This window comes from Streptomyces sp. NPDC050422 (assembly GCF_044458665.1).
GTDB lineage: Bacteria > Actinomycetota > Actinomycetes > Streptomycetales > Streptomycetaceae > Streptomyces.
Genome location: NZ_JBITIE010000014.1, coordinates 62,553 through 171,663, shown reverse-complemented (window position 1 = coordinate 171,663; position 109,111 = coordinate 62,553). Strand labels below are relative to the sequence as shown.

Genomic DNA, 109,111 nt, shown 5'->3' with positions numbered 1-109,111 from the left:
AACAAGTAACCCCGCCCGCCCGACCCGGACCGGCACGACCCTCGACCAGAAGGACAGAACATCATGTGTGGAGCAAAGGCCGGCGGCCCCGACGCTTCGACGATCAAGCCCGGTGAGACCACCATCCAAGGCAGCGTGACCCGCGACGGCGAGCCCGTCACCGGCTACGTCCGCCTGCTGGACTCGACCGGTGAGTTCACCGCCGAGGTCCCGACCTCGGCGACCGGACAGTTCCGCTTCTACGCGGCCGAGGGCACCTGGACGCTGCGCGCCCTCGTCCCCGGCGGCAGCGCCGACCGCACGGTCGTGGCACAGACGGGCGGCCTCTCCGAGGTGGCCATCGCCGTCTAGGGAGTGTTTTAGAAGTAGCGTCGGCCGCCCGGACCACGCGAGACAGACGGGACTTCTAAAACACGACCTAGGCACTGTGACGGCTCTGCCGATGACCGGCCGAAGGGCCGTGCCCCAGGGGGTTGGACGCCTTCTGAACCGGGGTACGGCCCTTCGTGCCGTGGGCGGAAGCCGGTGCGGCCGGTGCGGTCCAGGACCGGCCGGGTGGGCCGATCGGGCCTACGCTGGATGCATGTACCGCCGACGCCGGCGCGCCTATTTCGTGATGATGGGGGTCTGCCTCGTCCTCTTCATCTCCGCCTGGGCCTTCGTGAGGCTCTGGTCGATGCCCGCCGCCATCGCGATGTGCGTGGTCGCGATGGTGATACCGCCCGTCGCGGCGGTGGTGGCGAACCGGAAGGGGCCGGAGGACCGCTGGTGGGACGAGCCCGCTCCGGGGTCCCGGCCCGGGACGCCGCCCGACCCCCCGCCCCGCTCCGGCAAGAACGGCCCCGTGGGCCGCACCGGTGATCCGGAGTCCGACGCGTGGTGGGACGAGCTCGACGGCAAGAAGCGCCGCCGGTGAAGGGCCGGCCGGTGAAGGGCCGGCCGGGTCAGTAGACGAGGGCCTGGACGCCGTCGGCCATGATCTCGCTGACGAAGACCTGCGCGCCGGCGATCCGTACGCCCTCCAGGACGTCCTGCTCCGTGATGTCGCGGCGGGCCGCGCACTGGGTGCAGAGAGTGATCTGCCCGCCCGCCTGAATCGACTCGATGAGATCCGGCAGCGGCGCCGCGTGCGGGAGTTCGAACTCGGCGGCCCGTCCCGGCAGGGCGAACCAGGCGGACTCCCCGGTCAGCCAGAGCGAGACCTCCACGCCGCTGGCGACGGCGACCGCCGCGACGGTGAACGCCTGGGAACAGCGCTCGGCGGAGTCGGCACCTGCGGTCACCTTGATCACGAGCTTCTTCGGCATATGCAGAACTGTAATCCTCTGCCGCACAACCTCGTTGGGGCCCGGCGGGTCAGTGGGGTGCGCAGATAACGGAATCTGCGCCTCAGGTCTCGTGGGGGGACCCATTTTGAATCCGAAAGACACCATTCCTGACGGGCCGGCCGAGCCGCCCGTGCAGGTGGAGGTGGCGGAACAGGCAGTTCCGGAAGTGATTTCTCCGGACGCGTCCGCTCCCGTGACGCCGCTCCCGGAAGCCTCTGCCGAGGAGCCGCACCAGCCGCAGGCCGTCCCTGTGAAGCGGCGGCCGCGTGGCCGTACGACGCTGATCATCGCCGCAGCCGCCGTCCTGGGCATCGCGGCCGGCACCGCTGTCGGCTACGGCGTGCAGGCCGGGCGCGCCCCGACGCCGCTGACCGCGCTCTCGCAGTCCGATCTCGCGTACCCGGCGAAGGCGTTGCCCGCCGATCAGGTGCCGGACCCGCTGCCGGCGTCGCAGGACCGCCAGGTCCGTACGGACGGCGACCTGCGCAAGCTGATCATTCCCCGGCCGGCCGGCTGGAGCGACAACAGGGACATGGGGGTCCTGCCGGACGGCTGGATGGGGGTCGACGACTACGCGCTCGACTTCAAGAGCGAGGACTACATGTACGGCAAGCTCCTGGCGGCCGACATCCGCCGCGTCGCGGCCGCCTCCTGGAAGAAGGGCACGTACCGCACGGCCAACATCTGGCTCGTGCAGTTCCGCGCGGGTGTGGACACCGCGGCGGCCGACCACGCCGAGAGCCAGCGCGCGTACATGCCCGTGGCCGACCGTGGTGCGGGCAACGAGGGCAGTGCCCTCAAGGGCAGCGGCCGCGGTCGCTACTACCTCTACAAGGCCGAACGGAAGGCCGGCTACATGCCGGTCTACCGGGCCAGGGCGGTCTTCCACCGTGGCGACGTCATGGTCGACATCAACATGTTCGACACCGCGCCGATCAGCAAGAAGGACATCCGGACGCTGGCCGAGCGACAGCTGGAGCGCCTGTGAACGACGACGTGACGACACCTGTACCTGCGCCCGAGCCCGCACCTGAGTCTGTGCCCGAGCCCGCACCCACCCCCAAGGGAAGGGTCCGCCGGGTCGTTCTCGCGGCGGTCCCCGTCGTGCTGGTGCTCGCCGCCGTCGCCGGTGCGGCGACGTACACGAAGATCACCGTGGACAACGCGGACCGAACGGTCGAGACCACCGTCTGGCAGAAGACCTCGGGTACCGGCGGCAAGGACCCGGCCGGTGAGGCGCCCCGGGGCCGTGCCTCCACCGCGCTCAGCAAGCTCCTGCTGCCGGTCCCGAGGAGTTACCGGCTCGGTCCGGACATCGGGGAACACGGCAACGACAGCGAGCTCAGCGGCCGTGCGGCCGCCGCCGAAATGAAGGAAAGCGCCCGAGGGCTGGCCGGCAAGCAGCGTCGGGAACTGGAGAAGCGGGTCGACAAGCTGCACATCCAGGGTGTCGCGGTCCGCTCGTACGTGTCGCAGGAGAACGACCTGGTGGTCGAGACCCAGCTGGTGCGCATGAAGGACAAGAAGGCGGTCCGGGACATGTACCGCTTCCAGAGCGGCCTCTTCGACGCGGTGGGCGTCTTCAGGGACGGACCGAAGATCACCGGCCACAAGAAGAACTCCATGTGCTTCCGGGCGCCCAAGGACAAGCGCAAGCTCGATTCCCTGTACTGCGTCGCGTACGACGGAGAGGTGCTGTTCAGCTTCTCGGCGAGCGGGATCGAGCCGTTCGGCACGTCGAGCGTCGCCCTGCTGGTGAAGGACCAGCTCGACCACATCACGTCCCCGGGGGAGTACGTATGACCGAGCAGACGGCCGAGCAGGCCGCCGGAACAGAACCGGCCGCCATCGAGCCCGCCCCCGCCCCCGCCCCCACCCCCACCCCCGCTCCCGCCCCCACCCCCACCCCCGCTCCCGCCCCTGTCGCCGCCGCACCGGACCAGTTCCCGCCGGTGCCTCTGCTGCCGCCCCCGCTCCCGCCGTCCGCCGCGCCCCGGCCCCCGCGCCGGGTGCTGCGGGCCGTGGCCCGGTGGACCGCGGCCGTGCTGGTGCTCGGCGGGCTCGGAGCCGGTACGGCGTACAGCATCACCTCCATGGAGCGCACCGACGTGCCGGGTCTGGCCACCGAGGCGGACGGGCGTTGGGCGTACCCGCGGCTGACCCTGCCCGCGCTCCCGGCCGACGCGCCCCGGCCCTTCACCACGGGCAACACGGCCGAGGTCCACCACGCCGACCTGCGCAAGCTGCTGCTCCCGGCCCCGGCCGGAGCCACGGCGGACAAGAAGCTGACGGGAGGCTGGGTGAGCACGGCGCAGTTCCTCTCCGAGTACCGCAAGGAACGGCGGGCCGACCTCACCCAGCAGCTCGACGACTCGGCCCTGCGGCACATCGCGGCGCGTGGCTGGACCGTGGCGGACGGCACCGAGGCGCGCGTCTACCTGTTGCAGTTCAACTCGACGGCCTTCGCGCAGGCGTTCCTCGACGACACCTTCGTCAGCAGCGGCCCCGGCGCCCCGCTCGACTGGTCCACCGACCTCAAGCTCGACGAGTCGTGGGAGGGCGGTACGGCCGTCTCCGGCACGACGGTCTACACGTACGGCGAGACGAGGTCCGGCAAGGGCCGGATCCACCAGGGCTACATCCGGGCAGGTGACACGGTCGCCCTGGTCATCCACTCACAACCGGGCAGGAAGAACGCCGCACCGGTCCCCTTCCGCCAGACACTGATCCTGCAGAACCAGCTGCTGGGCTGACCCGCCCCGCGGCACGCCCCGAACCGGCGGGCCGGGACCCCACCCATTAGGCTGGGGCCCGGCCCTGTACTGCCGCCATACCGCTCGTTCAAGGAGCTCCCGTGCTTGAGGCATTCTTCTCCGCCCTGCTGGTCCTGGTCTGCGTCGGCGTTCTCGCCTTCGCCGGGCTGACCGTGAAGAAGCTGTACCAGGGCCAGCGCTGACCCCTGCCGTACCCGGCGCCCCTGCCTTCCGCCTTCCGCCTCACAGATCGATTGAGCCGTTCATGATCGAGATCCCGTCCGACCTCCACCCGGACCTCGTCCCGCTGGCCTTCCTGCTGGGCAACTGGACGGGCGCGGGTGTGTCCGACTTCCCCGGTGCCGAGAAGTGCAACTTCGGCCAGGAGGTCTCCTTCAGCCACGACGGCCGGAACTTCCTGGAGTACGTCTCGCACTCCTGGGTGCTCGACGCCGAGGGCAACAAGGTCAGGCCGCTGGAGTCCGAGTCCGGTTACTGGCGCATCGACAAGGACCGCAAGGTCGAGGTCGTCATGGCCCGCGACCAGGGCGTCATCGAGATCTGGTACGGCGAGCTGGCCCACCAGAAGCCGCAGATCGACCTGGTCACCGACGCGGTGGCCCGGACGGCGGCCTCCGGCCCGTACAGCGGTGGCAAGCGGCTCTACGGCTACGTGAAGAGCGACCTCATGTGGGTGGGCGAGAAGTCCACGCCCGAGGTCGAGCTGCGGCCGTACATGTCGGCGCACCTGAAGAAGGTCGTCACCCCGGAAGATGTCGCGGCGATGGCGAAGAGCCTCGGCGACCTGCCGGACGACGGAATCGCCTTCTTCAAGTAGTCCGCGAGGCCCGTTCCACGGACACCTGGGGCCGTGGGCTCGCCCCGGCCTAGACTGGAGCCTGTGGTGAGCACCGACTGGAAGACCGATCTTCGGCAGCGCGGCTACCGGCTGACGCCGCAGCGACAGCTTGTCCTGGAAGCCGTGGACACGCTGGAACACGCGACGCCCGACGACATCCTGTCCGAGGTGCGCCGGACCGCGTCCGGCGTGAACATCTCCACCGTCTACCGGACCCTGGAGCTCCTGGAGGAGCTGGATCTGGTCAGCCACGCCCATCTGGGCCACGGCGCTCCGACGTACCACCTGGCCGACCGCCACCACCACATCCACCTGGTCTGCCGGGACTGTACGAACGTCATCGAGGCCGATGTCGACGTCGTCGCCGAGTTCACCGAGAAGCTGCGCGGCACGTTCGGCTTCGAGACGGACATGAAGCACTTCGCGATCTTCGGCCGGTGTGCGGACTGCACGGCGAAGGCGGCCGGAGCGGCCGCCGGTTCGGCCGCCGGACCCCAGGCCTGATTCGAGTCGTACGCTGGTCGCATGAAGAGCCCCCTGCTGTCCCTGCCCGGCGCCGTCCCCGCCGAGGGCCGCGACGAAGGCGTCGCCGCGCACTACGGCGACCTGTTCCGCGAACAGCGTGCCCTCGCCGACGGCTCCGGTCTCGTCGACCTCTCGCACCGCGGGGTCGTGACCGTCACCGGGAGCGACCGGCTGGCGTGGCTGCATCTCCTGCTGACCCAGCACGTCAGCGACCTCGCCCCGGGCCAGGCCACCGAGGCCCTGGTCCTCACGGCGAACGGGCACATCGAGCACGCCCTGTATCTCGTCGACGACGGCGAGACCGTGTGGATGCACGTCGAGCCGGGCACCCAGGGCGAGCTGATCGCCTATCTGGAGTCGATGAAGTTCTTCTACCGCGTCGAGGTCGCCGACCGTACCGAGGACTACGCGGTGGTGTATCTGCCGGCCGGTTCCATCGCCGAGGCCCCCGACGGCGCCACCGTGCGGGAGACGCCGTACGGACGCGATCTGTTCCTGCCCCGCGAGGGTCTGGAGGCGTTCGCGGCGGCGCACGGTCCGGTCGCCGGGGTGCTGGCCCACGAGGCGCTGCGCGTCGAGGGGCACCGGCCGCGGCTCGGGTTCGAGACCGACCACCGCACCATTCCGCACGAGCTGGGCTGGATCCCCGGCGCCGTCCACCTCCAGAAGGGCTGCTACCGGGGCCAGGAGACCGTGGCCCGGGTGCAGAACCTCGGCAAGCCGCCGCGGCGCCTGGTCTTCCTGCACCTGGACGGCAGCGAGGTGCTGCTGCCCGGACACGGGACCCCGGTGCGGCTCGCGGCGGACGGGGCGGAGGGCCGTCAGCTCGGCTTCATCACCAGCTCCGCACGCCACCACGAGCTGGGGCCGATCGCCCTGGCCCTGGTGAAGCGGAACGTGGCGGTGGACGCGGAACTGCTGGCGGGCGACACGGCGGCGGCCCAGGAGACGGTCGTCGAACCGTAGGCCCCGGCCGGCCCCCGCCGGATCAGACCTCGACGATGACGGTGAACGGGCCGTGGTTCGTGAGCGAGACCCGCATGTCCGCCCCGAACCGGCCCGTCTCCACCTGTGCGCCCAGCGCCCGCAGCTGCGCCACCACCTCGTCGACCAGCGGCTCGGCGATCTCGCCGGGTGCCGCGGCGTTCCACGTGGGCCGGCGGCCCTTGCGGGCGTCCCCGTAGAGAGTGAACTGCGAAATCACCAGAAGCGGTGCATTCACATCGGAGCAGGACTTCTCGCCCTCCAGAATGCGGACCGACCAGAGCTTGCGGGCGAGCTGGGCCGCCTTCTCCGCGGTGTCGCCGTGGGTGACTCCCACCAGCACACACAGCCCCTCGCCGACGATTTCGCCGACGACCGCCGAACCGCCGCCCTCGTTCGCGGCGTCTGCCACGGTGACGCTCGCACCGTCCACCCTCTGTACCACTGCACGCATACAGACCAACCTATCTTGGGCTGAACGGGTACAGAGCAACTCCACGGGGCCCCTCGGAGTGGCACGATGCACGGAGACGGTGTGCCGACGCACCGGTCGAGGGGATGGACACAAGCATGAGCATGTATGGAACCGGGCAGTCCCCGGGCGCAGTGCCGGTCGCGCGCCCCGGCGTCAACAGCAAGACCGGTACGAGTACGAGCACCATGCGCCCACCCGTGCAGCGAACCGGGCACGGGTGCGAGGACGGGGCCGCCGCATCGGTCCCCCTCGATCTGGGGGCTCTGCGCCTGCCGGAGCTGCGCGGACTGCGGCGGGACTCGCAGCGTGACGAGGCCGATCTCAGCTATGTGCGGCGGCTCGTCCAGGGGCGGATCGACATCCTGCGCGCCGAGCTCGCGCGGCGGCGTGACCCCGAGTCCCCGGTGGTGGACCGGCTCTCGGAGATCCTCGCGGACACCCCGTCGCTGCACCGCTCCTCCGCACGGCACGTCACGCTGAGCACGCCGCGCAGCGACGAGTACCGGCAGCTGGCCGCCGAGACGCTCGCCGAGGTCGAACTCTCCGACCTCGACGCCCGGACGGACGAAGAGCTGCACACCGCGATGGGACGCCTGGTCCGCTACGAACAGCAGGTCTCCCGGCGCCGCTCCCGGCTCCAGCACACCGCGGACGATTGCAGCGCGGAGATCGCCCGCAGGTACCGTGACGGGGAAGCACAAGTAGACGACCTGCTCGCCTGAAGCGACCCTTCCGGGGGCGGGTCCCGCCCGTCCCCGGAAGGCCACCATGACCTCCAGCACAGCCCCGTCGTCCCCGTCCGGCATATCCGGCCCGGCTCCCGGCCTTCCCGTGCTGGCGGAGGTGGTCCGGTCCGGCTTCGTGGAGGGGCATCACCGGGGCTCCCTGGTGGTCCTGGCCGCGGACGGCAGCGTGGAGATGTCCCTGGGCGATCCGACGGCCCCGGTCTTCCCGCGCTCCTCCAACAAGCCGATGCAGGCCGCGGCGGTGCTGCGGGCCGGTCTCGACCTGTCGGGGGAGCGGCTGGCGCTGGCCGCCGCGAGCCATTCGGGCGAGGGCTTCCACCTCGATCTCGTACGCAAGATGCTCACCGAGCACGGGCTGTCGCCCGACGATCTGCAGACGCCGCCCGATCTGCCATTGGACCCGGTGGAGGCGGAGACGTACCTCGCGGCGGGCCACGTCCGGGAGCGGATCACGATGAACTGCTCGGGCAAGCACGCGGCGATGCTCGCGGTGTGCCTGCACAACGGCTGGGACCCGGCCACCTACCTCGACCCGGCGCACCCCCTCCAGCAGCTCGTCCACCGGGTCGTCGAGGAGGCGGCGGGCGAGCCGGTCGCCGCGGTCGGTACGGACGGCTGCGGGGCGCCGCTGATGGCGCTGTCCCTGGTGGGTCTGGCCCGGGCGTTCCGTACGTTCGTCACGGCGGAGCACGGCACGGCCGAGCACCGGGTGGCGGACGCGATGCGCGCCCATCCCGAGTACGTGGCCGGCACGCGGCGGCCCGACACCTGGCTGATGCGGGAGGTGCCGGGGACGCTGTCCAAGATGGGCGCGGAGGCGGTCCAGGCGGTGGCGCTGGCGGACGGCCGGGCACTGGCCTTCAAGATCGACGACGGTTCGACCCGGGCGCTCGGCCCGGTGCTGGCCCGCGTGCTGGGGCTGCTCGGCATCGACGCCCCGGTGGTGTCGCGGATCGGCCGGGCCCCGCTGATGGGCGGGAGCGCGGAGGTCGGGGAGATCCGGGCGGCGTTCTGACCGGCGCAGAAAAGCCGACGACATCTGCGGCGCCCGCATCTAGCGTGAGGCGGATGAGCAACCTTGACGCCCGCACCGTCACCGAATCCGAACTCCACGACTGGCTGCGCGCCCTGAACACCGGTTTCCTGCGCGCCCCGACCCCGTCGGACGAGGAGGTGGCCGGGCGGCTGCCGCTCCTGGACCTGGCGCGCACGCAGGGGGTGTTCGACGCGGGGCGGTGCGTGGCGACGTTCCGGTCGTTCGCGCAGGAGCTGACGGTCGTCGGCGGCGCCACGGTGCCCACGGACGCGGTCACCAACGTCACGGTGTCGCCCACCCACCGGCGTCGCGGGCTGCTCTCGCGGATGATGGCCGCGGACCTGGCGGCGGCGAAGGAGCGCGGCGACGTGGCCGCCACGCTGATCGCCGCCGAGTACCCGATCTACGGGCGGTACGGATTCGGACCGGCGGCCTGGACCACGGAGTGGGAGGTCGACGTCCCCCGCACGGGCCTCGACCCGCACGGCCGGGTCCCGTCGGCCGGGGACGGTGGCCGGATCGACCTGGTGGACGGTACGGACGTACGCAAGCTGGGCCCGGCCCTGCACGACCGGCTGCGGGCCCGGCAGCACGGGGTGGTGAGCCGCAACGCACGCTGGTGGGACCTCGCCACCGGTCAGTCGCTCTTCCCCCACGACCACTGGACCGAGCCGTTCTACGCGGTCTACCGCGGTGCCGACGGCAGCGTTGACGGGCTGCTGATCTACCGCGCCGACAACAACTGGGGTGACGCCAAGCAGCCGCTGAACCGGGCGACGGTGCACAGCATGATCGCGGCGACCCCGGCGGCGGAGCGGGCGCTCTGGCACTTCCTCTGCTCGGTCGACTGGATCTCCACGATCCGCACCGGCCACCGCGCCCCCGACGACCTGCTTCCCCTCCTCCTCCCGGACCCGCGTGCGGCCCGCGTGGTGACGCACGCGGACTTCATGTGGGTGCGCATCCTGGACGTGGTCCGCGCCCTGGAGGCCCGCACGTACGCCACCCCCGGCTCCCTCGTCCTGGACATCCACGACGCGACGGGCCTCACCGCGGGCCGCTTCCACCTGGAGGCCTCGCCGGACGGCGCCACCTGCACCCAGACGACGCGGTCGGCCGATCTTGCCATGGACGTACGGGAGTTGGGAACGCTGTACCTCGGCGACGAGCCGCCCCTGCGACTGAAGGACCTGGGCCGAATCGAGGAACTGACGCCGGGTGCTGCGGCCCGGGCGGACGGGGTGCTGCGGGCGGGGCGGCGGGCTTGGTGCCCGGACGTGTTCTAGAGCGTGTTTCGAAAGTCCCGCCTGCCGGGCGGCGTCCGGGACACCGCCCCGCCCCCGTCCGTGCAGGGGCCGTTCCCGCGTGAGCGTGAGCCCCCGTCCTCCCGGACGGGGGCTCACGACGTCACTGGATGGCGTACCCGAGCAGGGACTCCCTTGTCCAGCCCTCGCAGTCGGACCTGGAGGACACGAGGTGGTCCCCGCTGGACGGCTGGTAGCAGCGGTAGAGGGGAACGGTGCCCGACACCTGGCTGGTGTAAATGTGTCCGACAGGCCCCAGGGGGAACTGGCCTTCACACCCGGGGTCACGTGTCAGCAGCGAGTGGCCGCCGATCCTGCATTCGTAGAGCATGACGGTGCCGGGCTGCTGGTTGCGCAGCAGCTTCCAGACGACTTCGACGTCGAATCCGACCGGCAGCGCCCTGGAGGAGGCGACGTGGCCCCGGCTGGAGTTGTTGCCGCGCGTCAGCTCCGTGTACGGCAGGTTCTCGAAACCGCAGGAGAGCTGAGGCGGCGACAGGTCGTTGCGATTGACCCGCGCCCAGGTCCCCCATGCGGGCTTGGCCGTACCGTCCTGCCGGCGCAGGCCGAGCTTGAGACCACCCTCGGCCGCGTTGTCCTGCATGCGGTGGTAGATGTAGCTCTCGATGCCCGGCGTGCCGAGCACGTTGCGGAAACTCCAGCACAGCATGTCGGCCTGGGCGGCCTCGTTGGACTGGTCGCCGGAGTTGAGTCCGCTCTCGGTGAGCTGGACGGTCCAGGCATGGGGCTTGTCCGGGAACCGCTGACGGAGCCATCCCAGCAGGACCCCGATGTTGCCGTAGGTGACCTTGGGGTAGTCGTCGGCGGTGGAGGAGGGGCTGAACAGGTTCGGCGGGTAGGGGTGGAAGGCGACCCTCCACTGGCGCGACCCCGCCCGGGCGTTCAGGCCCTCGAGCACGGTCATGCCGGACAGTGTCGCGTCGGATGCGCCCGGTCGGTCGAGTTCCCTGCCGAACTGGTGGTCCAGCGAGGTCAGCACCTTGGCGGTCGGCTGCTCGCTGACGATGCGGTCATAGGCGGCGTTGTAGTTGGCCGCGATCTGGTCGAGCCAGGCGGTGGTGTTGCACGCAACGCCCTGGCCGCAGCCGATGTCGAACCAGGCGTTGGAGTTGACCTCGTTGTTGATCACGAAGTCCGCGACCCGGCCGTGCCCGTGCAGTCCGTCGTAGCGCTCGGCCAGCATTCCGGCGAAACGCCCGTAGTCGGCTGGATTGTTGGGTACGCAGAAGATCTCCATGCCCGCCCCTGCGGGCGAGCACGCACGTCCCTGTCGTGCCCACGCGGGCGTGCCGTAGACAACGCCGGTGACGACCAGCCCGCGGGCGGTCCACTCCTTGACGGCTGTGTCCACCTCGGGCGGGACGGTGAAGCAGTGGCCGTCGTACGCCTGCTCCGTGGCGGCACACGGGGCCGCCTTGACGCTCTGCTCCCATGACGGCCAGACGAGGTTCATGGCAACGCCCCCGGCGTTGTTGCCGGCGATCTCGTCCTTGTTCGCCCAGCCATCCGGCTGGATTCCCTTGATGCGATAGTCCGACCTGGTGGGATACGGCAGCGCGGACGGCTCCACGGATGCTGAAGCAGTGGTGGAAAAGGCGAGGGTGAGTACGCCTATTAATGCTGCGGTGAGGCGCAGCACGGATCTGACCACGGATTCCCCTTATGTTCTGAGCCCCGGTGATGAGCCGCACGGTGGGCCCCGGCCGGGACCCGACGGCCGATGCCGTCAGCATCCTGGGCCAGTCGAACAGGGACTGCAATCCCCCGGATTCCGGATGCCGAGGCTTCCGGGGTCGACCCCGAATCGTGAGTGAGGGTCCGCCGAGATCGTCTCCGCAGTTCAATGGGGCTGGTGTGATGCTCCGGTGAGGTCCTCGCGCCGGCGGGCGGGGTGATCGGCGCCAACGGCCCTCGGGCGAGGGTCCGGTTCCGCAGTGGGCCTGGGGGCGTGCGGGGTGGGCGCGTCCTCGTCAGGCGTCGGACGGGACCAGGAGCAGGGCCAGTATCAGGGCGCCCGCGCAGGCGCAGTTGGGGATGCCCGCCTTCAGGCCGAAGGACAGCAGAGTGAAGCCCACCGCCCCTATCAGCCCGTACTTCCACTGCACGATCTGCTCGATCCCCAGCGTGACGAATGGCATGACGATCACTCCTCCGGCGGTGAAGGGGCGTCGGTGCTCGCACTTCGTTGTGCCGAGTGGACGCTGCCTGTGTACCTACAACCCATCAACTTCTTCGATTTGACTGGTTGGCTTGAGTGTAGGTTTCCCTGCGAATGAGTAGTCGTAAACTTGTATGGTTGCTCGGGTTTGGTTGGTCGTGAAGGCGACCATGTGATTTTCATGGTTGTGCACCCGAAGTCCCCTCGCCCGGCAGGCGGTTGTATGGTTGTGATGTGACGAATCGTGAGCATGACCTGGCTGATGGTGAGTTCGCCTACCAGCGCGTCGCCGACGAGCTGCGTCAGGGCATCAACAGCGAGGAGTGGGGTCCGGGCGACCGGCTGCCGACGAGGGCGCAGCTCGCCGAGCGATTCGGCGTATCCCTCGCGACGATCAACGAGGCGCTGAAGCGCCTGCGCAGGGACGAGCTCATCGTCACCCGCCAGGGCAGCGGGTCCTTCGTGAGGGGTGGCGCGCAGGACGGCCGGCGCGCCGCGCCCCGTGCCACCGGCTCCGTCGAGGGGGGAGGCGGCGGCGACACCTGGGCGGTGGAGTCGGAGGGCGTCACGCCCGTGATGCTCAAGCCCTATCTGGCCGAGGCGTTCGAAGCGCCCGAAGTGACCCTTGACGTCTTCTCGATGACCACGGAGTCCTTGACCAAGCGGGTGTCGGACCAGAAGGACCGGATCATGGAGGGCGAGATCCCGCCGCCTCGCAGCATCAAGGCCCGCCTGATGCTTCCGGACTGCGACTCCCCGAATCTGGCGATCCCCCGCCGGATCGACGGTACGGACGAGCCCCGCGTGCGGCAGCGGCTGAAGGCGATCCTGCAGAGCCACGCGACCATGTTCAAGGAGGCGCTGTACGAGCTCCAGCGCTGCACCCCCGCGCCGGAAGTCGAGGTCGAGGTGCGAGTGGTGCCGTTCTCGCCCCAGGTGAAGCTGTACATTCTGAACCGCCACCTGGCACTTCAGGGCTTCTACGTCCCGGATGTGGGCACCATCCAGCTCCTTCCGGGCCGTGAGGAAGTCGGGATCTACGACGCGTACGGCACGGGAGCCACCCTCTTTCCGTACCGTGCATCGAACGACGACGCCGAGAACAGGCGCGGAGTCGTGCAGAAGTGCCAGGCGTTCTTCGACTCGAACTGGAAATACCTGGCCACGAGGGTGGATCTCTGATCGTGCTGTACCCAGTTGCTGCCCCTGCCCCTGCCCCTGCCCCTGCCCCTGCCCCTGCCCCTGCCCCTGCCCCTGCCCGTGCCCCTGCCCCTGCCCGTGCCCCTGCCCCTGCCACTGCCCGTGCTGAGGTCCCGGCCGTTCGGAGGGCGTGGAATCTGCTCGCCCGTGCCCAGTGCATCGTCTGGGACTTCGACGGGCCCATGGCCCAGCTTTTCGTCAGCGAAGGCGGCGGCGGGACCAGCGAAGCGCACCTGATCGCGGACGAGCTCATCGACATCGCCGCGCACCACGGCCCCGTACCGGACGAGGTGCGGGGTAACACGGACCCGCACGGGGTCTTCCGGTGGTACGACCGCCTGGCGAATCGCCCCGGCGCCCCGGACCGGGCACGCGCGATCGTCGTGGAGATGCGCCACGCGCTCACCGCCCGGGAGCTGAAGGCCGCCGAACACGCCACCCCCACCCCCGGGGCGGATCGCCTCGTCCGCGCATGGCACGGGCTGGGCCGCGGGCTCGCCGTCGCGTCCAACAACCATGCGGACGCGGTGCGGCGCCACCTCGAACGCACTGCGCTGGACAGGTACTTCGCGGGCGGGCCGGTCATCGGGCGCTGCGACGCCGATACGCGACGCATGAAGCCGGATCCCTGGGCGCTGAACGAGGTCGTCGCCGCGACGGGCCTCGGTGTCGCCGGTCATGTGATGATCGGTGACTCCACGGCCGACCTGAGGGCGGCCGGCGCGATCGGCATGCCGTTCATCGGCTATCACCGGACACCGGCCGGGCGGGGAATTCTGACGGACGCCGGCGCTCTCGCCGTCGTGGACTCCATGGCGGTACTGGCCGACGGAGCAGCGGCTTTGGACGCACAAGTGCGTTGATCCGGCAGGAAGTTGTACCGTCCCTGTATGGATCTCAGCGCGGGGGGAAGCCGTACCCCGATGGTCCACGGCCGATCACCGGTGCACCCACCCTCCGTGCCGGGAGCCTTCGGCCGGGGGCGACGGTGATGCGGGACTGTTGGCCCGGTGACCTGGTGCCGCCCGCAGGGCGGGCGGACGCGGGACAGTCCGCTGCCCGGCGGCGCGCGGCCGCGCTCGTGTCCGACGAAGCGCTTCTGGTGGGCCCGCTCAAGGGCTACCACCATGAGACGTACGCCTTTCCGCTTCCGGCGGCCGACGGCTCGGACCGGCAGACCTGGTGGAAGTGCCGGGATCCGCGAGCCGGGCTGCTCTGGTTCGATCTGCGCGCGTTCACCTCGGAGAAGGCACTCGTCCGGGCCCTGCAGGGAAGCATCACGCGCATCCCCGCAGTGATCGACCGGGAGGCACTCTCCCTCTACACCTTCGTCGAGGGGCGGACGCTCGGCGAGGCCTGCCCTCCCGGGAGGGCGTTGTCGGAGCGTCACGCCGGCCAGCTCGGCGCTCTGTTCGGTGAACTCGTCTCGGTACGGCCGGAGGCGGTCGTCGCGGCGGTGGGGCTGGCGGCCGAGGGGCTCCCCGTGGGCTGGAAGGACGACTCGACCGCCTTTCTCACCCAGCTGATCGACTTCACGGACGTCCACATCTATCAACGGCATCTGCCGCGCTACCGCTCACTCTTCCAGGACCTGGGGATACCCGGAGGCGCCCTCGACGGTCTCCGTGCGGCGGCCGAGGCGCTGGTGCCGCGCCCGTTCGCGCTGCTCCACGGGGATCTGCACCGGGAGAACTTCGTCGTCGACGCCCGCGACGACCTGTGGACGATCGACTGGGAACTGGCGATGGTCGGTGATCCGCTCTACGACCTGGCCACCCACCTCCACCTGATGCACTATCCGTGCGAGGAGCAGGCGCGGATCATCGAGGTGTGGCGCCGAGCGGTGGAGAGCGCCAGGCCCGGCAGTTCCCGGGGCTGGCACACGGATCTTCCCGTGCTTCGCGCCTACAAGCAGGCGCAGTCCGTCTATACGGATGTGATCAGGGCCGCGCTGGTCCTTCACGGGCTCACGGGGGAGTCGGGCCGGGCGCAGCTCCCTCGGCTGGCCTCGCGCATCAAGGGTGTGCTGGCGGCAGCGCACCGGACCCTGGGGCTGAGGGGCGAGCCCACCACGGACGAGGTGGCCGCGGCCTACGCGCGGTGGCTCCGCGCCCATCCGCCGGCCGCCACCGTGCTCACGTCCTGAGCGCGGGCCCCCACCCTCACCGCGTCCGTATCCGGAACAGCACCCCCGACAGTCCGATCGCGACTAGCAGCAGCCCCCCGGCCCAGGTCAGCGCGATCCACGGGGCGTTACCCGCCGGCTGGTTCAGGAGCAGGGCCCGCAGGGACTCGATGGCCGGGGTGATCGGCTGGTGGTCGGCGAAGCCGTGGAGCCAGGTGGGCATGGAGTCGACAGGGACGAAGGCGCTGCTCGGGTAGGGCAGGAACGACATCAGGAAGGTGAATCCGCCCGCCGCCTCCGGGGTCTTGGCGAGCAGGCCGATCGCCGCGGACAGCCAGGACAGCGCGACGATGTATGCGAGGAGGACGGCGAGTGCGGTGAGCCAGCCGGCCGGGGTGGCGGTGGGGCGGAAGCCGATCAGCAGGGCGACGCCCAGGACGACCGTGGTGGAGACCAGGTTGCGGGCCGTGCTGGCGGCGACGTGGCCGGCGAGGACGGTCGCGCCGCCGATGTCCAGGGTGCGGAAGCGGTCGATGATGCCGTTCTTCATGTCCTCGCTGACGGCCACCGCCGTGCTCGCGGAGCCGAAGCCGGCGCAGAGGAGCAGGACGCCGGGGACGACGTAGGTGACGTACGAGGAGTGCGGGACGCCGGTGTCGATCGCGCCGCCGAAGAAGTAGACGAAGATCAGCATCAGCAGGACGGGCAGCATCAGCGAGGTGATGAGCGCATCGGTGTTGCGCCGGCTGATGCGCAGTGAGCGGCCGGCCATGGTGCCGGCCCGGGTGAGTGCGCCGGGAAGGTTCTCAGGCATGGGTGGTCCGCGCCTCCTTCGTCGCGGTCAGGGCCATGAAGACGTCGTCGAGCGTGGCGGTGTGCAGGGAGAACCGCTCGACCGCCGTCCCGGCCGGGTCGATCTCGTCGAGCAGGGCCCGCACGTGCGCCGCCGAGCCGTCTGTCGGCAGGCCGAGGGTGAGGGACGCGGGGGCGTGGTGCAGGGCGCGGGGGGCGAGGCGGAAGTAGCTCTCGCGGTCGGCCAGGACCACGTCGAGGCGGTGTCCGGCGACACGGGACTTGAGCGCTTGCGGGGTGCCCTCGGCGACCGTGCGGCCGTGGTCCAGGACGGCGATGCGGTCGGCCAGCCGGTCGGCCTCGTCCAGGTACTGGGTGGTGAGCAGGATCGTGGCGCCGTCGGCGGCGAGCTCGCGGACCATCTGCTGGAGCTCCTGTCGGCTGCGCGGGTCGAGACCGGTCGTCGGTTCGTCCAGGAAGAACACCTCCGGCTGCGGGCTGCCGACGAGACTGGCCGCCAGGTCGAGCCTGCGCCGCATGCCGCCGGAGTACGTACGGGCGGGGCGGCGGGCCGACCCGGTGAGGCCGAAGCGTTCGAGGAGTTCGGCGGCGCGGCGGCGCGCGTCCGTGCGGGAGTGGCCGGTGAGCCTCGCCATCATGCGCAGGTTCTCCTCGCCGGTCTGTGTCTCGTCGACGGCGGCGTACTGGCCGGTGAGGCTGATCGCGCGGCGCACCCGGCTCCGGTCGGCGACCACGTCGTACCCGGCGACGCGGGCCGTGCCGCTGTCGGCCGTGGTGAGCGTGGCCAGGATGCGTACGGCGCTGGTCTTGCCCGCGCCGTTGGGGCCGAGGAGGGCGAAGACGGTGGAGCGGTCGACTCGCAGGTCGATGCCGTTCAGGACGGGGGGCGCTGCTCTTCCGTACGACTTTGTCAGGCCGTGGGCCTCGATCATGGCGGGTGGCGGCGGCATGAGGCTCCCTTCTGTGTATGACATACGCGTTGCTGTGTAAGGGTTACGCATAACTAGGATGGCCGTCAAGGGAAGGTGGGCTCCAGTGACGGAGAAGAACGGTTCGGCGGGCGGTACGGGCCTGCCGGCCAGCATCGAGGCCGCCTGGGGGCTGCGGGCGCGCCCGGTGAAGGGGCCCAAGCCGGGGCTGAGCCTGGAGCGCATCGTGGACGCCGCAGTGGCGGTGGCCGCGTCCGACGGACTCGGCGGTGTGTCCATGGGGCGGGTCGCCAAGGACCTCGGGGTCTCCACGATGTCGCTCTACCGGTACGTGGCCGCCAAGGACGAGCTCTACGTGCTCATGCAGGAGGCGGCCATGGGCCCGCCGCCCCCACTGCCCGCCCTGGAGGAGGGGGCCGGCTGGCGCGAGGCGCTCTCCCAGTGGGCCTGGGCGCAGCGCCGGGTCTACCACGCCAGTCTTTGGATGCTCCGCATCCCCATCGCGGGACCGCCCGCGAGCCCGAACTCGGTCGCCTGGTGGGAACAGGGCCTCCAGGCGCTCGATGGTGCCGGTCTGGACGCGGGTGAGGCGATCTCCGTCATCCTTCTGGTCAGTGGTTTCGTGCGGAACGAGGCGCTGTTGATGGGTGATCTCGACGCCGCGGTCGAGTCCCGCGGCGTGTCGGCGGAAGAGGTCATGGACGGCTACGCCCGGACACTGGGCCGGCTGGTCGACCCCGTGCGTCATCCCGCGCTCTCGCGGATGATGGAGATCGAGGGGATGTGGACGGCGGACGAGCCCGACCACGAGTTCACGTTCGGCCTCGAACGGGTGCTTGACGGGGTCGACGTACTCATCAGGTCCCGCGCGTAGAGGCGCGGAACGGAGCCCTCCGGAAGGGGGCCGGGCGGCGTCGGACGTCAAGTCCGCTAGAGGTCGCAGGCGTTACGCTTCATGGTCATGAGCGCAGAGAAGCCCGGCCCCCGGACGGCAGCCGACGCGGCGGAAGCGGAAGCGCCGGCCTCCCCCCGTGCGCCGATGAGCCTGCGGGAGCGCAAGAAGCAGCTGACGTACGAGGCGGTCTCCGACGCCGCGATCACGTTGTTCCTGGAGCGCGGCTTCGACAAGGTCTCGGTGGCGGAGATCGCGGCCGCCGCGGACATCTCCAAGCCGACGCTGTTCCGCTACTTCCCCGCCAAGGAGGACCTGGCCCTCCACCGGTTCGCCGATCACGAGGACGAGTCCGCGCGGGTGGTCGCCGGCCGCGCGGAGGACGAGTCCCCGCTGGACGCGCTGCGGCGTCACTACCTGGACGGTCTGGAGCGGCGCGACCCGGTCACGGGCCTCTGCGACGTACCGGAGGTACTGGCCTTCCACCGGCTGCTGTACGGGACGCCGGCCCTGGTGGCCCGGCTCCACGCGTACCAGAGCCGCTCCGAGGCCGCTCTCGCCCGCGCCCTGGGCGACGGGGTGGCGGACCGGCTGGCCGCGGGCCAGATCATCACGGTCCTGCGCATCCTGTCCCTGGAGAACTGGCGGCGGATCAGCGAGGGCCGGAGCGCCGACCAGGTGTACGGGGACGCGGTCGAGGCCGCCGAGCAGGGCTTCGTACAACTGCGGTCCGGGCTGGAGGGCTAGGGCCTCTACCGGCTGTCCTCGGCGTGCTGCACCGCCTCGGCTATCTCGCGGACCCGGTCGAGCGTGATGCCGGTGCGCTGTTCCACGGCCAGCGGGTGATCGGTGGGTTCCAGTTCGATGAGCGGGCGCCGGCCGATCGGGCGGGTGTGCGCATTGGTCTTGAGGTTGGTCGTACGGGGGGAGTAGAGCCCCAACTCGGTGGTGAGCCAGCCGAAGTACGGCTTCTCGGACTCCCGGCCCGGGGTCTCCCACACATCGAGCGCCCGGCCGAAGTTCTCCCGGCTCAAGGACACCCAGACGCCCCAGGAGAACGGCTCCCGACTGCCGGTCACGGGTATCTCGATCAGGCCCTTGATGAAGTAGTGCTCGTGTCTGACGATGCACTGGTCCGTCGACAGCATGCTGTCGGAGTCGCTCTCCAGGCTCGCGTCCCAGACGTCGGGCGCCATGGTGGAGTACCCCATCGGGAGTTCCGTGTGGTGGTCGCCGCAGCGGGAGCAGGTGTAGCCGGGATCGGTAGCCATGGGCCGGATCCTAGAGCGTCCGCTTGTCGCGCACATGGCCCCGGTGGCCCCCTGCGGCCTGCGGTCAGTCCGCGGCGGGGACGTCCAGGGCCGTTCCGTACAGCCGGGAGACCCGGATCCTGATCACCACGCGCCGGTCCGCGACCACCTGGGCCAGGAAGGCGGCCTCCTCGTCCGGGTCCTCGAAACCGGGTGTCAGGGAGAGGAGTTCGCGGCTGACCGCGTCACCGGGCACGGCGGCCGGAGCGGACACCTCCGCCTCGCCCTCGGCGACCGCGAACGAGAACACGTCCGGGCCGTGGACGTGCAGCGCCGCGTGCGGATCGGTGCGCAGCTGACGCGGCTTGAGGCGGTCGGCGGTGCTGGAGACGCGCACCACGCGCTCTTCGGCGTCCCAGGAGTACAGCACCGTCGTCAGGTGGGGGTGCCCGGTGCGCCGCACACTCGCGAGGACTCCGAACTGCTGCTCGCCGAGCAGCCGGGACAGTTCCGCATCGGTGAGCACGCGCGGGGCGGGGCCTGCGCCGGGGCCGGACTCGGGCTCGTTCTCGACGGGGGTGGTGGGGTGCGTGGTCATGGCGTCCGTTCTTCGGCTGCTGGGGGGGGTGGGGTCAGGCGGAGGGGGTGGCGGCGGTCGTCCGGTCCGGCCGCCTGAGCACCGCGAGTGCGACGAGGAAGGCGGCGGTGAGCAGTCCGGAGCCGACGGCGAAGGCCAGGTGGTAGCCGCCGGTCAGCGCCTCGGCCCTGCTGTCGCCTGTCGCGAGCAGTGCGTCCGTACGGGAGGCGGCCAGCGTGGACAGGACGGCGACGCCCATGGCCATGCCGATCTGCTGGGTGGTGTTGAACAGGCCCGAGGCGAGCCCGGCGTCCTCCTCGCCGGCCCCGGACATGCCGAGCGTGGTCAACGCCGGGAGGGCGAGGCCGAATCCGGCGGCCAGGAACATCACCGGGAGCAGGTCGGTGGCGTAGTGCGCGTGGACGGGGAGCCGGGTGAGGAGCCCGAGCACGCCGATCAGCAGGGCCAGCCCCAGGAGCAGCACGTTACGGTCGCCGAACCGTGCGCTCAGCCGGGCCGAGACCCCGAGCGACACCGCACCGATGACCGCGGCCGCGGGCAGCATGGCGAGCCCGGTGGCGGTTGCGCCGTAACCGAGGGCCCGCTGCAGGTACAGCGCGACCAGGATCTGGAACGAGAACAGCGCGGCCACCATGAGGATCTGGACCAGATTGGCGCCCGCGACACTGCGTGAGCGCAGGATCCTCAGCGGCAGGAGCGGGGTGGCGGCCGTGGCCTGCCGGACGACGAACGCGGCGAGCAGGGCCAGCGCCAGGGCGCCCAGGCCGAGCGTGTGCGCCGACAGCCATCCGTACGACTCGACCTCGACGACGGAGTAGATGCCCAGCATCACGCCCCCGGTGACCAGGAGCGCACCGATGGCGTCCGCCCCGGCCGCGATGCCGGGTCCGCGGTCGGCGGGCAGGACGCGCACCGCGACGAGGAGGACCGCGAGGCCGATCGGCAGGTTGATGAAGAAGATCCAGTGCCAGCCGAGCGCGTCTGTGAGGATCCCGCCGAGCACCTGGCCGATCGAGGCCCCCGCCGCGCCGGTGAAGCTGAACACGGCGATGGCCCGGGCCCGTTCGCTGTTTTCGGTGAAGAGCGTGACGAGGATACCCAGGCCGACGGCGGAGGCCATGGCGCTGCCGGCGCCCTGGAGGAAGCGGGCGGCGATGAGGAGAGCGGGCGAGCCGGCCGCCCCCGCCAGTACGGAGGCGGCGGTGAAGACCGCCGTGCCGGCCAGGAACATGCGCCTGCGCCCTAGGAGGTCGCCGAGCCGCCCGGCGAGCAGCAGCAGACCGCCGAAGGCGATCAGGTAGGCGTTGACGACCCAGCTGAGGCCGGCGGGAGTGAACCCGAGGTCGTTCTGGATGGTGGGCATCGCCACCGTCACGATCGAGCCGTCGAGCACGGTCATCAGCAGACCGGTGGCGATCACGCCGAGGGCGAGGCCGCGTGAGCGGGTGGCGGGGGGCGCGGGGGCGGGGACGATGGGCACGGTGGCAGACATCGGGCTCTCCTGTCGGCGGGTTCGACAAGAGAGAACGTAGCAGATGGTTTTGTTGCGGACTATTTCTTTCGGTTCTATCTTCCGGGGAACTCGCGGCCCGATGACGGGTGCTGTCGCACCTACTTCTGGCTCTGCCGGGCCCGGCGCACCGGACGCGGATTCTCGGCCGGGGTGGCCAGGTGCTCGCCGGCCAGCTGGTTCAGGGCGCGCAGGAGGGTCTCCCGGTCCGTGCGGGGGAGGCTGCTCAGCGCCTCCTCGTGCACCCGGTCGACGATCTCCTGGCTCTGCGCGGCCAGTGCGGCGCCCTCCTCGGTGACGGCGATGATCCGGGCCCGCCGGTCCCGGCTGGAGGGCCGGCGCTCGGCGAGGCCCGCGCTCTCCAGGGCGTCCACCGTCACCACCATCGTGGTCTTGTCCATGTCGCCGATCTCGGCGAGCTGGATCTGGGTGCGCTCCTCCTCCAGGGCGTGGACCAGCACGCAGTGCATGCGCGCGGTGAGCCCGATCTCGGCGAGGGCCGCCGACATCTGGGTCCGCAGGACGTGACTGGTGTGGTCCAGGAGGTACGAGAGGTCCGGTGCGGTGCGGGTGGGCGCCATGGCGGTCATGTCTGCCAGCGTAACAATTCGATCTGTGGCGGATCGTCCGCAAGCGGACATGTCTCACGGTTGCGGCTCCCGTCCCGCCCCGCAGCCTGCGCGTCAGTGCCCGTGTCCCCGGCCCAGGCCCCGGCCCCGGCAAGGCTGTGCCGCGGGCGCCGGGCCCCACGTGCTCCCTGCCCCCGATCGCGCACCCGCGGCCGCCACGGGGCGTCGGCGGAGGCCATCGGAATCTGCCGCTCCACCTGCGCCTGGATCTCGTGGTGCGAGTCATGGGCCGTCACCCGGAACGCCTCGTCGTACGACGCCATCGCGGCACGCATCGCCGAACCCATGGCCGCGGAGGCGGACCGGCACGAAATCCAGTGGCGGGCCGTTGCGCCGCCCCCCTAGCTTGAACGCCCGTGACCCATGATCCGAAAGCGTCCGTCCACGGGTACGCCCACGGCCTCCGCGACGACCGTGGCCTCCGCGACGACCGTGGCCTCCGCGACGACCGTGGCCTCCGCGACGACCGTGGCCTCCGCGGCCTCCGCGGCAACGAAGGTGACGGGTCGACGGTCGGTGGCCGGCGATGACGGCACCGGCGCCGACACGGACCGAGGGCGCCGAGGAGCGGCTGTTCTCCCGGGCGTATGCGGCCGCCACGATCAGCTTCGCCGCGGTGATGTTCCTGACCGGGTTCGCCGCGCTCGCCGTCGTCCCCATGCTGCCGATGGCCGCCCGCGAGCTGGACGGGGTGCCGCTCTACCCGCTGGTGGCAGGCTGCTTCGTCGCCGCGAGCCTGTTCGGCGGGGTGCTGGGCGGTGACTGGGCGGACCGGGCGGGGGCGGCGCGCCCGCTGGCGGCGGGCGTGGTGCTCGCCGTGGTCACCCTGGTCGTGTCGGCCACCAGCACCACGATCTGGCAGCTGGCGGTCGGGCGCTTCCTGGACGGGGTGGCGGCCGGAATGATCGCGGTGGCCATCAACACGGCCATCGCGCATGCCTATCCGGACCGACTCCGGGCGAGGGCCCTGGCGTTGATGAGTACGTGCTGGATCATCCCGTCGCTGGCCGGGCCGCCGCTGGCGGGACTGGTGGCCGCCTGGTGGTCCTGGCGTGTCGTGTTCTTCGGACTGGCCGCTCTGACCGTGATTCCTTCGTTGGCCGTGGTGGTTCTGCTGCGCAGCCGCTCCTGGCAGGCGCCCCTGGAGAAGCCGGAGCCCGGCCTGCCGGAGCCCGATCTGCCGAAGCCCGATCCGGTGGAGCCCGATCCGTCCGAGCCCGATTCCTCGGCAGCGGGGCGTGCGTCGCGGCCCACGCTGGTGGTCGCGGCGGTGGTGAGCGTGGGCGCTGCGATGGGGCAGTACGCCGTCTCGGGCTGGGACGTACGTCATCTGCTGTGCGGGGTGGCGGGGCTCGCGCTGCTGGCGGTGTTCGTACCGCGACTGCTGCCGCCGGGCACCTGGCGTGCCGCGCGCGGACTGCCCGCGGCCGTGCTGCTGCGCGGGCTGACCTCGGGGGCGTACTTCACGCTGGAGGCCTTCGTGCCCCTCCTGCTGACCACCGCCCGGCGCGTGCCGCCGGTGCAGACCGGCCTCGCCTTCACGGGAGCCGCCATCGCCTGGGCCGGCTCCTCCTGGTTGCAGGGCCGCCTGCAGGGGCGGGTCTCCCGCCACCGGATGGTCACGGCAGGGGCCCTGGTGATGGGGGCGGCAGTGGCGATCGCCGCAGTGGGGACGCTGCCCGGGCTGCCCGCGCTGACCGCCGCCGGGGCGATGGTGCTCGCGGCCGTCGGCATGGGCATGGCTGCCCCGTCCCTCACCCTGCTCTCGCTCACGCACAGTCCGCCGGACCGGCAGGGCTACGCGAGCAGCGCGATGCAGACCAGTCAGAACCTGGGGCAGATGGCGGTGATGGGGGTGGCCGCCGCCGTGTTCAACCTCTTCCTGGGCTTCGGCTCCGCCGACCTGCCGGCCTACGCCGCCGCGTTCGGCCTGCTGCTCGTGCCGAGCGTCCTGGCGGCGAGTCTCGCCGTCCGCGCCCGCAGCGCCTGAGCCTCAGGCGTCCCCGTCCCTCAGCCGGTCGCGCTGGATCCGGTGGGCGAGGGCGCGTCGTACGGGTGCCGTCCCGGCCGGCGCGGCAGCCGTCCGGGGCGGCACGTCGAGCGCGCGGCTGATGTCGTCGTACGCGCTCCGGTGTCCGCCGGGCAGTTCCCCGGCGTGCAGCCGCAGATCCTCCTCGACGAGCCGGCGCAGCTCGTCGACGCTCTCGGGAGTGAAACGCTTCCTGCCCCGGGCGAGTGCGTTGACGCATCGGGTGCAGCGGGCGCTGTCGGCGTACGTCTCCGAGAGGTCCTCGGCGAGGCCCCACAGGCGCCCTTCGAGCCAGGGGATGTCGTGCTGGTCGAGGGAGAGGTCCATCGGAGGTGCGGGATCGGCGTCCCGGTACTTCGTCACCTGCTTGGACACGGCGGGCTGGCTCATGTCGGTGAGCCGGGCGATGCGGTCCTGGGTCCAGCCGAGACCGACGAACACCTTGATCATCTCGGCGCGGAGCTTCCGCATCTCCTCGCCGGCCCGGATGACGTCGTTCATCCCGGCGAGCATCCGCTCGGCCTGTTCCTCGGTCAGCGTCGCGCTGTGTCGGGTGTTCTCTCCGGCTGCCACACCACAGTTATATACCGGGTCGCCGACCAGTCATAACCGGGTTGTATAACCTGGTTATGACTGGCAGTATCGGGCCCCATGCCCACCTTCAGCGCACCCGACGGAACCCTGCTCGCCTATCGCACGTACGGAGACGGCGACCCGCTCCTCTGCATCCCCGGCGGCCCGGCGGACTCCCGCTACCTGGGTGACCTCGGCGGCCTGTCCGCCCATCGCCGGCTGATCGTCCCCGACCTGCGCGGCACCGGCCGCTCAGCCGTCCCCGAGGACACCGCCACCTACCGCTGCGACCGCCTCGTCGACGACATCGAGGCGCTACGACGCCACCTCGGCCTTCCTCGTACGGACCTGCTCGCTCACTCCGCCGGCGCGAACATCGCGGTGCAGTACGCGGCCCGCCACCCGTCGCGCGTCGGCCGGCTCGCCCTGATCGCGCCCGGCGCCCGGGCCGTCGGCATCGACATCACCGGCGAGGAGCGGCGCGAGCTCGCCCGGCTGCGGGGCGGCGAGCCGTGGTTCCCGGCGGCGTTCGCGGCGCTGGAGGCGATCACCCGGGGGACTGGTACCGACTGGGCGGCCGTGGACCCGTTCTTCTACGGCCGGTGGGACGGGGCGGCCCGGGACCACCATGCGGCGAGCCGGCCGGACAACCCGGAGGCCGTTGCCCGCTTCGGGGCCGCCGGCGCCTTCGACCCGCCGGCCACCCGCGTGGCGCTGGCCGCCTTCGGGGCGCCCGTGCTGCTCCTGGCCGGCCAGTTCGACCTGAACAGCCCGCCCCGCTCGGCGGCCGCCTTCGCCGCACTGTTCCCCGACGCGGCGCTCGTCGTGCAGGAGGGGGCCGGACACTATCCGTGGGTCGACGACACCGACCGGTTCGCGGCGGCCGTGTCGGCGTTCCTGGCATGAGCGTCGGGGTGGGCCGCCCCGACGCTGCGGGGGCCCGGGGCTGCGCACCCGTACCGCTTCGTGTGTGTACGGGGGCCGGATACCGGTCAGGCCGGCACCTCGACCGTCACGTACGCGGCCGGCTACCGGTCAGCCGGGAGTTCGACCGTCACGTACGGGGCCAGCGCGCGGAGGAAGTCCGTCGCGTCGAACATCGCACCTGCCGAGGCCACGCCCGTGGTCCGCGTGCGGCCGGTCAGGATGCGCTCGACGGCCTCCACCGCCAGGGGGGCGGTGACCGCGTAGATGTCCTGGCCACGGGCCGTGGCGCGGCGCTCGACGCCGCCCGCGCGGACCAGGACGTCGACGACGAACGTCTGGTCGGAGCGCCCCAGCGCGTCGACCGCCTCCGGTGCCGGAGTGTCCATCCCGGCCAGGTCGCCCGCCGCCTCGACGGACATGTGCGTGCGGACCTCGGGCACCTTCACGTGGCTGGGGACGGTGACGACATCGGCCATGGTGAACTCCGTGATCACGGCGCGCCGCCCCAGCGGCTCGGGAAAGAGCCACTCGCCCTGCGACACCTGGTCGTCGTGGTACCGCAGCGCGCCGTCCGCGAACCGCACCCGACGGCCCGCGCGGCGGTCGTGGGACACCTGCCCCGCCTCCCGGGTGCCTGCCGTCGGGCGCCAACTGCTCAGCCCGTACGCGACATCGACCGATTCCGCGGCCGTCCGGTCGCCCAACGCCGCGCTGACCAGCAGGTCGCCCAGCCCGCCGTAGAAGGCCATCGCGGGCACCACGTGCGTGCCCGATCCCAGGGCCGCGTCCGTGTGGTCGGCGAACATCGCGACGTTCGCCTCGATCTCCGCCGCGACGTCGACGTAAGGAATCCCGGCCCGCAGGGCCGCCTCGACGACCGGGCCCCCGGTCACCGCGAAGGGGCCCGCGCAGTTGATGACCGCTGCCGAACCGGCGAGGGCACGGTCCAGCGCGGCCGGGTCGTCCACACCGGCCGGCCGCACCTCCACATTGCCCCACTCGGCCGCCAGCGCCTCCAGGCGGGCCGCGTTCCGCCCGGAGACGATCGGGGTGAGCCCGCGCCGCCGCAGCTCGGCGACGATGAAACGCCCGGTGTGCCCGGTCGCTCCGTAGACCACTACCGCAGCCGCTGTGTTCATGGTTCCCCGCTCGCTCTCGATGTGGTGAGGACTCCAGTCTCAGCGGGGCCGGAGCCCGACCGTGAGGGTCCGGACCGACAGCATGCGTACACTTTCGGACATGCCAACTGTCGCGCTGCTGGCCGCCGGTGACCTGCTGCACTTCGAGCTGGCGGTGGCGTACGAGATCTTCGGCAACCCGCCGCGCGAGGCGACGAACGGCTGGTACGACGTCCAGCTCTGCGGCCCGGGTCCGGTCAAGGTCGGCCCGTTCAAGGTCGAGCCCGAGCACGGGCTGGACCGGGTGGCGGCCGCCGACACCGTGATCGTGCCGGCGTGCGTCGACATCGACGTACCGCCGCCCGCGGAGCTGGTCGAGGCGGTGCGGGCGGCGCACGAGGCGGGTGCGCGGGTCGCCTCGCTGTGCACCGGGGCGTTCGTACTCGGTGCCGCGGGCCTGCTGGACGGCCGGCGGGCCACCACCCACTGGGCCCACGCCGCCGAGCTGAGCGCCCGCCATCCGCTGGCCCAGGTCGACCCGGACGTCCTGTACACGGACAACGGCAGCGTGCTCACGTCCGCGGGCAAGGCCGCCGCCGTGGACCTCTGCCTGCACCTGATCCACGTCGACCACGGCGCGGCCGTCGCCAACTCGGTCGCCCGCCGCCTCGTCATGCAGCCGCACCGGCCGGGCGGCCAGGCCCAGTTCGCGTCCACTCCGGTGCAGGCGCCGGGCGACCACGCGCTCGCCCAGCTGCTCGCCTGGGTCCAGCAGCGGCTGGACCAGCCGCTGTCCGTGGCCGACATGGCGCGGAAGGCGAACACGAGCCCGCGGCACCTCGGGCGGCAGTTCCGGTCGGTGATCGGGCAGACGCCGATCCAGTGGCTGCTGATCCAGCGCGTACGCCGCGCCCAGGAGCTGCTGGAGGCCACCGACGAGAGCATCGAGGCGGTCGCCGTCGCCACCGGTATGGGGACCGCGACGACGCTCCGGCGCCAGTTCAAGAAGATCGTGGGCGTCCCGCCGGACAGCTACCGGCGGGCGTTCCGCAGCACGCGCCCGGCCTGACCGGCCCCGGCCTGCACCGAACAGCCCCGACCTGACCGGCCCCGACCTGCCCCGGCCGGCGGCGCCGTCTACGCCGAGCGGACCGCGCCCTCGATCTGGGCGAGCTGGGCGGCGAGGAGCTCCTCGAAAGCGGCGCCGCGGTCCGCCCCGAGAGGTCGGACGTCGCGGGCGAAGTGGGCCAGGGCGGGGAAGCGCTCGGGGTCGGCGCCGAGTACCGAGACGCGGAACAGCTCCATCCCCTGCTCGTACTCCTCCGAGGTGATGGTGCTGACTCCGGCCTCGGAGGCGACCAGCGCGGCGATGAGGACCGCGAGCCGGTGATAGCACACCGGGATCTCCTCGTCGGGCAGCCCCGACGCGCGCAGGGCCTGCAGCACCTCTTCCACGACCAGCCGGGAACCGGTGCCGCCTGACGCGTAACGGCCCCAGACCGCGGCGAGTTGGGGCTGTCGCCCGAACGCCTCCCTCACGCGCAGGGCCAGGGAGATGATGCGTTGCTTCCAGTCGCCCTCGGGGAGGTAGCCCTCCATCGCGTCCAGAAGAATCCGGTCGGCGACCGCCCGCAGCAGTTCGGTCTTGCTGCGGAAGTGCCGGTAGAGGCTGGAGGAATCGGTCCCGAGGGCCGCAGCGAGCTTGCGCACGCTGAACGACTCTGCGCTGCCCTCGCGCAGCAACTCCACTGCCGCATCGAGGATTTCCTCAGTCGACCAACGCCTTCGACCTGCCATGTCGCTCCTCTCGCCGGATCTCAGTCTAACTTATGCACTTGGCGTTGCACGCACTGCGTGCATAATGAGGGCAAGGGGGTGTCGGACGGCCTGAAGGCGGACCGGCATGCCACTCGTGCACTGTCATCCGGGGGCGGGTGACCCACGCGGAGCTCACCCCCGGGGAACACGAAAGGACGCATGACGTGAAGAACGCACTGGACGGCGCCGCCCTGGACGCGGCCCTCGACCACGTCCGCCGCGCCGGGATGCCGGGTCTGTTCGCCGAGGTGATCGACGGCGATCAGGTCTGGCGCGGCGCCGCCGGGGTCGCCGACGTCTCCACCGGCCGTCCCGTCACCGCCGACATGCGGCACCGCGTCGGCAGCATCACCAAGACCTTCACCACCGCAGCGGTCCTGCGGCAGGTCGAGAACGGCCGGATCGGCCTCGACACACCGATCCGCCGGTACCTTCCGAAGCTGGTTCCCGGGGAACGCGGCGACGCGATCACGGTACGGATGCTGATCAACCACACCAGCGGCCTCGCCGAGTACCTCCCGTACGCCTACCCGTCCCTCAAGGGGATGCCCTTCGTCGCGGAGACCGGGCCGGAGAGCCTGGACGATCACCGGTTCACGCGGTTCGACCCCCTCGACCTGATCGGGATGGGCGTCACCGCGCCTCCCGTCGGCGCCCCGGGCGGCACACCGGGCCTGTACTCCAACACCAACTACCTGCTCCTCGCTCAACTCCTGGAAGAGGTGAGCGGAACGACGGCCGAGCTGTGCATCACCCGGGACGTCATCGAGCACGCCGGGCTCCGGGACACCGGATTCCCGGCCGGGCCGTACATGGACGGGCCGCACTCGAAGCTCTACGAGGCGTGGTTCGGCATGATCGACCCGCCGCGCGACTACAGCGTCTTCGACATGTCGTACGCGGGGCCGTCGGCCTCGCTGACATCGACCGTCGCGGACCTCAACCGCTTCTTCGGCATGCTGCTGGCCGGGGAGATCGTCAGCGCGTCGTCGCTGGCGCAGATGCAACGCACCGGCCCGGTCGTCTCCCAGGAGGGACAGTTGATGGACTACGGCCTCGGTCTGTACCCGATGGAAAGCTCCGGGCAGGCCATCTTCTGGGGCCACGGCGGCACGGTCTGGGGCGGTGGGACGCTGGCCATGACCCGTGCCGACGGCCGACGGCAGATGGCGGTCGCGGTCAACATGCAGAGGTGGAACCGGCTCGACCGCGCCGGCCACCCGCAGCCGCATCCCATCGACGAGGCGCTGGCGGCGCTGTACCGGGTGGCGATGTACGGCTGAGGGGCGGGCCGCCGGGCCGCCGGGCCGCGGGGCGGGCGGGTGATTCATGCTCCTCTGCAGGGAAAACCTCATCAACAGGCTGATTGTCACCTTATTCGCCATAATGGCGCCAGAATGAACAGGTGCCCGTCCACCACGGGCCAGTTCACGCACCAACGGCGGAAGGCGAGAATCTATGTGCACGCGGGCGCTATGGGCTGATGCGGGCCGGGCTGTTCTTGTCGGACGAAACATGGACTGGATGGAGGAGATGGGAACGAACCTCTGGGCGTTCCCACGCGGCATGGCCCGTGATGACGGGCTCGGCGGGGCGTTGGCCTGGACCTCCGAGTACGGCAGCCTGGTCGCCGGCGCACATGATCTGATGACCGTCGACGGCTTCAACGAAGCCGGGCTCGCGGCGCACCAGCTCTTCCTCCCGGAGTCCGACTACGGCGAGCGGGACGAGAGCCGCCCGGCGCTGAGCGTGGCGGTCTGGATGCAGTACGTACTCGACAATTTCGCGACCGTCGCCGACGCGGTGGCGTGGATCGAGAAGTCCCAGCTTCAGGTCGTCGCCCAGAGCGACCCGTCGAGCGACAAGTCCGTGACCCTGCACATGGCGTTGGACGACCGGTCGGGTGATTCGGCGATCGTCGAGTACCTGGACGGGACGCCGCGGGTCCATCACGACCCCGCCTACACGGTGGTCACGAACTCACCTCCGTTCGAAGAACAGCTCGCCCAGTTGCGCACGGTCGAGGGCCTGGGCGGCAGCGAGCCCCTGCCGGGCGGGACCGATCCCTCGGACCGCTTCGCACGCGCGGCGTACTACCTGACCAGGCTCCCGCAGCCAGGCAGCACCACTGAGGGGATCGCCTCACTGCTGAGCGTGATGCGTAACGCCGCCCAGCCGTTCCGCGTCGCCGATCCTCACAAGCCCTACGCCTCGCAGACCATTTGGCGCACGCTCGCGGACCTGAGCAACGGCATCTACGTCTATGAGTCCACCTCGCGACCCAACATCGTCTGGGTCCGCATGTCCGGACTCGACCTCTCCGAGGGCGCGCCTGCTCTGAAGCTGGACCTGGCCCATGACACCGGCCTTGAGGGCGGCCTCGTCGGCGACGTCACCGACCGCTTCGCACCGGCACCGCCGATGCACTTCCTGCCGGCACGGTAGAACCCCGTGGGAGTACGGGCGGCCTTCGGCCGGGCGACAGCCTGTTGTTGTCCGCCCGTCTCCCCTCTCGGCCATGGCACCTGAGCTGTCCGCAGGGCAGCGCTGTCCGTGAGCCCGGGGCGTCAGCTCTCGGGTACCGCACTCGGGCGGTGGAGGAAGAGCTTGGTCAACACCAGTGCGAGCAGGCCCCCGACGGCTGTGAGGCCCACGCGTTCGGCGGTCAGCCCCAGTACTTCGGTGCCGTAGTGGGAAGCACCGTGCAGCAGGATGACGGTGGGCGTGAGGAAGATGACGTACTGCAGGTCGGCCTCGGGCGTCAGCGCGTAGGCAACCGCCATGACCGCGCACCCGGCAGCGAGGACGAGGCAGACGACGGGCGGCGCCTCGACGGCGACCGCTGCTGCCAGTACGGCTCCGACCAGAGTGCCGGTGATGCGTAGCCTGACACGTCTGGCCGTTTCGTGTGATGCCGGGACGAAGACCAGACAGAAGGTCAACACGGCCCAGCTACCGTGCGGCAGGCCCATGGAGTCCTGCAGGAGAACGAGGGCGACACAGCCCGCTGCCAGGGCGAAGGCGTGCGGCATCGCCGCGCGTGACGGGGTGGGATGAGACGGCCCTCCCATCCGCATCGCGGTGGCCGCCAGGGCTGCCAGACCGGCCCCCAGCCATACCGCCGCCGCGGCGGGCACCGACCACACCGGGGTACTGAAGGCGTACGACACGACCACCGATGGCAGAAGGGCCGCGACGCCGGTGCTCCACATGTTGAACCCGGCCTGAAGGAGGCAGGCCACGACCACCGCGGCAAGGGCGAGTGGAAGGCTTCCGGCCACGAGAACGCCCGCCACTGCGGCGACGCCCGCCGCGCCGGCGGCAACGAACTGGCGGGAGAGCGACAGCTGGGTGACGGCAGCGAGCATGAAGGTCATGCCCCGGTACAGCGACTGTGCGGCCGTGGTCTCCGCGAGCCACCAGATGACAGTGACAGGAAGGGCTGCCACGGCGATCACTCCTGCGGCACGCGCAAGGGTTCGACGCGGCGGGACGCGGTCCAGCAGGTGCATGGTGGCTCCGACTTGAGTGCGCTGGGGGAATGCCGACCACACGGGGATTTGCCCCGTTGTCTTGATATATGTGCCCTTACTATCAGGTTTGAGGCTACTAGTTGTGATTGTTCGTTGTTCGAAGTCGACTTGGTCGAGTGGGTGGGGGCGGGGGCGCGGTGGCGAGTCCGGTTTCCTGTCCGCAACCGAACTCGCCCCGACCAGCCGCGGGTTCCCTCTCTCGGACGGGCCGTCCGGCCCGGCCCTACTTCAGGTGCCGGGTGAAGAACTGGTCGGCAGCGTCCCCCGCGAACTGTGGGACGCCGGTGTGTCCGCCCATGTTGGCGTGCAGGGTCTTCTCCTCGGAGCCGAAGGCGTCGAACAGGTCCAGGGCCGCCTGCCGGTCGTTCCCGTCGTCGTCCCACTGCAGCAGGACATGCAGCGGAACGGTGAGCCGGCGGGCCTCCTCGAACATGGCGCGAGGCACGAAACTCCCGGCGAAGAGAACGGCGGCCGAGACGCGCGGGTCAACCCTCGCCAGCCGGATGCCGATGGAGATCACTCCCCCCGAGTACCCGACCGGGCCGCTGATCCCGGGCAGTGCGAGGAGGGCGTCCAGGGCGGCCTGCCATTCCGGGACCACCTTGTCGACCAGCGGCAGGACGAGGGCGTCGACGATCTCGTCGCTGACCGGCTCGCCGGCCTCGACGGCCCGGCGCATGTCGGTGCGTGCCTGCTCGGCGGCGGGCCAACGGGGCCGGTCACCGCTACCGGGGAGCTCGATGGTGGCCGTGGCGAAGCCGTTGGCCGCGGCGTGCCGAGCCCGGGCCGCCAGCCGCGGGTACATCCTGCGCAGCCCGAGGGGCGGGTGGCCGAGCAGGATCAGCGGAGCCGGTGCGGATACGGATGAGGATGCGGGCGTCCACAGGATGCCGGGGATCTCGCCGAGGGTGAACTCGCGCTCGTGGACACCGTCGTCGAGGCGTTGTTCGGAAGTGAATTGCATGGTCGTGCCTTTCGGGAGAGCTGAGAAACGGCGCTCCCGGACGACGACCTATCGCCCGACCGTGACCCCGGAGGGGAGCACCCATGTCGATACTGCGTTCACGGGTACCACCTCCTCGTTCTCTCGCACGGCCTCCGGGAGATTAGCAGTGCCCCGGCGTGGCACGGCAACCGGTTTTCGCGGCAGCTCGCCGGGCACGCCGCTCGCGCCTACTGCTGAACATCCACGACGTCGGCGACCACGCAGCTGACGTTGTCGGGGCCGCCGGAGCCATTGGCGAGGGCGATGAGGTCGCGGACGGCCTGCTCGGGCTCGTTGATCCCGGCGAGCACCCTTCGGATTTCCTCGATCTGCACGACGCTCGACAGACCGTCGGAGCAGAGCAGGTACCGGTCTCCGCGCTGGGCGTCGTGAAGGTGCCTGTCATGGGTGGCATCGGCTCCGGGCCCCAAGGCCCGGACCAGCAGGGCCCGCTGGGGGTGGGATGCGGCCTCCTCCGGGGTGAGCCGGCCTTCGGCGACCATCGACTCCACCATGGTGTGGTCGTGGGTGATCCGGGACAGCTCCCCGTTGCGCAGGAGGTAGACGCGGGAGTCCCCGATGTGGACGAGGGCCAGCTGCGAGCCGGTCCAGAGCATCGCGGTGAGCGTGGTGCCGGCCTCCGCGGGTGCGGAGTCGGGCCCGGCGACGCCGTTGACGGCCTGCTTGGCCTGCTCGACGGCGTCTTCGAGGAGGTTGAGGAGATCGCCTGCCGGGACGCTGTCGGTTTCGAGGCGCTTGAGCGCACCGACGGCCGCGGCGCTCGCGGGCGCTCCCTTGGTGCCGAAGCCGTCGGCGACGGCGAGCAGGCGGGAACCGGCGTAGGCGGTGTCCTGGTTGCTCTCACGGACGAGGCCCGTGTCGGAAAGGGCGGCGTAACGGATTCCCAGGGGCGGGGTGGCCGAAGACATGGAGGGGTCCTTCCAGGAGAGATGGTCGATGAGGAAGGAGACGAGTTCCCGCCGCACGGCGGTGTCGGCCTCCATTTCGGCCCAGAACGCCCGGATCTCTTGGGCCGCCGCGGCCGGTTCCAGCGTGATGACGTGCTGGATCCGGGCCAGGGGCAGCCCCAGACGCCGAAGCCAGGCGACGTACCGGGCCTGGTCCAGTTGTTCCGGGGCGTAGAGGCGATAGCCGTTCACCGGGTCGACGCGTGCGGGGGGCAGCAGGCCGAGCTCGTCGTAGAAACGCAGCGCCTTCGGCGACAGGCGGGACGCCTTCGCGAACGCCCCGATTGTCAGCAGGCCCATCCCGCTCCTCCTCATCCGCCGGGCACGTCGCCCGGCCCCACCGATGCTGGGGCTTCCCCCAAGGTGAAGGTCAACCATCAGATCACCGACCGCTCCGAGCTGTCCTGTCCCGGATAACTCTGGGCAGGGTGATGCTCTGACCTGCGGTGCCCACGGTTGTGCGGGACGGGCTGACGGTTGGTGTCCCGCTCGCCCGTAGGCAGCGCGGTTGGCTTCGCTCACTTCGAACAGCAGCGTTTGTCTGCCGGTGGGCAGCAGTTGGTGATCTTGAGGCTCGTGGATGTTCACGAGAAATAGCACCGAGTCCATGGGGCGGTCCGCCGCCTGCGAGATGTCTGTTTCTGAACCTGTGGCACAGGATGGCTCAGCAGCCCGATCAGGCGGAGCTCGGGCCACGCGGTGGCCGCCGGCGCGGGGTCGATCACGGAATCGCGCGAGGGTATCGCTGCGTGCCCGTCAGGCGTCGAAACGGCCGCGTGCACTCTCGATGTGACCAAGGTGCTGGTGGGTCCAGCCGCATATGGCGTCGACCGCGGTGCGCAGGGCCCGGCCCGGCGCGGTGAGGGTGTACTCGACTCGCGGCGGCACGGTGGGGTGCACCTTCCGGTCGACCAGACCATTGCGCTCCAGCATGCGCAGGTTCTGGGTGAGCATCTTGTGGCTGACGCCCTCGACCTCGTTCCGCAGCTCGCTGAAGCGCAGGGTGCGCTCGCCGAGCGCCTCGATGATCAGGAGCGCCCACTTGTTGGCGACGTCCGAGAAGATCTCCCGCGCCAGGGAGTCAGCGCGCCGCAGGTCGGCGTCCTCGGGCAGGCCCTTGAGCAGTTGCTTGGTCACCATCAGGTTCCTCAGTTACCGAAAAGTGCGTTCTTCCAGGTCAGCCATCACTCTCTTACAGTTCCTGAGTAACTACAAGAGAGCGAACCGGAAGGGCGAGCACCGTGGCCACCTTTGATGTCTTCCACTACGACGTGCCGGCCGAGAGCGACTTCGGCTACTCACAGGCGATCAAGGCCGGCGAGCTGATTCACGTCTCTGGACAGCTCTCGTTCGATGAGGCAGGCGAGTTCCTCTACGCGGGCGACTTCGCCGCGCAGCTCAAGCAGACCTACGCCAACATGGACAAGGTCCTGGACCACTACGGCGCCACCCGGAACCAGATCGTCTCGCAGACCCTGTACGTGGTGAACCTGCGGCAGAATGCCGCGGCGACGGCGGAGGGCAACCTGGGGTACTTCGGCGACCACCGCCCGGCCAGCACGGTCTTGGGCATCACTGAACTGACCTTGCCCGGCCAGGTCATCGAGATCAGCTTCGTCGTCGACACGAAACTGCCCGCTTGAGGTCTCCTCCTCGCACGTCCCACAGCCCTCTGGGGGCTCCGTTCGTGGAACAGTCACAGTGACCGTTCCACGAACGGAGCGCTCAGAACTTTCGTCGGCGCCATGTTCCTCGATCAGCCGGTGGAAGATCCGGGTGACCGTGTGCCGCTGCTTGCGCGGCGCGTCCTGTCCCGTCTCGCGAGATGTTCTCGTTGTCTCAGGTGACCTTGGTGGATTCGGCGCTGGTCTCGGGTGACGTTATCGCTGCCGCGTTGAGGCACGCCGCCGGTCTCATGTGATGTTGCCTGCCGGGTGGGTGCGTCTCAGGTTGCGTTGCCGCTGACCTTCGTTCTTCTCATGTGGTCTTCCCTCTCTCGGGCGGTTTGAGCTCGTATCGCTGGCGGCCGACGCCTGAGGGCGGCTTTACTCGGATCAGTTCGGTGTGGTTGATCCGGGGGTGGGGCGTTGGATGTCGGAAAGCTGGGGCAGGCCGCGTTCAAGGTGGGGTACGTCGATGAGGACTGACACCCGGCAACGACCGACGGCGCGATGCCCGCTACTGCTCACACCGATGCCGACAAGCTGCCTTCCGCCGGCGCACAGCCGTCGAAAACAGCTGACTGGCATCGTCCACGAGAATGGACAGCGTTTCCTGAGGCGGTCGAGTTGCCAATCCGCGCCGTCGAGCACGAACTCAATCGGACGGCGTGATGGGGGGCCGCAGGCCAAGCCACTGCTCGGCGCCCCACGCCTGGAACCGCTCTACCTCGGTGAACCCCAGCTTTGCCGCGAGGCGCATCGAGCCGACGTTGGCAGTCTGGGTGGCGAGCACCACCGGCTCGCCGGGAAAGACGCCGTCGAACCAGTCAAGTGCCGCCCCGCATGCCTCCGCCGCATACCCGAATCCCCACGCCTGCGGCAGGAACAGGTAACCGAGATCGGCCTTCCCCACAGCAGCCGGGCGGTGGTCCGCCGATGCTCTCCTGAGCAGGATCTGGCCGATCATCGCCCCGTCGAGATTAACGACGAAACTCCCGGGCCACCGCTCGGGCACCTCGGGCATCTCGCGCTCAAGCTCGTCACGCGGGCGCGGGCCGCCGAGGTAGGTGTGCACTTCTGGCGACGCCAGCAGCTCGATGAACGCCGCACGGTCCCGGGCCTCGGGCTCACGCAGCACGAGCCGCTCGGTCTTGATCGGGGCAGGTGGCCAGGCGACGGGTCCGAGCTCAGTCATGCCGGCCAGCTAATCAGCAGGCTCGGTAGTGATCAAGAATCGCGAACCGATCAACCCACCCGCCATGGCCTCCACCTTCACCGACGGGCCGGCCCTAGAAGCCACGTGACCGACAACATCAAGTGATACGTCCCCGGAGATTTGCTGCAGCGGGACAACACGAGGTGAGAACCCGTCAACGCCCCGTCTCACCGGCTCTTGCATCGTCCCTGGTCACGGCCTCGCCCATAGGCAAGATCAAATGAGACGGGACACGTCCAGATCAGCCCGGAGGGTCTCGTCGATCACCGCCTTGTACGGGTCCAGCGTGGCGGCTCGGGGAGGCGGCTTCTTACGAGGCTCCGGCCAGGACGAGTCCAGCGCCTTCCGCGCCGTCCGCCACGTCACGCCGTGCTTGCGCTCAAGCTCCCGCATCGACATGCCGCCGCGATGGTCATGCCGGATGGCCGCGTACAGCTCGACCTTCGACATCTGCGGCATGACCAGCACCTTTCTGGTGCAACTCGAAGTGCATGCCGCTCGCTCCTACTGCTGGAGCTCCATGACGTCGGCGACCACGCAGCTGACGTTGTCGGGGCTGCCGCAGCCATTGGCGAGGGCGATGAGTTCGTGGACGGCCTGCTCGGGCTCGCTGATCTCGGAGAGCACCCGCCGGATTTCTTCGGTCTGCACGACGGTCGACAGGCCGTCGGAGCAGAGCAGGTATCGGTCTCCCCGCTGAGCGTCGTGAAGGCGCATGTCGTGGGTGGCATCGGCTCCCTGGCCCAGGGCTCGTATCAGCAGCGCCCGCTGGGGGTGGGAGGCGGCTTCCTCCGGGGTGAGACGTCCTTCGTCGACCATCGATTGCACCATGGTGTGATCGTGGGTGATCTGGAACAGCTCTCCGTCACGCGCGGATCTCCTGGGGCGCCGCAGCTGATTCCAGCGTGTTGACGTGCTGGATGCGGGCCAGGGGCATCCCCAGGCGCCGGAGCCAGGCGACCAGCCGGGCCTGGTCCAGTTGTTCCGGTGCGTAGAGGCGATAGCCGCTCACCGGGTCGACGCGAGCGGGGGTCAGCAGTCCGAGCTCGTCATAGAGACGCAGCGCCTTCGGCGACAGGCGGGACGCCCTCGCGAACGTCCCGATGGTCAGCAACCCCATGCTTGTTCCTCCTCATGCCGAGCACATCGCCCGGCCCCACCGATGCTGTGGCTTCCCCCAAGGTGAAGGTCAACTATCGGGGAGCTGACTCCTCTTCCGTGCAGCGGTCGATGCGGCGCATTACCGTGGCGCACTCCTGACCGAGGCCGACGAGGGCGGGACCGGCCAGGGGAGGAGTGCCGACGGGCAGGCGGCGTTGGAACTCCGCGAGGACTCGGCCGATGTCATCGGGGTGACCACTGTCGGCTACGACCGAGCGCCAGGAGGGCATCACCGTGAGGGACATGGCGGCGACCATGCCGGGACATGCCATCGCGTAAAGCCCCGGTCCCCAACCGGTCCGCGCGTCGGCCCCCAGTGGTTCGGGCGAACGACTTGGCGGAGTCCCGGCGGAGCCGGCCGGCCTGTACGGTCCACCGACTCGCCACATCTACTGAGAACGGACACCACGCGTGACGAGTTTCCTGTCTCGGACAAGTGTGGGCAATGCGCGGCCGTGACCTGCGGTGCCTCGTCTCGTCTGGGTGAGGCTCCCCCGAGATGCGGTGGGTGGTGACAGCGGGTCAGATGGATCTCATGAGAGGAACTCTGGCCAATGGCTGCACCGAGGAAATACCCGCAGGAGTTGCGTGATCGCGCGGTGGGGATGTACCGCTCCACCGATCCGAAGCCGCAGATCAAGCGGCTGGCAACCGATCTCGGGGTGCATCCCGAGGCCCTGCGCGGCTGGATCCGCCAGGCCGAGGCCGAGGCCGCTGTAGGCGAGCGTGACGACCGGCCGACTACCGCCGAGCGCGAGGAACTCGCGGCCCTGCGCAAGGAGAACGCCCAGCTCAAGCGGGCGAACGAGATCCTGCGGACGGCCTCGGCTTTTTTCGCGGCCCAGCTCGACCCGACCCGGCCCAGGTGACGGCGCTCTTCACCGAGCACCCGCATCTGGACGTCGAGCCCACGCTCCGGGAACTGCACATTGCCTCCTCCACCTACTACCGCTGGCGCCGCGCCGAGAAGCAACCGTGCGAACGGGTCCGCAAAGACATCGAACTCACCGACAGGACCCGCGAGATCCACACCGATTCCGGCGGGATCTACGGCTCCCCGCGCGTGCACGCCGTCCTCAAGCGCGAGGGCGTCCACGTGGGCCGCGAACGCGTCGAGCGATTGATGCGCGAGGCCGATCTCGCGGGCCTCAGCCCACGCCGCAGCAGCTTCACACGCCGGGACCCCAAGGCCACCCTGGCCCCGGACCTGGTGATGCGGGACTTCACCGCGCCCGAGCCGAACCGGCTGTGGGTCACCGACCTCACCATGATCACCACGATTGAGGATCCGCTGTGGCTCTCGGCGATCCGGGATGCTTTCTCGCGCCGGGTGGTGGCCTGGGAGACCTTCGCCCGCGCGGACGCCGACTTGGTCCTGTCCTGCCTTGAGTACGCGCTGGCCAGCCGGGACGTAGAGCCCGGCCGACTGATCCACCACGCCGACCAAGGCTGTCAATACACGTCCGTGAAGCTCACAACACGCCTGATGCGGGCAGGAATTGAGGCTTCCATGGGCTCGGTCGGGGATTCGTACGGTAACGCTCTCGCCGAGAACTTGTGGATGCTGATCAAGACTGAATGCGTCCGCGGCCGCGTCTTCGCCACGAGGGCCGAGGCGAACCTGGCGCTCTTCGAGTACGTCGATGGGTTCTATAACAGCCGGCGGATCCAGAAGCGGCTCGGCTACCTCAGCCCCATCGAGTTCGAGGAGAAGCACTACGCCTACCGAGCGGCGGCCGATCAAGCGAACCTGAACATCCATCAACCCGTTCTGACCAGCTGATCAGCATCTCCCGCACACCGGGGGAACCTCAACCTCCTGGCTGATGTCTTCCCGAACAGGATGGTCGAGGAGCACTACGTCGTCAGCTTGGCGGTCGCCACCTGCTGACACGTTGGCGACCGCCAGCGGACAGAGGTGCCATCAATGGAAGTGAACGAAGCCAGGTGCCGGAGGGTCGGGTTCAGCGTCCATCGGCCTGCGGCGGTTCCCAGACCGAGCAGTCGTGGGCGAAGAGCACACGTCGTGGGTCGAAGTCGGCGAGTCGATCCAGCCAGTGCTGATAGGGAGGAAGCGGCTGCTCCACGCCGTCAAGCGTCGCGCGGCGGGCCAGTTGCTCGGACGCGAAGTGGGAAGCGAAGTCGTGTGCCTGGCCGGCGAGCACTACTGTGCCGTCGCCTTGTCGGAGGACCAGCGACTGGTGTCCTTGGGTGTGCCCAGGCGTAGGAATGATCCAGAGTCCTGGCCAGACCTCAGTTTCACCGGCGACTTCCTCATAGGTTGCGCCGGGGAAATCGAGCAGCGCATCGAAGGTGTAGTTGCCCCGGCGGGCAGCAGCCAGTTCGACGTCCTGAACCAGGATGGGCTTGCCGCCCAGAAGGGGATTGCCGCCGATGTGGTCGAAGTGCAGGTGACAGTTTACGACCATGGAAATGTCTTCAATGGTGACTCCGGACGCTGAGAGGGCGTCCCGTAGCCCACGGCGGCGGGGTCGATAGTGTGCTTCGGTTTCCGGGTCTGCGTCCCCGATGCCGGTATCGAAGAGGATCAGCCCGTTGTCGTGTTGCACCAGGTAGGCAAGGACGGGCTCGACTCGTGGTTGCGGGCCGCATGTTTCTGAGGCAGGCCGGACGAAGTAGCCGAGATCGAGTCGACGCACCGCCATGTTCTTCCCCATGCGGCCATCCTCGCAGGCCACCGTCTGGCATCCGGCCGGTCTGCTGACAGCAGAACCGTCATGGGCTTCCGGGGCGTCGGATCATCCAACTCAACCGCTAAGTGACCAGGTGAAGTTGTCTTGTTCCACGGCTGTGGGCAGCTTCTCGTTGTAGCAGTTGATCGAAGCGATAACTGACGTTGACGGTGGCATAAGAGATGCGGTGGATCCCGTCGTTGGGGACGGCGATCAGAAGGTCGTCCGGAGGGATCCGCCGCTGAAATTCACTCATGAAGATCTCGACGTTGCGAGGGAAGGCAATGCCTTCGAGAACGGACCGCCAGCGTGGCGTCATCATCATCGAGATCATGATGATGACTGAGGGGTAGGCCATCGCGTAGAGCATGGGCCCCCAATCCGAACGTGATCCGGAGTTGATCAGCAATCGTGCGGGATGCTCGTCGCCGACAAGCGTGTAGTAGTGACCTGCGAGGTTCTTCCAGAAACCACCGCAGGAGCCGAAGATATTGGCGGAAGGCGCGGCCGGTTCCCGGAAGCTGGACGAGGTCGATCTGCTGCTGGGGGATATGCGCGTACGTCCCGTTCCAGATCTTGTGGCGAAGGCAGATGTCCAAGTGGCGGTGTGCCCAGATCTTGATGGGAGTCGTAGTGGTATGGGTGGCAGCGCATCGGCGACATGCCCAGCGCTGTTCGAAGCAGATGACTCCCGGCTCGGTTAAGATCTCGTGCCCGCTATGCCACCGCAGTTCGGGGAGCCTTTGCCAAAGCAGCTCCGGTGGTTGGCCGGATTGCAGAGCAAGGCGGCGCTGGATCTCCAACGGGTCTGCCGTGTCCCGCGCGATCCATCGCGACGGCGCCCTCAGCCATTCCTCGGGAGCCCGGTTGGCGATGGCCAGCCGGCGCCGGAAGGATGCCAGAGTCTCTTGAGGGAACGGAGCGAGTGGTCGTGGCAGCGGTCGGAAGAGGTCGGGTGTGAACTGCCTGCTCCTCACCGGACGAGATCGCCGCCCGCACCGGCCTCGCGCCCAACCCGTCGGGCCGACGGCCCACACGGCTGCCGCTCAGTACGCTGTACCACCTCGACGAGGAGCGCTTGCGAGCCTTCGCCCAGACCACCCGGCTTTCCCCCGCCGAAGCCGCCGGACTCCTCCTCGCCCCGCTCGGCGACCGCTACGGGCCCCTCAACCCGAGCTTCCATGACCGGACAAAGCCTGCTCGGATCGTCTACAACAACCGTGGATCCTCACCCGCTCCACCCGCTGCTGCCCGGCGTGCCTGACCGGCAACGGCGCCACGATCCAGAACCTCCTCGGCGGACCATGGAAGCGCAACTGGCGCCTCCCCGTGGTCTTCGCCTGTGCGGAACACCAACGGCTCCTGGACCACCAGTGCCACGCATGCGACCAACCGATCCACTTCGTGCGCACCCACAGTGCGATACCCCGCCTCCACGACGGAACCTTGCACCCACGACAGCGCCGGTCACCCGCCGGGCCAGCTGCCGACAACCGTCCTGCGGCCTGCGGAGCCGATCTCACAAGCGCTATCTCGCCAGCCATCGTCCAGGACGCTGAGACCCTCGCCGCGCTCCTCCGCCTCCAGCAGCACTTCACGGCCCTGCTGGACCCTGCTGGTCCCGAACACACGGGAGGTGCTGGAACGTTGGTGCCCGTTGCTCACTACTTCGCCGATCTGCGGGCCATGGCGGCGATGGTCTTCCTCACCTGGCCTGTCGCCCGCGAATACACCGGTACACCGCAACTTGCTGCCGCGCTCGACCGCGAATTCGACCACCGGCACGCCCGGGCCCTGCCCATGATGAGCGCAGCAGGTAAACGCCACAGCTCCCGTCCGTACAGCGCCCCGCCCACCGACTCGTTCACGACGGGGGCCGTACTCGGTGCCGCGGCCCGCCTTCTTGAGGCCGCCGATCCTGCTGAAGCCCGTACACAGCTGGCCCCGATCGTCACCCGACTGAGGCGGACCAACCTCGCCCTCAGTGCCTATATGCGTCGCCCAGCATGGATATCCCCAGCGCTGAGAGTGGCAGTCAAGGACCAATAACTGACTAGGCAGGGCACAGAGTGTGGTCACCGCTCTGGCGCCGCTGCCGGATCAGGCTCTCGGAGCTCGGCACGACGCAACACTGAGACAGAGATACCGAACACCGCGGCCAACAAGCAGATTCCACCGCACACGGTGAAGAACATAGCGGCGCCCCATACGGCCACTGTGACGCCGACGACGGGGAAGAGAATCGGGGCGAGGCCCAGTGCACACAGAGTCGTGACCGAGGTGACCCGGCCCAGATATCGAGGGTCGGTCTCCGTCTGGATCAGGGCACCGGTCACCGTCGCGGTGATCCCGTTGGTCAGCCCGATCAACGTGCCGAACGCGACGGCTAATGGCAGAGATCGCGCGTGCCCCAAGGCGGCTGCCCCAACGGCCGTGATGAACAACGCGCCGGACATCGCCAGCCCAGCGCGTGGGATGCGAGCCCACGCCGTGAGCAGCAGCGCGGCGGCCGCGGCTCCGACGCTGAATGCGCTCGCGATCCACCCCATGCCCGCGGCACCCCATCCGCGTTCGTCTGCCAAGAGCACCAGACCGGCGGCGACCGGACCGCTGAAGCACATCTCGCTCAGACCGATCACTATGACCAGTGGCGCGAGCATCTGATGGCGGCGGATATAGCGCAGCCCATCGCGCAACTCGCTTCGGGCAGAGGCGCCTTGGCGTACCGACGGCAGAGGCGAAACTCTCACGGTGAGCAGGAGGGCGAGCGAGATGGCGAACAGCGCACCGGCGGCTGCGAACGCGCCCGCAGCGCCGCCCACCGCGAGCACGACTCCTGCCAGGAGAGGGCCCACAGCATTGCTCAGCCGGATCGAGAGGCCGCGCATCCCCTGGACGCGGGCGAGTTGTTCCGGGGCTGTGATGCGCGGTGGAAGTGCGCCCACTGCCGGCATGAACACCGCGTCGACCACGCCGAACACCAAGGCCACCGGAATGAGTAGCCAAAGATTCGGCGAGATCAGCAGCACAGCCGCTGCGGCGGCGAGAATCACGACGCAGCGGGTCGCGTCGCTGGCGACGGCAACCCGGCGCGGCCCGAACCGATCGGCCACTACGCCTCCGCCGAGCATGAGCACCGCACGAGGTAACGCCCCGGAGGCGATCACGAGACCAACCTGCGACGGCCCCGCAGCACGGGTGGCGGACCAGGAGAGGGCGAGGAAGTACACCACGTCGCCGGTGACGGAGGCGGTGTAGGCGGCGAGCCAGCGTACGACGTTGATATCCCGGTACGCGGGCAGTCCGGGTGCCGCTATTTCGTATGAGGTCATACGTCACCCGCGTCAAGATCCACGGTGCCGGGCACGGGAAATGCCTGTACCTGCAGCGACACCGGGGAGGCCTCTTGCGGCGCTTCGGCCTCACTACGCCGATAGCGGGAGATCACCTCGAAGATCTCGGCCCGGATCCGGTCGATGTCCTCCGGAGTCAGCCACAGAGCGAAGTCGCTGTACACACTGGCCTCGTACCACTCTGCCGGAAGCAGCGGCACCTCCTGGGCGGCCTTCTGCAGGCGATCGATGCATGCGAGCACGACGGCATGCGCATAGGCGCGTCCGGCTTCGCGTTGTTCCATGGGCTCGGTGGCCGGGTCGTGGATCGATTGACGGTGCGCGGACTTCCACCATCGTTCGCGTCCCGTGCCGCGGTCCGGCGCTTCCACGATGAGCCCGCCCGTCGCGAGGCGACGCAGGTGGTAGCTCGCCGAACCGGGGTTGATGCCGAGCTCATCGGAGATCCGAGTCGCTGTGGACGGACCACGCTGGCGCAGCAGGGCCAGCACGTTCAAGCGCAACGGGTGGGCGAGCACGCGCAACCTGGCGGTGTCGAGCTGGATGTCCCGTTCCATGGAGGGCTCGTCGGGTGGCGCAGACGAAGAGGTCATAGGCGCAGAGACTAGACCTACAACAGTTGTTTCAAAAGAAATGTTGTGAACTGCGCTGCCGATGGCAGGTCACCCGGGTGCCTCCGTGACGCCTTCGTGGCGAGGCAGGGCGATGGGCGACAGTTGGCGTGCCGACACGATAGTTGGCGTGACGAGTCACAATGGCCCGTCCGAGTGGTGCGGAACACTTTTGCAAGCATCTGCTTGCAAAAGTTAGCAGCGCGGGTCCAGTATCGGGGTATGGCCTCACTCAACGTCGGCAATCTCGGCGAGTACCTGCGCGAGCAGCGCCGTACCGCGCAGCTCTCGCTGCGGCAGCTCGCCGATGCCGCCGGGGTGTCCAATCCCTACCTCAGCCAGATCGAGCGCGGGCTGCGCAAGCCCAGCGCCGAGGTCCTCCAGCAGGTCGCCAAGGCGCTGCGGATCTCCGCCGAGACCCTGTACGTACGGGCCGGGATCCTGGACGAGCGGGAGCGGGAGGAGCTGGAGACGCGGGCGGTGATTCTGGCCGACCCGTCGATCAACGAGCGGCAGAAGAGCGTGCTGCTGCAGATCTACGCCTCCTTCCGCAAGGAGAACGGGTTCGAGGACGAGCCCGTGGACCCCGACGCCGAGGAGGGGCGTGAATCCGGTGCGGATGCGCCCTTCAGTGCCGACGGCAGTGCTGCCGATACAGGTTCAAAGCCTTCAAAACCCTCACACTGATTCTGATGATCCGGGAGGACCACAGTCATGGCCATCACCGATGACCTGCGTAAGACCCTCACCGACCCGACCCCCCTCTACTTCGCCGCCGGCACCGCCGACCTCGCCGTGCAGCAGGCCCGGAAGGTTCCGGCCCTGATCGAGCAGCTGCGGGCGGAGGCGCCGGAGCGCATCGACGCGGTGCGCAACACCGACCCCAAGGCCGTGCAGGAGAAGGTGGCCGGGCAGGCCAAGGAGGCGCAGGCCACCCTCTCCGCCAAGGTCACCGAGGTGATCGGGGCCTTCGACACCGACCTGAAGAAGCTGGGCGAGAGCGCCCAGGACCTGGCGCTGCGCAGCGTCGGTGTGGCCGCGGAGTACGCGGTCCGGGCTCGGGAGACGTACGAGAAGGTCGCCGAGCGTGGCGAGCAGACCGTGCGGACGTGGCGTGGCGAGACCGCCGAGGAGATCGTCGAGATCGCCGTCGTCGTCGAGCCGCGCAAGGAGTCGAAGCCGGAGACGGCGAAGGCCGCGCCGAAGCCCGCCGCCAAGCCGGTGGCCGCCAAGCCCGCGCCCGCCGCCAAGCCCGCGCCCAAGCCCGTCAAGGCCGAGGCCAAGCCGGTGCCCGCGGCGGCCAAGAAGGCGCCCGTGCGCAAGCCCGTCGTCAAGAAGACCACGCCGCCGACCGCCAAGTAGCGCCGCGTTGACCCGGCAGGTGTGCCGGGGTGGCGGGCGGGCACTTTTCGACGTGTCCGGTCGTTGTCCCGGTACCTTGGCCGCGAGCGCTCATCCACTCACTAGGCGGTGCACCACATGTTGCTCGAAGGCTTCCACTCAATCCTCGGGCTGATCTTCACGGCCATGACCGTCCTCGCCGTGGTGGCCTTCGTCATGGCCGCGATCGCCCGCGACGACGCCTATCGCGCCGCGGAGAAGCAGAAGAAGTCGTTCTGGCTGATCATTCTCGGCATCGCGGTGGTGGTGAACCTCTGGGTGCCCATGCTCTTCCTGCAGATCGCCGGGCTGATCGCGTCCATCGTGTTCTTCGTGGACGTACGGCCCGCACTCAAGGCCGTCTCGGGCGGCGGCCGCCGTCGTGGCGGCTCCAGCAGCGACGGGCCGTACGGGCCCTACAACGGCGGGCGTTGACCACCCGCGGGTGACACCTGTCCGGGGCGGGGGCGCGGGATGCTCCGGCCCCGGTCGCCGTTCTGCGCCCGGTGGCGGGCGGTATCGCGGGCGGTGTCCTGGTCGCGGTCGAGCAGCAGGACCGCGACGTCGTCGGTCAGCTCGCCGCCGTTCAGCTGGCGGACGTGCGTGACCGCCGCCTCCAGGAGGTCCTCGCCGGCCAGGCCCTCGGCCAGCTGACGATTGATCATCGCGACCATGCCGTCCTGACCGAGGCGCTGCGTGCCGGCGCCGACGCGGCCCTCGATCAGCCCGTCCGTGTACATCATCAGGCTCCAGGAGCCGCCCAGCTCCACCTGCCGGCGCGGCCAGCGGGCGCGCGGCAGCAGCCCGAGTGCCGGTCCGCCGTCCTCGTACGGAAGCAGATGCGCGGCCCGTCCCTGGCGGGCGATCAGCGGTGCGGGGTGGCCGGCCAGGCACAGGCCCGCGCGGCGGCCGTCGGGGGCGATGTCGACGGTGCAGAGCGTCGCGAAGATCTCCTCGCTCTCCCGTTCGTGCTCCAGGACCTGCTGGAGTGTGGAGAGCAGCTCGTCGCCGCAGAGTCCTGCCAGGGTCAAGGCCCGCCACGCGATGCGTAGTTCGACCCCGAGAGCCGCCTCGTCCGGGCCGTGGCCGCAGACGTCGCCGATCATCGCGTGCACCGTGCCGTCGGGGGTGCGGACCGTGTCGTAGAAGTCGCCGCCCAGCAGGGCCCGGCTGCGGCCGGGACGGTAGCGGGCCGCGAAGCGCAGGTCGGAGCCGTCGAGCAGCGGGGTGGGCAGCAGGCCGCGCTCCAGGCGGGCGTTCTCCTGGGCGCGCAGCCGGGACTCGGTGAGCTTGTGCTGGGTGACGTCGGCGCGTTTGCGCTCGACGGCGTAGCGGATGGCGCGGCTGAGCAGCCTGCCGTCGAGCTCGCCGCGGAACAGGTAGTCCTGGGCCCCCACCCGTACGGCCTCGGCGGCCAGCTCGGCGTCGTCCTCGGCTGTCAGGGCGAGTACGGCGTGCCGGGGCGCGATCCGGAGCACGTGCTTGAGCGTGGCGAGCCCGTCGGGCTCAGCGTCCTGCCCGCCGCGCGTCTCGGTGCCGGACGGCAGCGCCAGGTCGAGCAGGATGCAGTCCACGTCGTCGGTGAGGAGCCGGCCCGCCTCGGTCAGGTTGCGGGCGGCGCGGATACGGACCCGGGCACCGGCCGCCGCGGAGAGCTCCGGGACGCTGAAGGTGCCCGCCGGGTCGTCCTCGATCACCAGGAGGGTGAGGTCGGTGCCGTTGCTGGTCTCCGCAGCGGGAACGGCACGTTGCTGCGGTACGGGTACGGGCATCGGTTCGGGTTTCCTTCCCTCCCCCCGAGGGCGCGGCGGAACGACGATCGACGACCCGCCAGACGGGGACGATAGCGGTACGGGATACGGGAACGGAATGGCGCACCGCACCCGGCCTCCGGCATATGCACCGGCATAAGCCGCGTCAGGTCACGGATCCGGCGCGATGCGCGGTCCGCAGGCGCCCGGATCGGCATGACAAAGGTCACGCCGGGCGTCCGGGCCGCAGTGGCCCCGCTCACGCCCGGTCGGCGCGTGGCGGGGAGCGGAGGTCATTTGTCCGGTCGGACGACTCCGAGGATCTCCATCGATCCGGCCCCGGCGAGCGTGACGTTGCGGCCCGGGCGCGGGGCGTGCACGATCGCGCCGTCGCCGATGTACATCCCGACGTGACTGGCGTCGCTGTGGTAGATGATCAGGTCGCCGGGGCGCATGTCCTTGATCGCGATGTGCGGCAGCTGCCGCCACTGCTCCTGCGAGGTGCGCGGGATCGGCCGTCCGGCCGACGCCCAGGCCCGGGAGGTCAGTCCGGAGCAGTCGTACGACTTGGGGCCGACGGCACCCCACTCGTACGGCAGGCCGATCCGGTCGGTCGCGAAGGCCACCGCCTTCTTGCCGCTCGCGCTCGCCTCGCGGTTGATCTCCTTCAGCGCGCCGGAGCCGAGCCAGGCGCTCTGCGACTTGTACTCCGCCTCCTGCTCCAGCTGGAGGAGGCGGGCGCGCTCCTTCTTCTCCAGCTGGGACTCCAGCTTCTTGGCCGCCGCGATCTGCTCGTTGATCTTCTTCTTGGCCTTGGCCTGCTTGACGCGGTTGGCTTCGAGCTTGGTCCAGTTGGTGCTCGCGTCCTGCGTGTACGTCTTCAAGTCCTCCTGGGTCCTGTTCAGTTCCCCCAGGAGTCCCTTGGTGGCCTTCTGGCCCTGGCGGGCCCGGCTGATCCCGTCCAGGAAGAGCTGCGGATCGCCGCTGAGCATGAGCCGGGCGCCCGGCGGCAGTCCGGCGTTGCGGTACTCCTCGCGGGCCTGGGCGCCCGCCCTGCTCTTGAGCTCGGAGATCTTCGCCTGGCCCTCGACTATGGCCTGGGCCAGCTTGACGATCTCGCCCGACTGCTTCTTGGCCTTCTCCTCGGCGAGGTTGTACGCGTCCGTCGCCGACCCGGCGGCCCGGTAGAGGCCGTCGATCTCCTGGCGCACCTCTTCGAGGCTCTTCTTCTCCGGCCGGTCAGCGGCGGGCGAGGGGGGCGCGGGTGCCGCGAAGGCCTGGGCGGGCGAGGCCAGTACGGCCATCGCGCAGACCAGAGTGATCGCGGCAGCGGCACAGTGGCGTCGGTACACGAAGCTCCCCCTCCGAGCGGATCCCTGCGGATACGAATACGGATCTGATTTACCGTCAGTAACTTATGGCGCCGACGAGATCGTGCCATGCCCTACCGAAAAGCAACAGAGGCAGACACATCTCCGCAGGCTCGCGAAGCGGCGCCCCCTGGCACCCCACCCGCGCTCTCCCGGCCCTGCCTTCCCTGTTCTGGGACGAACGGTGCCGCGGTGACGTTCCCGATGCCGGGGGGTTTCACCTTGTTTCCCGCGTGTTGGGCTACCGCTCAGGCCGCAGTGCCGCCCATTTCACCGTCACTTCGCCCTGGCGCCACCGCCGTACGCCGTCCGTCAGCGGCCACTCGCCCGACAGTGCCCGCACGGCCGTGATCCAGCGCTGCCGGGCACCCAGTGAGGCGTACGGCGCTGCCGCCGCCCAGGCCCGGTCGAAGTCGCGCAGGAAGGCGTGGACGGGCTCGCCCGGCACGTTGCGGTGGATCAGCGCCTTGGGCAGCCGCTCCGCGAGGTCGGACGGGCGGCCGAGGGAGCCGAGCCGGGTCGCGAAGGTGACCGTGCGGGGCCCCTCCGGGCCCAGCGCCACCCAGACGTGACGGCGGCCGATCTCGTCGCAGGTGCCCTCCACCAGCAGGCCGCCCGGCGCGAGCCGGCCGCACAGGCGCTGCCAGACGGCGGCGACCTCGCCCTCGTCGTACTGGCGCAGCACGTTCGCCGCCCGGATCAGGGCGGGCCGCTCCGGCAGGGGGATCTCGAAGCCCCCGTGCCGGAAGGTGAGGCCCTCGCGCTCGTACGGCCGTGCCGCCTCGACGCGCTCCGGGGAGATCTCGATGCCCACCACGGAGGTGCGCGGTTCGGCGGTGCGCAGGCGCTCCAGCAGTTCGACGGCGGTCCAGGGGGCGGCCCCGTAGCCGAGGTCGACCGCCACGGGGGCCTCGGTGCGGCGCAGGGCGGGGCCGTGCGTGGCGGCGATCCAGCGGTCCATGCGGCGCAGCCGGTTCGGGTTGGTGGTCCCGCGGGTCGCGGTGCCGATCGGGCGCATGACACAGAGCGTAACGACTCAGCCGGGCCCGGCCGCCGTCGCGGCGACGCGCCGGAGCCGTACCGTAATGATTTGGCAAAGCGGAAATGAAAGGAGGAGTTCCGCTGTTCCAGCTTTCCGGAAGGGACCGTGCGCCCCTTCGGTGCCATGCCGTGAACGACGTCGGTGCCAGTACCCTGAGCGAGGAGGACCGGACGACGTGAGCCAGTACGTCTCCCGGCTCGGCAGCAGCCGTGTCGCGCCGCGTCTCAGGTTCCCCGCAGGCCTCACCGGCTCCTTCCCCGGCGGCCACCGCAGGCCGCGCAGGATCGCGATGCTCTCCGTGCACACCTCCCCGCTGCACCAGCCGGGGACGGGCGACGCGGGCGGCATGAACGTGTACATCGTGGAGCTCGCCAAGCGGCTGGCCGCGATCAACATCGAGGTCGAGATCTTCACCCGCTCCACCGCCGGCGCGCTGCCGCCGGCCGTCGAGATGGCGCCCGGCGTCCTGGTCCGGCACGTCGACGCGGGGCCGTACGAGGGACTGGCCAAGGAGGAGCTGCCCGCCCAGCTCTGCGCCTTCACGCACGGCGTGATGCAGGCGTGGGCCGGTCAGCGCCCCGGCTACTACGACCTGGTGCACTCCCACTACTGGCTCTCCGGCCAGGTCGGCTGGCTCGCCGCGCAGCGCTGGGGCGTTCCCCTCGTCCACGCCATGCACACCATGGCCAAGGTCAAGAACGCCGCGCTCGCCGAGGGCGACGCCCCCGAGCCCGCCGCCCGCGTCATCGGCGAGACCCAGATCGTGCGCGCCTGTGACCGGCTGATCGCGAACACCGCGGAGGAGGCGGACGAACTCGTCCGGTTCTACGAGGCCGATCCCGGCGCCGTCGCCGTCGTCCACCCCGGCGTCAACCTGGACCGCTTCCGCCCCGCCGACGGCCGCGCCGCGGCCCGCGCGCGCCTCGGGCTGCCGCAGGACGCCCTGATCCCGCTCTTCGCCGGCCGCATCCAGCCGCTGAAGGCCCCGGACGTGCTGCTGCGCGCTGTCGCCGCCCTGCTGGACCGGGACCCCTCGCTGCGGTCCCGGATCGTCGTGCCGGTCGTCGGGGGGCCCAGCGGCAGCGGACTCGCCAAGCCGGAAGGGCTGCAGAAGCTGGCCGCCCGCCTGGGGATCGCGGACGTCGTGCGGTTCCACCCGCCGGTCGGGCAGGACCAGCTCGCCGACTGGTTCCGGGCCGCGTCCGTGCTGGTCATGCCCTCGTACAGCGAGTCCTTCGGCCTGGTCGCCATAGAGGCCCAGGCGGCCGGCACCCCGGTCGTCGCGGCGGCCGTGGGCGGACTTCCGGTGGCGGTACGGGACGAGGTCAGCGGCTTCCTGATCCCCGGGCACGACCCGGAGGCGTACGCGGAGGCGCTGGCGCGTTTCGCGGCCGCGCCGGAGCTCGTCGAGCGGATGGGCGGCGCTGCCGCCGCGCACGCGCAGCGTTTCGGCTGGGACACGGCGGCGGCGGCGACCGCGGACGTGTACACCGGGGCGCTGCAGGACCACCGGCGCCGGGTGCGCACGCACCACGGGTGAGGGTGTCGGATGCGCCCGCGCCGATAATGAGGCCGCGTCCGAGCCCGAGGGCGCCGTACGCGGGCCGATGCCGGACGGGCGTACGCTCGGTTCATGGCTGACGTACCCGAGGAAGCGGTGACACCGCAGGTCACGCAGGTCGCCCAGGTCATCGAGGCGACGCTGAAGGATGCCGGACTCGACTGGGAGAGCCCCGCGCCCGGCAGTTACGTCGTCCAGTTGCCCGGCACCCGCAAGCTGGCCACCACCTGCTCGCTCATCGTCGGCGCCCACGCGCTGTCTCTCAACGCCTTCGTCATCCGCCACCCCGACGAGAACGACGCGGCGGTGCACCGCTGGCTGCTGGAGCGCAACCTCCGCCTCTTCGGGGTGAGTTACGCGATCGACTCGCTCGGCGACATCTACCTCGTCGGCAAGCTGCCGCTCTCCGTGGTGACGCCCGAGGAGCTGGACCGGCTGCTCGGCGTCGTCCTGGAGGCCGCCGACGGCGCCTTCAACCCCCTGCTCGAACTCGGTTTCGCGAGCGCGATCCGCAAGGAGTACGCGTGGCGGGTGTCCCGCGGCGAGTCCACGCGGAACCTGGAAGCGTTCACGCACCTGACTCAGCGCCCTGCCAACTGAGGCCCGCCGCCTGAGCGTTCTCTGCTGACTATTCCCCGGTGCACGACTCTTTCGCCGTGCCCGGGGCTCGTGGCATGCTCACCGCCGACGCAGATATGAACATCGTTCACATCCGTGAAAATCATGGAAGGCGGATCGGGCTCATGGCGACCAGGATGACCAACGCGACCAACGGGAACATCAGCAGGCGCGGACTGCTCGGCAGCGCGGTGGCCGTCGCAGCGGCCGCGGCCACCGGAACGCTCGGCGGCGGAACGGCCCTGGCCGCGACCACGCCCGCCACCGCGACCAGCAGCCGGCCGCAGCCCACCCCGCTCTGGCGGGAGTTCGCCGCGACGCCCTTCACGCACCCGCAGATCCCGTTCATCGGCCGGGCCGGTTACCGAGGCGGTTCCGCCCTGCCGCGCCCCCGCACCGGCCACGGCTTCACCGCCAACGTCCTGGACTACGGCGCCGATCCGGGCAACTCCGCCGACTCCGCGCCCGCGATCAACCGGGCCATCGCCGCCGCCGGAGAACGCGGCGGCGGCACGGTGATCGTCCCCGAGGGCACGTACCGCATCGACGACATCATCCGCATCGCTCACAGCAACGTCGTGGTGCGCGGCGCGGGCAGCGGCCGCACCACCCTGTACGCGACGAAGAGCCTCACCGAGATCGTCGGCGCGTACGGCAGCCGCTACGGCGGCGACAAGTCCAGCTGGTCCTGGGCGGGCGGCCTCATCTGGCTCTGCCCCGAAGCCCGTTGGACCTCACTCACCGACGCCATCAGGGCGAAGGCCTGGCCCTTCGAGGGCTGGACCGGCAACAAGCGCGACGCGTGGCAGACCCTGACCACCGTCGCCCCCGCCCGCCTCGGCGACCGTACGATCACCGTCGACGACCCCCGGAAGGTGAGGCGCGGCGCACTCGTCCTGCTCCGCCTCGCCGACGACTCCGCCCACACCCTTCTGGAGCACATGGCGGGCGGCGGTGCGGGCCCGGAGGCGTACTACTGGGACGACAAGACCAAGCTGACCTCGTACGTCCCCTACGAGTGGCCGGTCCGCATCACCGCCGTCCGCGGCCGCCGGGTCACCCTGGAACGGCCCCTCCCGCTTGACGTCCGCCCCGAGTGGGACCCGCGCCTGACCACCCTCGCCACCCCGCTCACCGGCTCCGGCGTCGAAGGCCTCACCCTCGAAGCGGTCGAGACGCCACAGTCACCGCACCTGCTCGACAAGGGCTACAACGGCGTCGCGTTCCAGTGCGCGTACGACTGCTGGGCCGACGACATCACCGTCCGCCACGTCGACAACGGCTTCGGCCTCATCGGCGCGTCCGCCTGCACCCTGCGCCGTACGAAGGTCGCGGGGCGCGGCTCGCACCATCCGTACTACTGCCGCGAGGGCAGCCACGACAACCTGATCGAGGACTTCACCATCGAGCAGCGCACCGTCCCCGCACCCGCCGGGACGCAGCTGCACGGCATCAACGTCGAGGGCCTGTCCAGCTACAACGTGTGGTCGCGCGGCGTGATGGAGATGGGGACCTTCGACTCGCACCGCGGGATGCCGTTCGCCAACGTCCGCACCGACATCACCGTGAACAACAACGGCCGGCACGGCGGCGACGCGAGCGCCGGACCGCTGTTCGGCGCCCGCTTCACGCACTGGAACATCCGCGTCACCAACGGCCGGGCCGGCCTGATGCGGATCGACGGCCTCGCCCCGTACAGCGCGACCGTCGGGGTGAGCGAGGTGACGGAGTTCGACCAGATCGACGTCCCCGACTTCCCCGGCGACCTGCACACCCGCCTGGAGGCGTACGGAACCCCGGGGGCGGTCCGGCCGGCCAACCTGCACGACGCCCAACGGGCCCTGGGGCGCTGAGGAACGGGGGTCGGCGCCGCGGCGGCCTTCAGGCCCGCAGCGCCGGCCCCACCTCACCGAGCGCCGCTTCGAGCCGCGGCGCCACCTCGTTCCACGTCCACTCCAACTGCTCCCCGGACGCCTTCCGGGGGACGGTCTCCACCAGCATGATCAGGTAGAGGTACGCGCGGTACAGCGCGAGCCGCGACCACACGGAACCGTCGAACTCGACCGGCCCGCCCGGCGCCGACTCCCCGTAACCGGCGAGGAAGTCCCCGTCCTGCTCCATGTCCCCGAACAGGGCGAGCGACACGAAGTCGGCGACCGGGTCGCCCCAGAACATCCGCTCCCCGTCGATGACCCCGCCGATCCGCCGCGCGCCCGGCTCCCCGGCGACCAGGATGTTGCCCTGCCACAGGTCGAAGTGGACCAGTGCGGGCCGGGTCACGTCGTCCAGTACGTACGAAGCGGCGCCGAGCAGGCGGCGAATGTCCGCGGCCGTACGCGGCAGCCGCGCCCCGTACGACTCCGCGTCGTCCAGCACGGCGTCGGTCATCGCGGTGAACGCGCCGCGCCATGTGGGGGCGAGCGGGCCGAGCGCCGCGGACGGATAGCCGAAGCCGCCCGGCGCCGGCACGGTGTGCAGCCGGCCGACGATCCGGCCGAGCTCCGCGCGCAGCCTGCGCGCCTCATCGTCGGCCAGGGCGCCGGCGACCTCGTGCCAGGGCTGCCCGGGACGCTCCGTCATGACCACGTACGCGCCTCCCGGGGCGGCCGGGTCGAGCCCGCTGTGGACGATTCCGGGGACGGCCGTCTCCTCGGGGAGCGCGGCCGCCGCGGCGTAGAACGTGACCTCGTTGACCAGCAGGTCGCGCTCGTACCGGAGATGCTCCCCGCCGGGTGGCGGCGTCTTCACCACCCACTGCCGGCCGTCGGTGAGGCGGACGCGGGTAACGGCGTTGTACGTGCCTCCGGCCAGCGGGTCGCAGGAGATGACCATCTTCGGCGACACCCCCACGGCGCTGAGCACGGCGGACAGTGCGGAATCGATAGCCATCTACGGCCCCCTTCGAGCGGCCACCCCGTGACGTGTTGCTGCTGTCTGTGGCAAATGCCCAGTTCAGAGCCTCCACGAGGTGATCACGACGTCGTCACGATCACGGGCGGTGCCCGCTTTGACGGACCGCCAAACCACAGCGTGCTCATAGAGTTGGCAAACCCCCACGATCCTCAACTCCGCGCCGAACCCGGCGGCGGCCGCTCTCCTGCGGGCGAAACACCTTGAGACAGAAGGACGGGCCATGCGACCCACTGCCATACGCCGTACCGCCGTTGCCGCCACTGTGATGTCCCTGGCCCTGCTCACCGCGGCCTGCGGTTCCGATGCCGACACCGCGGACAAGGACAACGGCAAGGCGGGCGCTTCCGCCTCCGCCAAGCCCGCGGACACGGCCGGCGCCAAGGCGCTGGGCGCGGCCGAGCTGGAGAAGGTCTCGCTGGCCCAGGGCGACGTCAAGGGCCACAAGATCACGAAGGCCGGTCCCGCCGACGCGGTCACCGGCGACGCCGTCACCGCCGACAAGGCGACCTGCGACGTCTTCGCCGACGCCCTGATGGGCGCCAAGTCCGGCAAGCCCGCCGCGTCCACGCAGCGCAAGGTCGTCAGCGAGCCCAAGAAGGGCGGCGACAAGGAGAGCGACGACCCGGCGGAGGCGTTCAAGGCCGCCTTCGACATCACGACGACGCTCACCACGCTGGCCTCGTACGACGGCAAGGGCGCCGAGGAGGCGCTGGCCGGTCTGCGCACCGCCGCGACCGAGTGCGCCTCCGGCTTCACCCTCACCGCTGCCGGATCGAAGCAGAAGATCACCAAGATCGCGGAGGTGCCGGTCAAGGGCGCCGAGGAAGCCGTCGCCTGGACGGTGACGGTCGAGGCGGAGGGCGAGAAGAGCGCGATGAAGCTCATCCAGCTCCGTCAGGGCACCACGCTCGCCTCACTGACCTCGCTCAACCTGGGCGCGTCCGGCGCGGGCGGCGACTTCGACCTGCCGACCGCGGTCATCGACGCCCAGGCCGGCAAGCTCGCCTGAGCGGCCGTCAGGGGAGCGGGACGAGCCGCACCACGGTGACGGTCAGGACCGACCCGGAGACGTAGAAGAGCACGATCGCCCCGGAGACCGTCGCCTCGCGGCGATCGTGCTCACCCTTGACGGCGGACGACCCGTGCCCGTACGGCTCGCGCCCCAGCGTGCGCGCCATCTCGTCCCGGAAGGTGTCGCCGTCCCGCATCTTGGCCAGGGTGTCGTCGGCGGGCGGCGCGTAGGAGATCCGGAAGCTCAAGCGACGCTCCGCCTCTCGGCCTCGTCGCGCGCCAGCCGGTCCAGGATCCGCTCGGCCTCCGGATCGGGTACGGCCTCCAGCATCCAGTGCCGCATCACGGCCTGGATCTCGTGCACCCCGGCCTCGTTGATGGCGCGGTCGAACTCCTCGCGTCTCGCCTCCGGCAGGGCGTCGCGGATGGCCGGGATGCTGTTGGGCACCTCGACCTCGGCACCACCCACAAAGGTCTTCAGGGGCTCACTCATGGCTGCTCTCCCCGCTCTCCCCGTATGCGACACAGGGTACGGCTACGGGTGGGCGGCATCACACCCGCCTGCGCCACCACCGCGACCCGGGCTCCGGCGCGGTGTCGGCATCGGTGGTGGGCGATTCAGCCCAGAACCAGGGATTCATCACCGAAGTCGGCGACCAGCTTGAGCTGTCCGCCCAGGGCCGCCACATAGGCGGCGAGTGTCTCGACCTCGGACCGGCTGATGGCACCGTTCTCTATGGCCGAGATGCGGCCTTGAGTGACGCCGAGCGTCTTGGCCACTGCCGTCTGCGTCATCTTCTGACGCTTGCGTACCTCGGCGAGACGATGCGCTCGCACCTCCGACAGCATGCCGGCGGTACGCTGCTCGACTTCCGCTGTCTCGTCGGCGGAGAAGCCGAACTTCTCCTTGAGTTCAGCCCAGTTGACGGAGCCGGCCGCCTTCGGGTTGTTCGCGCTCATGACTCCTCATTCCTGGCAGTTCCGGTACGCCTCGCAGGCGTCTTCCGCTTCCTTGATCGCCGTTCGGTACCACCCCGACCAGTTGCCTGCTCTGTCGCCGCCGACGAGGACCACCGCATTGCGCCGGGGGGTCGAAAACAAACAGGCCCCTTACTTCGCTCGCCCCGGACGAACCACTACGCAGTTCTTTCAGGTTCGAGATGCTCGATCCGGTGATCCGATCGACCAAGGGGCGACCCGGGGCCGGCCCCTCGTGTTGCAGGACGTTGATTGCGGCAGTGATCTGCAGGAGTGTGTCCCGGTCGCTGTGGCGCAGGTTGTGCAACCAGCTCTTTGCCGGTTCAGTGACGATGATCTTGGATGGCATTCACGCTCCGCCCGCGAGTATCACGTAGATGTGATGTCGCATCTGCGTGATATGTGCCCCTGCGGCCTCTGTGACAGCAAAGAGCCCCCTGCTCGTGAACGTTCCAGGCAGGGGGCTCGACGTGCGGGGGCTGCTACTTCTTGCCCTGATTCTTCACGGCCTCGATCGCGGCCTTCGCCGCGTCCGCGTCCAGGTACGTGCCACCCGGCTTCAACGGGCGGAAGTTCTCGTCCAGTTCGTACGCGAGCGGGATGCCCGTCGGGATGTTCAGGCCCGCGATGTCGGCGTCCGAGACGCCGTCGAGGTGCTTGACCAGGGCCCGGAGGCTGTTGCCGTGCGCGGCGACCAGGACCGTCTTGCCGTCGAGCAGGTCCGGGACGATGCCGTCGTACCAGTACGGCAGCATGCGGACGACGACGTCCTTCAGGCACTCCGTGCGCGGGCGCAGCTCCGGCGGGATCGTCGCGTAGCGCGCGTCGTCGCTCTGCGAGAACTCGGTGCCGTCCTCGAGGGCGGGCGGCGGGGTGTCGTACGAGCGGCGCCAGAGCATGAACTGCTCCTCGCCGAACTCGGCGAGCGTCTGCGCCTTGTCCTTGCCCTGCAGGGCGCCGTAGTGGCGCTCGTTCAGACGCCAGGAGCGGTGCACGGGGATCCAGTGGCGGTCCGCGGCCTCCAGCGACAGCTGGGCGGTGCGGATGGCGCGCTTCTGGAGCGAGGTGTGCAGTACATCGGGGAGCAGGCCGGCGTCCTTGAGCAGCTCACCGCCGCGGACCGCCTCCTTCTCGCCCTTCTCGGTGAGGTTGACGTCCACCCATCCGGTGAACAGGTTCTTCGCGTTCCATTCGCTCTCGCCGTGGCGGAGGAGGATCAGCTTGTACGGTGCGTCGGCCATGGGTCCGAGCGTAATCGAACCCGTACGGGCCGCGCGCGCCCGGCCACAGGGCGGACAGGGCGGTGGGCGTGCCGGGAGCGGGGCGGCGCCGATTGAGGGCTGGAGTCAATTGAGTGGCAGGCCCGAATCCCGATTTGTAATGTTCGGATCGCTGGCGTACCACTTACCGCCCGCATACGAATCCGTACGTCCCCGGGGGGAACCCACATGCCTGTCGCCGGTCTCAGACGGGCCACCCGTGAAACCGTCTCCGGTCTCCCCAGGGAGTTCTGGTGGCTGTGGACCAGCACCCTGGTCAACCGGCTCGGAGCGTTCGTCGCCACGTTCATGGCCCTGTACCTGACCCTGGACCGGGGCTACTCCGCCTCGTACGCCGGTCTGGTCGCCGCCCTGCACGGGCTCGGCGGGGTCGTCTCCTCGCTCGGGGCCGGGGTGATGACGGACCGGTTCGGCCGGCGGCCCACGATGCTCGTCGCACAACTGTCGACCGCCGTCTCGGTGGCCGTGCTCGGCTTCATGGTGCATCCCGCGGCGATCGCCGCCGTCGCCTTCGTCGTCGGCATGGCCAGCAACGCCTCCCGCCCCGCGGTCCAGGCGATGATCGCCGACATCGTCCCCGCGAAGGACCGGGTGCGGGCGTTCTCGCTCAACTACTGGGCGATCAACCTCGGGTTCGCGGTCTCGTCCGCCGGGGCCGGGTTCATCGCCGAGTACAGCTATCTCGCGGGCTTCGTCGGCGAGGCGCTGATGACCCTGTTCTGCGCCGTCGTCGTCTTCATGAAGGTTCCGGAGTCCCGCCCGGTCCAGGCCGTGTCCACCCTCCCGAACGCGGCCGCCGCCGAGGACGACGTACGTCTCGGCACGGTGCTGCGCGACGGACGGTTCATGGGCGTCGTCGGTCTGTCGTTCGTGATCGCCCTGATCTTCCAGCAGGGTTACGTGGGGCTGCCGGTGGCCATGGGGACCGACGGGTTCAGCAGCTCCGACTTCGGTACGGCGGTCGCCGTCAACGGCGTCCTCATCGTGGTGCTGCAGATCCCGGTCACCCGGTTCATCCAGAGCCGCGACCCGCGCCGGCTGCTCATCGTGTCGTCGCTGCTCGCCGGGTACGGATTCGGGCTGACGGCCTTCGCCGGCTCGGTCGCGGTCTACGCGCTGACCATCTGCGTCTGGACCGTCGCCGAGATCGTCAACGCGCCCGTGCAGAACGGTCTGGTCGTCCAGCTCTCACCGGCCCACGGGCGGGGCCGCTACCAGGGCATGTACACCCTGTCGTGGTCGGCCGCCGCGCTCGTCGCCCCGCTGATGTCCGGCGTGGTGATCGACCACTTCGGCGCCGGCTGGCTGTGGGGGACGTGCGCGGTCCTGGGCACCGTGGCGGCGCTCGGTTACTGGCTGCTGATGCGGAGCCTGCCGCAGGACGGCACGGCGGCGGCCCCCGCGGTCGTCAGCGGACCCACCGCGGCCGAGGAGGGCGCCGGTCCCGAGCCCGCCGTGGAGCGGGCGGGCTGACCAGGGACAGGGTGCGGGGCGCCCCGCGCGGAACGGTCCGCGCGGGGCGCCCCTGTCGCTGCGCGCGCCCGTCAGCCGGAGCAGCCGCCGCACTGGCACGGCGCGCCGGACTGGCAGCCGCACCCGCAGCCCGATCCGCAGCCGCAGGCGCCGACGACGCCCCGGTGCGCGGCGCCGGCGGGTGTCTCCTGCTGGGGTCCGGTCGTGGGGGAATCGGCCATGGTTCCTCCTCAAGGTGTACGACAGGGCCGTGCGCCCGCACGGGGCCCACGGCCGGGGCGTACGGAAAGGTCGTGCCGCCCCACCCCATTGCATGCCCACCCGGGCGGGCGCATCAACGGCGCACACGCGCAGGAACACATGTGCGCGTCTCCGCCCTGCTACGCGCCGTCCACCGGCGTCGGCTGCTGGATCTCGTCCGCGTGCTCGCCCGTCACCAGGTAGACGACGCGCTTGGCCACCGACACGGCGTGGTCGGCGAACCGCTCGTAGTAGCGGCCGAGCAGCGTCACGTCGACGGCCGTCTCGATGCCGTGCTTCCAGCGGTCGTCCATCAGGTGCTGGAACAGGGTGCGGTGCAGCAGGTCCATCTCGTCGTCGTCCTGCTCCAGCTGGAGCGCCAGGTCGACGTCCTTGGTGATGATCACCTCGGCCGCCTTGGCCATCAGGCGCTGCGCGAGCTGGCCCATCTCCAGGATGGTGGCGTGCAGGTCGTCCGGGACCGCCTTCTGCGGGAAGCGCAGCCGGGCCAGCTTGGCGACGTGCTGGGCGAGGTCGCCCGCGCGCTCCAGGTCGGCGCTCATCCGCAGCGAGGTGACCACGATCCTGAGGTCGGTCGCCACCGGCTGCTGGCGGGCCAGCAGCGCGATGGCCCTGGCCTCCAGGTCGTGCTGGAGGTCGTCGACCTTCTGGTCCGCGGCGATCACGGTCTCCGCCAGCTTGAGATCGGCGTCGAGCATGGACGTCGTCGCCCGGCCGATCGCCGATCCGACGAGCCGGGCCATCTCGACCAGCCCCTCGCCGATCGAGTCGAGTTCCTCGTGGTACGCGTCACGCATGGGATGTCCCTCTCCAGTCCTAAACCGAGGCCGGGGCCAGCTCTGAACCCCACCGTGCCACCGTGACGGCCGTACGCGTCGGGTTCCGACCGGCCAAGTGAACCGGCGCTTGCCCCTCGGTGAACTCTGGGCGACGAGTGTTCGGACAGGCACTCGGACGGCTGGGAGAGTGTCCGTGGAGCCGCATAACCTGGAGGCATGGACGTGAACGCGGCGGTCGCCGCAGCTGCAGCGATCGCCGGAGTGTGTACCGGCGTGATCGCGATGCTGGCGTTCCGCTGGAGCGAGCGCGACCAGAAGAAGCCCACGCGTACGTCTCTGCGGCCCGACAGCGGTGCCCCCCTGCCCCCCGGGGTCGACACGGTCCTGTCCGTGCTCAGCTCCTCCGCGGTCGTGCTCGACGAGAGCGACAGCGTCGTCAAGGCCAGCTCCGCCGCGTACGCGCTGGGGCTGGTCAGGGGAGGTCGGCTCGCCGTCGAGCCGATGCTGAACATGGCGAGGGACACCCGGCGCGACGGGGAGATACGACAGGTCGAACTGGACCTGCCCCGGCGCGGCACCGGCCGGGGCGAGGCCCTCGCGGTCTCCGCCCGGGTCGCCCCGCTGGGCTCCCGGCTGGTGCTGCTGCTGGTCGAGGACCTCACCGAGGCCCGCCGCATCGAAGCGGTCCGGCGCGACTTCGTCGCCAATGTCAGCCATGAGCTCAAGACCCCGACCGGTGCCCTGTCCCTGCTCTCGGAGGCCGTCATGGACGCCTCCGACGACCCGGAGGCGGTGGAACGGTTCGCGGGCCGGATGCAGATAGAGGCGACCCGGCTCACCAACCTCGTGCAGGAGCTCATCGACCTCTCCCGGGTGCAGAACGACGACCCGCTGGAGGACGCCGAACCGGTCCGGGTGGACGAGCTGGTCGCCGAGGCCATCGACCGCTGCCGGCAGCAGGCAGGCTCCAAACAGATCACCATGGCCGCCGGCGGCACCGCCGAGCTCCGCATATGGGGCAACCGGGGCCAGCTCGCCGCCGCGCTCGGCAACCTCGTCGAGAACGCCGTCAACTACAGCCCCGCCCGCACCCGCGTCGGCATCGCCGTCCGCCGGGTGGTCGTACCCGGCGGGGACGAGATCGAGATCGCCGTGACCGACCAGGGCCTCGGCATCTCCGAGAAGGACCGGGAACGGGTCTTCGAACGCTTCTACCGCGTCGACCCGGCCCGCTCCCGCGCCACCGGTGGCACCGGCCTCGGCCTCGCCATCGTCAAGCACGTGGCCGCCTCGCACGGCGGGGAGGTCACCGTCTGGAGCTCGGAGGGACAGGGCTCCACCTTCACCCTGCGGCTGCCCGAAGCGGGCTCCGCACGGGACCGGGACCGCACATCCGGCGGCCCCCTCATCGTCAACGGCGACGAGGCGTCCTACCCGGACGCCGCACCCGACACCTTTGATTCATTCCCTGCCCCGGAGGCTCTTCCGTGACCCGAGTGCTTGTCGTCGAGGATGAGGAATCCTTCAGCGACGTCCTGTCCTACATGCTCCGTAAGGAAGGCTTCGAGGTCGCCATCGCGGCCACCGGACCCGACGGCCTGGACGAGTTCGAGCGCAACGGCGCCGACCTCGTCCTGCTCGACCTGATGCTGCCCGGCCTGCCCGGTACGGAGGTCTGCCGGCAGCTGCGCAGCAGGTCCAACGTCCCCGTGATCATGGTCACCGCCAAGGACAGCGAGATCGACAAGGTCGTCGGCCTGGAAATAGGGGCCGACGACTATGTGACCAAGCCGTTCTCCTCGCGCGAGCTCGTCGCCCGCATCCGCGCGGTGCTGCGCCGCCGCGGGGAGCCGGAGGAGGTCACTCCGGCCGCGCTGGAGGCCGGACCGGTGCGGATGGACGTGGACCGTCACGTCGTCACGGTCTCCGGCGGCAAGGTCGACCTGCCGCTGAAGGAGTTCGACCTGCTGGAGATGCTGCTGCGCAACGCCGGCCGGGTGCTGACCCGGATGCAGCTGATCGACCGGGTCTGGGGCGCGGACTACGTGGGCGACACCAAGACGCTCGACGTCCACGTGAAGCGGCTGCGCGCCAAGATCGAGCCGGACCCGGGAGCGCCGCGCTTCCTGGTGACGGTGCGGGGCCTGGGGTACAAGTTCGAGCCGTAAACCGGCCCGGACAGGGCGGCAGATGTGGCTGAGGCGCCTCCCGGCCCGGGAGGCGCCTCAGCCACATCTGCGTGTCGTGCGGGGTGCGGTCAGCCCGGCTGCTGCGAGTCGGACGCCGCGTCGGTCGGGGTGGTGGTGCCGCTCTCCGAGGCCGTGGCGGAGGGGCTGCCGGTCGAGGCGCCCGGGGTCTCCGCCGCGGAACCGGTCGGCGTCGCTTCAGGCGACTTCGCCGGCTTCTTCGGGGTCTCCGGCAGCGAGCTGGGGCCGAAGTCCTTGAAGAAGCCGGTGGCGGGCACGACGGAAGCGCCGAGCGTGATGTCGCCGGTCCGGCCGAACTTGAAGACCAGCGGCTGCACGTTGCCGCTCTGCGTGGCCTCGCTGCCGTTCTCGATCACGGCCGAGGCGTTGCCCTTGCCGCCGAGGACCACCCGGCCGCCGGCCGGTACGACGACCGGTCCCGAGCCCTTGGCGGCGTGCAGCTGCACGGAGCCGCTGCTGCCCGTCAGGGTGATGGCGTCGAGGGTCTCCGCCTCGGACCCGTTGTTGAACACCGTGGCGCTGACCACGGCCGGGCCCTTGGCGCCCTGCTCCGGCTGGGCGATCACGTTGGCGTTCTGGATCTTGATGTCGCCGGACGACGTGGCGGCGTTGTCAGGCCTGACTTCGAGCGTCTGCGCGTTCTTTCCGGCCCCGCACGCGGAGAGCGCGGCGATCGAGAACACGATGGCAGTGGCGGCGAGGGCGCCGTGTCGAAGGCTGCGGCTCACGGCGGCGGCATCTCCTTGAACGAGCGGACTTACGGACGGGGTCGGGCAAGCGGTGTAAAGCTGCCCTAAGGCTGTGTCAGGCGCCAGGTTACCGAGCCGCCCTCTCCGCCTCGCACCCGACCCGCCCCTGGCGGACCAGGGGATCGCGGGCGTCGGACGCGAGACCATTCGCACGTTGTTCACATAAGGCACTCGATCACGTGCCTGACTCGTGCTTGATCGCGTGCTTGATCACGTGCTTGATGACGCGCTTGCTCACGTGCCTGATGACGCGCTTGATCAATTCCCGCGCACTTCGCCCCGCGCTTCGCGCCGCTGTTCAGCCACTGTTCAAGGGGGAGTGGCGCATTCATTGCACATAATCCCCACGGCGTCCGGCGTTGATCAATTTTATTGGCCACCAGTACCGTCACCGGAACTTACCGCCGTACGGGTGATCGATCTTCGAACGGAGTAGGGAATGTTCATCATCCGGAACCCGGCAAAACGGGACGTCTCGTCACTTCCGAGGGGGTTCCGGTAGGTGTAACGTCCGCGTTTCTCCTCGCCCGCACAGCGCCTCCGACCTGCGAATACCGTCCCCAGCAAGCCTTCCGCAGCACGTCCGTGTCGCAGTTGTCAAGCCCTGAGATATGCCCTGACCTGCGAAAACGCCATTCAGGAGAAGCTGTTCTCGTGTTACTCTTGATAGCCACGGAAGGGGTACCTGTCACATGACGTTCAAGGTTGGCGACACCGTGGTCTATCCCCATCACGGGGCCGCGCTGATCGAGGCTATCGAAACTCGCCAGATCAAAGGCGTGGACAAGACCTACTTGGTGCTCAAGGTCGCTCAGGGCGACTTGACGGTGCGTGTACCGGCGGACAATGCGGAGTTCGTAGGTGTGCGCGACGTAGTCGGGCAGGAAGGGCTGGACCGGGTCTTCGAGGTGCTGCGCGCGCCGTATGCCGAGGAGCCGACGAACTGGTCCCGACGCTACAAGGCAAATCTCGAGAAGCTCGCATCCGGCGATGTCATCAAGGTCGCGGAAGTGGTTCGCGACCTGTGGCGTCGTGAGCGCGAGCGTGGACTCTCCGCAGGTGAGAAGCGCATGCTCGCCAAGGCTCGCCAGATCCTGGTGAGTGAGCTCGCTCTCGCGGAGAACACGAACGAGGACAAGGCCGAGGCTCTTCTCGACGAGGTCCTCGCGTCCTGAACCGGATCGCACCGGTCATAAATAATGTGCCGCGGTGCCCGCTGACCAGCCGTATTCACGGTGTGTCGTCGGGCGCTGCGGCATGTCCGGATGCGACATGACCCGTGCCACCTGGGCAGCACCCCGGTCGGCGGACGCCTGCGGACGGCGCGCCCCGACGAGCGGAGTGCCTGGTCCGGCGAGCGGCCTGCGTGGCCCGACGAACCCGGATGTTCTCTCCGATACGCCGATGCGTTGGCCTCAGCGACGATCCCCCGGTACTTTGCTCGCGATCTTGTGAAGTCGACGTGTGAGGCCGATCCCGAGCGGCCGGGGCGGTACCCGTCTCGCCCGGGGTCACGGAAAGGGTCCCGGTCGAGTCATGGCGCAGCGCCCGGCTCGCTTGTGGCCATACCCACGTCGGCCGTGGAGACAAACATGCCGATGCTTCGGAGTGCAACCGATGTCTGATCAATCGCGTCCCTACCGCACCGCCGCCGTGATTCCCGCGGCCGGCCGCGGCGTACGGCTCGGCCCGGGCGCCCCCAAGGCGCTCCGCGCGCTGGGCGGGACGCCCATGCTCATCCACGCCGTACGGGCCATGGCGGCTTCCCGCCATGTGTCCCTGGTCGTGGTCGTCGCACCGCCGGACGGAGCGCCCGAGGTGAGGAACCTGCTCGACGAGCACGCCCTGCCCGAGCGCACCGATTTCCTCGTCGTGCCCGGCGGCGGGACCCGTCAGGAGTCGGTGAAGCTCGGGCTCGACGTGCTGCCCGCCGATGTCCGTGCCGTCCTCGTCCACGACGCGGCCCGCCCGCTCGTGCCCGTCGACACGGTGGACGCGGTGATCGAGGCAGTACGGGACGGGGCGCCCGCCGTCGTTCCCGCGCTGCCGCTCGCCGACACCGTCAAGGAGGTCGAGCCCGGTGCGCCGGGGGAGCCCGAACCGGTGCTCTCCACTCCGGTACGGGCCCGGCTGCGCGCGGTGCAGACCCCGCAGGGCTTCGACCGCGCCACTCTCGTACGCGCCCACGAGGAGGTCGCTCTCAACGGTGAGGGCGCGACCGACGACGCGGGCATGGTCGAGCAGCTCGGGGCGCCCGTCGTGGTCGTACCCGGGCACGAAGAGGCATTCAAGGTGACCCGGCCGCTGGACCTGGTCCTGGCCGAGGCGGTTCTCGCACGCAGGAGGGCGAACGATGGCTTCTGAGGTATCCGAGATCGCAGGGGGCGCAGCGGCGCGCCCCGCGCCCGTGATCCCGCTCGTCGGGATCGGCACCGACATCCACGCCTTCGAGGAGGGCCGTGAGCTGTGGTGTGCGGGCCTCCTGTGGGAGGGCGAGGGCTCCGGTCTCGCCGGCCACTCCGACGCCGACGTGGTCGCGCACGCCGCGTGCAACGCGCTCTTCTCGGCCGCCGGCCTCGGCGACCTCGGGCAGCACTTCGGCACCGGGCGCCCCGAGTGGTCCGGCGCCGCGGGCGTCACGCTGCTGACCGAGGCGGCCAGGATCGTCCGGTCCGAGGGCTTCGAGATCGGCAACGTGGCCGTCCAGGTCGTCGGCGTACGGCCGAAGATCGGCAAGCGGCGCGACGAGGCGCAGAAGGTCCTCTCCGCCGCCGTCGGCGCACCGGTCTCCCTCTCCGCCGCCACCTCCGACGGGCTCGGCTTCACCGGGCGTGGCGAGGGCATCGCCGGTATCGCGACGGCCCTGGTCTACCGCACCGGCTGAGCCGCGCGAAGTCCGCAGTCCCGGCGCCGACGGGCCCCGGTCGGGCGGCCCGGGGCCCGCGACCTTGTTGCACATCAGTTGCACGTACGCTGATACGGCAATGATGTGACGCGGCAAGGGACGGTGAAGCTCCGGGATGAGCACGACGACGATCGCTCCGGTACGGGCCGACCTCGACGGGTACGTCCTGCGCACCGCCGGTCCGGCGGACATCGGCGGGGCCCGGGCCGTCATGCTCGACACCGTCTACCGCGACCTGCGCTCCGGCTACGTACCGCGCTGGCACGCCGACATCATCGACCCCGAGGCTGCCTATCTGCGCCCCGCGCGCTGCACGCTGCTGGTGGCCGAGCGCGACGGCGAGATCGTCGCGACGGGCGCGGTGCGGGACCGGGGGCCGCAGGCGCCGCCCAATCCGCAGTGGGTCGCGGACCGCTTCCCGCCCGGCACCACCGCCCAGCTCTGCCGGATCTACGTCGCGCCCGAGCACCGCAGGCACGGGCTCGCGCGCCGGATGGTGGGCGAGCTCCTCGACTTCGTCGCACGGACCGGCGGCTACGAGGCGGTCTATCTGCACACCGACCCGGCCGTGCCGGGCGCCGAACCGTTCTGGCGGTCGCTGGCGCGGGAGGTGTGCGACGAGCGCGCGCTGCCCGACGGCGGTCAGGGCATCGTCCACTTCGAGCTGCCGCTGCCGGGGTTCGCGGACCGTGAAGGCGCCACCCCCTCTTCTGAATGACAATCGTTTTCATATAAGGTCGTTGCCATGCCCACGCCCCGACGCCGTCGCTCCGTGCTGCCGCTGACCCTGTCCGCGACCGCCCTCCTCGTCCCGCTCGCCACCGCCTGCTCCGGCGGCACCTCCGACGGCGCGGCGGACGGCGGGAAACGCCTCCGGGTCGTTATGGCCTTCCCGCCCGCCCAGGCGATGTCCCCCTACGGCGACGACGCCGTCACCCTCAGCCGCCTCGCGGTCATCGAGGGCCTCACCACCCTCGGCCGCGACGGAACGGCCGAGCCCGCACTCGCCGCCTCCTGGAAGCGCGACAGCGCGAAGGAATGGACCTTCACCCTCCGCAAGGCCACCTTCCAGGACGGCACCAAGGTCGACCCGGCCGCCGTAGTCCGCTCGCTGACGGCAGCCGACAAGGCGTCGCCCAAGCCCCGCGTCCTGTCCGACACCGGCCTCACCGCCACGGCACGGGGCGCCGACACCGTACGGATCGTCACCGACGAGGCCGACCCGCTGCTGCCCCAGCGCCTCGCCAACCCCTCCCTCACGATCCTGTCCGCCGCCGCCTACGCCGGCGCCAAGGCCGACCCGGCCGGACACGCCACCGGCCCCTTCACGCTCGCCGCCGTCAAGGGCGCCGTCAGCGCCACCCTGGAACGCAACGACACCTACTGGGGCGCCGTGGCCAAGGCCCCCGGCGTCGACGTCACCTTCGTCGCCGACGGCACCGCCCGCGCCAACGCCCTGCGCACCGAGGCCGTCGACGTCGCCGAGTACGTACCGATCTCCCAGACATCCCTCCTCGGCGACGGGCTCGTCCACGAGTTCCCCTCCGCCCGCACCAACGGTCTCTCCCTCAACACCGAGCACGGCGTCTTCGCCGACCCCGCGATGCGCGCCGCGGCCCGCGAGGCCATCGACTCCAAGGCCCTCGTCAAGGCCGTCTACGAAGGCCGCGCCGACGCCGCACAGGGCCTCCTCGGCCCCGGCGTCACCTGGGCCGCCGACGCCCGCACCACCCCCGTCGACCGGGCGAAGGCGGCGGACAAGGCACAGGTCGCGAAGACGAAGGAGATCGTCCTCGCCACGTACACCAACCGGCCCGAGCTCCCCGAAGTCGCCACCGTCGTCCAGCAGCAGCTCACCGCCCGCGGCTTCACCGTCAAGCAGGTCGTCCGCGACTACGCCCAGCTGGAGGCCGACGCACTCGCCGGGAAGTACGACGCCTTCATCCAGGCCCGCAACACCCTCCTGGACACCGCCGACCCGGTCTCCTACCTCGCCTCCGACTTCACCTGCGACGGCAGCTTCAACATCTCCCAGCTCTGCGACGAGCGCGTCGACGCCGACGTGAACAAGGCCGCCGCGACCGCCGGGACCGACGCCCGCCACACCGCCGCCGCGCGCGCCGAGGCCGACGTCCTCGGCACCGACGCCCTCGTACCGCTCCTTCACGAACGCTTCGTCCAGGGCTACGACGACAGCCGCGTCCAGGGCGTCTCCCTCGACCCCTTGGAACGCACCCTCATCACCGCAGACACCCGCCTCGGATGACCCGGTGAAGCACCTGGCCGGCCGCCTCACCGCACTCCTCGCGGTCGTCGCCGTCATCGGACTGCTGCCCCGCCTGACCCGCACCGATCCCGCCCTCACGATCCTGCACGCCCGCTACGCCGACCGGCCGCCGACCACCGAGACACTCGAAGCCATCCGCGCCGAGACCGGCCTCGACGGCTCCCCCCTCCACCTCCTCGGCGACTGGTTGGCCGGACTCCTGCGCGGCGACCTCGGCACCTCCTGGGTCTCCGGACAGCCCGTCACCCCCGACGCGATATCCGCCCTCGGCGTCTCCCTCACCCTCATGGGCGCCTCCCTCGCCGTCGCCCTCCTGGTCGCCGCGGCCCTCGCTGCCCGCACCCTGCGCCGCGGAGCACGCCACCGGAACGTCACCGCCGGAGCCGGCACCGGCGCCGCCGTCCTCGCCGCCCTCCCCGAATTCCTCATCGCCGCCGTGCTCGCCGCGGTCGTCGCCGTCCGGCTCGACTGGCTCCCCGCACTCGGCTGGGGCACCCCCGAACAGACCGTGCTGCCCGCCCTCGCCATGGGCATCCCCGCCGGCGCCCTCCTCGGCCGGCTCCTGGACGACGCACTGCCCGCCGCGTTCGCCGAACCCTGGGCCCGCGCCGCCACCGCCTCCGGCCTCCCCGGACACCGCACCGCACGCCACGCCCTGCGCCGCACCCTGCCCGGCCTGCTGCCCCAGCTCGGCATGGTCGTCGTCGGGCTCACCGGCGGAGCTGTCGCCGTAGAAACCCTCTACGCCATCCCCGGACTCGGCGGCACCGCCCTGGCCGCCGCCCTCGCCCAGGACCTCCCCGTCCTCCAGGCCTGCGTCCTGCTCCTGCTGCTCCTCGGCACCGCCGCCGGACTCACCGCCCGCCTCGCCTCCCGCGCCCTGCTCGGCCCCGCCCTCGACGACGGCGCCCTGCCCGCCCTCGTCCCGCCCGCCGCCCGCGCACGCCGGTCCCTGATCACCGGCGCACTCCTCCTCGCCGCACTCTTCGCCGCCGTCACCCTCGCCGGCCTCCTGCGCGACCCGCTCCACATCGACGCCGCCGCCCGCCTCGCCGGCCCCTCCACCGCCCACCCCCTCGGCACGGACTCCCTCGGCCGCGACATCCTCGCCCGCCTCGGACACGGAGCCGCCCGCACCGTCCTCACCGCCCTTGCCGTCTCCGCCGCCACCCTGCTGCTCGGCCTCGCCCTCGGAGCCGTACGCGCCGGAGCCCTCACCGAGACCGCCAACGCGCTGCCCGCGATCCTCACCGGCCTCGTCGTCGCCGGTATCGCGGGACCCGGCCCCTGGAGCGCCGCAGCCGCCGTCACCGCCGTCGCCTGGGCGCCCCTCGCCGCCCACACCGCCGCCCTGTACAGCCAGGAACGCGCCGCCCCCCACCTCGCCGCCGCCCGCGCACTCGGCGCCGGACGGCTCCACCTGCTGCGCCGCCACCTCCTGCCCGGCGTCCTGCCCCCCGTCCTTCGCCACGCCGCCCTGCGCATCCCCGCCATCGCCCTGGCCCTCGCCTCCCTCGGCTTCCTCGGCCTCGGCACCGAACCCCCCTCACCCGAATGGGGGCGCATGCTCTCCGAAAACCTCCCCTACGCCGAACGCGCCCCCTGGTCCGTCCTCGCCCCCGCAGCCGCCCTCGCCGTCCTCGGCGCCCTCGCCGCCCTCACGGCAGCGGCCGTACGAGGCGCCGGAGCCCGGAAGCGCACCGGATGAGCACCGCCACCCCCTACCTCCGCCTCCTCACCACCACCCAGTTCGCCTTCAACACCGGCTTCTACGCCGTCCTGCCCTACCTCGCCACCCACCTCGGCACCGGCCTCGGCATGACCGGCTGGCTCGTCGGCCTCGTCCTGGGCCTGCGCACCTCAGAGGGACCGGCGATTGGGGGGCGGCGTCGCGGGGCTGGGCACGCACATCTGCTGCGTTGTCGTCAATCAACAACGCTCCGCGTTGCCTCAATCCTCCGCCTTGCAGCTGCACGCACCCAGCCCCGCTCCTTCTTCCGCCCCCCAATCGCCGGTCCCTCTTAGCCAGCAAGGCCTCTTCGTCATCGGCGGCGCCCTCACCGACCGCTACGGCCCCCGCCCCGTCGTCCTCACCGGCTGTCTCCTGCGCATAGCCGGCTTCGGCTGGCTCGCCTTCGCCGACTCCACCGCCACCGTCATCGGCGCCGTCCTGCTCACCGGATTCGCCGCCGCCCTCTTCTCGCCCGCCGTCGAATCCGAAACCGCCCGCGAAGCCGTCCGGCACGAACAGCACACCGGCACCCCACGCGCCCACGTACTCGCCCGGTTCTCCGCAGCCGGACAGGCCGGCGCCTTCCTCGGCCCCCTCCTCGGCTCCCTGCTGCTCCTCCTCGACGGCGGCTTCCGTGGCACCTGCCTCGCCGGCGTCCTCGTCTTCGTCGCGGTCCTCGCCGGACACGCCCGGCTGATGCCGCACCGGGCGCCCGTGACCCGTACGGGCCAGTCGCGGGGAGCCGTGCGCGAGGTCTTCGGCAACCGACCGTTCCTGCTGCTCTGCCTCACGTACAGCAGCTACCTCGTCGCGTACAACCAGCTCTACCTCTCCCTCCCCGCCGAGGTGCAGCGCGCCACCGGCTCGCAGGCAGCCCTCGGCTGGCTCTTCGCGCTCTCCTCCCTGCTCGTCGTCTGCGCCCAGCTGCCCCTGACCCGCTGGTCCGCACACCGGCTCGCCCCGCGCACCGCCCTCGTCACCGGGCTCGCCACCGTCGCCGCCGGATTCGCCGCCGTACCCCTGACACCGGCCGGGCCCGCCGGACTGCTGCCCTGCGCCGCCCTCGTCGTCCTCCTCACCCTCGGCCAGATGCTCCTCGTGCCCGCCGCCCGCGGACTCGTACCCGACCTCGTCGACGACCGGCACCTGGGCCTCGCCACCGGAGCGCTCTCCTCCGTCTCCGGCCTCGCCGTACTCGGCGGCAGCGCCGCCACCGGCGCCCTCCTCGACGCCCCCGCACCCCTGCGCTGGGCCGCCCTCGCCGCCATTCCCCTCACCGGCGCCGTCCTCGCACTCACCCTTCCGGAGGGCGCGGACGGGAAGCGGGGAGGAGGAGGCCGGGTTGGGATAGGCGTAGAAGCATCACCGACCCGCTCAGGAGGACGTACGCCATGACCGCCGCACTCTCCGAAGAACTCAAGGCGCTGCTCGACACCCCGGTCTTCGTGACCGTCGCCACCATCCAGCCCGACGGCAGCCCCCAGGTGTCCCCGGTCTGGGTGAAACGGGACGGCGACGACGTCCTCATCTCCACCACCACCGGCCGCCGCAAGGAACAGAACCTCGCCCGCGACCCCCGCGTCTCCGTCGTCGTCCAGCCCTTCGACGCCCCGTACACCTACGCCGAGATCCGCGGCACCGCCACCCTCACCACCGAAGGCGGCCAGGAACTCATCGACGAGCTGTCCCTGAAGTACACCGGCAAGAAGTACGCCGACTTCAACCCCACCTCCGGGGACGACGACCCCCGCGTCGTCGTCCGGATCACCCCCCGTAAGGTCGTCGGACGCATCTGAGCCGCCCCGGACGATCACCCGTTACGGCTCCGGGCCGGCCGGAGCCATAACAACTCTCCACGCAATCCCCCAAGGGGTCGCGGGGCACTGGTGCGCGCCCACTACCCTTGAGTCGTGACTATTCGCCTGTACGACACCAGCGCCCGGCAGATCCGTGACTTCGTCCCGCTCACAGCGGGCTGCGTCTCGATCTACCTCTGTGGCGCTACTGTCCAGGCCGCCCCGCACATCGGGCACATCAGGTCCGGACTGAACTTCGACATCATGCGCCGCTGGTTCGCCTACCGCGGCTACGGCGTGACGTTCGTCCGGAACGTCACCGACATCGACGACAAGATCATCAAGAAGTCGGCCGAACAGGGCCGCCCCTGGTGGGCCATCGGCTACGAGAACGAGCGCGCGTTCAACGACGGCTACGACGCGCTCGGCTGCCTGCCGCCCACGTACGAGCCCCGCGCCACCGGTCACATCACCGAGATGATCGAGATGATGCGCGGCCTCATCGAGCGCGGACACGCCTACGCGGCCGACGGGAACGTCTACTTCGACGTCCGCTCGTTCCCCGGCTACCTGGAGCTCTCCAACCAGGACCTGGACGACCTGCGCCAGCCCTCCGGCGACAACGAGACCGGCAAGCGCGACAAGCGCGACTTCGCCATGTGGAAGGCGTCCAAGCCCGGCGAGCCCAGCTGGGAGACCCCCTGGGGCCGCGGCCGCCCCGGCTGGCACCTCGAATGCTCCGCCATGGCGCACAAGTACCTCGGCACCGCTTTCGACATCCACGGCGGCGGCATCGACCTGATCTTCCCCCACCACGAGAACGAGATCGCCCAGGCCAAGGCCTACGGCGACGACTTCGCGAAGTACTGGGTGCACAACGGCTGGGTCACCATGGCCGGCGAGAAGATGTCGAAGTCGCTCGGCAACTCCGTCCTCGTCAGCGACATGGTCAAGGCCTGGCGCCCCATCGTGCTGCGCTACTACCTCGGCACCCCGCACTACCGGTCGATGATCGAGTACAGCGAGGAAGCCCTGCGCGAGGCGGAGTCCGCCTTCGCGCGCATCGAGGGCTTCGTCCAGCGCGTCACCGAGAAGGCCGGCGAGACCGTCGCCCCCGCCACCGAGGTGCCGCCCGCCTTCGCCGAGGCGATGGACGACGACCTGGGCGTCCCGCAGGCCCTCGCGATCATCCACACCACGGTGCGCCAGGGGAACTCCGCCCTCGCCGCCGACGACAAGGAAGCCGCGGTGGCCCGCCTCGCCGAGGTCCGTGCCATGCTCGGGGTACTGGGTCTCGACCCGCTCGACGACCACTGGGCCGGGGAGAGCGACCGGGGCGACGACCTCCACGGCGTCGTCGACACGCTCGTACGGCTCGTCCTCGACCAGCGCCAGTCCGCACGCGAGCGCAAGGACTGGACCGCGGCCGACGCCATCCGCGACCAGCTCAACCAGTCCGGGCTCGTCATCGAGGACAGCCCCACCGGACCACGGTGGACACTCGGCCCGCGCCAGTAGTCCTCCCAAGTGCCGCCCGGCCCGCCGGGCGGCACACTTTCACTTATACGTACGCACGTCTGAAGCAACGAAACAGGTAGGTCATGGCCGGGAACAGCCAGCGCAAGAACCGCCGCACGTCCAACAAGAAGGGCATGCAGGTCGGCAGCGGTGGCCAGCGTCGCCGTGGCCTCGAAGGCCGGGGACCGACGCCGCCCGCCGAGGACCGCAAGAAGCACAAGAAGAACCGCATGGCCACCGCCAAGGCCAAGCAGGCCGCCAGCCGCCGCCCCGCCCCCCGGCGCGGCGGCGTCAAGGGCACCTCCGAAATGGTCGTCGGCCGCAACCCCGTCTTCGAGGCCCTGCGCGACGGCGTGCCCGCCACCACGCTGTACGTCCAGCAGTACATCGACAACGACGAGCGCGTCCGCGAAGCCCTCCAGCTCGCCGGCGCACGCGGCAACATCAACCTGATGGAAGCCCCGCGCCCCGAGCTCGACCGCATGACGAACGGCCTCAACCACCAGGGCCTCGTCCTCCAGGTCCCGCCCTACGAGTACGCGGACCCGCAGGACCTCACCGCCGCCGCGTACGACAACGGCCAGGACCCCCTCATCGTCGCCCTCGACGGCGTCACCGACCCGCGCAACCTCGGCGCGATCGTCCGCTCCGTCTCCGCGTTCGGCGGCCACGGCGTGGTCGTGCCCGAGCGCCGCGCCGCCGGTATGACCGCCGGGGCGTGGAAGTCCTCCGCCGGCACCGCCGCCCGCACGCCCGTCTCCCGGGTCACCAACCTGACCCGCGCGCTCGAGGCGTACAAGAAGGAAGGCATCGCGATCGTCGGCCTCGCCGCCGACGGCGAGCACACCGTCGAGGACCTCGAAGCCCTCGGCGGCCCCGTCGTCATCGTCATCGGCAGCGAGGGCAAGGGCCTCGGCCGCCTCGTCGGCGAGACCTGCGACTACCGCGTCCGCATCTCCATGCCGGGCGGCGCCGAGTCGCTCAACGCCGGCGTCGCCGCCGGCATCGTGATGTACGAGGTCGCGCGCCGCCGCGCCTGATCCACGGACGGTCCTGCGGCCCCGCGGAGGGCCCGCAGGACCACCCGCACGGGCGGCGGCCGACCGGGAACCACGGGGCCCGCCGGGGGCGCATCACGACGCACGCACGCCCCGGCGCACCCCGCCACCACCTGTTGACGGGCCTCGGACACTTCGACACCGTCAAGGCAGTGTCCTAAACACACATCACTCGGTTAGATGAGTGTGGACACCAGAACGCCTCGGTTCGACGAACAACCCGCCCTGAGCATGACCAAGGTGGACTGCGACCCCGCGCAGGTCATCGTCAACCACGCCAGCTTCCGGGTGCAGCTCGCCCCCGGCCAGCGCGCACGGCTGCGGGGAGTGGCTGCCGGCGCACCCAGGATCCCCGCCATGAGCGGCACCGGAGCCGGACGCGGCCGACGTGCCCCCGTCGTGTGGAGCGGCAAGTCCGCCCCCGGCGACCCCGGCGCCGGCGGACTCCTCCAGGCCGTACGGAACTCCACCGCGGGCCGGCCCGACACCGTGTACGACCCCTACGAGCCGTACGCCTCCTACGAGTTCGACAGCGGACACGGCGGCTCCGGCACCCAGGTCGTGTCGCGCCTCGAAGAGACCCAGCCCAACCCCGTCATCACCGCACCGCACCAGCCACGCCGCCCCGGTGGCCCGCTGCTGCCCCCCATGCGCCAGGCCGTCGGCGCCTACGACCCCGTCGAGCCCGGCCCGTACGGCAGGGACGGCTACGACCAGGACGCCTACGACGGCGACGACATCACCGACAGCCGCGACCGGCGCACCAGCAGCGACAACGTCCGGCACGCGTACTACCCGGGCCGCCGCATGAACCTCGGCGTCGTCCTCCTGCCCATGCGCGTCTTCCTCGGCTTCATCTCCATCTACGCCGGCATGGGCAAACTCTGCGACCCCGTCTACTTCGACGGCGGCGACCGCGGCTCCATGGTCAAGTGGCTGACCTCGCTCCACCCCTGGGCACTCGCCGAACCGCTGCGCGACTTCGCCCTCTCCCACCCCGTCGGCGCCGGCCTCACCATCGCCTTCCTCCAGGTCGTCGTCGGCGTCCTCACCGTCCTCGGCCTCTGGCAACGCGTCGCCGCCTCCATCGGCGCCCTCCTGTCCGCCGCCCTCCTCGTCACCGTCAGCTGGCGCACCGTCGCCGTCTACGACGCGCCCGACATCATCTACCTCGCCGCCTGGAGCCCCCTGATCATCGCGGGCGCCCCCGTCTACTCCGTCGACGGACGCCTCGCCGGCGAGGCCTGGCGCAAGCTCGGCCCCCGCTCCGAGATCTGGGAACTCCGCCGCCGCGTCCTGCGCCGCGGCGCCGTCGTCGCCACCGTCGTCGTCGGCCTCACCCTCCTCATCGGCTCCATGCTCGGCGGCGCCGTCCGCTCCACCGAGGTCGTCACCGTCCCCGGCCCGAACGGCGTCCCCACCAACCAGCTCCCCGGCAGCCCGCTCCCCGAGAAGTCCCACCGCGGCAAGGCCTCCCACACCCCCGCCGGCCAGGACCCCACCCCCTCCCGCACCACCGCACCCCGCACCCCCTCCGCCAACGCCTCCACCCCCACCACGGACAGCGTCCGCGAGTCCGGCCAGGCAGCCGGCGCCGGACAGCCCAGCCAGACCCAGGGCACCGGACAGAGCACTCCGCAGCAGACCACCCCCCAGCAGCCCCCCTCCAGCAGCTCCGGCCCCAGCTCCTCCGGCCCCAGCGGCGGCTCCACCACCGGCGGCACGGACCCCGGCACCGGCTCCACGGGCGGCTCCACCGGAGGTGGCGGCGGCGGTGGCCGCAACCCCATCGGTGGCCTCCTCGGCTGACCCTCACCGGCACGGCCGGCACGGCGAAGGGGCGGACACCGGAAACGATTCCGGTGTCCGCCCCTTCGCCGTGAGCGGACCGTGCGTTACTGCCCGTCCAGCTCCTTCGCCGCCTCCGTCAGATCCTTCGCCGTGTCGATGGCCCGCCAGTACGCCCCGTGCGGCAACGGATACCCGGCCAGCCTGCGCTCGCGCGCCAGCCTCGGGAACGTCGTCCGCTCATGGTCACCCCGGTCCGGCAGCATCCCCGTGAACGCGGGAGAGAACACGTACACACCCGCGTTGATCAGATACGGCGACGGCGGGGACTCGATGAAGTCCGTGATGTGCCCGAACGCATCCGTCTCCACCGCACCCCACGGAATGCGCGGACGAGCCAGCGCCAGCGTCGCGGTCGCATCACGCTCCGCATGGAACGCGGCCATCTCACGCAACGAGAAACGGGTCCAGATATCACCGTTGGTCGCGTACCAGGGCTGCTCCGGATCGGGCAGCCGGGCCGCCGCGTACTTCAGCCCGCCACCACGGCCCAACGGCTCGGACTCCACCACCGTCGTCACCCGCAACGGCAGCACCGCCGCGTCCAGCCACTCCTGCAGCACCTCGGCGAGATGCCCGCACGACACCACGGCATCGGTCACGCCCTCAGCCGCCAGCCAGGCAAGCTGATGGCCGATGATCGGCGTCCCGGTCCCCGGGATCTCGACCATCGGCTTGGGGCGGTCATCGGTGTACGGGCGCAGCCGCGACCCCTGGCCACCCGCCAGGATCACGGCCTGCGTCGGAAACGTATGCATGCCAGGCACGATATGCCGTGCCCGGCCGGGAACGGTCAGCTGAACTGCGCGACACCCGAGGCGAACGACGTGTCACAGACCGGACGCGAGAAGCGGTGCGCACGCGTCGGACCGTACTGCGCGACCGCGGCCTTGCCCAGCGCCTTGGCGATCGACATGCAGTGCCGCGCGAGCGACGGACGCCCCTCCACGGCACGTTGGAGATCCGTCAACGCGACACCGGGGTCCTTCTCCTGGAGCTCCAGGAGAAGCTTGTCGCGCAGAATGTCCTGCGGCGTACGCGCCTTGGCGCGCTTGGAGACGGTCTGGGCCGACGCGGTGAGCATCGTCGACTCGGAGTTGTGAGCTGCCCACGGCACGGCGGTGACCGCGAGGGTCCCGGACAGGACCATGACGACAGGCAGTACGAAAGCGAGAGTTCGGCCGATACGGCGCGCGGTGTGGGTCACGCAGCGAGCGTAGCGGGCGGTGATGATTTGGCGACATTACGTCACCCTCGCGAGGGATGGTTCGAGTGCCCTTTTCGAATCCCGTGTTGACGGCTCGGAGTGAAATGACCGTTGTGCCGGGGAATTTGCCCCCGGTGCCCCAAACCCCCGGACGCGCGACGGCCCCGCACGGAGAACGTGCGGGGCCGTCGTACGGCGTGTGCGGGATCAGCCGGTGAGACGCTCACCCGTCGACGTCGCGAAGACGTGCAGCTCGTCCGGGCGCGGCACGACGTGGAGCTTGGTGCCCTTCTCCGGGACGGCGCGGCCGCCGACACGGACGACCAGGTCCTTGTGCTCGCCGCCGACCTCGGCAGCGCCGTAGACGAAGCCGTCGGCGCCGAGCTCCTCGACGACGTTGACCGAGACGGCCAGACCGGCCGGGGCGTCGGCGGAGTCCTTGGTGAGGGACTTCGCGGCGGCGCCGCCGTGCTCGACGATGTCGAAGTGCTCGGGACGGATGCCGACCGTGACGGTGCGGTCACCGCGGTCCGCGGCGGCGGTGAGCGCCTCGCGGGAGACCGGGACGACGCTGTTGCCGAACTTCACACCACCGTCGGTGATCGGGACCTCGATCAGGTTCATGGCCGGGGAGCCGATGAAGCCGGCCACGAAGAGGTTCGACGGGCGGTCGTACATGTTGCGCGGCGAGTCGACCTGCTGGAGGAGACCGTCCTTGAGGACCGCGACACGGTCACCCATGGTCAGGGCCTCGACCTGGTCGTGCGTGACGTACACGGTCGTGATGCCCAGACGGCGCTGGAGCGAGGCGATCTGCGTACGGGTGGAGACACGGAGCTTGGCGTCGAGGTTCGACAGCGGCTCGTCCATGAGGAAGACCTGCGGCTCACGCACGATCGCGCGGCCCATCGCCACACGCTGACGCTGACCACCGGAGAGCGCCTTGGGCTTGCGGTCCAGGTAGTCGGTGAGGTCCAGCATCTTGGCGGCCTCTTCGACCTTCGCTCGGATCTCGGTCTTGTTGATACCGGCGATCTTCAGCGCGAAGCCCATGTTGTCCGCGACGGACATGTGCGGGTAGAGCGCGTAGTTCTGGAACACCATGGCGATGTCCCGGTCCTTCGGCGGCAGGTGCGTGACGTCGCGGTCACCGATGCGGATGGCGCCGCCGTTGACGTCCTCGAGACCCGCGAGCATGCGCAGGGAGGTCGACTTGCCACAACCGGAAGGACCGACGAGGACGAGGAACTCACCGTCCGCGATGTCGATCTCGAGCTGGTCGACGGCCGGCTTCGTGGAGCCGGGGTAGACGCGGGACGCCTTGTCGAACGTGACACTGGCCATGCTGAATCTTCTCCTCAACCGGCAGGAACGTGCCGGACGATCCGTTGTAAAGGGAGTGGTCTGGTCCACCTGAGTGAACCTTCAGCGACGCTACCTGGCGATTTCGGATCTGTCAGTAGTTCTCTGGGGAGGAATCTCCCGGCCGGGTGGGGTGGGCAACAGGTCCGCTCCCCGGAGGCCGGCGCAGCGCCCTGTCCGGATGCTGCGGCTCGGCACCGCTCCCGCCGACGCCCGGGAGGGTGTGGCAGGGGCGAAACACCGTGGATGGGCGGGTGGGGTGCTGTGTACAGTGAGGGCTCGCGCGCGTGGTTTCGGCGTGCGCGCTGCCTCCTTAGCTCAGCTGGCCAGAGCAACGCACTTGTAATGCGTAGGTCATCGGTTCGAATCCGATAGGGGGCTCAATTCCCAGGTCGGCGCCCCTGCCGGCCTGGGATTTTTTGTGCCGTAACCCTCTCCCGGAGCGGCTGCGGGGCGGCCACGGGAAAATACTTCCGCCGCCTTGTAAGGATCTGCCCCGCACATGACATATAGGGGATGTGGAGAGCAACCAGACCGTGAGCGAGCCGGGGCGAAGCACCCGGTTCACCGCGTTGTACACACGGGAGTACCCGCGGGTGCACGCCTTCGCGCACCGCAGGACGGGCAACGGGGGTGAGGCCGAGGAGATTGCCGCAGAGGTGTTCCGCATCGCCTGGGAGCACGAGCTCGGCGGCGGGGAGACGACCCCCGGATGGTTGTTCGTCACCGCGAGGAACGTGCTCGGCAACCACTACCGGACCACCACCAGGCTGAGCGAGCTGCACCGGCGCATCGGCGAGGAAGCGGGCCGGGCCGCCACGTCACCGGAGGATTCGACCGTGCTGGACACGCTCGATCGCCTGCCGGGACCGCATCGGGAGGTGCTGCTGCTCAGTTACTGGGACGGCCTCACCGCGGCGGAGGCCGGTGCGGTGCTCGGATGCGGCACCTCGGCCGTCTGGGTCCGGCTGCACCGAGCGCGCAAGGCGTTCCGTGAGCACTACACGTCCGGGGAGTCGGCATGAAGCGTACGCAGTCCAAGAAGGCCGGGATCTCCGCGAAGCAGGCGGAGTCACTGATCCGACGCGCCGACCCCTTGTCGTCGAACACCGTCCTGCCCAGTCTTTCCCCGCGTGCCACAAGGGAGTTGAGCATGTTGTACGACAAGGCCGGGTCTGTCTCCGCGGTCGTTCCCCCGCCCCGGCGCCGGCGCGTGGGCCTGATCGCCGTCGCTGCGTGCGGGGCGGCCGCGGTCGTCGCGGCGGTGGCGGTGTTTGCGGTGAACGCCACCACGGGCGATACGGACGGCGGGCTGGTGGCCGACGAGCCGGTCTACGAGTCGGCCCAGGAGCTGGAGGGTGCGGCCGATCTCATCGTGCGGGCGGAGCTCGGCAAGGGCGCGGAGCGGACCGTCGACGACGTCACTTCGGTTCAGGCCCCTGCCAAGGTGCTGGCGACGGCCAAGGGCACCGCGCCGGGTCCACAGGTCACCGTCTCGTACACGCCGCCGGACGCGGGGGGGCCGGAGAGTGCCGCTCTTACTCCCGGCAAGGAGTATGTGTTTCTGCTGGAGCGACAGGACGACGGGCGGTTCACCCTGGTCAACTCCACGCAGGGTGCCTACGGCGTCAGTGGAGGCAGGGCTGTGGCCGGTGAGGGCAATGCGGTGACGCTGAGCCCGGGGGTGCTGGAGGCGCTCCGGCTGACCGGCTGACGTCCGCGGGGGTGCGCGCTACGGCGAAAGCGGAGGGGGTGACGCCCGGGCGGGCGGCACCCCCTCGGTCGGCCCCGGGGCGTTCCGGGTCCGGCGGTGGCGATGTTCACTTGATACGGGTGGCCCGTTCCTTGAGTTTCCTGACCGTGCCGGCGTTCTTGAATCCGGCATCGCCGACGGGCTCCACCTTGCCGCTCCCGCCGGCGGTGTAGAGGGCCTGCTCGGGGTTGAGCAGGTCGTACGGGGCGGTCGGCCCGTGGGCGGCGAGCATCAGCACGTACTGCGTACCGTTGGCCGCCAGGGCGGTCGTGTGCTTCTCCTTGTAGGTGACCTTCCCCCGCTCACCGCCGAGTTGGCTCACTTCGACTATGTCGCCCGGCTTGACGTCGCCGGACAGGACCTCGGAGACCTTGACCCGGGAGACGGTGATGACGACCGGGTCCTCGTCGGCCGCCTCTTCTTCGGAGAGGCCCGCCTGTGGGTTGGCGAGAGGGTCGGTGTCGGTGGAGGTCTCCGGCACCAGTTGCCTGACGGAGGAGTCGACCACCGTGCCCTTCACGATGACGTCGGCCTTCTCGACGACCTGGTCGAGTGAGTCGTAGACCGGGTAGTCCGCCTCGTAGGCGATGACGTCTGATGTCTCGGCCGCCTTTTCCGAGGCGGGTTCGCCGTTCGCGCAGCCGGCTGCGGCGAGAGCGAGGACGAGGAGGGAGCTGCTCGCGACGATGTGACGCATTGTCTTCATCAGTAGATCCTCTTGACCTCGGAGATGTCGTACGACAACGGCTTCTGCACCGTCGTCCTGTTCCTGCTGTGCTTCATGAGCGAAGCCTTCGAGGTCTTGGGGTTGTCGGCGAGACTCAGCGCGTGACCCAGCTCGTGGGTGGATGTGCTGCGGCACCACTGGGTCATCTTGGAACCGGAATCGCGGGCGAGCGTCTTCGCGTTCACCTTGATCTTGAAGACGCGGTTGATGGGGCGCAGGCCGGACGGTGAATAGAGGCCGTACCAGCTCTCGTTGTAACGGCCGGCCGTGAAGGTGGCCTTGGCGTTGGATTTACGGCCGATGGAGGCTCCGGCGCCGGCGTTGTTCCAGTTCTTGCGACCGGTGTCGAGGAAGCCGACCCAGGTGTCGTTGATGCCGACGGCCTTCACGTTGAACTTGGAGCCGGGCATTCCGCCGCTGTAGTAGGTCGCCTGGGCCGATGTCGTTCCGCCGAGACCGACGGCCAGCGCGAACGCGGCAACGGCCGCGATGCGGGCGGTGGCGCGTGTGTGAGTACGTCTCAAAGTTGAGTCCCCGTGTCGTGCCCGCGCCGGTCGGGCCGTCGCGGGCCGTGGTCATCGGGGCCGTACGGGGAAATTCCCGGCGCACGCACACGGGCAGGGGAATTCCGGGGCGTGCTGGAATTCCTCGTGCCTCGTGCGTGGAAAGCTTGGACTCGTTCCCCCGTGGAACCGGCCCTTGTTTCGATGTGACCCTAACCAGTCGTGTCGATCGCTGCAACGCGAATTCGCACACAAGTCCCTTGAATGGGTGGCGAGTTATCGAAGAGGCAGTTCCGGTTCCAGTTCCAGTTCTTCTTGTTCGGGGTCGCTGGTAATTCATTTGGGTAACGGCACGCTGTATCCGTCTGTGGCTCCGCAGGGCTGAGGGGGTCAGCCCCGCCCAGACAACCGGTCCGCGATCTTTGCGATGCGGTCCGTGCCGGGGCGCGGGGAGGTGAGTTCCCGGCGGTCGGCGGCTCGGTAGGCGGCGTACATGCCGTGGACGCCGAGCCAGCGCAGGGGTTCGGGTTCCCAGCGGCGGACGCGGTGGTTGACCCAGGGGAGGGTGGTCAGTTCGGTGGGGCCGGACTGGCCGGAGTCCTGCTGGATGAGGTCGCGCAGGGTGCGGGCGGCGAGGTTGGTCGTGGCGACGCCGGAGCCGACGTAGCCGCCGGCCCAGCCGAGGCCGGTGGAGCGGTCGAGGGTGGCGGTGGCGCACCAGTCGCGGGGGACGCCGAGGACGCCGGACCAGGCGTGGGCGATGGGGGTGCCGGCGGTGGTGGGGAAGAGTCGGATCAGGAGTTCGCGCAGGGCTTCGATGGTGGCGGGCCGGGTGCGGCCGTCGTTGTCGGTGGCGGAGCCGTAGCGGTACGGGACGCCTCGGCCGCCGAGGGCGATGCGGTCGTCTGCGGTGCGCTGGGCGTACATGTAGGCGTGGGCCATGTCGCCGAGGGTTTCGCGGCCGTCCCAGCCGATGGTGTCCCAGACGGAGGCGGGGAGGGGCTCGGTGACGATCATGGAGGAGTTCATCGGGAGCCAGGTGCGCTTCTGGCCCTTGAGGTTGGCGGTGAAGCCTTCGGTGCAGCGCAGGATGTAGGGGGCGCGGACCGTGCCGTACGGGGTGACCGCGTGTTTGGGCCTGATCTCGGTGACGGGGGTCGACTCGTGGATCGTGACGCCGAGTGCCTCCACGGCGTCGGCGAGGCCGGTGACGAGTTTGGCGGGGTGGAGGCGGGCGCCGTGCGGGGTCCAGGTGGAGCCGACGGCGCCGTTGACGCGGATGCGTCTCGCGGTCTCGCGGGCTCCGTGCAGGGTGCGGTCGGTTTCGCCGAAGGCGATCTCGACGGTGTGGAAGTCCTTGAGGCGGGCGAGTTGGGCCGGGGTGTACGCGACTTCGAGGACGCCGCCCCGGTGGATGTCGGCATCGATCTTCTCCTCGGCCGCGACGCGGATGACTTCGTCGACGGTGTCGTTCATCGCCCGCTGGAGGCGGACGGCGGCGTCGTGGCCGTGGAGTTTCGCGTAGCGGTCGCGGCCGGCGATGCCGTTGTAGAGCCAGCCGCCGTTGCGCCCGGAGGCGCCGTAGCCGCAGAACTTGGCTTCCAGGACCGTGATGTTGAGGAAGGGGACGGCCTTCTTGAGGTAGTACGCCGTCCAGAGTCCGGTGTAGCCGCCGCCGACGATGCAGACGTCGGCGGTGCTGTCGCCGGGCAGGGGTTCGCGGGGGGTCGGGGTGCCCCGGTCCGTGTACCAGAAGGATATGCCGCCGTTGACGGTGCTGACGGTGCTCATGTTGCCCCTGCTGTCCGGGTGACTGTGTGGCTGTGGTTGTGGTTGTTGTGGCGGGACGTTACTGGGCGGGGATGCGTTTCGTCTTGGGGCGGGAGCGGGTGAGCGGGTAGCAGGCGAGGCCGATGAGGGCGGCGGTGAAGTGGCCGACGTCGGTGAAGGTGGCGCCGGTGACGAGGGGGACGCCGTAGATGACGAGGACGGCGAAGAGGTAGACGTACCGCCAGGGGCGTGCGACGCAGTAGGTGAGGACGGCGACGACGCCGGCGAGTGCGTAACTGACGCCGACGTCGAGCGTGTTGGCGGCGGTTTCGGGGGCGTGGCCGTGCCGGATGGCCCAGGCGAGGACGCCTTCGCTGACGAGGGTGGCGAGGACGTGGGCGGTGGCGGCGACGGTGAGCCAGCGCAGGGTGCCGAGGCGGCGTTCGGCGGGGGCGTGGAAGACGGTGTAGAGGACGGCGTAGGGGAGCCATTGGCCGCCGTCGATCCAGAAGGCGCTGCTGATGAGGACGCGGACGGGGTTCTGGGAGAGTTCGTGGATGTTGGTGGACCGCTGGCGGAGGAAGTCCTCCTCGAGGTCCGGTGACATCTGGTGGATGATGACGGTGGTGACGAAGAGGGCCGTCAGCCAGATGTACGTGCCGGGGGCGCTGCGGATCCATGAGCCGGCGCTGCGGAGCCACGTGGCGGGTGAGGGGCGGGGCCGTGTGGGCGGGGCGGGGTGGCTCGGGGTCATAGCCGATTGACGCACGCTCCTAGGATCGGCGGCGTGATTGACATTCCGGATGCGCTGATCGCCACACAGTCCACGTACAACGGTGAGGCGGGGCGGGCGTTCATCGCCGCGCTGCCGGGGATGGCCGAGGGTCTTCTGGAGCGGTGGGGGCTGCGGCCGGATGGCGGGGCCATGTACGGGGTGTGTGCGCTGGTTCTTCCGGTGGTGCGGGTGGCGGACGGGCGTCGGGCGGCGTTGAAGTTGCAGCCGGTGGACGAGGAGACGGTGGGGGAGCCGGTCGCGCTGCGGTTGTGGGGTGAGGCGTCGGCGGGTGCGGTGGAGCTGCTGGAGTACGACGCGGGGTCGGGGGCGATGCTGCTGGAGCGGTTGGACGGGGGGCGTGCGTTGTCGGGGGTGGCGGACGCGCGGGAGGCGGTGCGGGTCGTCGCGGGGTTGCTGGCGGGGCTGACGGCGGTGCGGGTGGCGGAGGGGGCGGGGCTGCGGGGGTTGGGGGAGGCGGCGGCGCGGATGGTGGAGGCGGCACCGGGGGTGGCGGGGCAGCTGGTGGATGCGGGGGAGCGGCGGCTGGTGGCGGACTGCGCGGCGGCGGTGCGGGAGGTCGCGGGGGAGCCGGGGGACCGGCTGCTGCACTGGGATCTGCACTTCGGGAACGTGCTGGCGGGGCGGGGTGGGCAGTGGGTGGCCATTGACCCGAAGCCGTTGGTGGGGGACGCGGGGTTCGAGCTGTTTCCAGCATTGGTGGACCGGTTCGATGCGGCGGAGGCGGTGTGGCGGTTCGATCTGCTGACGGGGGTGCTGGGGCTGGATCGGGGGCGGGCGCGGGCGTGGACACTGGGGCGGGTGCTGCAGAACGCGTGCTGGGACACGGAGGAGGGCGGGCGGCGGCTGGTGCCGGTCCATGCGGAGCTTGCGCGGCGGTTGCTGGGCCGGGGGTAGGGGGCGGGCCGGGGCTGTTTACGCTGCCCTCATGATTCGTACCGCTACGGCCGCCGATGTCCCCGCGATTCACGCGATGGTCCGTGAACTCGCCGATTACGAGAAGGCGCTGCACGAGGCGAACGCCACCGAGGAGCAGTTGCGCGAGGCGCTGTTCGGTGAGCGGCCTGCCGCGTACGCGCACATCGCCGAGTCGGACGAGGACGGTGAGGTTGTCGGTTTCGCGCTGTGGTTCCTGAACTTCTCGACGTGGCGCGGGGTGCACGGTATCTACCTGGAGGACCTGTACGTGCGTCCCGAGCGGCGCGGCGGTGGGCACGGGAAGGCGTTGCTGACGGAGTTGGCGCGGATCTGTGTGGAGCGGGGTTACGAGCGGCTGGAGTGGTCGGTGCTGAACTGGAACGCCCCGTCCATCGCGTTCTACGAGTCGTTGGGTGCGCGTCCGCAGGAGGAGTGGACGGTGTATCGGCTGACGGACGGGGCGTTGGCGGGGCTCGGGGGCTGATGTCCGCGCGGTTCAGGGGATGAGGACGACCTTGCCGGTCGTGCCGCGGGTCTCCAGGGCCCGGTGGGCGGTGGCGGCTTCGGCGAGTGGGTAGCGCTGGATCGCGGGGCGCAGGCGTCCTGCGGCGGCTTCGGCGAGGGCGCGGGTTTCGAGGGCGCGCAGGCCGCCGCCCCGTTGGATCATGGTGGGGCCGAGGACGCTCTGTGAGGTGATACCGCGGGCGTCGAGTTCGTCGTCGGTGAAGGTGAGCGGGCGGCCGTCGCGGAGGCCCTGGCCGGACCAGCCGTAGACGATGTGCTGTCCGCCCTTGCCGAGGAGGTCGACGGCGGCGCGGGCGGTGGTGGAGCCGACGGAGTCGTACACGACGGTGGCGCGGCGGCCGAGGGTGTCGAGGTACGTGCGGACGTGGCGGGGCCAGTCGGGGAGGGTGTAGTCGACGGCGAGGTCGGCTCCGTTGGCGTGGGCGAGGGCGACTTTGGCGGGGCCGCCGGCGAGGCCGATGACGGTGGCTCCGGTGTTCTTGGCGTACTGCACGAGCAGGGTGCCGATGCCGCCGGCGGCCGCGGTGACGAGGGCGATGGAGTCCGGGCCGAGCGGGGTGAATCCGAGGATGCCGAGGGTGGTGCGGCCGGTGCCGATCATGGCGACGGCTTCGGCGGCGTCGAGGCCGTCGGGTACGGGGTGGAGCTTGTCGGTCTCGGTGACGGTGAGTTCGGCGTAGCCGCCCGGGGCATTGCCGATGTGGGCGACGACGTGCCGGCCGAGCCAGTCGGGGTCGGTGCCTTCGCCGAGTGATTCGACGGTGCCGGCGACCTCGCGGCCGGGGATGGTGGGCAGCGGGGTCGGTACGGGGTGCGGCCCGGTCGTGCCTTGGCGCAGGGCGGTGTCGAGGAGGTGTACGCCGGCGGCGCGGACGGCGATGCGGACCTGGCCGGGGCCGGGGACGGGGTCGTCGGTCTGCTCGTAGGTGAGGTTCTCGGCGGGGCCGAAGGTGTGGAGGCGGACGGCGTACATGGTGGGCTCCCCGGGGTGTGGGTCTCGGTGGGCCCACCCTCCGACCTCAGGTGCGCTTGAGGTCAAGCGGTGTGCCGGGTGCGGTGGTTCCGAGGGCGAGGAAGGCGGCCTCGATGCCGCTGATGAAGGACACCTCGCTGAGGAGGCCGGGGGCGGCGACCTGGTCTCCGGCGAGGTAGATGCCGTTGCCGCGGTCGATGGCGGGGCGGTCGCGCCAGGTGGTGCCGGGGTGGTCGACCGCGCCGGTGCGGCCGGAGGCGAGGGCGTCGCGGCGCCATTCGGTGCGTTCGCGCCAGCCGGGGAAGCCCAGGTCGAGGAGGTCCTCGGCGCGAGCGGTGCCGGTGGCGCGGCTCTCGTCGGGGGCGACGGGGAACTGTCCTTGGATGAGTTGTTCGCCGGCCGGGGCGAGGCTGCGGTCCTGGGCGGTGAAGCGTTCGATCCAGCCGGGTGCGTCGAGGTCGGAGACGGCGAACGCGTCGCCGCGGCGGGTGCGCAGGGCGAGGTCGACGAGGGCGGTGCGGCCGGAGGGCCAGGTCAGTGCGGGGTCGCCGAGGAGGGTGCGGGCGGCGTCGAGGGAGGTGGCGACGACGACGGGGCCGGTGCGGGCGAGGGTGTCGAGGGCGGCTGCGTCGATGCGGGAGGCGGTCTCGATGCGGACGCTGAGGTTCGAGGCGCGGGACGCCATCCGGTCGATGATGCGGTCCCAGCCGCCGACGGGGTAGCGGGCCTCGGGCGGCAGTGCGCCTGCGCGGCGGAGCCGTTCCTGGACGAAGGCGGCGGAGAGACTGCCGGGGTCGTGGTGGTAGAGGGCCACGGCGACGTAGTGCGCGGCGGCGCGGGCCCCGTCCTCGCCGACCTGTGCGGTGGCCCAGGTACGGAAGTCGGCGTCGACCGGTGCGTGGGCGGCGTCGCGGCGGCTGAGGCGCAGGACAGCGAGGGGCGGGGTGCGGCGCAGGGTGCCGCGGTGGCGGAAGCGGAGCCGGGTGGCTTCGAGGGGTGGCACGGTGGCGGTGGGGCCGAGGAGGTTGCGCCGGTGGAGCCAGGTCCAGTGGGGGCCGTGGCGGTAGAGGGCGTGCGGGCCTTCGTTGGTGCGGTAGGGGCCTTCGGCGGTCCTGGCCCGTCCGCCGAGGGTGTGGTGGGCCTCGTGGATGGTGACCTGGGCGCCGGATTCGGCTGCCGTGATGGCTGCCGTGAATCCGGCGAGGCCGCCGCCGACGATGTGGATGCGCTGCATGGTTCCGGTCTCCTTCGCTGGAGGTGCGTCTGGTTACGGGACGTGCGGCGGGGCGGGGATGTGACATCGGCGGCGGGGCGTTGTCAGTGGTGTGCGTCACGATGGGGTCATGGTGCGCAGCGGCGGTAGTGGTGGCGGTACGGGCAGGGCCGGCAGGGGAGCGAAGGGCGGGGTGGCCGAGGCCCGGCGGCCGGAGGTGCGGCTGCCTCCGCTGGTGTCGTACGGGGGCGGCGGGCTGGAGCCGGACGGGGATTACGACGGTGTGCGGTTCGACGGGGTGGATCTGGCGGACGAGTCGGGTCCGGGGGCCCGGTTCATGGACTGCGCGCTGGAGGGCTGTGCCTTGGACCGTACGGATCTGGTCAGGTCGCGGTTCATCGATTCGGTGCTGACGGGTGTACGGGGGGTGGGCACCGATCTCGCGGGGGTGTCGCTGCGGGATGTGGAGGTCGTCGACGCGCGCCTGGGCGGGGTGCAGATGCACGGGGCGGTGCTGGAGCGGGTCCTGATCAGGGGCGGGAAGATCGATTACCTGAATCTGCGGAAGGCCCGGCTGAAGGACGTGGTGTTCGAGGGGTGCGTGCTGTCGGAGCCGGATTTCGGGGCGGCGCAGCTGACTCGGGTGGAGTTCCGGGACTGTGTGCTGAAGCGGGCCGACTTCAGTGCGGTGCGGATGGAGTCGGTGGACCTGCGGGCGGTCGCGGAGCTGGACATCGCGCGGGGTGTGGAGCGGCTGGCGGGTGCGGTGATCAGCCCGTCGCAGCTGATGGAGCTGGCTCCGGCGTTCGCGGCGCAGATCGGGGTGCGGGTGGAGGCGTGACGGGGCCGCCGCGAGCGTCTCGGGGGGCGGGCTCCGGTCAGAGGCGGGGGAAGCGGGCCTGGAGGTCCCAGATCGTGGGGTTGTCGGCGAGGCCCTCGTGCATGTCGGCGAGGTCGGCGATCAGGTCGTGCAGGAAGTCGCGGGCCTCGCGGCGCAGCAGGGAGTGGCTGAAGGTGAGCGGTGCTTCCTCGGCGGGCATCCAGTCGGCCTCGACGTCGACCCAGCCGAAGCGGCGCTCGAAGAGCATGCGGTCGGAGGACTCGGTGAAGTCGAGTTCGGCGAACTGGCGGCGGTGCGAGCGGTTGCCGCGGGGGTCCTGGTCGATCTTCTCGACGATGTCGCACAGGGCCCAGGCGAAGTCGAGTACCGGCACCCATCCCCAGGCTGTGGATACTTCGCGGTCCTCTTTGGTGTCCGCGAGGTAGACGTCCCCGGAGAACAGATCGTGGCGCAGGGCGTGGACGTCCGCTCGGCGGTAGTCGGTCTGCGGGGGATCGGGGAAGCGTCGGGAGAGGGAGTAGCCGATGTCGAGCACGGTTCGATGGTGTCATGCCCGGCGTGTCGGTCCCGCATCAGTGGAGGCGGGGGCGGGGTTGCTCAGGGCAGCAGCCGCTGTTCCTTGGCCACGGAGACGGCTCCGGCGCGGGTGTCGACGCCGAGCTTGTCGTAGATGCGGCCCAGGTGCGTCTTGACGGTGGCCTCGCTGATGAACAGGGCGCGGGCGATGTCGCGGTTGCCCAGGCCCTGGGAGAGCTGGCCGAGGATGTCGCGTTCGCGGTCGGTGAGGGTGGGCAGCGGGGTGCGCATGCGGGCCATGACGCGGCTGGCGACGGGCGGGGACAGGGTGGTGCGGCCCTGGGCGGCGGAGCGGATCGCGGCGAAGAGTTCCTCGGGGCGCTCGGCCTTCAGCAGGTAGCCGGTGGCGCCCGCCTCGATGGCGCGGGTGATGTCGGCGTCGGTGTCGTACGTGGTGAGGACGAGGACGTGGGCGCCGTCGGTGCCGGCCACGATGCGGCGGGTCGTCTCGACGCCGTCGATGCCCTCGCCCAGCTGGAGGTCCATCAGGACGACGTCGGGGGTGAGCTTGGCGGCGAGGGCGACGGCTTCCTCGCCGCTGCCGGCCTCGCCGACGACCTCGATGTCGGGTTCGCTGCCGAGGAGGGCGAGGAGTCCGGCGCGTACGACCGCGTGGTCGTCGCAGAGCAGGATCCGTACGGGCGGGTGTGCGGCGGTCATGCGGGGTCCTGGGGGGTGAGGGGGCCGGCGGGTGCGTCGGTGAGGGGGGCGGTGGCGGTCACCACGGTGCCCTCGCCGGGGGCGGACTCGATGGCCAGGGTGCCGCCGAGCTGCTGGAGCCGGGCGCGCATCGCGGGCAGCCCGTGTCCGCGCACGCCGCCCGACGGTCCGGTTCCGGTTCCGGGGGTGAAGCCGTGGCCGTTGTCGGCGATGTCGAGGACGGTCCGGTCGCCCAGGTGGGTGAGGGTCAGGGCGGCCTCGGTGGCGCCCGCGTGCTCGGTGACGTTGGCCAGGGCGCCCTGGGCGATCCGCAGCAGTGCGGACTGAACGCGGTCGGGCAGGGCGGTGTGCGGTGTGCCCTCGACGTGGCAGCGGACGGTGAGCCGGCCGGCGGCCTGCGCGGTCTCGCGGGCGGCGAGGGCGTGCAGCGCCGCCTCCAGGCCGCCGCCCTCGGCGAGGTCGGCGGGGGCCAGGTCGTGGACGAAGCGGCGGGCTTCGGCGAGGTTGTGTTCCGCGATGCCGGTGGCGGTACGGACGTGGCGGCGGGCGGTCGCCGGGTCGGTGTCCCAGGTGCGGTCGGCGGCCTGGAGCAGCATCTGCTGGCTGGACAGGCCCTGGGCCAGGGTGTCGTGGATCTCCATGGAGAGCCGCTGGCGCTCGGCGAGGGTGCCTTCGCGCCGTTCGGTGGCGGCCAGTTCGCGGCGGGTGCGGAGCAGGTCGTCGATCAGCCGGCCCTGGGTGACGGCCTGGCGTTGCATGTGGATGAAGACGGCGGTGGCGACGGCCGCGACGGCGGGCGGGGCGAGGACCAGGTTCGGGTCGAAGCCGTCGGCCAGCCGCAGTTGTGCGGCGACGACGAACAGGGTCAGCAGCGCGACCAGGGCGAGCGCGGCACGTGGCGGCAGGATGCGCAGCCCGGTGTAGAAGAGCGGGACCGCACACCAGGCGAAGCTGGGCGCGAGGACGACCAGCACCATCCACACGGCGACCAGCACCCCGAGCCGGACGAGGCTGCGGGGCGTCGGCCGGGAGCCGAGGACCGGGCCGAGTACGTAGAGGACGGCGAGGGCGACGGACAGGCCGATGATCCACGGGGTGCGCGTCTCGCCGGGGTGCCGCAGCAGGAACCGGGTCAGTGAGGCACCCAGCAGCAGGAAGAACGCGGCGTGCATGAGCAGGGCCAGAGCGCGGGTACCGGAGTCGGCCTGGCCGTGGGTGCCGGAGTCGGCCGGCCCGCGGGTGCCGGGGCCGTCGGCCTGCCCGGCGCCGCGCGCCGACCGGCTTCGCCGCATCCCTTCGTACTCCTGATCCACCTCGTACCCCTGCTCCTGACCTGCGCGGACATCTCATCGTCACCCCGAACGGGCGCCTCCGCATCAACCGATCGGCCGATGGGGCTGTCAGCCGATCCGCGCGCGGCGTCGAGCCGGTACGACGACCGAACGGCCCCGGAACCGGCCCAAGGATGGAACACAGAACGCAGGAACCACACCACCCCGCCACACCGGCACGCATCCCAGGAGCCCCACCATGAAGAAGATGTCGCTGCGCACCCGAGTCCTCACCGGTGCCGTCGCCGCCGCCGCCCTCGGGGCCGGCACCTTCGGCGCCATGTCCGCGAACGCCTCCACCCCGGCCGCCGCGCCCGCCGCCACCGTCAAGGCGGACACCGCGAACCGCAACCTCCAGCAGTCCACGCACCTGACCGTGGACGCCGCGTCGAAGGCCGCGCAGGCCGCCCTCGACGCCGCGGAGAAGGAGAACCAGCGCGTCGCAGTCTCCGTCGTCGACCGCAACGGGAACACCATCCTGACGCTGCGCGGCGACGGCTCCGGCCCGCAGGCGTACGAGTCGGCCGAGAAGAAGGCGTACACCGCCGTGTCCTGGAACGCCCCGACGTCCGAGCTTGCCGGGCGGCTCGCCCAGGCCCCGAACCTGAAGGACATCCCTGGCACCCTGTTCCTCGCGGGCGGTGCCCCGGTGCAGGTCAAGGGTGCTCCGGTGGCGGGCATCGGCGTGGCCGGAGCGCCCAGCGGCGACCTCGACGAGAAGTTCGCCCGGGCCGGGGTCGCCGCCCTCGCGAAGTAGTCACCACCAACCGCGGGAGACGGATATGAACGCCCTCGATCAGCAGCTGCTCGACGCCGCCCCCTACGGCCGGCACCGCCCCCTACGGCAGGCACCGCCCCCTACGGCCGGCGGCGGGTGAGCGGCCGCCGGCCATCGCGGTGCTCCGACTATCGCGGGACCGGATTCGGCCCGACCCGGTATCCCCGGACTCCGACATTCCGCACATAGGATCATGGGTGTGGATCACCGACCCCCGGTAAGCGACACGGCACGCGGCCCGGCACGCGACACGGCACGCGACACGGCACGCGGCCCGGTAAGCGACACGGCACGCGGCCCGGCATGCGACACGGCACGCGGCACCCGCAGGACAGCCGCCGGGCCCGCCGCCCTGCTGCTCGCCCTCGCCGTCCTCGCGTCCGCCTGCACCGCCGGAACCGGCGGGGTGGAGGGCAAACCCGGCGCCTCCGGTCTGCATGACCCGTACTTCCCGAAGCTCGGCAACGGCGGCTACGACGTCACGCACTACGACCTCACGCTCGACGTCGATCCGGACGAGCAGACACTGCGCGGGACCGCCGAGATCACCGCGCGGGCCACCCAGGACCTGAGCTCGTTCAACCTCGACCTGGCCGGGCTGACCGTGGACTCGGCGACCGTGGAGGGGCGCCCGGCCGCCGTCAACCGGGCGGGCAACGAGCTGACGCTGCGTACGGACGCGAAGGTCGAGGACCGGCTCCACAAGGGTGAGACGTTCCGTACGGTCATCCGCTACTCCGGCTCCCCGAAGACCATCACCGATGCCGACGAGTCCGAGGAAGGGTGGCTGCCCACCGACGACGGCGCGCTCGCCCTCGGGGAGCCGACGGGGTCGATGGCGTGGTTCCCGGGCAATCACCACCCGAGCGACAAGGCCTCGTACGACCTGACGGTCACCGTCCCCAAGGGGCTGACGGCGGTCTCCAACGGGGTGCCGGCCGGGCCGCCGACGACGGCAGGGGACCGCACCACCTACCGCTGGCACACCGCCGAACCGATGGCGAGCTACCTCGCCACCCTGGCCGTCGGCCGCTTCACCACGAAGACGTCGACCATGGCGGGCGGCATCACCGTGTTCACCGCCGTGGACCCGGAGTCGGAGAAGGCGAGCGCGCGGGCGCTGGCCCGGGTCCCCGAGGTGGTGGCGTGGGAGGCGGAGCACTTCGGCCCGTACCCGTTCTCCGCCACGGGCGCGATCGTGGACCGCGAGGACGATGCGGGGTACGCCCTGGAGACGCAGAACCGGCCGTTCTTCCCCGGGCCGCCGACCATGGAGCTGCTGGTCCACGAGATGGCGCACCAGTGGTTCGGCGACTCGGTCACGCCCGCGACCTGGCGGGACATGTGGCTCAACGAGGGCCTGGCGACGTACGCGCAGTGGCTGTGGGCCGAGGAGAAGGAGGACACCCCGGCCCAGGAGTCCTTCGACGAGGCCTACGAGGACGAGAAGAACTGGGCGTTCCCGCCCGCCGATCCGCCGAGCGCCGCGGACATCTCGCAGGACCCGGTGTACGGGCGCGGGGCCATGGTGATCCACAAGATCCGCGAAGTGGTCGACGACGACGAGGAGTTCTTCGCGCTGCTCGCCGGATGGGCGAAGGCGCACCGGCACGGCAACGTCTCGACGGCGGACTTCACCGCGTATGTGGAGGACTACACCGGCGAGGACCTGTCGGAGCTGTGGAAGGACTGGCTGTACGGCAGGAGCCGGCCCGCCGCGGACGGCTGACCGGCTCCCGTGCGTGACGGCGGGCGTTACTTCACGTTGACGCCGGTCCAGGCGGCGTCGACCGCCTTGAGTTCGGCGCTGTCCGCCCCGTACAGGTCGGTCGCCGCCTTCTCGGTCGCGACGCGTGCGGCCGCGTAGTCGGTGGTCGAGGTCATGTACTCGGAGAGGGCCTTGTACCAGATCTGGACGGCCTTGTCCCGGCCGATGCCGGTGACGGTGGAGCCGTCGGAGGTCGGGGAGTCGTAGTCGACGCCGTTGATGGTCTTCGCGCCGCTGCCCTCGGCCAGCAGGTAGAAGAAGTGGTTGGCGACGCCGGACGAGTAGTGCACGTCCTGGTCGCCGACGCTGCTGTCCCAGTAGTCGGCCGAGCCGCCGTCCTTGCTGGGCTTGTCCATGTAGCGCAGCGGGGTGCCGTCGCCGTTGATGTCGATCTTCTCGCCGATGAGGTAGTCGCCGACGTCGGTGGCGTTGTCGGCGAAGAACTCCACGGAGGTGCCGAAGATGTCGCTGGTCGCCTCATTGAGGCCGCCGGACTCTCCGGCGTAGTCGAGGTTGGCGGTGGCGGCGGTCAGGCCGTGGCTCATCTCGTGGCCGGCGACGTCGAGGCCGGTGAGGGCGCTCTTGTTGTCGGCGCCGTCGCCGTAGGTCATGCAGAAGCAGCTGTCGTCCCAGAACGCGTTGACGTACGCGTCGCCGTAGTGGACCCGGGAGTAGGCGGCCTTGCCGTCGCCGGCGATGCCGTCGCGGCCGAGGGCCGACTTGTAGAAGTCCCAGGTCATCGCGGCGCCGTAGTGGGCGTCGACTGCGGCGGTCTGGCGGTCGTTGCCGGTGCCGTCGCCCCAGGTGTCGTCGTCGTCGGTGACGAGGTCGCCGGTGCCGCTCTCGCCCTGGTTCAGGTCGTACGTCTTGTGGCCGCCGCGGTCGCCGTCGGTCAGCTCGAAGCCCGAACCGGAGGCGGTGGTGGAGAGGTCGACCTTGCCGCTGTACTGGCTGTTGCCGACACCGGCGGTCTCGACGGCCTCGTAGCTGTGCAGCTTCTTGCCGGTGATGGCGTCCGTGATGATGTGCATCCGGCTCGGGGTGCCGTCCTTCTGTACACCGGTCTTCACGGTCTCGAAGGCGAGGACGGGCGTGGTGCCGCGCGCCCAGATCACCTTGCGGGCGCTCGCCGCGGTCTTGATCTTCGCCGTCGTGGACGGCACGGATATCCGGGCCTTGGTCGCCTTGGTGACGCTCTTGACCTTGCCGCTGCTCGCGGTGTGGGTGACGAGGTCGCCGCCGAGGACGGGCAGTCCGGCGTAGGTGCGCTCGTAGCGGGTGTGGACCGTGCCGTTGGCGTCCTTGATCACGTCACGGACGATCAGCTTCTCCTGGGCGCCGAGCCCGAGCGAACCGGCGGCCGAAGCGGCCTCGGTCTGGGCCGATTTGATGGCGCCGGTGCGTGCGGAGGCGCTGTTGAAGGCGGGGGACGCGGTGCGGGGGGAGGCGGAGGAACCGTTGTCCGAGGCGCCCGGGGTGGCGTTCGCCGCACCGGTCTGCACTCCGACGACGACCATCGCGGCCACGGCGGCCAGGGCTGCGGCGCGACGGGTGTTCATGTGGGGGGTCATGCGTTCTCCGTTGCTCGTTCCGTGGGGGGTTACGAGCGGAGAGCGTGCCACCGAATGACCAACTTTGACGGTGTACCAACAATTACCTCACAATTCTTTGACCGTTTCTTGTCCGACTTGGGCGCGACTGTGTCCGCTATCCGGCGGACTTCCATCAATGGCACAACACTGCGTGTCGTGCGTCCCGTTGGGGGTGTCCGGTGGTATGCGGACATGCGGGAGCCCCCGGCCGCAGGACGTTCGGCCGGGGGCTCCTGTGAAGCAGATGTGCCGGAGCGTCGGAGTCAGAGAGTGACGCCGAAGTCCGAGGCGATGCCGCGCAGGCCCGAGGCGTAGCCCTGGCCCACGGCGCGGAACTTCCACTCGGCGCCGTTGCGGTACAGCTCGCCGAAGACCATGGCGGTCTCGGTGGCGGCGTCCTCGCTCAGGTCGTAGCGCGCGATCTCGGCGCCGCCGGCCTGGTTGAGGATGCGGATGTAGGCGTTCCGCACCTGGCCGAAGTTCTGGCTGCGGGTCTCGGCGTCGTAGATCGACACCGGGAAGACGATCTTGTCGATGTCGGCCGGCAGGCCCGCCAGGTTGACGTTGATCTGCTCGTCGTCGCCCTCGCCCTCACCCGTGACGTTGTCACCGGTGTGCACGATGGTCTGGTCCGGCGTCGCCTTGTTGTTGAAGAAGACGAAGTGCCCGTCGGAGAAGACCTTCCCGGCGGAGTTGACCGCGATCGCGGACGCGTCGAGGTCGAAGTCGGTGCCGGTGGTGGTACGGACGTCCCAGCCGAGGCCGACCGTGACGGCGGTGAGGCCGGGGGCCTCCTTGGTGAGGGAGACGTTGCCGCCCTTGGACAGGCTTACTGCCATGGGAAGTCCCTTTCATCTGTCGTATGCGGGCTTCGTGCCATCACGAAGCTACCGTCACAGTTCATAACGCAGGCAGGGGACCGTGAGGTTCCTTCCGCCTTTACTTTCTTTACCGAACTGATGACGGGGTGCGGACAGACGGAGCAGGGCGGGCGTCAAAAGGAGGTGACGAACCACCCGCCGGGCGGGGAACATGGGTGTCATGTCCGGGCCCTATGTCATCCGTGGTGCGGTCTCCCTGCCGGAGGCCGAGCTCATGTGGCGTTTCTCGCGGTCCTCGGGGCCAGGCGGGCAGCACGTCAACACCAGCGACTCCCAGGTGGAGCTGCGCTTCGACCTCGCAGCGACCGAGTCGCTGCCCGAGGTGTGGAAGGAACGCGCGCTGGAGCGGCTGGCGAGCCGGCTGGTCAACGGCGTCGTGTCGGTCCGCTCCTCGGAGCACCGCTCGCAGTGGCGCAACCGCGAGACGGCCGCCGTGCGCCTCACGGCCCTGCTGGCCGAGGCCACCGCGCCGCCCCCCAAGGCGCGCGTCAAGCGCAAGATCCCGCGCGGCATCAACGAACGGCGGCTGCGCGAGAAGAAGCAGCGCGGCGACACCAAGCGGGGCCGCTCCGGCCGCGACTGGTAGCGCCCGCCCGGCCCGTCGGCGGTCCGGTTCAGCCCAGCTGCCGGTAGCGCCCGAGGAAGTACGTCAGCGGGCCGCCGTCCCCGCTCGGCAGTTGCGCACCGAGCACCCGGCCGATCACCAGCGTGTGGTCCCCCGCCGTGATTCGCTGCTCGGTACGGCACTCCAGCGTGGCGAGCGCGCCGCCGACCAGGGGTGCGCCGGTGACGTCCCCCCGTACATAGGGGATGTCCTCGAAGAGCAGCCGGTCGCTGATCCGGCCCTTCATGGCGAACCGGCCCGCGATGTGCCGCTGGCTCTCCGCCAGTACGGAGACGGCCCACAGTGGCTGTTCCGCCAGCAGGTCGTCCATCCGGGAGTCGTTGCGCAGGCTCACCATGACCAGCGGCGGGTCGAGCGACACCGACATGAAGGCGGTCGCCGTCATCCCCACGTCCTCGCCGCGCCCGTGCTCGTCGAGCGGGGGCTCCTGTGCGGTGATCAGCACCACTCCGGCTGCCAGCCGGGCGAGGGCGCCGCGGAACTCGTCGTTGCTCACCCCCTCAGCATGGGGGACGGCTTCGGTACGCGGGGTGGGGGGCTTCGTCTGCAACACACCGGGAACGCTAGCCGCGTACGGTGGTCCCCCGCATCGGGCCAGGGGACCAGTCAGGTCCTAGGACCTGTCGTCCCGGGCCCGGCTGTGGTGGCCGTCGTGCGTTGCGCGTTGCGCGTTGCGCGTGGTGCGTGGTGCGTGGTGCGTGGTGCGTGTGCGTGTGCGTTCAAGAAAAGGACGGACCACTCAAGAGCGGCACTTGTGACCCTTCATCATCTGTTGTGACTTGAGTCACAGAGTGCAATATTTGTTGACCCTGTGTACCGGGTGCACAGCTCAGTGTGATTCAGTGGCCGTGACACTGCAGTAAGTACGTCAAGTACGTCGATATGAAATCTGGAGTGCTGTCGAGGTCTCGGGGAGTGCGAGCGATGGAGGCCGAGTCGGAGCCGTACGTCCGTCTTGCGACGATGCGGCAGCTGCACCAGGCCGTGGCCGATCTCAACACGGCGCGGAGCCTGGCCGACACACTGCAGACCGTCGCCGACGGAATCGTCGCCGGTCTCGGCTACGAGCTCGCCTGCGTCAACCTCGTCCGTCCCGACGGTGATCTCGTCGTCGCCGCCTTCGCCGGCAACAGCGCCGCCGAGGCCCTGATCACCGGCCGCGTCGGCTCCCGCACCTCCTGGGAGCGTCGGCTGGCCATGGGCGAGATATGGGACGAGCTCCGCTTCATACCCCACACCGACGGCTGGGTCCTCCTCGACGACGACGTCCCGCAGTGGCACACCGAGGGCCCCGAACCCCGCTTCGAGGACGAGTGGCACCCGCAGGACCGGCTCTACGCCCCGATGTACGCCTCGGGCGGCGGCCTCGACCTCCTCGGCGTCATATCCGTCGACCGCCCACGCAACGGGCGCAGGCCCGGCGCCTGGGGGCGCGAGGCGCTCCAGATGTACGCGTCCCAGTCGGCCATCGCGATCAGTAACGCCAGGCTCCGGGCAAACATGCAGCGCGCCCTGGTCCGCCTGGAGCGCGAACAGCAGGCGCTGCGGGCCAGCGAGGAATCCTTCCGCCAGGCCTTCGAGTACGCCCCCAGCGGCATGGCCATCGCGGAGATCGGCGGCGACCAGCACGGCAGGCTGCTGCGCACCAACGACGCCCTGTGCCGGCTCCTGGGCCGCCCCGCCTCGGTGCTGCGCCGCTACTCCTTCGCCGACCTGGTCCACCCCGAGGACATCGGCACCCTGCTCCGCACCTCCGCCGAGGGCGGCCGTGCCGAGCTGCGGCTGGGCCGCCGGGACGGCACCTATCTGTGGGTCTCGCTGCGCAACTCCGTCGTCGCGGACACCGCGGACGGGCCGCGCTTCCTGCTCACGCACGTCGAGGACATAGAGGAGCGCAAGCGCCACGAGCTGAACCTCGCGCACCGCGCTTCGCACGACGCCCTGACCGGGCTGCCCAACAGTGCGGAGCTGCGGGCCCGGCTCAGCGCCCGGCTGTGCGAGCGCCCGCACTCGGTGGCGTCCACCGACGTGCAGGCGCTGGACGCGGCCTACGGCGATGTGGACGAGGCCCAGGCGCACGGCTTCCCCGTCGAGGCGTTCGACGCCGGGCGGGGTGTCGGCCCGTACGACCACCATGTGCATTCCGTCGCACCGGACACGGTGGACGACGACGGGTCGAAGGGGCTGGCGGTCCTCTTCTGCGACCTGGACGGCTTCAAGTCGATCAACGACCGCTTCGGCCATCACACGGGTGACGCGGTTCTCATCGAGGTCGCCCGGCGGCTCACCACGTGTGTCCGCGACGGGGACACCGTCGCCCGGCTCGGGGGTGACGAATTCGTCGTTCTCGCGGACGGGCTGGGGTCCGCGGACGCCGCGGACCTGGCCGTACGTCTGCGTAACGCCATCATTCCGCCCATTCGGGTCGACGGCCGGGCGGTCCGGGTCGGGGCGAGTTTCGGTATCGGCTGGGCCGCCTGCGGCATGACCGCCGAAGAGGTGCTGCGCTCCGCCGACCAGCGGATGTACGTCGAGAAGCGGTCCCGTTCGAAGGTTCACCGCCGGGCCGGCTGACGTTCGCCGGCACGTGGTTTCGGGGGTGCGCGGCTCAGTGGGTTCTCCCCTCCGGCAATTCTTGGTGTGGTCCGTTCGGGGTAGGCTCGGCCGGTCGGCCACGGCTGGCGATATTCGGCGACGGCTGGCGACATGGTGAGGAGTGACCCAGGGATGGCCGGGAACAACGGCGCGAGCACACCCGAGGACGACGATCCGTTCGGCTACCTCTACGAGGACGGACAGGCAGCCGGTGCACAGCCACCGGGGCAGGGTGGACAGGGCGGCTACGGCTACCCGGGTCCCGCCGCGCAGCCGGGCGTGCCACGGACCTCGTACAACCAGGTGCGGACCGTCGGCGAGCGCCAGTACGGGCAGGTGCCGCCGCAGCAGGCGTACGGGCAGCAGCAGGCGCCCTACGGTCAGCCGAACGCCCAGTACAACCAGCCGAACGCGCAGTACGCGGCCCCGGAGACGTACCCCGGTGGCGCCACCACGCAGGTGCCCCACCAGGGCGGCCGCGGCAGTGGCGGCGGTTCCGGCAAGGGGGGCCCGAACACCAAGGGCCTGCTGATCGGGGCGGTCGCGGTGGTCGCGGTCGTACTCATCGGCATCGGAGCCGCGCTGATGACGAGCGACGACAAGGACAAGAAGAAGGACGAGGCCACGTCGTCCGCCGGCGCGGGCGGTCAGGTCGAGCAGTCGCCGACCCCGGAGCCGTCCAAGAGTTCCGCGGCCCCCGTCGAGCTCCCGAAGCAGGACGCGGCGTCGCTCAAGCTCGGCGGCGACGCGGGGCTCGACAACACCGTCAAGGGTGCCAAGAGCAACAACGGGCAGTACATCAACCTCAACGCCGTGGGCAGGTCCGCGACCTGGTCCGTCGAGGTGCCGGAGGCCGGCGAGTACACGCTGTTCGTGACGTACGGCGTGCCGGGCAAGGACGCCAAGACGTCGCTCACGGTGAACGCCGAGGATCCGCGCTCCATCAACATGACGAACTTCGCCAACGCCCCCGAGGGCGATCTGGAGAAGGGGTGGACGACGACGTACGCCTACGTCAACCTCACCAAGGGTCCGAACACCTTGATGATCTCCTGCAACGAGGGCGACCAGTGTGATGCCAACCTGGACCAGCTGTCGCTGAAGGCCGGTCACCAGAAGCGCTGACCTGCCCCGTCCATACGTGTTCCGGCCCCTCGCCCAGCGGCGAGGGGCCGGTCGCGTTTCTCAGCCCATCAGGGCGAGGAAGCCGGCCACCGTCGCGGCCATCGCCTCGCGGCCGGGGGCGATGTACTTGCGCGGGTCCACGCCGGTGGTGTGCTCGGCCAGGTGGGCGCGGACGGCTCCGGTGAACGCCGTGTTCAGTGCCGTACCGACGTTGATCTTGACCATGCCGGAGGACGCGACGGCCTGGCGGATCTCCTCGTCGGGGACGCCGCTGGAGCCGTGCAGTACCAGCGGGACGGGGACGGCGTCGCGCAGCCGGCCGATCAGTGCGTGGTCCAGGGCGGCGGTGCGCTCGGTCATGGCGTGCGAGGAGCCGACGGCGACGGCCAGGGCGTCGACGCCGGTGGCGCGGACGTACGCGGCGGCCTCGGCCGGGTCGGTGCGGACGCCGGGGGCGTGGGCGTCGAGCGGGGCCTCGCCCTCCTTGCCGCCGACCTTGCCGAGCTCGGCCTCGATCCAGATGGAGCGCTCGTGGCCCCAGGCGACCGCGGCGGCGGTGGCCCGCACGTTCTCCTCGTAACCCAGCTTGGAGGCGTCGAACATGACCGAGCCGAAGCCCTCGTCGTGTGCCTGGTGCAGCAGTTCCACGGACTCGACGTGGTCGAGGTGGAGGGCGAGGGGGACGCCGGAGGTGCGGGCGACGGCCGCTGCGGCGGCGGCGATGGGGGCGAGCCGGCCGCCGTGGAACTTCACGGCGTTCTCGGAGATCTGGAGGATGGCGGGGGCGCCGGCGCGCTCGGCCCCGGCGGCGATCGCCTCGGCGTGCTCCAGCGTGATGACGTTGAAGGCGGCGATCCCGCGTCCCTCGGCCTGGGCGGCGGAGACGAGTTCACCGGTGCTGACGAGCGGCATGCTGACCTCTGTGGTTTCCTCGGGCCCGGCGGACGGGCCCGGTGGGGGCGCGGCGTTCAGGCCGCGTCTGCGTGTTCCTCGATACCGACGCGCGGCAGCAGCTCCTCGTACGCCGCACGGTCGAAGTCACCGGCCGTGGGGGAGAGCACGGTCGCCGTCGACAGTGCCACCGCCCGTCGCAGCCGGTCCGGCCAGTCCAGGCCCTCCACGAGCCCGGACAGCAGTCCGGCCACCGCGGAGTCGCCGGCCCCGGTCGGATTGCCCTTGACGGGCGCGGGCGGGGACGCCTGCCAGGTGCCGTCGGGGGAGACCGCCAGCATGCCGTCGGGGCCCAGCGAGGCGATCACCCCGTGCGCCCCGCGGCGGCGGGCGTCCCGGGCGCCGCGCAGGGGTTCGCGGGCGCCGGTGAGCTGGGCGAGCTCGTCGGCGTTCGGCTTGATCAGGTCGGGGCGGGCGGCGATGCCGCGGCGCAGCGGTTCGCCGCTGGTGTCCAGGAGGACGGGGACGCCCGCGGTGCGGGCGAGGCGGACCAGTTCGGCGTACGCGCCCACGTGGATACCGGGCGGCAGGCTGCCGCACAGGGCGACGGCGTCGGCGGCGGTGAGCAGTTCGCCGTACGAGCCGAGGAACGCGGTCCACTCGTCGGCGGTGACGTGCGGTCCGGGTTCGTTGAACTGGGTGGTGTCCCCGGTGGTGCGGTCGACGACGGCCAGGGTGCGCCGGGTGTCGCCGGCCACGGGAACGAGGGCGTCGGTGACGGTCGCGGGGCCGGAGGGGAGTGCGGCGAGCAGTTCGCGCAGCACGGCTCCGGTGGTGCCTCCGACGAAGCCGGTGACGACGCTGTCGTGGCCGAGGGCGGCGAGCACGCGGGCGACGTTGACGCCCTTGCCGCCGGGGCGCTCGGAGAGGTCGGTGACGCGGTGGCTGGAGTGCGGGACGAGTGCCGGTACGCCGTACGTCAGGTCGAGTGCCGTGTTCAGCGTGACCGTGAGGATCACCTCGGCCGCCCCTTCGATCCGTATGGAGCGCGGATCTCTTTCCAGAACGCGCTTTCCCTGCTGGTTTCCTACGCGATCATGTCAAAGAGACGGCGGTCGGCCCAGACGTCGGAACCAACCGCCGTCTCTTCGTTACGTCGATACGTCGATACGTCGTTACGCGGAGGGCGGTCCGGTCAGGCGGACCGGACCGCCTGCGGCCGCACGATCCACTCGCCCTTGCGCATGACGCCCTTGAGCCGGAACTCCTCGTCCAGGACGACGAGGTCGGCGTCCTTGCCGGGCTCCAGCGAGCCGACCCGGTCGTACACACCGAGGAGCCGGGCCGGGTTGGCGGAGATGGACTGCACCACGTCGCCGACCGCGATCCGGTCGATGGTGACGGCCCGGTGGAACGCGGTGTCCAGGGTGAGGGTGGAGCCCGCGATGGAGCCGCCCTCGACGAGCCGGGCGACGCCGTCCTTGACCTCGACGGCGAGCGGGCCGAGCTGGTACTGGCCGTCGCCGAAGCCGGCCGCGTCCATGGCGTCGGTGATCAGTGCGACGCGGTGCGCGCCCGCGTGGTGGTAGGCGAGCTCCAGGGCGGCCGGGTGCAGGTGCGTGCCGTCGTTGATGAGTTCGACGGTGATCCGCTCGTCCTCCAGGAGGGCGGCGATCGGGCCGGGTGAGCGGTGTCCGAAGGGCGGCATCGCGTTGTACAGGTGCGTGGCCACGGTGGCACCGGCGTCGATCGCCTCGACGGTCTGCTCGTACGTGGCGTCCGTGTGCCCGATCGCGGCGATGACGCCGTGTTCGGCGAGCAGCCGTACGGAGTCGATGCCGCCGGGCAGTTCGGTGGCGAGCGTGAACATCTTCGCGGTGCCGCGCGCCGCGTCCATCAGCTTGCGGACCTCGGCCGGGTCCGGGTGGCGCAGCAGCCCCTCGCTGTGGGCGCCCTTGCGGCACGGGGAGATGAAGGGGCCCTCGAAGTGGATGCCGGCCAGGTCGCCCTGTTCGACGAGCTCGGAGAGGATGCCGGCCCGTTCGGCGAGGAAGTCCATCTCGCCGGTGACGGTGGAGGCGACCAGGGTGGTGGTGCCGTGCTCGCGGTGGGTGCGGACGCCGGTGAGGACGTCCTCCACGGTGCCGGAGGTGAAGGAGCCGCCACCGCCGCCGTGGTTGTGCATGTCCACGAAGCCGGGAACGATCCAGTGGCCGGACAGGTCGACGATCCGGGCGTCCTCCGCCCGGCTGCCGGCGATGCGGGTGCCTTCGACGATCACCCGGCCGTTCTCGACGGTGCCGGTGGGGAGTACCACCCGGGCACCTGCGAGAACGGTGCTGTCTGCGCGTCCGGCCATCAGGCGGATACCTCCGTGGAGAGAAGATCCCAGGCGAGCAGCCCTGCGCCCAGGCATCCGGCGGTGTCCCCGAGGGCCGCCGGGACGATGTGGGGCAGCTTCTGGAACGTGACGCGTTCCTCGACGGCCGCACGGAGTGGTGTGAACAAGGTTTCCCCGGCCTCGGCGAGACCGCCACCGATGATGAGCGTGCGGGGGTCGAGCAGGGTGAGCGCGGTGACCAGTCCGGCGGCGAGCGCGTCGACGGCATCGCGCCAGACCTCGACGGCCTTCGGGTCGCCCGATTCGACGGCCTTGGCGCAGTCGGCGGCATCGGCCTCCGGGGCGCCGGAGGCGGCGGCCCAGGCGCGGCTGACGGCGGACGCGGAGGCCAGCGTCTCGAGGCAGCCGCGCTGGCCGCAGGGGCAGTCCGGGCCGTCCGGCCGGATCACGATGTGGCCGATCTCGCCCGCGTAGCCGTGTGCGCCCGCCTCGATGGCACCCGCGATGCCGATGGCTCCGGCGATCCCGGTGCCCAGCGGGATGAACATGAACCGGTCCGCGCCCCGGCCCGCCCCGATCCGGCCCTCGGCGAGCCCGCCGGTCCTGACGTCGTGGCCGAGGGCCACCGGTACGCCACCGAGCCGTTCGCCGAGCAGCCGGCGCATGGGTACGTCGCGCCAGCCCAGGTTCGCCGCGTAGACGGCGACCCCGTTCTCGGCGTCGATGATGCCGGGCACCGCGACGCCGGCCGCGAGGGCGCTCTCGCCGAAGTGCTCCTCGCCGTACGCGCGCAGATCCGCCGCGAAGGCGAGGATCGACTCCACGACGGCGTCGGGCCCCCGCTCTCTGCCGGTCGCGCGCCGTGCCTCGTAGAGCAGGGTGCCGTCGGCCCCGACCAGTGCGGCCTTCATTCCGGTGCCGCCCACATCGAGGGCGATGACGTGTTTCACGGGGAACAGTTTCGCCCGACGAACCCCAAAAGGTCTAGTCCACTATCGCTGTTTGTTGCGCATCCATACAAAATCGGGGCCACAACCCGGCGGCAACCGGCCACAACCCGCCGACAAGGGCCTGCGCCCTGTTCGGCGGATCGGGGCCCGGCAGCGCTACCCCGGAAGGATCACGCTGCGCGACAGGTTGCGCGGATGGTCCGGGTCGTAGCCCTTCGACTCCGCGAGGACCACCGCGAGCCGCTGCGCCCGGATCAGGTCGGCCATCGGGTCGGCCGACCGGTGGGCGACGAGCGTCCCGCCGACCGCCGCGACCTCACCGGCGAGCCCCTCGGGCAGTGCGCCGAAGACCCACGCCACCCGGTTCGGACCGGTGATCGCGATCGGGCCGTGCCGGTACTCCATCGCGGGGTACGACTCGGTCCAGGCGCCCGCCGCCTCGCGCATCTTCAGCCCGGCCTCCTGCGCGAGACCGTAGGTCCAGCCGCGCCCGAGGAACGTCCACTGCTCGGCCGCGACCACCGCCTCGTCCAGCGGCTCGGTCACCGCCAGCTCCGCGTCCACGGCCGCCTCGGCGACCGTCTTCACGCCGGCCGGGAGCGGGCCCGCCGCCTCCAGGCCCGCCCGCAGGAACGCGAGGGCGGTGGTGGCGAACCGGGTCTGGACCACCGACTCCTCGTCCGCCCAGTCCAGGACGGCCACGCCGTCGGCGGCCTCCATGACCGGCGTCTTCGGGTCGGCGGTCAGCGCCAGCGTGGGCGTCCTGCCGCGCAGCTCGCCCAGCAGCGCCAGCACCTCGCTCGTCGTACCGGAACGGGTGATCGCCACGACCCGGTCGTACGCCCGCCCGGCCGGGAACTCCGAGGAGGCGTACGCGTCCGTCTCGCCCTGCCCGGCCGCCTCCCGCAGTGCCGCGTAGGCGATGGCCATGAACCAGGAGGTGCCGCACCCGGTCACGGCGACCCGCTCGCCCGGACGCGGCAGCCCGTCGAAGGAGGCGCCCGCCTCCGCGGCACGACGCCAGCAGCTGGGCTGGGTGGCGATTTCTGATGCGGTACGGGACATGCTGGACGGCTCCTCGCGGCTGGGCGCTGGCTGGGGCGGCTCGTGGTGGACGCGCCGGGTCCTGCCCGGCCGAGACCTCCTTAGCAGTCGCTCCGCGTCCCGTGCAATGCTGCTTTGCTGCGAAAGCGATACCTCGGTGGTATAGACCTGCTGTCCGGGGTGGTGCAAAATCGCAGCTCATCCGGAGGGCCCCCATGCCGACGTGGGTGCCGCGGGTGGCGCAATCGACGAGGGACGGACTGGGCTGTGCAGCGGCGTTACTTGGGACTGACGGCGGCTGTCGCCGCACTGGGCATGACGGTCACACTGGCGGGCTGCGGCGCCGACGGCGGCTCGGGCGACGTAACGCTGAAACTGGTCGCGGCCGACTACGGCACCGGCGAGGCAGACAAGTCGCAGACGTACTGGGACGGGATCGCCCGGAGCTTCGAGGCGTCCCACCCCGGCATCAAGGTCGACGTGACCGTCCTTCCCTGGACGGACGTCGACCGCAAGGTCGCCGAGATGGTGAAGGACGGAAAGGCCCCCGACATCGCGCAGATCGGCGCGTACGCGGACTACGCCAAGGCCGGCAAGCTCTACTCCGCCGACCAGATGCTCAGCATCCCCACCCAGGCCAACTTCCTGCCGAAGCTCGCGGAGGCCGGCCGGGTCAGCCGGGTCCAGTACGGGCTGCCGTTCGTGGCCAGCACCCGGCTGCTCTTCTACAACAAGGACCTCTTCTCCCGGGCGGGCCTCAAGGCCCCGCAGACCTGGGACGACATAGCCGCCGACGCGACGGCGCTCAAGCAGCGCGGGGTGAAGTACCCGTTCGCGCTGCCGCTGGGCCAGGAGGAGGCGCAGGCCGAGACCATGATGTGGCTGCTCAGCGGCGGCGGTGGCTACACCGACGACGTGGGCTCGTACAACATCGACTCGGCCGAGAACGTCCAGACCTTCGACTGGCTGAAGTCGAACCTCGTCGACAAGGGCCTCGTCGGCCCCGTCGCCCCCGGCAAGCTCGACCGCGCCAAGGCCTTCGCGGCGTTCACCAAGGGCGACGTCGGCATGCTCAACGGCCACCCCACCCTGATGGAGGAGGCCCAGAAGCAGGGCGTGAACTTCGGCATGGTGCAGCTGCCCGGCGCCGACGGGCCGACCAAGGCGTCGATGGGCGTCGCCGACTGGATCATGGGGTTCAAGCAGAACGGCCACCGTGTCGAGATGGGCAAGTTCTTCGACTTCATGTTCAGCGACAAGAACGTGATCGAGTTCGCCGACAAGTACGACCTGCTGCCGGTCACCGACTCCGCGTCGGCGGCGATGGAGGACGACCCCAAGTCCAAGCCGCTCCACCAGTTCCTGGCTGCGCTGCCGGACGCCGAGTTCTACCCGGTCGGCAAGACGTCCTGGGCCCAGGCCAGTGAGTCGATCAAGGAGAACATCGGCAGGGCGGTCGAGCCGGGAGCGAACCCGCAGAGCGTGCTCCAGCACATCGCGCAGGAGGCAACGGCCGCGGAGAGCGCGGAGTAGCGGCCCGAGGCCGGCGCAATATATTGGCTGATATGACCGCCCTCCCCCCGAACGGCCCCGACGACGAGCCCGTCCCGCCCGCCCAGCTCTCCGACCGGGACCGCGCGGTGCTGGCGGTCGAGCGGCAGTCGTGGGCGGGGCCGGGGGCGAAGGAGCGGGCGATCAGGGAACAGCTCGGCATCTCCCCGACCCGCTATTACCAGCTGCTGAACGCCCTGCTCGACGACCGCCGGGCCCTGGAGGCGGACCCGGTGACGGTGAACCGCCTGCGCCGGGTGCGGGACGCGCGGCGGGGCCGCCGCTGACACCCGGGGCGCTGCCCCGGACCCCGCGCCTCAAACGCCGGCGGGGCTGGATTCCGGCCCCGGCCGATCAAAACCAAGCCCCGGCCGATCAAAACCAAGCCCCGCCGGGCAAAACCAAGCCCCGCCGGGCAAAACCAAGCCCCGCCGGGCAAAACCAAGCCCCGCCGGGCAAAACCAAGCCCCTCCGGCGATTGAGGAGCGGGGTCCGGGGCAGCGCCCCGGGAGCACCCGCG

General features: G+C 70.6%; 116 protein-coding genes, 1 tRNA gene and 3 pseudogenes (1 of these 120 running past the window's edge). 62 read left to right on the top strand and 58 right to left on the bottom strand.

Going from position 1 to position 109,111, the window contains the following annotated elements; translation table 11 throughout:
* The 3 genes from ACIBJG_RS23330 to ACIBJG_RS23320 form a co-directional block, all read left to right on the top strand.
* Positions 1-9 carry the 3' portion of a sulfurtransferase gene (locus ACIBJG_RS23330; RefSeq protein ID WP_399310041.1) on the top strand. 837 nt of this gene lie to the left of the window's left edge, so only the last 9 of its 846 coding nucleotides appear in the window; the start codon falls outside the window, past its left edge; its stop codon occupies positions 7-9.
* A 54-nt stretch (positions 10-63) separates the two neighbouring features.
* Positions 64-351 (top strand): DUF1416 domain-containing protein, encoded by a 288-nt coding sequence (locus ACIBJG_RS23325; protein WP_018490348.1) that lies wholly within the window; start codon positions 64-66, stop codon positions 349-351.
* 232 nt (positions 352-583) lie between these two features.
* On the top strand, positions 584-916 hold the full coding sequence (locus tag ACIBJG_RS23320; RefSeq protein WP_399310040.1) for a DUF3099 domain-containing protein: 333 nt from the start codon (positions 584-586) through the stop codon (positions 914-916).
* Between the two features lie 28 nt (positions 917-944).
* Here the strand turns inward: ACIBJG_RS23320 and ACIBJG_RS23315 are convergent, their stop codons facing one another.
* Positions 945-1,307 (bottom strand): DsrE family protein, encoded by a 363-nt coding sequence (locus ACIBJG_RS23315; protein WP_326659397.1) that lies wholly within the window; start codon positions 1,305-1,307, stop codon positions 945-947.
* Between the two features lie 190 nt (positions 1,308-1,497).
* Between ACIBJG_RS23315 and ACIBJG_RS23310 the strand changes: the two genes are divergently transcribed.
* From ACIBJG_RS23310 to ACIBJG_RS23285, 6 genes are all read left to right on the top strand, one after another.
* The gene (locus tag ACIBJG_RS23310) at positions 1,498-2,316 is read left to right on the top strand and encodes a hypothetical protein (protein ID WP_399310177.1); all 819 of its coding nucleotides are present in this window, start codon (positions 1,498-1,500) and stop codon (positions 2,314-2,316) included.
* Complete coding sequence (locus ACIBJG_RS23305; protein WP_399310039.1) at positions 2,313-3,131, top strand: hypothetical protein; 819 nt, start codon at positions 2,313-2,315, stop codon at positions 3,129-3,131. The genes ACIBJG_RS23310 and ACIBJG_RS23305 overlap by 4 nt, the downstream gene beginning before the upstream one ends.
* Positions 3,128-4,081: a hypothetical protein gene (locus ACIBJG_RS23300; RefSeq protein ID WP_399310038.1), complete on the top strand. Its 954-nt coding sequence runs from the start codon at positions 3,128-3,130 to the stop codon at positions 4,079-4,081. Before ACIBJG_RS23305 ends, ACIBJG_RS23300 begins: the two co-directional genes overlap by 4 nt.
* Before the next feature lie 265 nt (positions 4,082-4,346).
* Positions 4,347-4,919 carry an FABP family protein gene (locus ACIBJG_RS23295; RefSeq protein WP_399310037.1) on the top strand — a complete coding sequence of 191 codons (573 nt, stop codon included), beginning with the start codon at positions 4,347-4,349 and terminating at the stop codon, positions 4,917-4,919.
* 63 nt (positions 4,920-4,982) lie between these two features.
* Entirely contained in the window at positions 4,983-5,444 is a 462-nt protein-coding gene (locus ACIBJG_RS23290; protein WP_399310035.1) for a Fur family transcriptional regulator, read from the top strand.
* A gap of 21 nt (positions 5,445-5,465) precedes the next feature.
* Positions 5,466-6,431 carry a YgfZ/GcvT domain-containing protein gene (locus tag ACIBJG_RS23285; protein ID WP_399310033.1) on the top strand — a complete coding sequence of 322 codons (966 nt, stop codon included), beginning with the start codon at positions 5,466-5,468 and terminating at the stop codon, positions 6,429-6,431.
* A 22-nt stretch (positions 6,432-6,453) separates the two neighbouring features.
* Here the strand turns inward: ACIBJG_RS23285 and dtd are convergent, their stop codons facing one another.
* Entirely contained in the window at positions 6,454-6,903 is a 450-nt protein-coding gene (gene dtd / locus ACIBJG_RS23280; protein WP_399310031.1) for a D-aminoacyl-tRNA deacylase, read from the bottom strand.
* Between the two features lie 116 nt (positions 6,904-7,019).
* On the opposite strand from dtd, the gene ACIBJG_RS23275 reads away from it, so the two are divergent.
* The 3 genes from ACIBJG_RS23275 to ACIBJG_RS23265 are packed head-to-tail and all read left to right on the top strand — an operon-like array spanning position 7,020 to position 9,992.
* Entirely contained in the window at positions 7,020-7,646 is a 627-nt protein-coding gene (locus ACIBJG_RS23275) for an ABC transporter substrate-binding protein (RefSeq protein ID WP_399310030.1), read from the top strand.
* A gap of 46 nt (positions 7,647-7,692) precedes the next feature.
* The gene (locus tag ACIBJG_RS23270) at positions 7,693-8,685 is read left to right on the top strand and encodes an asparaginase (RefSeq protein WP_399310028.1); all 993 of its coding nucleotides are present in this window, start codon (positions 7,693-7,695) and stop codon (positions 8,683-8,685) included.
* Between the two features lie 53 nt (positions 8,686-8,738).
* Positions 8,739-9,992 (top strand): GNAT family N-acetyltransferase, encoded by a 1,254-nt coding sequence (locus ACIBJG_RS23265; protein WP_399310027.1) that lies wholly within the window; start codon positions 8,739-8,741, stop codon positions 9,990-9,992.
* 121 nt (positions 9,993-10,113) lie between these two features.
* Here the strand turns inward: ACIBJG_RS23265 and ACIBJG_RS23260 are convergent, their stop codons facing one another.
* Both ACIBJG_RS23260 and ACIBJG_RS23255 read right to left on the bottom strand, forming a co-directional pair.
* Entirely contained in the window at positions 10,114-11,682 is a 1,569-nt protein-coding gene (locus tag ACIBJG_RS23260) for a DUF5722 domain-containing protein (protein ID WP_399310026.1), read from the bottom strand.
* Positions 11,683-12,001: 319 nt separating this feature from the next.
* The gene (locus ACIBJG_RS23255; RefSeq protein ID WP_399310025.1) at positions 12,002-12,169 is read right to left on the bottom strand and encodes a hypothetical protein; all 168 of its coding nucleotides are present in this window, start codon (positions 12,167-12,169) and stop codon (positions 12,002-12,004) included.
* Between the two features lie 254 nt (positions 12,170-12,423).
* Here ACIBJG_RS23255 and ACIBJG_RS23250 point away from each other — a divergent pair, with 254 nt between their 5' ends.
* The 3 genes from ACIBJG_RS23250 to ACIBJG_RS23240 all read left to right on the top strand — a co-directional run bounded on the left by ACIBJG_RS23250 (position 12,424) and on the right by ACIBJG_RS23240 (position 15,535).
* Positions 12,424-13,371 carry a winged helix-turn-helix domain-containing protein gene (locus tag ACIBJG_RS23250; protein WP_399310023.1) on the top strand — a complete coding sequence of 316 codons (948 nt, stop codon included), beginning with the start codon at positions 12,424-12,426 and terminating at the stop codon, positions 13,369-13,371.
* Positions 13,314-14,252, top strand: coding sequence for an HAD family hydrolase (locus tag ACIBJG_RS23245; RefSeq protein ID WP_399310021.1), 939 nt, complete (start codon positions 13,314-13,316; stop codon positions 14,250-14,252). The genes ACIBJG_RS23250 and ACIBJG_RS23245 overlap by 58 nt, the downstream gene beginning before the upstream one ends.
* A 155-nt stretch (positions 14,253-14,407) precedes the next feature.
* Positions 14,408-15,535 carry a phosphotransferase gene (locus ACIBJG_RS23240; RefSeq protein ID WP_399310019.1) on the top strand — a complete coding sequence of 376 codons (1,128 nt, stop codon included), beginning with the start codon at positions 14,408-14,410 and terminating at the stop codon, positions 15,533-15,535.
* Positions 15,536-15,551: 16 nt separating this feature from the next.
* Here the strand turns inward: ACIBJG_RS23240 and ACIBJG_RS23235 are convergent, their stop codons facing one another.
* Together ACIBJG_RS23235 and ACIBJG_RS23230 are read right to left on the bottom strand one after the other, a co-directional pair.
* Positions 15,552-16,328, bottom strand: coding sequence for an ABC transporter permease (locus ACIBJG_RS23235; RefSeq protein WP_399310017.1), 777 nt, complete (start codon positions 16,326-16,328; stop codon positions 15,552-15,554).
* A complete protein-coding gene (locus ACIBJG_RS23230) occupies positions 16,321-17,277 on the bottom strand; it encodes an ATP-binding cassette domain-containing protein (RefSeq protein WP_399310015.1) in 957 nt (318 codons plus the stop codon). The genes ACIBJG_RS23235 and ACIBJG_RS23230 overlap by 8 nt, the downstream gene beginning before the upstream one ends.
* A gap of 85 nt (positions 17,278-17,362) precedes the next feature.
* Here ACIBJG_RS23230 and ACIBJG_RS23225 point away from each other — a divergent pair, with 85 nt between their 5' ends.
* Entirely contained in the window at positions 17,363-18,130 is a 768-nt protein-coding gene (locus tag ACIBJG_RS23225; protein ID WP_399310013.1) for a TetR/AcrR family transcriptional regulator, read from the top strand.
* 81 nt (positions 18,131-18,211) lie between these two features.
* A complete protein-coding gene (locus tag ACIBJG_RS23220; RefSeq protein WP_399310011.1) occupies positions 18,212-18,895 on the top strand; it encodes a TetR family transcriptional regulator in 684 nt (227 codons plus the stop codon).
* A gap of 5 nt (positions 18,896-18,900) precedes the next feature.
* Here ACIBJG_RS23220 and ACIBJG_RS23215 read toward each other — a convergent pair whose 3' ends face one another.
* The 5 genes from ACIBJG_RS23215 to ACIBJG_RS23195 form a co-directional block, all read right to left on the bottom strand.
* Positions 18,901-19,359 (bottom strand): DUF2199 domain-containing protein, encoded by a 459-nt coding sequence (locus ACIBJG_RS23215; RefSeq protein ID WP_399310175.1) that lies wholly within the window; start codon positions 19,357-19,359, stop codon positions 18,901-18,903.
* Positions 19,360-19,483: 124 nt separating this feature from the next.
* Complete coding sequence (locus ACIBJG_RS23210; protein ID WP_399310010.1) at positions 19,484-19,996, bottom strand: pyridoxamine 5'-phosphate oxidase family protein; 513 nt, start codon at positions 19,994-19,996, stop codon at positions 19,484-19,486.
* Positions 19,997-20,030: 34 nt separating this feature from the next.
* On the bottom strand, positions 20,031-21,488 hold the full coding sequence (locus ACIBJG_RS23205) for an MFS transporter (protein ID WP_399310008.1): 1,458 nt from the start codon (positions 21,486-21,488) through the stop codon (positions 20,031-20,033).
* 119 nt (positions 21,489-21,607) lie between these two features.
* Entirely contained in the window at positions 21,608-22,096 is a 489-nt protein-coding gene (locus tag ACIBJG_RS23200) for a MarR family winged helix-turn-helix transcriptional regulator (protein WP_399310006.1), read from the bottom strand.
* 380 nt (positions 22,097-22,476) lie between these two features.
* Positions 22,477-22,671: a hypothetical protein gene (locus ACIBJG_RS23195; protein WP_399310005.1), complete on the bottom strand. Its 195-nt coding sequence runs from the start codon at positions 22,669-22,671 to the stop codon at positions 22,477-22,479.
* On the opposite strand from ACIBJG_RS23195, the gene ACIBJG_RS23190 reads away from it, so the two are divergent.
* Positions 22,662-24,125, top strand: a complete 1,464-nt coding sequence (locus tag ACIBJG_RS23190) for an MFS transporter (protein ID WP_399310003.1) — start codon at positions 22,662-22,664, stop codon at positions 24,123-24,125. The two genes, ACIBJG_RS23195 and ACIBJG_RS23190, sit on opposite strands and share 10 nt — an antisense overlap.
* A gap of 3 nt (positions 24,126-24,128) precedes the next feature.
* Here ACIBJG_RS23190 and ACIBJG_RS23185 read toward each other — a convergent pair whose 3' ends face one another.
* Positions 24,129-24,737, bottom strand: coding sequence for a sigma-70 family RNA polymerase sigma factor (locus tag ACIBJG_RS23185; RefSeq protein ID WP_399310002.1), 609 nt, complete (start codon positions 24,735-24,737; stop codon positions 24,129-24,131).
* Between the two features lie 78 nt (positions 24,738-24,815).
* On the opposite strand from ACIBJG_RS23185, the gene ACIBJG_RS23180 reads away from it, so the two are divergent.
* Entirely contained in the window at positions 24,816-25,643 is an 828-nt protein-coding gene (locus tag ACIBJG_RS23180; protein ID WP_399310000.1) for an alpha/beta fold hydrolase, read from the top strand.
* Between the two features lie 122 nt (positions 25,644-25,765).
* Here ACIBJG_RS23180 and ACIBJG_RS23175 read toward each other — a convergent pair whose 3' ends face one another.
* Positions 25,766-26,803: a saccharopine dehydrogenase NADP-binding domain-containing protein gene (locus ACIBJG_RS23175; protein ID WP_399309997.1), complete on the bottom strand. Its 1,038-nt coding sequence runs from the start codon at positions 26,801-26,803 to the stop codon at positions 25,766-25,768.
* Positions 26,804-26,903: 100 nt separating this feature from the next.
* Here ACIBJG_RS23175 and ACIBJG_RS23170 point away from each other — a divergent pair, with 100 nt between their 5' ends.
* The gene (locus ACIBJG_RS23170) at positions 26,904-27,851 is read left to right on the top strand and encodes a GlxA family transcriptional regulator (RefSeq protein ID WP_399309996.1); all 948 of its coding nucleotides are present in this window, start codon (positions 26,904-26,906) and stop codon (positions 27,849-27,851) included.
* Between the two features lie 68 nt (positions 27,852-27,919).
* Here the strand turns inward: ACIBJG_RS23170 and ACIBJG_RS23165 are convergent, their stop codons facing one another.
* Positions 27,920-28,579, bottom strand: a complete 660-nt coding sequence (locus ACIBJG_RS23165) for a TetR/AcrR family transcriptional regulator (RefSeq protein ID WP_399309995.1) — start codon at positions 28,577-28,579, stop codon at positions 27,920-27,922.
* Positions 28,580-28,764: 185 nt separating this feature from the next.
* Between ACIBJG_RS23165 and ACIBJG_RS23160 the strand changes: the two genes are divergently transcribed.
* Together ACIBJG_RS23160 and ACIBJG_RS23155 are read left to right on the top strand one after the other, a co-directional pair.
* Positions 28,765-29,883 (top strand): serine hydrolase domain-containing protein, encoded by a 1,119-nt coding sequence (locus tag ACIBJG_RS23160; RefSeq protein WP_399309993.1) that lies wholly within the window; start codon positions 28,765-28,767, stop codon positions 29,881-29,883.
* A gap of 175 nt (positions 29,884-30,058) precedes the next feature.
* Positions 30,059-31,045: a linear amide C-N hydrolase gene (locus ACIBJG_RS23155; protein ID WP_399309991.1), complete on the top strand. Its 987-nt coding sequence runs from the start codon at positions 30,059-30,061 to the stop codon at positions 31,043-31,045.
* 122 nt (positions 31,046-31,167) lie between these two features.
* On the opposite strand, the gene ACIBJG_RS23150 is transcribed toward ACIBJG_RS23155, so the two are convergent.
* The 4 genes from ACIBJG_RS23150 to ACIBJG_RS23135 all read right to left on the bottom strand — a co-directional run bounded on the left by ACIBJG_RS23150 (position 31,168) and on the right by ACIBJG_RS23135 (position 35,226).
* Positions 31,168-32,049, bottom strand: a complete 882-nt coding sequence (locus ACIBJG_RS23150) for an FUSC family protein (protein WP_399309990.1) — start codon at positions 32,047-32,049, stop codon at positions 31,168-31,170.
* A 307-nt stretch (positions 32,050-32,356) separates the two neighbouring features.
* Positions 32,357-33,097: an alpha/beta hydrolase gene (locus ACIBJG_RS23145; RefSeq protein WP_399309988.1), complete on the bottom strand. Its 741-nt coding sequence runs from the start codon at positions 33,095-33,097 to the stop codon at positions 32,357-32,359.
* Positions 33,098-33,306: 209 nt separating this feature from the next.
* Complete coding sequence (locus ACIBJG_RS23140; protein ID WP_399309986.1) at positions 33,307-34,386, bottom strand: MerR family transcriptional regulator; 1,080 nt, start codon at positions 34,384-34,386, stop codon at positions 33,307-33,309.
* 456 nt (positions 34,387-34,842) lie between these two features.
* Entirely contained in the window at positions 34,843-35,226 is a 384-nt protein-coding gene (locus ACIBJG_RS23135) for a winged helix-turn-helix transcriptional regulator (RefSeq protein ID WP_399309984.1), read from the bottom strand.
* A 101-nt stretch (positions 35,227-35,327) separates the two neighbouring features.
* Between ACIBJG_RS23135 and ACIBJG_RS23130 the strand changes: the two genes are divergently transcribed.
* Positions 35,328-35,729 (top strand): RidA family protein, encoded by a 402-nt coding sequence (locus ACIBJG_RS23130; protein ID WP_399309983.1) that lies wholly within the window; start codon positions 35,328-35,330, stop codon positions 35,727-35,729.
* A 673-nt stretch (positions 35,730-36,402) separates the two neighbouring features.
* On the opposite strand, the gene ACIBJG_RS23125 is transcribed toward ACIBJG_RS23130, so the two are convergent.
* The 4 genes and pseudogenes from ACIBJG_RS23125 to ACIBJG_RS23110 all read right to left on the bottom strand — a co-directional run bounded on the left by ACIBJG_RS23125 (position 36,403) and on the right by ACIBJG_RS23110 (position 38,369).
* Entirely contained in the window at positions 36,403-36,942 is a 540-nt protein-coding gene (locus tag ACIBJG_RS23125; RefSeq protein ID WP_399309982.1) for a GNAT family N-acetyltransferase, read from the bottom strand.
* 237 nt (positions 36,943-37,179) lie between these two features.
* On the bottom strand, positions 37,180-37,422 hold the full coding sequence (locus tag ACIBJG_RS23120) for a hypothetical protein (protein WP_399309980.1): 243 nt from the start codon (positions 37,420-37,422) through the stop codon (positions 37,180-37,182).
* Positions 37,423-37,467: 45 nt separating this feature from the next.
* Positions 37,468-38,083: pseudogene (locus tag ACIBJG_RS23115) on the bottom strand (MerR family transcriptional regulator).
* A 73-nt stretch (positions 38,084-38,156) separates the two neighbouring features.
* The gene (locus tag ACIBJG_RS23110) at positions 38,157-38,369 is read right to left on the bottom strand and encodes a hypothetical protein (protein ID WP_399309978.1); all 213 of its coding nucleotides are present in this window, start codon (positions 38,367-38,369) and stop codon (positions 38,157-38,159) included.
* A gap of 309 nt (positions 38,370-38,678) precedes the next feature.
* Between ACIBJG_RS23110 and ACIBJG_RS23105 the strand changes: the two genes are divergently transcribed.
* Positions 38,679-38,993: a transposase gene (locus ACIBJG_RS23105; RefSeq protein ID WP_399309977.1), complete on the top strand. Its 315-nt coding sequence runs from the start codon at positions 38,679-38,681 to the stop codon at positions 38,991-38,993.
* Complete coding sequence (locus tag ACIBJG_RS23100; RefSeq protein ID WP_399309975.1) at positions 38,990-39,907, top strand: IS3 family transposase; 918 nt, start codon at positions 38,990-38,992, stop codon at positions 39,905-39,907. The genes ACIBJG_RS23105 and ACIBJG_RS23100 overlap by 4 nt, the downstream gene beginning before the upstream one ends.
* A gap of 181 nt (positions 39,908-40,088) precedes the next feature.
* Here the strand turns inward: ACIBJG_RS23100 and ACIBJG_RS23095 are convergent, their stop codons facing one another.
* Both ACIBJG_RS23095 and ACIBJG_RS23090 read right to left on the bottom strand, forming a co-directional pair.
* A complete protein-coding gene (locus ACIBJG_RS23095) occupies positions 40,089-40,802 on the bottom strand; it encodes an N-acyl homoserine lactonase family protein (protein WP_399309973.1) in 714 nt (237 codons plus the stop codon).
* Positions 40,803-40,899: 97 nt separating this feature from the next.
* Positions 40,900-41,187, bottom strand: a complete 288-nt coding sequence (locus tag ACIBJG_RS23090; protein ID WP_399309971.1) for a hypothetical protein — start codon at positions 41,185-41,187, stop codon at positions 40,900-40,902.
* Positions 41,188-42,032: 845 nt separating this feature from the next.
* Between ACIBJG_RS23090 and ACIBJG_RS23085 the strand changes: the two are divergent.
* Together ACIBJG_RS23085 and ACIBJG_RS23080 are read left to right on the top strand one after the other, a co-directional pair.
* Positions 42,033-42,170 (top strand): annotated as a pseudogene (locus ACIBJG_RS23085) (TniQ family protein); the annotation flags it as partial.
* Between the two features lie 297 nt (positions 42,171-42,467).
* Complete coding sequence (locus ACIBJG_RS23080) at positions 42,468-42,866, top strand: hypothetical protein (RefSeq protein WP_399309970.1); 399 nt, start codon at positions 42,468-42,470, stop codon at positions 42,864-42,866.
* A gap of 26 nt (positions 42,867-42,892) precedes the next feature.
* On the opposite strand, the gene ACIBJG_RS23075 is transcribed toward ACIBJG_RS23080, so the two are convergent.
* Entirely contained in the window at positions 42,893-44,149 is a 1,257-nt protein-coding gene (locus tag ACIBJG_RS23075; RefSeq protein WP_399309968.1) for an MFS transporter, read from the bottom strand.
* Positions 44,146-44,763: an ArsR/SmtB family transcription factor gene (locus ACIBJG_RS23070; protein ID WP_399309966.1), complete on the bottom strand. Its 618-nt coding sequence runs from the start codon at positions 44,761-44,763 to the stop codon at positions 44,146-44,148. The genes ACIBJG_RS23075 and ACIBJG_RS23070 overlap by 4 nt, the downstream gene beginning before the upstream one ends.
* Positions 44,764-45,003: 240 nt before the next feature.
* On the opposite strand from ACIBJG_RS23070, the gene ACIBJG_RS23065 reads away from it, so the two are divergent.
* The 3 genes from ACIBJG_RS23065 to ACIBJG_RS23055 all read left to right on the top strand — a co-directional run bounded on the left by ACIBJG_RS23065 (position 45,004) and on the right by ACIBJG_RS23055 (position 46,596).
* A complete protein-coding gene (locus tag ACIBJG_RS23065; RefSeq protein ID WP_399309964.1) occupies positions 45,004-45,468 on the top strand; it encodes a helix-turn-helix domain-containing protein in 465 nt (154 codons plus the stop codon).
* Positions 45,469-45,495: 27 nt separating this feature from the next.
* Positions 45,496-46,143 (top strand): hypothetical protein, encoded by a 648-nt coding sequence (locus ACIBJG_RS23060; protein ID WP_399309962.1) that lies wholly within the window; start codon positions 45,496-45,498, stop codon positions 46,141-46,143.
* 117 nt (positions 46,144-46,260) lie between these two features.
* Positions 46,261-46,596 (top strand): DUF2516 family protein, encoded by a 336-nt coding sequence (locus tag ACIBJG_RS23055; RefSeq protein ID WP_399309961.1) that lies wholly within the window; start codon positions 46,261-46,263, stop codon positions 46,594-46,596.
* Here the strand turns inward: ACIBJG_RS23055 and ACIBJG_RS23050 are convergent.
* From ACIBJG_RS23050 to ACIBJG_RS23040, 3 genes are all read right to left on the bottom strand, one after another.
* Positions 46,578-47,933, bottom strand: coding sequence for a PP2C family protein-serine/threonine phosphatase (locus ACIBJG_RS23050; protein WP_399309960.1), 1,356 nt, complete (start codon positions 47,931-47,933; stop codon positions 46,578-46,580). The genes ACIBJG_RS23055 and ACIBJG_RS23050 overlap by 19 nt on opposite strands.
* A gap of 272 nt (positions 47,934-48,205) precedes the next feature.
* Positions 48,206-49,264: an NlpC/P60 family protein gene (locus ACIBJG_RS23045; protein WP_399309959.1), complete on the bottom strand. Its 1,059-nt coding sequence runs from the start codon at positions 49,262-49,264 to the stop codon at positions 48,206-48,208.
* Positions 49,265-49,523: 259 nt separating this feature from the next.
* Positions 49,524-50,300, bottom strand: coding sequence for a class I SAM-dependent methyltransferase (locus ACIBJG_RS23040; protein ID WP_399309958.1), 777 nt, complete (start codon positions 50,298-50,300; stop codon positions 49,524-49,526).
* A gap of 199 nt (positions 50,301-50,499) precedes the next feature.
* Between ACIBJG_RS23040 and mshA the strand changes: the two genes are divergently transcribed.
* From mshA to ACIBJG_RS23025, 3 genes are all read left to right on the top strand, one after another.
* Complete coding sequence (gene mshA / locus ACIBJG_RS23035) at positions 50,500-51,864, top strand: D-inositol-3-phosphate glycosyltransferase (protein ID WP_399309956.1); 1,365 nt, start codon at positions 50,500-50,502, stop codon at positions 51,862-51,864.
* Between the two features lie 93 nt (positions 51,865-51,957).
* Positions 51,958-52,485 (top strand): YbjN domain-containing protein, encoded by a 528-nt coding sequence (locus ACIBJG_RS23030; protein WP_399309954.1) that lies wholly within the window; start codon positions 51,958-51,960, stop codon positions 52,483-52,485.
* 143 nt (positions 52,486-52,628) lie between these two features.
* On the top strand, positions 52,629-54,356 hold the full coding sequence (locus tag ACIBJG_RS23025) for a glycosyl hydrolase family 28-related protein (protein WP_399309953.1): 1,728 nt from the start codon (positions 52,629-52,631) through the stop codon (positions 54,354-54,356).
* 28 nt (positions 54,357-54,384) lie between these two features.
* Here ACIBJG_RS23025 and ACIBJG_RS23020 read toward each other — a convergent pair whose 3' ends face one another.
* A complete protein-coding gene (locus ACIBJG_RS23020; RefSeq protein WP_399309951.1) occupies positions 54,385-55,392 on the bottom strand; it encodes a phosphotransferase family protein in 1,008 nt (335 codons plus the stop codon).
* Positions 55,393-55,636: 244 nt separating this feature from the next.
* Between ACIBJG_RS23020 and ACIBJG_RS23015 the strand changes: the two genes are divergently transcribed.
* Positions 55,637-56,425, top strand: a complete 789-nt coding sequence (locus ACIBJG_RS23015) for a hypothetical protein (protein WP_399309949.1) — start codon at positions 55,637-55,639, stop codon at positions 56,423-56,425.
* 7 nt (positions 56,426-56,432) lie between these two features.
* Here the strand turns inward: ACIBJG_RS23015 and ACIBJG_RS23010 are convergent, their stop codons facing one another.
* From ACIBJG_RS23010 to ACIBJG_RS22990, 5 genes are all read right to left on the bottom strand, one after another.
* On the bottom strand, positions 56,433-56,675 hold the full coding sequence (locus tag ACIBJG_RS23010) for a hypothetical protein (RefSeq protein ID WP_399309948.1): 243 nt from the start codon (positions 56,673-56,675) through the stop codon (positions 56,433-56,435).
* Complete coding sequence (locus tag ACIBJG_RS23005) at positions 56,672-56,920, bottom strand: hypothetical protein (protein ID WP_148019431.1); 249 nt, start codon at positions 56,918-56,920, stop codon at positions 56,672-56,674. Before ACIBJG_RS23005 ends, ACIBJG_RS23010 begins: the two co-directional genes overlap by 4 nt.
* Positions 56,921-57,045: 125 nt before the next feature.
* Positions 57,046-57,387: a helix-turn-helix domain-containing protein gene (locus tag ACIBJG_RS23000; RefSeq protein WP_399309946.1), complete on the bottom strand. Its 342-nt coding sequence runs from the start codon at positions 57,385-57,387 to the stop codon at positions 57,046-57,048.
* Entirely contained in the window at positions 57,341-57,754 is a 414-nt protein-coding gene (locus ACIBJG_RS22995) for a type II toxin-antitoxin system RelE/ParE family toxin (protein ID WP_399309944.1), read from the bottom strand. Before ACIBJG_RS22995 ends, ACIBJG_RS23000 begins: the two co-directional genes overlap by 47 nt.
* 133 nt (positions 57,755-57,887) lie before the next feature.
* Complete coding sequence (locus ACIBJG_RS22990; protein ID WP_399309942.1) at positions 57,888-58,646, bottom strand: phosphoglyceromutase; 759 nt, start codon at positions 58,644-58,646, stop codon at positions 57,888-57,890.
* 207 nt (positions 58,647-58,853) lie between these two features.
* On the opposite strand from ACIBJG_RS22990, the gene ACIBJG_RS22985 reads away from it, so the two are divergent.
* A complete protein-coding gene (locus ACIBJG_RS22985; protein ID WP_399309940.1) occupies positions 58,854-60,158 on the top strand; it encodes an MDR family MFS transporter in 1,305 nt (434 codons plus the stop codon).
* A 71-nt stretch (positions 60,159-60,229) separates the two neighbouring features.
* Here ACIBJG_RS22985 and ACIBJG_RS22980 read toward each other — a convergent pair whose 3' ends face one another.
* A complete protein-coding gene (locus tag ACIBJG_RS22980; protein ID WP_399309938.1) occupies positions 60,230-60,379 on the bottom strand; it encodes a hypothetical protein in 150 nt (49 codons plus the stop codon).
* A 159-nt stretch (positions 60,380-60,538) separates the two neighbouring features.
* Positions 60,539-61,216 carry a phosphate signaling complex protein PhoU gene (phoU, locus tag ACIBJG_RS22975; protein WP_399309936.1) on the bottom strand — a complete coding sequence of 226 codons (678 nt, stop codon included), beginning with the start codon at positions 61,214-61,216 and terminating at the stop codon, positions 60,539-60,541.
* A gap of 198 nt (positions 61,217-61,414) precedes the next feature.
* On the opposite strand from phoU, the gene ACIBJG_RS22970 reads away from it, so the two are divergent.
* Both ACIBJG_RS22970 and ACIBJG_RS22965 read left to right on the top strand, forming a co-directional pair.
* A complete protein-coding gene (locus ACIBJG_RS22970; protein WP_399309934.1) occupies positions 61,415-62,689 on the top strand; it encodes a sensor histidine kinase in 1,275 nt (424 codons plus the stop codon).
* Positions 62,686-63,366, top strand: a complete 681-nt coding sequence (locus ACIBJG_RS22965) for a response regulator transcription factor (protein WP_136201434.1) — start codon at positions 62,686-62,688, stop codon at positions 63,364-63,366. The genes ACIBJG_RS22970 and ACIBJG_RS22965 overlap by 4 nt, the downstream gene beginning before the upstream one ends.
* Before the next feature lie 89 nt (positions 63,367-63,455).
* Here ACIBJG_RS22965 and ACIBJG_RS22960 read toward each other — a convergent pair whose 3' ends face one another.
* Positions 63,456-64,133, bottom strand: a complete 678-nt coding sequence (locus tag ACIBJG_RS22960; protein WP_399309932.1) for a DUF461 domain-containing protein — start codon at positions 64,131-64,133, stop codon at positions 63,456-63,458.
* Positions 64,134-64,846: 713 nt separating this feature from the next.
* Here ACIBJG_RS22960 and ACIBJG_RS22955 point away from each other — a divergent pair.
* The 12 genes and pseudogenes from ACIBJG_RS22955 (at position 64,847) to ACIBJG_RS22900 (ending at position 77,259) form a co-directional block, all read left to right on the top strand.
* Complete coding sequence (locus tag ACIBJG_RS22955; RefSeq protein ID WP_006380568.1) at positions 64,847-65,329, top strand: CarD family transcriptional regulator; 483 nt, start codon at positions 64,847-64,849, stop codon at positions 65,327-65,329.
* A gap of 442 nt (positions 65,330-65,771) precedes the next feature.
* Complete coding sequence (gene ispD, locus ACIBJG_RS22950; protein ID WP_399309930.1) at positions 65,772-66,518, top strand: 2-C-methyl-D-erythritol 4-phosphate cytidylyltransferase; 747 nt, start codon at positions 65,772-65,774, stop codon at positions 66,516-66,518.
* Positions 66,508-67,038: a 2-C-methyl-D-erythritol 2,4-cyclodiphosphate synthase gene (gene ispF, locus ACIBJG_RS22945; protein ID WP_399309928.1), complete on the top strand. Its 531-nt coding sequence runs from the start codon at positions 66,508-66,510 to the stop codon at positions 67,036-67,038. Before ispD ends, ispF begins: the two co-directional genes overlap by 11 nt.
* 136 nt (positions 67,039-67,174) lie before the next feature.
* Positions 67,175-67,777: a GNAT family N-acetyltransferase gene (locus ACIBJG_RS22940; protein ID WP_399309926.1), complete on the top strand. Its 603-nt coding sequence runs from the start codon at positions 67,175-67,177 to the stop codon at positions 67,775-67,777.
* 27 nt (positions 67,778-67,804) lie between these two features.
* Complete coding sequence (locus ACIBJG_RS22935) at positions 67,805-69,325, top strand: ABC transporter substrate-binding protein (protein WP_399309925.1); 1,521 nt, start codon at positions 67,805-67,807, stop codon at positions 69,323-69,325.
* A 4-nt stretch (positions 69,326-69,329) separates the two neighbouring features.
* Positions 69,330-71,054 carry an ABC transporter permease subunit gene (locus tag ACIBJG_RS22930; protein WP_399309923.1) on the top strand — a complete coding sequence of 575 codons (1,725 nt, stop codon included), beginning with the start codon at positions 69,330-69,332 and terminating at the stop codon, positions 71,052-71,054.
* Positions 71,051-71,206: pseudogene (locus ACIBJG_RS22925) on the top strand (MFS transporter); the annotation flags it as partial. The gene ACIBJG_RS22930 and the pseudogene ACIBJG_RS22925, both read left to right, overlap by 4 nt.
* A 103-nt stretch (positions 71,207-71,309) precedes the next feature.
* Positions 71,310-72,473, top strand: a complete 1,164-nt coding sequence (locus tag ACIBJG_RS22920; RefSeq protein ID WP_399309921.1) for an MFS transporter — start codon at positions 71,310-71,312, stop codon at positions 72,471-72,473.
* Entirely contained in the window at positions 72,470-72,874 is a 405-nt protein-coding gene (locus tag ACIBJG_RS22915) for a PPOX class F420-dependent oxidoreductase (protein WP_399309919.1), read from the top strand. The genes ACIBJG_RS22920 and ACIBJG_RS22915 overlap by 4 nt, the downstream gene beginning before the upstream one ends.
* Positions 72,875-72,988: 114 nt before the next feature.
* On the top strand, positions 72,989-74,392 hold the full coding sequence (cysS, locus tag ACIBJG_RS22910; protein ID WP_399309917.1) for a cysteine--tRNA ligase: 1,404 nt from the start codon (positions 72,989-72,991) through the stop codon (positions 74,390-74,392).
* Positions 74,393-74,475: 83 nt separating this feature from the next.
* Positions 74,476-75,432, top strand: coding sequence for a 23S rRNA (guanosine(2251)-2'-O)-methyltransferase RlmB (gene rlmB, locus ACIBJG_RS22905; RefSeq protein ID WP_399309916.1), 957 nt, complete (start codon positions 74,476-74,478; stop codon positions 75,430-75,432).
* A gap of 198 nt (positions 75,433-75,630) precedes the next feature.
* Entirely contained in the window at positions 75,631-77,259 is a 1,629-nt protein-coding gene (locus ACIBJG_RS22900; protein WP_399309914.1) for a DoxX family membrane protein, read from the top strand.
* An 86-nt stretch (positions 77,260-77,345) separates the two neighbouring features.
* Here ACIBJG_RS22900 and ACIBJG_RS22895 read toward each other — a convergent pair whose 3' ends face one another.
* The 3 genes from ACIBJG_RS22895 to ACIBJG_RS22885 form a co-directional block, all read right to left on the bottom strand.
* Positions 77,346-78,056, bottom strand: coding sequence for a nucleotidyltransferase family protein (locus ACIBJG_RS22895; protein ID WP_148019394.1), 711 nt, complete (start codon positions 78,054-78,056; stop codon positions 77,346-77,348).
* 35 nt (positions 78,057-78,091) lie between these two features.
* A complete protein-coding gene (locus ACIBJG_RS22890; RefSeq protein WP_385283581.1) occupies positions 78,092-78,505 on the bottom strand; it encodes a hypothetical protein in 414 nt (137 codons plus the stop codon).
* 207 nt (positions 78,506-78,712) lie between these two features.
* Positions 78,713-79,849: an ABC transporter ATP-binding protein gene (locus ACIBJG_RS22885; RefSeq protein WP_399309911.1), complete on the bottom strand. Its 1,137-nt coding sequence runs from the start codon at positions 79,847-79,849 to the stop codon at positions 78,713-78,715.
* 325 nt (positions 79,850-80,174) lie between these two features.
* Between ACIBJG_RS22885 and ACIBJG_RS22880 the strand changes: the two genes are divergently transcribed.
* The 3 genes from ACIBJG_RS22880 to ACIBJG_RS22870 all read left to right on the top strand — a co-directional run bounded on the left by ACIBJG_RS22880 (position 80,175) and on the right by ACIBJG_RS22870 (position 81,581).
* Positions 80,175-80,248, top strand: a tRNA-Thr gene (locus tag ACIBJG_RS22880).
* A 137-nt stretch (positions 80,249-80,385) separates the two neighbouring features.
* Positions 80,386-80,892: an RNA polymerase sigma factor gene (locus ACIBJG_RS22875; RefSeq protein ID WP_399309909.1), complete on the top strand. Its 507-nt coding sequence runs from the start codon at positions 80,386-80,388 to the stop codon at positions 80,890-80,892.
* Positions 80,889-81,581 carry a hypothetical protein gene (locus ACIBJG_RS22870; RefSeq protein WP_399309907.1) on the top strand — a complete coding sequence of 231 codons (693 nt, stop codon included), beginning with the start codon at positions 80,889-80,891 and terminating at the stop codon, positions 81,579-81,581. Before ACIBJG_RS22875 ends, ACIBJG_RS22870 begins: the two co-directional genes overlap by 4 nt.
* Before the next feature lie 106 nt (positions 81,582-81,687).
* Here the strand turns inward: ACIBJG_RS22870 and ACIBJG_RS22865 are convergent, their stop codons facing one another.
* From ACIBJG_RS22865 to ACIBJG_RS22850, 4 genes are all read right to left on the bottom strand, one after another.
* On the bottom strand, positions 81,688-82,326 hold the full coding sequence (locus ACIBJG_RS22865; RefSeq protein ID WP_399309906.1) for a hypothetical protein: 639 nt from the start codon (positions 82,324-82,326) through the stop codon (positions 81,688-81,690).
* The gene (locus ACIBJG_RS22860) at positions 82,326-82,871 is read right to left on the bottom strand and encodes a hypothetical protein (protein WP_399309904.1); all 546 of its coding nucleotides are present in this window, start codon (positions 82,869-82,871) and stop codon (positions 82,326-82,328) included. The genes ACIBJG_RS22865 and ACIBJG_RS22860 overlap by 1 nt, the downstream gene beginning before the upstream one ends.
* A gap of 369 nt (positions 82,872-83,240) precedes the next feature.
* Entirely contained in the window at positions 83,241-84,641 is a 1,401-nt protein-coding gene (locus tag ACIBJG_RS22855; protein WP_399309903.1) for an NAD(P)/FAD-dependent oxidoreductase, read from the bottom strand.
* Positions 84,642-84,699: 58 nt separating this feature from the next.
* Positions 84,700-85,374, bottom strand: coding sequence for a rhomboid-like protein (locus tag ACIBJG_RS22850; RefSeq protein WP_399310174.1), 675 nt, complete (start codon positions 85,372-85,374; stop codon positions 84,700-84,702).
* Between the two features lie 33 nt (positions 85,375-85,407).
* Here ACIBJG_RS22850 and ACIBJG_RS22845 point away from each other — a divergent pair, with 33 nt between their 5' ends.
* Both ACIBJG_RS22845 and ACIBJG_RS22840 read left to right on the top strand, forming a co-directional pair.
* Positions 85,408-86,310, top strand: coding sequence for an aminoglycoside phosphotransferase family protein (locus tag ACIBJG_RS22845; protein WP_399309901.1), 903 nt, complete (start codon positions 85,408-85,410; stop codon positions 86,308-86,310).
* Positions 86,311-86,341: 31 nt separating this feature from the next.
* Complete coding sequence (locus tag ACIBJG_RS22840) at positions 86,342-86,815, top strand: GNAT family N-acetyltransferase (protein ID WP_399309899.1); 474 nt, start codon at positions 86,342-86,344, stop codon at positions 86,813-86,815.
* A 12-nt stretch (positions 86,816-86,827) separates the two neighbouring features.
* On the opposite strand, the gene ACIBJG_RS22835 is transcribed toward ACIBJG_RS22840, so the two are convergent.
* Both ACIBJG_RS22835 and ACIBJG_RS22830 read right to left on the bottom strand, forming a co-directional pair.
* Positions 86,828-87,829: a zinc-binding dehydrogenase gene (locus ACIBJG_RS22835; protein ID WP_399309898.1), complete on the bottom strand. Its 1,002-nt coding sequence runs from the start codon at positions 87,827-87,829 to the stop codon at positions 86,828-86,830.
* Positions 87,830-87,875: 46 nt separating this feature from the next.
* Positions 87,876-89,063: an NAD(P)-binding protein gene (locus tag ACIBJG_RS22830; RefSeq protein WP_399309896.1), complete on the bottom strand. Its 1,188-nt coding sequence runs from the start codon at positions 89,061-89,063 to the stop codon at positions 87,876-87,878.
* A gap of 109 nt (positions 89,064-89,172) precedes the next feature.
* Here ACIBJG_RS22830 and ACIBJG_RS22825 point away from each other — a divergent pair, with 109 nt between their 5' ends.
* Positions 89,173-89,883, top strand: coding sequence for a pentapeptide repeat-containing protein (locus tag ACIBJG_RS22825; protein ID WP_399309894.1), 711 nt, complete (start codon positions 89,173-89,175; stop codon positions 89,881-89,883).
* A gap of 37 nt (positions 89,884-89,920) precedes the next feature.
* Here the strand turns inward: ACIBJG_RS22825 and ACIBJG_RS22820 are convergent, their stop codons facing one another.
* From ACIBJG_RS22820 to ACIBJG_RS22810, 3 genes are all read right to left on the bottom strand, one after another.
* The gene (locus ACIBJG_RS22820) at positions 89,921-90,418 is read right to left on the bottom strand and encodes a hypothetical protein (RefSeq protein WP_399309892.1); all 498 of its coding nucleotides are present in this window, start codon (positions 90,416-90,418) and stop codon (positions 89,921-89,923) included.
* A 62-nt stretch (positions 90,419-90,480) separates the two neighbouring features.
* Complete coding sequence (locus tag ACIBJG_RS22815) at positions 90,481-91,119, bottom strand: response regulator (protein WP_399309890.1); 639 nt, start codon at positions 91,117-91,119, stop codon at positions 90,481-90,483.
* Positions 91,116-92,411 carry a sensor histidine kinase gene (locus tag ACIBJG_RS22810; protein ID WP_399309888.1) on the bottom strand — a complete coding sequence of 432 codons (1,296 nt, stop codon included), beginning with the start codon at positions 92,409-92,411 and terminating at the stop codon, positions 91,116-91,118. Before ACIBJG_RS22810 ends, ACIBJG_RS22815 begins: the two co-directional genes overlap by 4 nt.
* 238 nt (positions 92,412-92,649) lie before the next feature.
* On the opposite strand from ACIBJG_RS22810, the gene ACIBJG_RS22805 reads away from it, so the two are divergent.
* Complete coding sequence (locus ACIBJG_RS22805; RefSeq protein WP_399309886.1) at positions 92,650-93,207, top strand: heme-binding protein; 558 nt, start codon at positions 92,650-92,652, stop codon at positions 93,205-93,207.
* 376 nt (positions 93,208-93,583) lie between these two features.
* Positions 93,584-94,957: a M1 family metallopeptidase gene (locus ACIBJG_RS22800; protein ID WP_399310173.1), complete on the top strand. Its 1,374-nt coding sequence runs from the start codon at positions 93,584-93,586 to the stop codon at positions 94,955-94,957.
* Between the two features lie 26 nt (positions 94,958-94,983).
* Here ACIBJG_RS22800 and ACIBJG_RS22795 read toward each other — a convergent pair whose 3' ends face one another.
* Entirely contained in the window at positions 94,984-96,567 is a 1,584-nt protein-coding gene (locus ACIBJG_RS22795) for a M4 family metallopeptidase (protein WP_399309885.1), read from the bottom strand.
* 284 nt (positions 96,568-96,851) lie between these two features.
* Complete coding sequence (locus ACIBJG_RS22790) at positions 96,852-97,427, bottom strand: TerD family protein (protein ID WP_399309883.1); 576 nt, start codon at positions 97,425-97,427, stop codon at positions 96,852-96,854.
* 202 nt (positions 97,428-97,629) lie between these two features.
* Here ACIBJG_RS22790 and arfB point away from each other — a divergent pair, with 202 nt between their 5' ends.
* Positions 97,630-98,055 carry an alternative ribosome rescue aminoacyl-tRNA hydrolase ArfB gene (gene arfB, locus ACIBJG_RS22785; RefSeq protein ID WP_399309882.1) on the top strand — a complete coding sequence of 142 codons (426 nt, stop codon included), beginning with the start codon at positions 97,630-97,632 and terminating at the stop codon, positions 98,053-98,055.
* 28 nt (positions 98,056-98,083) lie between these two features.
* Here the strand turns inward: arfB and ACIBJG_RS22780 are convergent, their stop codons facing one another.
* A complete protein-coding gene (locus ACIBJG_RS22780; protein ID WP_399309880.1) occupies positions 98,084-98,590 on the bottom strand; it encodes a flavin reductase family protein in 507 nt (168 codons plus the stop codon).
* 428 nt (positions 98,591-99,018) lie between these two features.
* Between ACIBJG_RS22780 and cdgB the strand changes: the two genes are divergently transcribed.
* Positions 99,019-100,668, top strand: coding sequence for a diguanylate cyclase CdgB (gene cdgB, locus ACIBJG_RS22775; protein WP_399309878.1), 1,650 nt, complete (start codon positions 99,019-99,021; stop codon positions 100,666-100,668).
* A gap of 153 nt (positions 100,669-100,821) precedes the next feature.
* Positions 100,822-101,814: a carbohydrate-binding protein gene (locus tag ACIBJG_RS22770; protein WP_399309876.1), complete on the top strand. Its 993-nt coding sequence runs from the start codon at positions 100,822-100,824 to the stop codon at positions 101,812-101,814.
* A gap of 60 nt (positions 101,815-101,874) precedes the next feature.
* Here the strand turns inward: ACIBJG_RS22770 and ACIBJG_RS22765 are convergent, their stop codons facing one another.
* The 5 genes from ACIBJG_RS22765 to ACIBJG_RS22745 form a co-directional block, all read right to left on the bottom strand.
* Complete coding sequence (locus tag ACIBJG_RS22765) at positions 101,875-102,726, bottom strand: ketose-bisphosphate aldolase (protein ID WP_399309874.1); 852 nt, start codon at positions 102,724-102,726, stop codon at positions 101,875-101,877.
* Positions 102,727-102,782: 56 nt separating this feature from the next.
* Positions 102,783-103,724: a 1-phosphofructokinase family hexose kinase gene (locus tag ACIBJG_RS22760; protein WP_399309873.1), complete on the bottom strand. Its 942-nt coding sequence runs from the start codon at positions 103,722-103,724 to the stop codon at positions 102,783-102,785.
* Positions 103,725-103,900: 176 nt separating this feature from the next.
* A complete protein-coding gene (nagA, locus tag ACIBJG_RS22755) occupies positions 103,901-105,064 on the bottom strand; it encodes an N-acetylglucosamine-6-phosphate deacetylase (RefSeq protein WP_399309872.1) in 1,164 nt (387 codons plus the stop codon).
* On the bottom strand, positions 105,064-105,996 hold the full coding sequence (locus tag ACIBJG_RS22750; RefSeq protein ID WP_399309871.1) for an ROK family protein: 933 nt from the start codon (positions 105,994-105,996) through the stop codon (positions 105,064-105,066). The genes nagA and ACIBJG_RS22750 overlap by 1 nt, the downstream gene beginning before the upstream one ends.
* Before the next feature lie 156 nt (positions 105,997-106,152).
* Positions 106,153-107,061 (bottom strand): SIS domain-containing protein, encoded by a 909-nt coding sequence (locus ACIBJG_RS22745; protein ID WP_399309869.1) that lies wholly within the window; start codon positions 107,059-107,061, stop codon positions 106,153-106,155.
* A gap of 294 nt (positions 107,062-107,355) precedes the next feature.
* Between ACIBJG_RS22745 and ACIBJG_RS22740 the strand changes: the two genes are divergently transcribed.
* Together ACIBJG_RS22740 and ACIBJG_RS22735 are read left to right on the top strand one after the other, a co-directional pair.
* Positions 107,356-108,573, top strand: a complete 1,218-nt coding sequence (locus ACIBJG_RS22740; protein WP_399310172.1) for an extracellular solute-binding protein — start codon at positions 107,356-107,358, stop codon at positions 108,571-108,573.
* A 32-nt stretch (positions 108,574-108,605) separates the two neighbouring features.
* Positions 108,606-108,878, top strand: coding sequence for a DUF3263 domain-containing protein (locus ACIBJG_RS22735; RefSeq protein WP_399309867.1), 273 nt, complete (start codon positions 108,606-108,608; stop codon positions 108,876-108,878).
* The last annotated feature ends 233 nt before the right edge of the window (positions 108,879-109,111 follow it).

Excerpts from the sequence above, each read along its gene's own strand:
- ACIBJG_RS23190 (WP_399310003.1), top strand. The coding sequence starts at position 22,662 with ATGACGGCACCGGCGCCGACACGGACCGAGGGCGCCGAGGAGCGGCTG.
- ACIBJG_RS23090 (WP_399309971.1), bottom strand. The coding sequence starts at position 41,187 with ATGCTCTACGCGATGGCCTACCCCTCAGTCATCATCATGATCTCGATG.
- ACIBJG_RS23120 (WP_399309980.1), bottom strand. The coding sequence starts at position 37,422 with ATGCCGCAGATGTCGAAGGTCGAGCTGTACGCGGCCATCCGGCATGAC.
- nagA (WP_399309872.1), bottom strand. The coding sequence starts at position 105,064 with ATGGCCGGACGCGCAGACAGCACCGTTCTCGCAGGTGCCCGGGTGGTA.
- ispD (WP_399309930.1), top strand. The coding sequence starts at position 65,772 with ATGTCTGATCAATCGCGTCCCTACCGCACCGCCGCCGTGATTCCCGCG.
- ACIBJG_RS22990 (WP_399309942.1), bottom strand. The coding sequence starts at position 58,646 with ATGGCCGACGCACCGTACAAGCTGATCCTCCTCCGCCACGGCGAGAGC.
- ACIBJG_RS22955 (WP_006380568.1), top strand. The coding sequence starts at position 64,847 with ATGACGTTCAAGGTTGGCGACACCGTGGTCTATCCCCATCACGGGGCC.
- ACIBJG_RS23325 (WP_018490348.1), top strand. The coding sequence starts at position 64 with ATGTGTGGAGCAAAGGCCGGCGGCCCCGACGCTTCGACGATCAAGCCC.
- ACIBJG_RS23005 (WP_148019431.1), bottom strand. The coding sequence starts at position 56,920 with ATGAGTGAGCCCCTGAAGACCTTTGTGGGTGGTGCCGAGGTCGAGGTG.
- ACIBJG_RS23140 (WP_399309986.1), bottom strand. The coding sequence starts at position 34,386 with ATGGGCCTGCTGACAATCGGGGCGTTCGCGAAGGCGTCCCGCCTGTCG.
- ACIBJG_RS23270 (WP_399310028.1), top strand. The coding sequence starts at position 7,693 with ATGACCTCCAGCACAGCCCCGTCGTCCCCGTCCGGCATATCCGGCCCG.
- ACIBJG_RS23015 (WP_399309949.1), top strand. The coding sequence starts at position 55,637 with ATGCGACCCACTGCCATACGCCGTACCGCCGTTGCCGCCACTGTGATG.
- ACIBJG_RS22865 (WP_399309906.1), bottom strand. The coding sequence starts at position 82,326 with ATGAAGACAATGCGTCACATCGTCGCGAGCAGCTCCCTCCTCGTCCTC.
- ACIBJG_RS22795 (WP_399309885.1), bottom strand. The coding sequence starts at position 96,567 with ATGACCCCCCACATGAACACCCGTCGCGCCGCAGCCCTGGCCGCCGTG.
- ACIBJG_RS23200 (WP_399310006.1), bottom strand. The coding sequence starts at position 22,096 with ATGACCGCCATGGCGCCCACCCGCACCGCACCGGACCTCTCGTACCTC.
- ACIBJG_RS23275 (WP_399310030.1), top strand. The coding sequence starts at position 7,020 with ATGAGCATGTATGGAACCGGGCAGTCCCCGGGCGCAGTGCCGGTCGCG.
- ACIBJG_RS23000 (WP_399309946.1), bottom strand. The coding sequence starts at position 57,387 with ATGAGCGCGAACAACCCGAAGGCGGCCGGCTCCGTCAACTGGGCTGAA.
- ACIBJG_RS23175 (WP_399309997.1), bottom strand. The coding sequence starts at position 26,803 with ATGAACACAGCGGCTGCGGTAGTGGTCTACGGAGCGACCGGGCACACC.
- ACIBJG_RS22815 (WP_399309890.1), bottom strand. The coding sequence starts at position 91,119 with ATGACCGCCGCACACCCGCCCGTACGGATCCTGCTCTGCGACGACCAC.
- ACIBJG_RS23125 (WP_399309982.1), bottom strand. The coding sequence starts at position 36,942 with ATGACTGAGCTCGGACCCGTCGCCTGGCCACCTGCCCCGATCAAGACC.
- ACIBJG_RS23285 (WP_399310033.1), top strand. The coding sequence starts at position 5,466 with ATGAAGAGCCCCCTGCTGTCCCTGCCCGGCGCCGTCCCCGCCGAGGGC.
- dtd (WP_399310031.1), bottom strand. The coding sequence starts at position 6,903 with ATGCGTGCAGTGGTACAGAGGGTGGACGGTGCGAGCGTCACCGTGGCA.
- ACIBJG_RS22765 (WP_399309874.1), bottom strand. The coding sequence starts at position 102,726 with ATGCCGCTCGTCAGCACCGGTGAACTCGTCTCCGCCGCCCAGGCCGAG.
- ACIBJG_RS23070 (WP_399309966.1), bottom strand. The coding sequence starts at position 44,763 with ATGACCTCTTCGTCTGCGCCACCCGACGAGCCCTCCATGGAACGGGAC.
- ACIBJG_RS23020 (WP_399309951.1), bottom strand. The coding sequence starts at position 55,392 with ATGGCTATCGATTCCGCACTGTCCGCCGTGCTCAGCGCCGTGGGGGTG.
- ACIBJG_RS23255 (WP_399310025.1), bottom strand. The coding sequence starts at position 12,169 with ATGCCATTCGTCACGCTGGGGATCGAGCAGATCGTGCAGTGGAAGTAC.
- ACIBJG_RS23230 (WP_399310015.1), bottom strand. The coding sequence starts at position 17,277 with ATGCCGCCGCCACCCGCCATGATCGAGGCCCACGGCCTGACAAAGTCG.
- ACIBJG_RS23170 (WP_399309996.1), top strand. The coding sequence starts at position 26,904 with ATGCCAACTGTCGCGCTGCTGGCCGCCGGTGACCTGCTGCACTTCGAG.
- ACIBJG_RS22935 (WP_399309925.1), top strand. The coding sequence starts at position 67,805 with ATGCCCACGCCCCGACGCCGTCGCTCCGTGCTGCCGCTGACCCTGTCC.
- ACIBJG_RS22870 (WP_399309907.1), top strand. The coding sequence starts at position 80,889 with ATGAAGCGTACGCAGTCCAAGAAGGCCGGGATCTCCGCGAAGCAGGCG.
- ACIBJG_RS23135 (WP_399309984.1), bottom strand. The coding sequence starts at position 35,226 with ATGGTGACCAAGCAACTGCTCAAGGGCCTGCCCGAGGACGCCGACCTG.
- ACIBJG_RS23295 (WP_399310037.1), top strand. The coding sequence starts at position 4,347 with ATGATCGAGATCCCGTCCGACCTCCACCCGGACCTCGTCCCGCTGGCC.
- ACIBJG_RS22985 (WP_399309940.1), top strand. The coding sequence starts at position 58,854 with ATGCCTGTCGCCGGTCTCAGACGGGCCACCCGTGAAACCGTCTCCGGT.
- ACIBJG_RS23235 (WP_399310017.1), bottom strand. The coding sequence starts at position 16,328 with ATGCCTGAGAACCTTCCCGGCGCACTCACCCGGGCCGGCACCATGGCC.
- ACIBJG_RS22850 (WP_399310174.1), bottom strand. The coding sequence starts at position 85,374 with ATGACCCCGAGCCACCCCGCCCCGCCCACACGGCCCCGCCCCTCACCC.
- ACIBJG_RS22740 (WP_399310172.1), top strand. The coding sequence starts at position 107,356 with ATGACGGTCACACTGGCGGGCTGCGGCGCCGACGGCGGCTCGGGCGAC.
- phoU (WP_399309936.1), bottom strand. The coding sequence starts at position 61,216 with ATGCGTGACGCGTACCACGAGGAACTCGACTCGATCGGCGAGGGGCTG.
- ACIBJG_RS22855 (WP_399309903.1), bottom strand. The coding sequence starts at position 84,641 with ATGAGCACCGTCAGCACCGTCAACGGCGGCATATCCTTCTGGTACACG.
- ACIBJG_RS22980 (WP_399309938.1), bottom strand. The coding sequence starts at position 60,379 with ATGGCCGATTCCCCCACGACCGGACCCCAGCAGGAGACACCCGCCGGC.
- ACIBJG_RS23095 (WP_399309973.1), bottom strand. The coding sequence starts at position 40,802 with ATGGGGAAGAACATGGCGGTGCGTCGACTCGATCTCGGCTACTTCGTC.
- ACIBJG_RS23025 (WP_399309953.1), top strand. The coding sequence starts at position 52,629 with ATGGCGACCAGGATGACCAACGCGACCAACGGGAACATCAGCAGGCGC.
- ACIBJG_RS22735 (WP_399309867.1), top strand. The coding sequence starts at position 108,606 with ATGACCGCCCTCCCCCCGAACGGCCCCGACGACGAGCCCGTCCCGCCC.
- ACIBJG_RS22995 (WP_399309944.1), bottom strand. The coding sequence starts at position 57,754 with ATGCCATCCAAGATCATCGTCACTGAACCGGCAAAGAGCTGGTTGCAC.
- ACIBJG_RS22805 (WP_399309886.1), top strand. The coding sequence starts at position 92,650 with ATGAAGAAGATGTCGCTGCGCACCCGAGTCCTCACCGGTGCCGTCGCC.
- arfB (WP_399309882.1), top strand. The coding sequence starts at position 97,630 with ATGTCCGGGCCCTATGTCATCCGTGGTGCGGTCTCCCTGCCGGAGGCC.
- ACIBJG_RS23300 (WP_399310038.1), top strand. The coding sequence starts at position 3,128 with ATGACCGAGCAGACGGCCGAGCAGGCCGCCGGAACAGAACCGGCCGCC.
- ACIBJG_RS23220 (WP_399310011.1), top strand. The coding sequence starts at position 18,212 with ATGGTCATGAGCGCAGAGAAGCCCGGCCCCCGGACGGCAGCCGACGCG.
- ispF (WP_399309928.1), top strand. The coding sequence starts at position 66,508 with ATGGCTTCTGAGGTATCCGAGATCGCAGGGGGCGCAGCGGCGCGCCCC.
- ACIBJG_RS22770 (WP_399309876.1), top strand. The coding sequence starts at position 100,822 with ATGGCCGGGAACAACGGCGCGAGCACACCCGAGGACGACGATCCGTTC.
- ACIBJG_RS23315 (WP_326659397.1), bottom strand. The coding sequence starts at position 1,307 with ATGCCGAAGAAGCTCGTGATCAAGGTGACCGCAGGTGCCGACTCCGCC.
- ACIBJG_RS23030 (WP_399309954.1), top strand. The coding sequence starts at position 51,958 with ATGGCTGACGTACCCGAGGAAGCGGTGACACCGCAGGTCACGCAGGTC.
- ACIBJG_RS23215 (WP_399310175.1), bottom strand. The coding sequence starts at position 19,359 with ATGGGGTACTCCACCATGGCGCCCGACGTCTGGGACGCGAGCCTGGAG.
- ACIBJG_RS23060 (WP_399309962.1), top strand. The coding sequence starts at position 45,496 with ATGGCCATCACCGATGACCTGCGTAAGACCCTCACCGACCCGACCCCC.
- ACIBJG_RS22940 (WP_399309926.1), top strand. The coding sequence starts at position 67,175 with ATGAGCACGACGACGATCGCTCCGGTACGGGCCGACCTCGACGGGTAC.
- ACIBJG_RS23320 (WP_399310040.1), top strand. The coding sequence starts at position 584 with ATGTACCGCCGACGCCGGCGCGCCTATTTCGTGATGATGGGGGTCTGC.
- ACIBJG_RS23145 (WP_399309988.1), bottom strand. The coding sequence starts at position 33,097 with ATGCAATTCACTTCCGAACAACGCCTCGACGACGGTGTCCACGAGCGC.
- cdgB (WP_399309878.1), top strand. The coding sequence starts at position 99,019 with ATGGAGGCCGAGTCGGAGCCGTACGTCCGTCTTGCGACGATGCGGCAG.
- ACIBJG_RS23075 (WP_399309968.1), bottom strand. The coding sequence starts at position 44,149 with ATGACCTCATACGAAATAGCGGCACCCGGACTGCCCGCGTACCGGGAT.
- ACIBJG_RS22810 (WP_399309888.1), bottom strand. The coding sequence starts at position 92,411 with ATGCGGCGAAGCCGGTCGGCGCGCGGCGCCGGGCAGGCCGACGGCCCC.
- ACIBJG_RS23210 (WP_399310010.1), bottom strand. The coding sequence starts at position 19,996 with ATGACCACGCACCCCACCACCCCCGTCGAGAACGAGCCCGAGTCCGGC.
- ACIBJG_RS23050 (WP_399309960.1), bottom strand. The coding sequence starts at position 47,933 with ATGCCCGTACCCGTACCGCAGCAACGTGCCGTTCCCGCTGCGGAGACC.
- ACIBJG_RS23205 (WP_399310008.1), bottom strand. The coding sequence starts at position 21,488 with ATGTCTGCCACCGTGCCCATCGTCCCCGCCCCCGCGCCCCCCGCCACC.
- ACIBJG_RS22840 (WP_399309899.1), top strand. The coding sequence starts at position 86,342 with ATGATTCGTACCGCTACGGCCGCCGATGTCCCCGCGATTCACGCGATG.
- ACIBJG_RS23055 (WP_399309961.1), top strand. The coding sequence starts at position 46,261 with ATGTTGCTCGAAGGCTTCCACTCAATCCTCGGGCTGATCTTCACGGCC.
- ACIBJG_RS23265 (WP_399310027.1), top strand. The coding sequence starts at position 8,739 with ATGAGCAACCTTGACGCCCGCACCGTCACCGAATCCGAACTCCACGAC.
- ACIBJG_RS23165 (WP_399309995.1), bottom strand. The coding sequence starts at position 28,579 with ATGGCAGGTCGAAGGCGTTGGTCGACTGAGGAAATCCTCGATGCGGCA.
- ACIBJG_RS22970 (WP_399309934.1), top strand. The coding sequence starts at position 61,415 with ATGGACGTGAACGCGGCGGTCGCCGCAGCTGCAGCGATCGCCGGAGTG.
- rlmB (WP_399309916.1), top strand. The coding sequence starts at position 74,476 with ATGGCCGGGAACAGCCAGCGCAAGAACCGCCGCACGTCCAACAAGAAG.
- ACIBJG_RS22915 (WP_399309919.1), top strand. The coding sequence starts at position 72,470 with ATGACCGCCGCACTCTCCGAAGAACTCAAGGCGCTGCTCGACACCCCG.
- ACIBJG_RS22895 (WP_148019394.1), bottom strand. The coding sequence starts at position 78,056 with ATGCATACGTTTCCGACGCAGGCCGTGATCCTGGCGGGTGGCCAGGGG.
- ACIBJG_RS22835 (WP_399309898.1), bottom strand. The coding sequence starts at position 87,829 with ATGTACGCCGTCCGCCTCCACACCTTCGGCCCCGCCGAGAACCTCACC.
- ACIBJG_RS23110 (WP_399309978.1), bottom strand. The coding sequence starts at position 38,369 with ATGTCCCTCACGGTGATGCCCTCCTGGCGCTCGGTCGTAGCCGACAGT.
- ACIBJG_RS22745 (WP_399309869.1), bottom strand. The coding sequence starts at position 107,061 with ATGTCCCGTACCGCATCAGAAATCGCCACCCAGCCCAGCTGCTGGCGT.
- ACIBJG_RS23155 (WP_399309991.1), top strand. The coding sequence starts at position 30,059 with ATGTGCACGCGGGCGCTATGGGCTGATGCGGGCCGGGCTGTTCTTGTC.
- ACIBJG_RS22830 (WP_399309896.1), bottom strand. The coding sequence starts at position 89,063 with ATGCAGCGCATCCACATCGTCGGCGGCGGCCTCGCCGGATTCACGGCA.
- ACIBJG_RS23065 (WP_399309964.1), top strand. The coding sequence starts at position 45,004 with ATGGCCTCACTCAACGTCGGCAATCTCGGCGAGTACCTGCGCGAGCAG.
- ACIBJG_RS23180 (WP_399310000.1), top strand. The coding sequence starts at position 24,816 with ATGCCCACCTTCAGCGCACCCGACGGAACCCTGCTCGCCTATCGCACG.
- ACIBJG_RS22900 (WP_399309914.1), top strand. The coding sequence starts at position 75,631 with ATGAGTGTGGACACCAGAACGCCTCGGTTCGACGAACAACCCGCCCTG.
- ACIBJG_RS23105 (WP_399309977.1), top strand. The coding sequence starts at position 38,679 with ATGGCTGCACCGAGGAAATACCCGCAGGAGTTGCGTGATCGCGCGGTG.
- ACIBJG_RS22790 (WP_399309883.1), bottom strand. The coding sequence starts at position 97,427 with ATGGCAGTAAGCCTGTCCAAGGGCGGCAACGTCTCCCTCACCAAGGAG.
- ACIBJG_RS22885 (WP_399309911.1), bottom strand. The coding sequence starts at position 79,849 with ATGGCCAGTGTCACGTTCGACAAGGCGTCCCGCGTCTACCCCGGCTCC.
- ACIBJG_RS22825 (WP_399309894.1), top strand. The coding sequence starts at position 89,173 with ATGGTGCGCAGCGGCGGTAGTGGTGGCGGTACGGGCAGGGCCGGCAGG.
- ACIBJG_RS23040 (WP_399309958.1), bottom strand. The coding sequence starts at position 50,300 with ATGCGCCCGATCGGCACCGCGACCCGCGGGACCACCAACCCGAACCGG.